At 43.5% G+C, this 115343-nt stretch carries 100 protein-coding genes, 2 pseudogenes and 1 other annotated feature (2 of these 103 running past the window's edge); of the genes and pseudogenes, 14 read left to right on the top strand and 88 right to left on the bottom strand.

Annotated features, from left to right (window positions below; genetic code table 11):
* The 4 genes in view from ACVC7Q_RS01305 to ACVC7Q_RS01290 are tightly spaced (at most 38 nt apart) and all read right to left on the bottom strand, a layout consistent with a single transcriptional unit that may run on beyond the window.
* A protein-coding gene (locus ACVC7Q_RS01305) for a hypothetical protein (protein WP_447264533.1) crosses the window boundary here: on the bottom strand, positions 1-123 show its start. Its footprint begins 1524 nt before the window's first position; the window shows 123 of its 1647 coding nt (coding positions 1-123); its start codon is at positions 121-123; its stop codon lies beyond the left edge, outside the window.
* Positions 113-856, bottom strand: coding sequence for an ABC transporter ATP-binding protein (locus tag ACVC7Q_RS01300; RefSeq protein ID WP_049516337.1), 744 nt, complete (start codon positions 854-856; stop codon positions 113-115). Before ACVC7Q_RS01300 ends, ACVC7Q_RS01305 begins: the two co-directional genes overlap by 11 nt.
* A gap of 38 nt (positions 857-894) precedes the next feature.
* Positions 895-2526 (bottom strand): M20/M25/M40 family metallo-hydrolase, encoded by a 1632-nt coding sequence (locus tag ACVC7Q_RS01295; RefSeq protein WP_447264532.1) that lies wholly within the window; start codon positions 2524-2526, stop codon positions 895-897.
* Between the two features lie 23 nt (positions 2527-2549).
* Positions 2550-5648: a CocE/NonD family hydrolase gene (locus ACVC7Q_RS01290; protein WP_447264531.1), complete on the bottom strand. Its 3099-nt coding sequence runs from the start codon at positions 5646-5648 to the stop codon at positions 2550-2552.
* Between the two features lie 182 nt (positions 5649-5830).
* On the opposite strand from ACVC7Q_RS01290, the gene ACVC7Q_RS01285 reads away from it, so the two are divergent.
* On the top strand, positions 5831-7312 hold the full coding sequence (locus tag ACVC7Q_RS01285) for an alpha-amylase (protein WP_447264530.1): 1482 nt from the start codon (positions 5831-5833) through the stop codon (positions 7310-7312).
* A 189-nt stretch (positions 7313-7501) separates the two neighbouring features.
* Here ACVC7Q_RS01285 and trxA read toward each other — a convergent pair whose 3' ends face one another.
* The 18 genes from trxA to ACVC7Q_RS01195 form a co-directional block, all read right to left on the bottom strand.
* Complete coding sequence (gene trxA, locus ACVC7Q_RS01280) at positions 7502-7816, bottom strand: thioredoxin (protein ID WP_003002728.1); 315 nt, start codon at positions 7814-7816, stop codon at positions 7502-7504.
* A 98-nt stretch (positions 7817-7914) separates the two neighbouring features.
* Positions 7915-10944 carry a CocE/NonD family hydrolase gene (locus tag ACVC7Q_RS01275; protein ID WP_447264529.1) on the bottom strand — a complete coding sequence of 1010 codons (3030 nt, stop codon included), beginning with the start codon at positions 10942-10944 and terminating at the stop codon, positions 7915-7917.
* 120 nt (positions 10945-11064) lie between these two features.
* Positions 11065-13050: a peptide ABC transporter substrate-binding protein gene (locus tag ACVC7Q_RS01270; protein ID WP_447264528.1), complete on the bottom strand. Its 1986-nt coding sequence runs from the start codon at positions 13048-13050 to the stop codon at positions 11065-11067.
* Positions 13051-13175: 125 nt separating this feature from the next.
* A complete protein-coding gene (locus ACVC7Q_RS01265; protein WP_447264527.1) occupies positions 13176-14213 on the bottom strand; it encodes a M42 family metallopeptidase in 1038 nt (345 codons plus the stop codon).
* An 85-nt stretch (positions 14214-14298) separates the two neighbouring features.
* On the bottom strand, positions 14299-14676 hold the full coding sequence (locus tag ACVC7Q_RS01260; RefSeq protein WP_447264526.1) for a hypothetical protein: 378 nt from the start codon (positions 14674-14676) through the stop codon (positions 14299-14301).
* Between the two features lie 16 nt (positions 14677-14692).
* Entirely contained in the window at positions 14693-15169 is a 477-nt protein-coding gene (locus tag ACVC7Q_RS01255; RefSeq protein WP_447264525.1) for a hypothetical protein, read from the bottom strand.
* A gap of 1 nt (position 15170) precedes the next feature.
* The gene (locus ACVC7Q_RS01250; protein WP_447264524.1) at positions 15171-15563 is read right to left on the bottom strand and encodes an Imm63 family immunity protein; all 393 of its coding nucleotides are present in this window, start codon (positions 15561-15563) and stop codon (positions 15171-15173) included.
* A 67-nt stretch (positions 15564-15630) separates the two neighbouring features.
* The gene (locus tag ACVC7Q_RS01245) at positions 15631-15948 is read right to left on the bottom strand and encodes an ABC transporter (protein WP_447264523.1); all 318 of its coding nucleotides are present in this window, start codon (positions 15946-15948) and stop codon (positions 15631-15633) included.
* A gap of 436 nt (positions 15949-16384) precedes the next feature.
* Positions 16385-16969 carry a DUF1307 domain-containing protein gene (locus ACVC7Q_RS01240; protein ID WP_447264522.1) on the bottom strand — a complete coding sequence of 195 codons (585 nt, stop codon included), beginning with the start codon at positions 16967-16969 and terminating at the stop codon, positions 16385-16387.
* A 129-nt stretch (positions 16970-17098) separates the two neighbouring features.
* The gene (galE, locus tag ACVC7Q_RS01235) at positions 17099-18097 is read right to left on the bottom strand and encodes a UDP-glucose 4-epimerase GalE (RefSeq protein WP_447264521.1); all 999 of its coding nucleotides are present in this window, start codon (positions 18095-18097) and stop codon (positions 17099-17101) included.
* A 61-nt stretch (positions 18098-18158) separates the two neighbouring features.
* Positions 18159-19631 carry a UDP-glucose--hexose-1-phosphate uridylyltransferase gene (gene galT / locus ACVC7Q_RS01230; protein WP_447264520.1) on the bottom strand — a complete coding sequence of 491 codons (1473 nt, stop codon included), beginning with the start codon at positions 19629-19631 and terminating at the stop codon, positions 18159-18161.
* A 12-nt stretch (positions 19632-19643) separates the two neighbouring features.
* Entirely contained in the window at positions 19644-20822 is a 1179-nt protein-coding gene (locus tag ACVC7Q_RS01225) for a galactokinase (protein WP_447264519.1), read from the bottom strand.
* Between the two features lie 240 nt (positions 20823-21062).
* Positions 21063-23474, bottom strand: a complete 2412-nt coding sequence (locus ACVC7Q_RS01220; RefSeq protein ID WP_447264518.1) for a glycoside hydrolase family 3 N-terminal domain-containing protein — start codon at positions 23472-23474, stop codon at positions 21063-21065.
* 126 nt (positions 23475-23600) lie between these two features.
* Positions 23601-25043: a sucrose phosphorylase gene (gene gtfA / locus ACVC7Q_RS01215; protein ID WP_447264517.1), complete on the bottom strand. Its 1443-nt coding sequence runs from the start codon at positions 25041-25043 to the stop codon at positions 23601-23603.
* Between the two features lie 240 nt (positions 25044-25283).
* On the bottom strand, positions 25284-26117 hold the full coding sequence (locus ACVC7Q_RS01210) for a carbohydrate ABC transporter permease (RefSeq protein WP_021153463.1): 834 nt from the start codon (positions 26115-26117) through the stop codon (positions 25284-25286).
* A gap of 13 nt (positions 26118-26130) precedes the next feature.
* Complete coding sequence (locus tag ACVC7Q_RS01205) at positions 26131-26997, bottom strand: carbohydrate ABC transporter permease (protein ID WP_270288756.1); 867 nt, start codon at positions 26995-26997, stop codon at positions 26131-26133.
* Between the two features lie 13 nt (positions 26998-27010).
* Positions 27011-28270, bottom strand: coding sequence for an extracellular solute-binding protein (locus tag ACVC7Q_RS01200; RefSeq protein WP_447264516.1), 1260 nt, complete (start codon positions 28268-28270; stop codon positions 27011-27013).
* 14 nt (positions 28271-28284) lie between these two features.
* Positions 28285-30447 carry an alpha-galactosidase gene (locus ACVC7Q_RS01195; RefSeq protein ID WP_447264515.1) on the bottom strand — a complete coding sequence of 721 codons (2163 nt, stop codon included), beginning with the start codon at positions 30445-30447 and terminating at the stop codon, positions 28285-28287.
* Positions 30448-30607: 160 nt separating this feature from the next.
* Between ACVC7Q_RS01195 and ACVC7Q_RS01190 the strand changes: the two genes are divergently transcribed.
* The 3 genes from ACVC7Q_RS01190 (at position 30608) to birA (ending at position 33472) form a co-directional block, all read left to right on the top strand.
* Positions 30608-31441: an AraC family transcriptional regulator gene (locus tag ACVC7Q_RS01190; RefSeq protein WP_447264514.1), complete on the top strand. Its 834-nt coding sequence runs from the start codon at positions 30608-30610 to the stop codon at positions 31439-31441.
* Between the two features lie 67 nt (positions 31442-31508).
* On the top strand, positions 31509-32516 hold the full coding sequence (locus ACVC7Q_RS01185) for a LacI family DNA-binding transcriptional regulator (RefSeq protein ID WP_447264513.1): 1008 nt from the start codon (positions 31509-31511) through the stop codon (positions 32514-32516).
* 14 nt (positions 32517-32530) lie between these two features.
* Positions 32531-33472 carry a bifunctional biotin--[acetyl-CoA-carboxylase] ligase/biotin operon repressor BirA gene (gene birA, locus ACVC7Q_RS01180; protein WP_447264512.1) on the top strand — a complete coding sequence of 314 codons (942 nt, stop codon included), beginning with the start codon at positions 32531-32533 and terminating at the stop codon, positions 33470-33472.
* Between the two features lie 688 nt (positions 33473-34160).
* On the opposite strand, the pseudogene ACVC7Q_RS01175 reads toward birA, so the two are convergent.
* The 3 genes and pseudogenes from ACVC7Q_RS01175 to ACVC7Q_RS01165 form a co-directional block, all read right to left on the bottom strand.
* Positions 34161-34691: pseudogene (locus ACVC7Q_RS01175) on the bottom strand (hypothetical protein).
* Between the two features lie 424 nt (positions 34692-35115).
* Positions 35116-35865: an MBL fold metallo-hydrolase gene (locus ACVC7Q_RS01170; RefSeq protein WP_447264511.1), complete on the bottom strand. Its 750-nt coding sequence runs from the start codon at positions 35863-35865 to the stop codon at positions 35116-35118.
* Between the two features lie 208 nt (positions 35866-36073).
* Positions 36074-36616: pseudogene (locus ACVC7Q_RS01165) on the bottom strand (T6SS immunity protein Tdi1 domain-containing protein).
* Between the two features lie 249 nt (positions 36617-36865).
* Here ACVC7Q_RS01165 and ACVC7Q_RS01160 point away from each other — a divergent pair.
* Together ACVC7Q_RS01160 and ACVC7Q_RS01155 are read left to right on the top strand one after the other, a co-directional pair.
* Positions 36866-37969, top strand: a complete 1104-nt coding sequence (locus ACVC7Q_RS01160) for an ABC transporter permease (RefSeq protein ID WP_447264510.1) — start codon at positions 36866-36868, stop codon at positions 37967-37969.
* Between the two features lies 1 nt (position 37970).
* Positions 37971-38660: an ABC transporter ATP-binding protein gene (locus ACVC7Q_RS01155; RefSeq protein ID WP_447264509.1), complete on the top strand. Its 690-nt coding sequence runs from the start codon at positions 37971-37973 to the stop codon at positions 38658-38660.
* 41 nt (positions 38661-38701) lie between these two features.
* Here ACVC7Q_RS01155 and ACVC7Q_RS01150 read toward each other — a convergent pair whose 3' ends face one another.
* The 21 genes from ACVC7Q_RS01150 to yghU all read right to left on the bottom strand — a co-directional run bounded on the left by ACVC7Q_RS01150 (position 38702) and on the right by yghU (position 58417).
* Complete coding sequence (locus ACVC7Q_RS01150; protein ID WP_447264508.1) at positions 38702-40027, bottom strand: HAMP domain-containing sensor histidine kinase; 1326 nt, start codon at positions 40025-40027, stop codon at positions 38702-38704.
* Positions 40024-40677 (bottom strand): response regulator transcription factor, encoded by a 654-nt coding sequence (locus tag ACVC7Q_RS01145; RefSeq protein ID WP_447264507.1) that lies wholly within the window; start codon positions 40675-40677, stop codon positions 40024-40026. The genes ACVC7Q_RS01150 and ACVC7Q_RS01145 overlap by 4 nt, the downstream gene beginning before the upstream one ends.
* Positions 40678-40749: 72 nt before the next feature.
* The gene (locus ACVC7Q_RS01140) at positions 40750-42126 is read right to left on the bottom strand and encodes an ABC transporter permease (protein ID WP_447264506.1); all 1377 of its coding nucleotides are present in this window, start codon (positions 42124-42126) and stop codon (positions 40750-40752) included.
* A 12-nt stretch (positions 42127-42138) separates the two neighbouring features.
* Positions 42139-42780, bottom strand: coding sequence for an ABC transporter ATP-binding protein (locus ACVC7Q_RS01135; RefSeq protein WP_447264505.1), 642 nt, complete (start codon positions 42778-42780; stop codon positions 42139-42141).
* A gap of 6 nt (positions 42781-42786) precedes the next feature.
* Positions 42787-44049, bottom strand: coding sequence for an ABC transporter permease (locus ACVC7Q_RS01130; RefSeq protein ID WP_447264504.1), 1263 nt, complete (start codon positions 44047-44049; stop codon positions 42787-42789).
* A gap of 205 nt (positions 44050-44254) precedes the next feature.
* Positions 44255-44452, bottom strand: coding sequence for a DUF3272 family protein (locus ACVC7Q_RS01125; protein ID WP_447264503.1), 198 nt, complete (start codon positions 44450-44452; stop codon positions 44255-44257).
* Between the two features lie 38 nt (positions 44453-44490).
* Entirely contained in the window at positions 44491-46167 is a 1677-nt protein-coding gene (gene dnaX, locus ACVC7Q_RS01120) for a DNA polymerase III subunit gamma/tau (RefSeq protein ID WP_447264502.1), read from the bottom strand.
* Positions 46167-46664: a GAF domain-containing protein gene (locus ACVC7Q_RS01115; protein ID WP_447264501.1), complete on the bottom strand. Its 498-nt coding sequence runs from the start codon at positions 46662-46664 to the stop codon at positions 46167-46169. Before ACVC7Q_RS01115 ends, dnaX begins: the two co-directional genes overlap by 1 nt.
* A 201-nt stretch (positions 46665-46865) precedes the next feature.
* On the bottom strand, positions 46866-47546 hold the full coding sequence (locus ACVC7Q_RS01110; protein WP_447264500.1) for a YoaK family protein: 681 nt from the start codon (positions 47544-47546) through the stop codon (positions 46866-46868).
* Positions 47547-47740: 194 nt separating this feature from the next.
* Positions 47741-48379 (bottom strand): uridine kinase, encoded by a 639-nt coding sequence (gene udk / locus ACVC7Q_RS01105; protein ID WP_003007856.1) that lies wholly within the window; start codon positions 48377-48379, stop codon positions 47741-47743.
* Between the two features lie 141 nt (positions 48380-48520).
* A complete protein-coding gene (locus ACVC7Q_RS01100; protein WP_447264499.1) occupies positions 48521-49621 on the bottom strand; it encodes a hypothetical protein in 1101 nt (366 codons plus the stop codon).
* Positions 49622-49731: 110 nt separating this feature from the next.
* Positions 49732-50844 carry a hypothetical protein gene (locus ACVC7Q_RS01095; protein WP_447264498.1) on the bottom strand — a complete coding sequence of 371 codons (1113 nt, stop codon included), beginning with the start codon at positions 50842-50844 and terminating at the stop codon, positions 49732-49734.
* Positions 50845-50970: 126 nt separating this feature from the next.
* Positions 50971-52017 carry a dTDP-glucose 4,6-dehydratase gene (rfbB, locus tag ACVC7Q_RS01090; protein WP_447264497.1) on the bottom strand — a complete coding sequence of 349 codons (1047 nt, stop codon included), beginning with the start codon at positions 52015-52017 and terminating at the stop codon, positions 50971-50973.
* 201 nt (positions 52018-52218) lie between these two features.
* Positions 52219-52812 (bottom strand): dTDP-4-dehydrorhamnose 3,5-epimerase family protein, encoded by a 594-nt coding sequence (locus ACVC7Q_RS01085; protein WP_125374183.1) that lies wholly within the window; start codon positions 52810-52812, stop codon positions 52219-52221.
* A complete protein-coding gene (gene rfbA / locus ACVC7Q_RS01080; RefSeq protein ID WP_371608898.1) occupies positions 52812-53681 on the bottom strand; it encodes a glucose-1-phosphate thymidylyltransferase RfbA in 870 nt (289 codons plus the stop codon). The genes ACVC7Q_RS01085 and rfbA overlap by 1 nt, the downstream gene beginning before the upstream one ends.
* Before the next feature lie 185 nt (positions 53682-53866).
* A complete protein-coding gene (locus ACVC7Q_RS01075) occupies positions 53867-54259 on the bottom strand; it encodes a hypothetical protein (RefSeq protein WP_447264496.1) in 393 nt (130 codons plus the stop codon).
* A gap of 180 nt (positions 54260-54439) precedes the next feature.
* Entirely contained in the window at positions 54440-54721 is a 282-nt protein-coding gene (locus ACVC7Q_RS01070) for a ZIP family metal transporter (protein WP_447264495.1), read from the bottom strand.
* Between the two features lie 251 nt (positions 54722-54972).
* Complete coding sequence (locus ACVC7Q_RS01065; protein WP_447264494.1) at positions 54973-56061, bottom strand: NAD(P)/FAD-dependent oxidoreductase; 1089 nt, start codon at positions 56059-56061, stop codon at positions 54973-54975.
* A 9-nt stretch (positions 56062-56070) separates the two neighbouring features.
* Positions 56071-56868: a Nif3-like dinuclear metal center hexameric protein gene (locus tag ACVC7Q_RS01060; RefSeq protein ID WP_447264493.1), complete on the bottom strand. Its 798-nt coding sequence runs from the start codon at positions 56866-56868 to the stop codon at positions 56071-56073.
* Positions 56855-57544 carry a tRNA (adenine(22)-N(1))-methyltransferase gene (locus ACVC7Q_RS01055; protein ID WP_447264492.1) on the bottom strand — a complete coding sequence of 230 codons (690 nt, stop codon included), beginning with the start codon at positions 57542-57544 and terminating at the stop codon, positions 56855-56857. The genes ACVC7Q_RS01060 and ACVC7Q_RS01055 overlap by 14 nt, the downstream gene beginning before the upstream one ends.
* Before the next feature lie 81 nt (positions 57545-57625).
* Complete coding sequence (gene yghU / locus ACVC7Q_RS01050; protein ID WP_447264491.1) at positions 57626-58417, bottom strand: glutathione-dependent disulfide-bond oxidoreductase; 792 nt, start codon at positions 58415-58417, stop codon at positions 57626-57628.
* A gap of 137 nt (positions 58418-58554) precedes the next feature.
* On the opposite strand from yghU, the gene add reads away from it, so the two are divergent.
* The gene (gene add, locus ACVC7Q_RS01045) at positions 58555-59574 is read left to right on the top strand and encodes an adenosine deaminase (protein WP_447264490.1); all 1020 of its coding nucleotides are present in this window, start codon (positions 58555-58557) and stop codon (positions 59572-59574) included.
* Between the two features lie 41 nt (positions 59575-59615).
* Here add and ACVC7Q_RS01040 read toward each other — a convergent pair whose 3' ends face one another.
* From ACVC7Q_RS01040 to recJ, 6 genes are all read right to left on the bottom strand, one after another.
* On the bottom strand, positions 59616-60743 hold the full coding sequence (locus ACVC7Q_RS01040) for a glycerophosphodiester phosphodiesterase family protein (RefSeq protein ID WP_447265029.1): 1128 nt from the start codon (positions 60741-60743) through the stop codon (positions 59616-59618).
* A gap of 78 nt (positions 60744-60821) precedes the next feature.
* The gene (locus ACVC7Q_RS01035) at positions 60822-61505 is read right to left on the bottom strand and encodes a DnaD domain-containing protein (RefSeq protein WP_070506429.1); all 684 of its coding nucleotides are present in this window, start codon (positions 61503-61505) and stop codon (positions 60822-60824) included.
* Between the two features lie 9 nt (positions 61506-61514).
* Positions 61515-62459, bottom strand: coding sequence for a homoserine O-acetyltransferase MetA (gene metA, locus ACVC7Q_RS01030; RefSeq protein ID WP_254726916.1), 945 nt, complete (start codon positions 62457-62459; stop codon positions 61515-61517).
* Positions 62460-62560: 101 nt separating this feature from the next.
* Entirely contained in the window at positions 62561-63073 is a 513-nt protein-coding gene (locus tag ACVC7Q_RS01025) for an adenine phosphoribosyltransferase (protein WP_003002788.1), read from the bottom strand.
* A 151-nt stretch (positions 63074-63224) separates the two neighbouring features.
* Positions 63225-63737, bottom strand: a complete 513-nt coding sequence (locus ACVC7Q_RS01020) for a TipC family immunity protein (RefSeq protein WP_447264489.1) — start codon at positions 63735-63737, stop codon at positions 63225-63227.
* 76 nt (positions 63738-63813) lie between these two features.
* The gene (gene recJ, locus ACVC7Q_RS01015) at positions 63814-66039 is read right to left on the bottom strand and encodes a single-stranded-DNA-specific exonuclease RecJ (protein WP_447264488.1); all 2226 of its coding nucleotides are present in this window, start codon (positions 66037-66039) and stop codon (positions 63814-63816) included.
* A gap of 454 nt (positions 66040-66493) precedes the next feature.
* Between recJ and ACVC7Q_RS01010 the strand changes: the two genes are divergently transcribed.
* On the top strand, positions 66494-70303 hold the full coding sequence (locus ACVC7Q_RS01010) for a Spy0128 family protein (protein ID WP_447264487.1): 3810 nt from the start codon (positions 66494-66496) through the stop codon (positions 70301-70303).
* Positions 70304-70508: 205 nt separating this feature from the next.
* Here the strand turns inward: ACVC7Q_RS01010 and ACVC7Q_RS01005 are convergent, their stop codons facing one another.
* From ACVC7Q_RS01005 to miaA, 9 genes are all read right to left on the bottom strand, one after another.
* On the bottom strand, positions 70509-71279 hold the full coding sequence (locus tag ACVC7Q_RS01005; protein WP_447264486.1) for a hypothetical protein: 771 nt from the start codon (positions 71277-71279) through the stop codon (positions 70509-70511).
* Between the two features lie 93 nt (positions 71280-71372).
* Positions 71373-72839 (bottom strand): hypothetical protein, encoded by a 1467-nt coding sequence (locus ACVC7Q_RS01000; RefSeq protein ID WP_447264485.1) that lies wholly within the window; start codon positions 72837-72839, stop codon positions 71373-71375.
* Positions 72840-73081: 242 nt separating this feature from the next.
* Positions 73082-73486 carry a GNAT family N-acetyltransferase gene (locus tag ACVC7Q_RS00995; RefSeq protein ID WP_447264484.1) on the bottom strand — a complete coding sequence of 135 codons (405 nt, stop codon included), beginning with the start codon at positions 73484-73486 and terminating at the stop codon, positions 73082-73084.
* 1 nt (position 73487) lies between these two features.
* Positions 73488-74198, bottom strand: a complete 711-nt coding sequence (locus tag ACVC7Q_RS00990) for a class I SAM-dependent methyltransferase (RefSeq protein ID WP_447264483.1) — start codon at positions 74196-74198, stop codon at positions 73488-73490.
* A gap of 10 nt (positions 74199-74208) precedes the next feature.
* Complete coding sequence (locus ACVC7Q_RS00985) at positions 74209-74964, bottom strand: SDR family NAD(P)-dependent oxidoreductase (RefSeq protein ID WP_447264482.1); 756 nt, start codon at positions 74962-74964, stop codon at positions 74209-74211.
* Between the two features lies 1 nt (position 74965).
* Positions 74966-75895: a ribonuclease Z gene (gene rnz, locus ACVC7Q_RS00980; protein ID WP_447264481.1), complete on the bottom strand. Its 930-nt coding sequence runs from the start codon at positions 75893-75895 to the stop codon at positions 74966-74968.
* Positions 75896-75898: 3 nt separating this feature from the next.
* Positions 75899-76528: a cystathionine beta-lyase gene (locus ACVC7Q_RS00975; protein ID WP_447264480.1), complete on the bottom strand. Its 630-nt coding sequence runs from the start codon at positions 76526-76528 to the stop codon at positions 75899-75901.
* Positions 76512-77759 (bottom strand): GTPase HflX, encoded by a 1248-nt coding sequence (gene hflX, locus ACVC7Q_RS00970; protein WP_447264479.1) that lies wholly within the window; start codon positions 77757-77759, stop codon positions 76512-76514. The genes ACVC7Q_RS00975 and hflX overlap by 17 nt, the downstream gene beginning before the upstream one ends.
* Positions 77752-78639: a tRNA (adenosine(37)-N6)-dimethylallyltransferase MiaA gene (gene miaA, locus ACVC7Q_RS00965; protein WP_447264478.1), complete on the bottom strand. Its 888-nt coding sequence runs from the start codon at positions 78637-78639 to the stop codon at positions 77752-77754. The genes hflX and miaA overlap by 8 nt, the downstream gene beginning before the upstream one ends.
* An 83-nt stretch (positions 78640-78722) precedes the next feature.
* On the opposite strand from miaA, the gene ACVC7Q_RS00960 reads away from it, so the two are divergent.
* Complete coding sequence (locus tag ACVC7Q_RS00960) at positions 78723-78893, top strand: DUF3042 family protein (protein ID WP_003002781.1); 171 nt, start codon at positions 78723-78725, stop codon at positions 78891-78893.
* 357 nt (positions 78894-79250) lie between these two features.
* On the opposite strand, the gene ACVC7Q_RS00955 is transcribed toward ACVC7Q_RS00960, so the two are convergent.
* Genes ACVC7Q_RS00955 through rexB form a run of 3 tightly spaced genes read right to left on the bottom strand, consistent with a single transcriptional unit; the run spans position 79251 to position 86500 of the window.
* Entirely contained in the window at positions 79251-79568 is a 318-nt protein-coding gene (locus ACVC7Q_RS00955; protein ID WP_447264477.1) for a DUF4298 domain-containing protein, read from the bottom strand.
* A gap of 3 nt (positions 79569-79571) precedes the next feature.
* Complete coding sequence (gene addA, locus ACVC7Q_RS00950) at positions 79572-83237, bottom strand: helicase-exonuclease AddAB subunit AddA (protein WP_447265028.1); 3666 nt, start codon at positions 83235-83237, stop codon at positions 79572-79574.
* A complete protein-coding gene (gene rexB, locus ACVC7Q_RS00945) occupies positions 83234-86500 on the bottom strand; it encodes an ATP-dependent nuclease subunit B (protein WP_447264476.1) in 3267 nt (1088 codons plus the stop codon). Before rexB ends, addA begins: the two co-directional genes overlap by 4 nt.
* A gap of 159 nt (positions 86501-86659) precedes the next feature.
* Here rexB and ACVC7Q_RS00940 point away from each other — a divergent pair, with 159 nt between their 5' ends.
* Positions 86660-87142: a glutathione peroxidase gene (locus tag ACVC7Q_RS00940; RefSeq protein WP_447264475.1), complete on the top strand. Its 483-nt coding sequence runs from the start codon at positions 86660-86662 to the stop codon at positions 87140-87142.
* A gap of 132 nt (positions 87143-87274) precedes the next feature.
* On the opposite strand, the gene ACVC7Q_RS00935 is transcribed toward ACVC7Q_RS00940, so the two are convergent.
* From ACVC7Q_RS00935 to ACVC7Q_RS00875, 13 genes are all read right to left on the bottom strand, one after another.
* The gene (locus ACVC7Q_RS00935; RefSeq protein WP_041826380.1) at positions 87275-87460 is read right to left on the bottom strand and encodes a hypothetical protein; all 186 of its coding nucleotides are present in this window, start codon (positions 87458-87460) and stop codon (positions 87275-87277) included.
* A gap of 36 nt (positions 87461-87496) precedes the next feature.
* On the bottom strand, positions 87497-88270 hold the full coding sequence (locus tag ACVC7Q_RS00930; protein WP_447264474.1) for a hypothetical protein: 774 nt from the start codon (positions 88268-88270) through the stop codon (positions 87497-87499).
* A gap of 377 nt (positions 88271-88647) precedes the next feature.
* On the bottom strand, positions 88648-90516 hold the full coding sequence (locus ACVC7Q_RS00925) for an ABC transporter ATP-binding protein (RefSeq protein ID WP_447264473.1): 1869 nt from the start codon (positions 90514-90516) through the stop codon (positions 88648-88650).
* Positions 90506-92251, bottom strand: coding sequence for an ABC transporter ATP-binding protein (locus ACVC7Q_RS00920; protein ID WP_447264472.1), 1746 nt, complete (start codon positions 92249-92251; stop codon positions 90506-90508). Before ACVC7Q_RS00920 ends, ACVC7Q_RS00925 begins: the two co-directional genes overlap by 11 nt.
* Before the next feature lie 236 nt (positions 92252-92487).
* Entirely contained in the window at positions 92488-93633 is a 1146-nt protein-coding gene (locus tag ACVC7Q_RS00915; RefSeq protein ID WP_447264471.1) for an FtsX-like permease family protein, read from the bottom strand.
* A 3-nt stretch (positions 93634-93636) separates the two neighbouring features.
* Positions 93637-94317 (bottom strand): ABC transporter ATP-binding protein, encoded by a 681-nt coding sequence (locus ACVC7Q_RS00910; protein WP_447264470.1) that lies wholly within the window; start codon positions 94315-94317, stop codon positions 93637-93639.
* Positions 94314-94889 carry a TetR/AcrR family transcriptional regulator gene (locus tag ACVC7Q_RS00905; RefSeq protein ID WP_447264469.1) on the bottom strand — a complete coding sequence of 192 codons (576 nt, stop codon included), beginning with the start codon at positions 94887-94889 and terminating at the stop codon, positions 94314-94316. The genes ACVC7Q_RS00910 and ACVC7Q_RS00905 overlap by 4 nt, the downstream gene beginning before the upstream one ends.
* Before the next feature lie 148 nt (positions 94890-95037).
* Positions 95038-95961 (bottom strand): aldo/keto reductase, encoded by a 924-nt coding sequence (locus ACVC7Q_RS00900; RefSeq protein WP_447264468.1) that lies wholly within the window; start codon positions 95959-95961, stop codon positions 95038-95040.
* 97 nt (positions 95962-96058) lie between these two features.
* Positions 96059-97273 (bottom strand): ABC transporter permease, encoded by a 1215-nt coding sequence (locus ACVC7Q_RS00895; RefSeq protein ID WP_447264467.1) that lies wholly within the window; start codon positions 97271-97273, stop codon positions 96059-96061.
* Positions 97270-98163: an ABC transporter ATP-binding protein gene (locus ACVC7Q_RS00890; RefSeq protein ID WP_003007952.1), complete on the bottom strand. Its 894-nt coding sequence runs from the start codon at positions 98161-98163 to the stop codon at positions 97270-97272. The genes ACVC7Q_RS00895 and ACVC7Q_RS00890 overlap by 4 nt, the downstream gene beginning before the upstream one ends.
* Positions 98164-98174: 11 nt before the next feature.
* Positions 98175-98972 carry a DUF3169 family protein gene (locus ACVC7Q_RS00885; protein WP_447264466.1) on the bottom strand — a complete coding sequence of 266 codons (798 nt, stop codon included), beginning with the start codon at positions 98970-98972 and terminating at the stop codon, positions 98175-98177.
* Positions 98973-98974: 2 nt separating this feature from the next.
* Positions 98975-99184, bottom strand: a complete 210-nt coding sequence (locus tag ACVC7Q_RS00880; RefSeq protein ID WP_447264465.1) for a helix-turn-helix transcriptional regulator — start codon at positions 99182-99184, stop codon at positions 98975-98977.
* Between the two features lie 12 nt (positions 99185-99196).
* Positions 99197-99505 carry a hypothetical protein gene (locus tag ACVC7Q_RS00875; RefSeq protein ID WP_227038074.1) on the bottom strand — a complete coding sequence of 103 codons (309 nt, stop codon included), beginning with the start codon at positions 99503-99505 and terminating at the stop codon, positions 99197-99199.
* Between the two features lie 403 nt (positions 99506-99908).
* Here ACVC7Q_RS00875 and ACVC7Q_RS00870 point away from each other — a divergent pair, with 403 nt between their 5' ends.
* Positions 99909-100049: a FeoB-associated Cys-rich membrane protein gene (locus ACVC7Q_RS00870; protein ID WP_447264464.1), complete on the top strand. Its 141-nt coding sequence runs from the start codon at positions 99909-99911 to the stop codon at positions 100047-100049.
* Positions 100050-100129: 80 nt separating this feature from the next.
* Here the strand turns inward: ACVC7Q_RS00870 and ACVC7Q_RS00865 are convergent, their stop codons facing one another.
* The 7 genes from ACVC7Q_RS00865 to trpX all read right to left on the bottom strand — a co-directional run bounded on the left by ACVC7Q_RS00865 (position 100130) and on the right by trpX (position 107969).
* A complete protein-coding gene (locus ACVC7Q_RS00865) occupies positions 100130-101059 on the bottom strand; it encodes a hypothetical protein (RefSeq protein WP_447264463.1) in 930 nt (309 codons plus the stop codon).
* A gap of 18 nt (positions 101060-101077) precedes the next feature.
* The gene (locus ACVC7Q_RS00860) at positions 101078-101860 is read right to left on the bottom strand and encodes a DUF6612 family protein (RefSeq protein ID WP_447264462.1); all 783 of its coding nucleotides are present in this window, start codon (positions 101858-101860) and stop codon (positions 101078-101080) included.
* Between the two features lie 168 nt (positions 101861-102028).
* On the bottom strand, positions 102029-104434 hold the full coding sequence (gene pheT, locus ACVC7Q_RS00855; RefSeq protein ID WP_447264461.1) for a phenylalanine--tRNA ligase subunit beta: 2406 nt from the start codon (positions 104432-104434) through the stop codon (positions 102029-102031).
* Between the two features lie 157 nt (positions 104435-104591).
* The gene (locus ACVC7Q_RS00850) at positions 104592-105107 is read right to left on the bottom strand and encodes a GNAT family N-acetyltransferase (RefSeq protein ID WP_447264460.1); all 516 of its coding nucleotides are present in this window, start codon (positions 105105-105107) and stop codon (positions 104592-104594) included.
* Between the two features lie 2 nt (positions 105108-105109).
* Positions 105110-106156, bottom strand: a complete 1047-nt coding sequence (gene pheS / locus ACVC7Q_RS00845) for a phenylalanine--tRNA ligase subunit alpha (protein WP_447264459.1) — start codon at positions 106154-106156, stop codon at positions 105110-105112.
* Positions 106157-106469: 313 nt separating this feature from the next.
* Positions 106470-106889 (bottom strand): chromosome partitioning protein ParB, encoded by a 420-nt coding sequence (locus ACVC7Q_RS00840; RefSeq protein WP_447264458.1) that lies wholly within the window; start codon positions 106887-106889, stop codon positions 106470-106472.
* A 78-nt stretch (positions 106890-106967) separates the two neighbouring features.
* Positions 106968-107969, bottom strand: a complete 1002-nt coding sequence (gene trpX / locus ACVC7Q_RS00835; RefSeq protein WP_155198828.1) for a tryptophan ABC transporter substrate-binding protein — start codon at positions 107967-107969, stop codon at positions 106968-106970.
* A gap of 131 nt (positions 107970-108100) precedes the next feature.
* Positions 108101-108333, bottom strand: a binding site (T-box leader).
* Positions 108334-108483: 150 nt separating this feature from the next.
* On the opposite strand from trpX, the gene ACVC7Q_RS00830 reads away from it, so the two are divergent.
* Positions 108484-110145: an Rqc2 family fibronectin-binding protein gene (locus tag ACVC7Q_RS00830; protein ID WP_447264457.1), complete on the top strand. Its 1662-nt coding sequence runs from the start codon at positions 108484-108486 to the stop codon at positions 110143-110145.
* A gap of 35 nt (positions 110146-110180) precedes the next feature.
* On the opposite strand, the gene budA is transcribed toward ACVC7Q_RS00830, so the two are convergent.
* The 3 genes from budA to ACVC7Q_RS00815 all read right to left on the bottom strand — a co-directional run bounded on the left by budA (position 110181) and on the right by ACVC7Q_RS00815 (position 113363).
* On the bottom strand, positions 110181-110897 hold the full coding sequence (gene budA / locus ACVC7Q_RS00825; RefSeq protein ID WP_049486420.1) for an acetolactate decarboxylase: 717 nt from the start codon (positions 110895-110897) through the stop codon (positions 110181-110183).
* Between the two features lie 71 nt (positions 110898-110968).
* Complete coding sequence (locus ACVC7Q_RS00820; protein ID WP_447264456.1) at positions 110969-112198, bottom strand: tetratricopeptide repeat protein; 1230 nt, start codon at positions 112196-112198, stop codon at positions 110969-110971.
* Positions 112188-113363, bottom strand: coding sequence for an AI-2E family transporter (locus ACVC7Q_RS00815; RefSeq protein WP_447264455.1), 1176 nt, complete (start codon positions 113361-113363; stop codon positions 112188-112190). Before ACVC7Q_RS00815 ends, ACVC7Q_RS00820 begins: the two co-directional genes overlap by 11 nt.
* 165 nt (positions 113364-113528) lie before the next feature.
* Here ACVC7Q_RS00815 and ACVC7Q_RS00810 point away from each other — a divergent pair, with 165 nt between their 5' ends.
* Positions 113529-114539: a lactonase family protein gene (locus ACVC7Q_RS00810; RefSeq protein ID WP_447264454.1), complete on the top strand. Its 1011-nt coding sequence runs from the start codon at positions 113529-113531 to the stop codon at positions 114537-114539.
* A gap of 95 nt (positions 114540-114634) precedes the next feature.
* On the top strand, positions 114635-114820 hold the full coding sequence (locus tag ACVC7Q_RS00805) for a hypothetical protein (protein ID WP_049497454.1): 186 nt from the start codon (positions 114635-114637) through the stop codon (positions 114818-114820).
* A 104-nt stretch (positions 114821-114924) separates the two neighbouring features.
* Here the strand turns inward: ACVC7Q_RS00805 and eno are convergent, their stop codons facing one another.
* Positions 114925-115343, bottom strand: the 3' end of a protein-coding gene (gene eno / locus ACVC7Q_RS00800) for a surface-displayed alpha-enolase (protein ID WP_447264453.1). 886 nt of this gene lie beyond the right edge of the window; the window shows 419 of its 1305 coding nt (coding positions 887-1305); the start codon falls outside the window, past its right edge; the stop codon is at positions 114925-114927.

The following is a 115343-nucleotide window of genomic DNA, read 5'->3' as shown; positions in this document are numbered from 1 at the left end:
GGCAACATTGAGTTTGACGTCCGGTTTTTTGGCCTGTTTGGCACGTAATTTTGCGATCTGGGCTGGCTGGCTTGCATAGATGATATTGACATTGACCAGCTGTTGGATGATCTTAAGACGCATGATCGCCACCTTCTTCCTTCCGCCCCGCTAGACTGAGATAGATACTTTCCAGGCTTTGTTCTGGATGTTGTCCCTTCAATTCCTCGATCGTCCCATAGAAAATGAGATTTCCCTTTTTCAGAATAGCAATTTTATCACAGAGTTGTTCGGCCACTTCTAAGACGTGAGTAGAGAAAATAACGGTCTTTCCGCGATCCGCATGTTGGCGCATCATTTGTTTTAAATCGTAAGAAGCCTGCGGGTCCAACCCGGTCATCGGTTCGTCCAAGACCCAGATATCTGGATCGGATAAGAGCGCTGCAATGACGAAGACCTTCTGACGCATCCCATGTGAAAAGGATTCAATCACTTCATAGCGGTGACTCTGAAAATCAAAGATCGTAAGAAGCTCTTCCAAGCGTTGATCACAGTCCTTCTGACTCATATCATAAGAGGTCGCAACCAACTCCCAGAATTCATTGGCTGTGAGACGCAAGAAAAGATCCGGCGAATCCGCCACGTAACCGATCTTCTTTTTGATCGCAAGCCGATGGCTATAGAGGTCCTGCCCGTCCACTTCAATCGTCCCAGTGCTTGGGGTGATGACACTGACCAGGCTCTTAATCGTCGTTGACTTTCCGGCTCCATTATGTCCAATCAGTCCGACAATTTGCCCATCTTCGATGGTCAGATCCAAGTGGTTGAGGGCAATGTGCCCATCGTAATCTTTGGTAACTCCGTGGAATGTAATCATACTAACTCCCTTTACGATCCTCACAGGGATCGTTTTTCTTATTCTGTTGATAAGCGATCATCGAAATGGTAGAGCAATTCTAGCAGATAGGTTGGAATGGTATCCAAAAAGTCTTCTTTATAGACCCGCTCTCCTCGCTTATGCAATTCTTTGCCCCAGGGCCCGAGATTGATCGCTGGAACCTGAATTCGAGCAATTTTATCCAGATCCAGATCATAAATTTGCGCCGGAGTGGCGAGGCTATCTAGGACGACTTGATAAGAGGCTACATCCTTTTCCAAGGCACAATAGCTGGTGTCATTAATCCCCATAAAGTATTCCTCGACTTTCAAGCTATAGCCTCTTTGGTCCAGATACTGGCAGTAATCTGCGATCAGGGACTCGATCTTGATTTCTGTATTGCCCAAAAAGCGGCAATTCATGGAAGGATAATAGGGGGGCGCAAAACCAATGACCACCATGGGATCCTTATCTCCAAGAAACTCTAGGAGTCGCTGGATTTGCTGGATCGCAAGGATCTGGTAGCTGGTTCCATTACGAAAATCGTGTTCGGACTTTTTGTTGGAAGCTTCCCTAAAGGCTTGGTAGCCCTCTATACCTTGGCAACGTTCCTCTAGTTCTTGATAGGTGATGACTTTTGGCCTTGCAATCATATGGTCTTGTCCAGCCTGATCCTGCAAGTGTTCATACTTCTTGTAAAAGTCATCCAAGGCCTCCTGACTAAGCTCATAAATCCGCTGTAGGAGCTCTTGGGGTGTTTTCTTCAAATGAAGAACACTAAAATAGCCAGCCGCATAGAGCACGGTCGATACATCGTACTGCTCCTTCAAATCTCTGAGATAGGACCAAGAAGGAAGGGGAGACGTTTCCCCAAGCGCCTGATCTGCCAGATCGGGATGAAGATCTAGCTGGCTTGCGATGGCCACTAAGAGCGACAAGGCATTGATCCCTTTAAGGGGCTCCTTCATATGGGATAAGACACCTTGCGCCACAACGACTGGCATGAGTTTACCCACTGTGCCAATGTGAAGGACTTTTTCTTTTTCTAGATCCGATTCAAAGGGCTCCGAATCTACTGCTAATACATAATCCAGATCAAACTTTTCCTGCAAATCTATCAGGAGCCCCAAAGCTCCCCGCATCCCACGTGAATAGGATTCCTCGTCTCCAACAGAGAGATAAAGAAGATTGACCTGACCTCCTGAGGGATCCGCTGCATAAGCTTCTAGAACCCCTAATTGAAGGGCCAAGGCTGCTTTCATATCGCAAGATCCTCTGCCAAATTTCCAATCCCCAGAAGCTAAATCAGCCTGCATAACTGGTCGCATATCCAGTGTTTTCAAGGCTGCTGCTACTTTATCAGAATCGAGCGCGATCTCTGCCAAATTTCCATAGTCTTCAAGATCGACTGTATCATGGTGGTGAAACAGGATAAGAGTTTTTTTCTTGCCTTTATCAAGCAAGGCCCAGTTGACCGACCGATGCATGTGATCCTGTGGCACCTGATAGCGCCCAAAGTGGTCCGGATGTTCCTTAAAATAGGGGATCTGGGCAATCCGTTGATCCAGATAGGCTTCGATTCCTTGCTCTGTCTCCGTGTTGGTGAAGCTTGGAATCGCCAAGGCTTGGGTAAAAATCGCTTCGATGCTCTCTCTATTGGTGGTTTTCACTTTCTCTCCATCCTTCTTTTCTATTATTCATCTTTGTGAGCTTTGCCAAGTGACAAAAGGCTGGTGAGCATGAGTCCTAGGAATCCAAAGAGAGTCCAAGGACTTGTTGCTTGACCTGTTTTGGGAAGGCTTGGTTGGCTTGTCACTTCTATCTTGTCATTATCAGCTCTTTGAGCCAATTCTTGTGCAGTTTCTTCTTTTTGTTCCTTACGGAAGTCCATCAGATCCCGACCATGGCTTGGGTTTTGAGGAATTTCAGAAGCAGCTGGATTGTTTGGCGTCATTGGATCACTTGGAACAATTGGTTTTTCTGCTTGATCTACTGGACTTGGATTTTGTTCAGGATCTACTTTTGGATGGATGGTTGCAATTGGTAAGATCCGATCTGCCAAAGTGGCATACTCTGTATCTTTTTCACTCGGTTGATAACGGAACAAGAGAGAGCGACTATCTTCTACGATTGGAATCGTTGCAGAAATAGAATCTGTCTTGAAGGTCACTTCATAAGGATCTGCAAAATAGATGTAATCTGGATCGTAGGTGTGCAAACTCAAAACCAGTCGATGACCTTTTTTCACCGTATAAAGATTTGGTTGCAGATACATGGTGTAATCATGATATTCATTTTCTTTCAGATTGATAGAATGACTAGAACTTGCTGAGTCATAGCGAGATGCTGGATTGGCCAAATTCATCCACCCACGCGCAATCACCACACTCTTAACCTTGTGGGTCTTGTAGCGTTTGAGAGGCAGAGTTTCAAGGTTGCTACCATTCCAGTAGCCTGTCTCATCGATCGTTTCCTTTTCTAGTGTGCGTGTACTATAACCGTCTTTGTCATAGGTGATTTCTTCTTTGACCACATCAAAGTCTTCGTCTGCGACATCCATCAGGGTCGCACTGACATGGGCATGGTTTTTGTCTCCTTTTACAAAAGCAGCGCTAAAATGAACAGGGATATGACCTTTGATGGTTACATCTTGATCCACCGGTGCTGCATAGGAAGCGGCTACTTCTGAAGAATGGAAGGCTGCATCTTGGTTGCGTGTGGTCCAGTTATTTCCGGTACCATAGTAATCACCAGTTACTGTCACATCCTCCCGTTTGGAGTAAATTCGAGCGGAGATGGCATTATTTGTATCCCATTTATCAAATCGACGCCACTTGCTTGGATCCAGATTGTCCTGAGCCGTTACTTGTGGAAGATTTTCAATCCCATTTTCAATCCCATAGAGGTAATGACTATACCAGAGATTCATTAGGTCATTAAAGGCTTGGCCTGCGACTTCTGTCCCTGACCAACGAGTAGATGGATAGATGTGATTGCCTTGGTGGAGCAAGACCTTGGGATCAATCCCTGCCTTCTTATAGGCTTCCAGCATAAGTTCGAAATGTTTAGGCTTGACGTTATCATCATTGAGCCCTTGGATAATGAGAGGGGCCGCCTTTAAGTTACTTGCATTTAAGGTGTAGTCGCGTTTGGCATATTCTTCGTTGTAATTATGACCATCCTTGTGCTGGAGTTCATTGAGCTTGGTGATATAGGCTGCATAGTAATCCTTGACCTTGTCCCAATCCTCCTTATCAAGGATTCGACCTGAGGTATAGACAGAAAGCCAAGAAAGATCATTAGAAGCTCCGGTATCAAGAGGAGATCCTTGGCTATTGAAATGATCATACCAACTAGCAATCCCTGCAGCTGGCACAATGGTCTTGAGGCCTTCTACTCCAGTAGACGCTACACCAAATGTCGTCGTACCTGCCCAAGACAAGCCTGTCATGGCGACATTGCCGTTGGACCAGTCTGCCTTGACTTCGTGGTTGCTAGTCTTATCAGAGTAAGCTTTTCGTTTGCCGTTAAGCCACTCCACGATATTCTTGTAAGCTGCCACTTCAAGGTCAGAGCCGGTCGTATTGATTCCATCTGATCCTTTTGAGCCCAAACCACTGCTGGTCACTACTGCATAACCACGAACCAAGAAATAATTGTACCAGTTGAGATTTTCATAGTCATAGTGTGTATAGTCATCCGAGCTTTCACGAGGATTGACATAGTACCATTCTTTTGGATCGGTCGCTTTGGCTACTTCTTCTGTCGTAACCGTTTTACTGGCTTGGCGTTTGGCAGGTGTTTCATAGAGCTTGGCCATCTCGAAGTTTCCACCTTCTTTCAGGCCAATCCCTTCTAAAGTCCGCTCTTCGGTCGTCCCTGTTACATAAGGGCTAGCTTCAAAGATACTCGCAGCCTTATAGTCCCCATTGACAGCAGCTTTTGGCACCTGTACAAAGGTCTTTACTAAATCAGGTTTGCCGTCCCCATCGGTATCATAGTCAGTTTCAACATAGACAATATAGCGGACGATGTCACTCTTGTCATAGGAATAATGCTCAATATCATCCCCAGGTGAAAATGGGAAGATGGGCTGTGCTCGTCCATTCAAAAAGAGAGGGGTCTTTCTGTCTGCGCGGTAAGCGGCACGGAGCTGTTTGGCTACATCAACCATCGAAGTGAGATCCGTAACTGGAGCAGAACCCTCCACTCCTTCCTTGACCATTCCAAGGCTCTTAGCAAAAGCCAAACGGTCTTTATCGGTAGACCCGACTTGATTTTCCTTGGTCGAAGCCCAGTTCAATAGTTGATTGACTGCCTCCGTCACCGTAACTTCTTTTTCACGATCCTGGTCGGTTACAGTCGCACCAGTAATTTCAGCCAAGTCTCTTTGGGTTACTTTTGGAGTCTCGCTCACCTCTTGACTGCGAACGGTAATTGTAGCAGATTCAGGGCTTGGCAGATTGGATAGGGTTGGCGCAACAGTTGGAGTCTCCACTTCTGCTGGACTTACAGCAGGTTCTTCATGTCGCTCAGGTGTCGGGGTAGTTGTTAGAGTGGTTGGTTGGGTAGAGACGAGCGCCTCTTCTACTTTTTCAGGTTGTACGTTTTCTTTGTTGTCTCCTTGTGTTGAGCTCACTGTTTCAGTAGCTTCAGGAACTGTCGTTGGAGGGGCCACCGTTTCCTCAGAAGTTGTGCTGCTTACTTGGTCTGCTTGCACGTGCTGGGCGAGTACAGCAGGACTAATCAGTAAACCTGTGACGAGTAGAGAAACAAAAGTTGTTTTTTTCATAAAATGGTCTCCTTTCACCATTTTCAAAGTCAGTCCTAGCGGAACCTGACTCTATGATGTTTTATTATCACTTCACTTCTTTCATGTATGTTTCATGTATGCGATTTCTTTATAAAAAGGTCTTGCTTCCAGTACAAACGTTTGTCGCATCCAACTATTTTTGGTAAAATAGGACCATTCACATGAAAGAAGAAATAACGATGGAAAATCAAACCTTAATGCAATATTTTGAGTGGTACTTGCCAGCTGATGGCAACCACTGGACGCGCCTTGCAGAAGATGCGCAACACTTAGCAGACTTGGGAATTCGCAAAGTCTGGATGCCACCTGCTTTTAAAGCCACTTCCAACAATGATGTTGGCTACGGCGTATACGACCTCTTTGATTTGGGTGAGTTCGATCAAAAAGGGACGGTTCGCACCAAATATGGCTTCAAAGAAGATTATCTGCAAGCCATTCAAGCCCTCAAAGATGCGGGCATTCAACCAATGGCCGATGTCGTTCTTAACCACAAGGCTGCAGCAGATGGCCTAGAGGAGTTCGAAGTCGTTGAGGTCGATCCCATGGATCGAAACCATGTCCTCACCGAGCCATTCACCATTCAAGGATGGACCAAATTTACCTTTGATGGCCGAAAGGGAGCCTATAATGACTTCCATTGGCATTGGTACCACTTCACCGGTACCGACTACGATGCTTCTCGTAATAAAAATGGGATCTACCAAATCCAAGGGGACAACAAAGGTTGGGCCCATGGGGATCTGGTGGACAATGAAAATGGAAACTACGATTACCTCATGTATGCCGATATCGATTTTAAACACCCCGAGGTTGTAGAAAATCTCGATCAGTGGGCGGAATGGTTTATCGAAACGACTGGGGTAGAAGGTTTCCGTCTGGATGCGGTCAAACACATCGACTCCTTCTTTATGAAGAATTTCATCCACAATATCACCCAAAAGTACGGTGAAGATTTCTACGTCTTCGGTGAATTTTGGAATGGGGATAAAGAAACTAACGATGAATACTTGGAAAGTATTGATTATTTGTATGACCTGGTCGATGTAGCCCTCCACCATAACCTCTTTAGAGCCAGCCAAGAAGGTGAAAATTTCGACCTTCGAACCTTGTTTGATGGAACACTGGCCCTACATCATCCGGAACAGGCCGTCACTTTTGTCGATAATCACGATACCCAGAGAGGCCAAGCCTTGGAATCGACCATCCAAGAATGGTTCAAACCTGCAGCCTATGCCTTGATCTTACTTCGCGAAGCTGGTTTACCATGTGTCTTCTATGGTGATTATTACGGTATCACAGGTAAATTTGCGCAAGAAAGTTTCCAAGAGGTACTCGATCGTCTCTTATGGGTTCGGAAGGATCTTGCCTACGGGGAGCAAACGGACTACTTCGATGGTCCAAATTGCATCGGCTGGACTCGATCAGGAACAGAAGAAGCAGCACCGATAGCCTGCTTGATTTCGAATAACCAAGCTGCTACTAAGATCATGGAGATCGGAACAGCCTATGCAGGCCTCACCTACTATGACGTCCTAGAAAATTGTACTGAAACCGTGCAAGTCCAAGAAGATGGGACCGCCGAATTCCCAGTGGCAGAAAGCTCTGTCAGCGTCTGGGTCGCAAAAGATACAGAGGGCCAATAACCAATAAATGTGATTTTCTCCTAGGATCTACATGTTCCTAGGAGAATTTTTTCCTGTAAAAATTTTATAGGAAACACAGCTTCATTTTAGCACGATAAGAAAGCGCTGTCAATGGGTAGCGTGTCTATTTAAAAGCAATAAAGAGCATCAAAAAAACTCGTTTTCCAGTTTGGAAAACGAGTCTTCTTTTTAGCTCAATTCTGCAATGATTTCTTTCAATTGCGCTTTCGTATGAACTCCAGCAACTTGTTTGACAACTTGTCCATCTTTTTTAAAGAGAAGAGTTGGGATCGACATGATACCGAATTGACGTGCTGTATTTGGATTTTCATCTACATCCATCTTACAGATTTTCAAATCATCTTCATGTACTTCTTCTGCCAACTGATCCAAGATTGGAGCTTGCATGCGGCATGGACCACACCAAGTTGCCCAAAAGTCAATCAAGACAAGTCCTTGGCTGGTTTCTTGTTCAAACGTTGCATCTGTGATTACGTGTGCCATAATTCCTCCTTTTTCAGTAGGCATCTACTGATTCTGCATTTCTACTTTTATTTTACACTAAATGATGCCATTTTAGAAATATTTGCTACGGGGACTCCTTAAGCATCTTCTTTCTTCTTGCGCCTAAAGATGAGGCTAGAAGCTGTCAGGGTAAACAGACCTAAGAGACCCAGAGTATCTTCTTTGCTACCTGTTTGTGGAAGCGTATGGTCCGTATGCCCTCCTTCTACTGCAGGAGTTGGAGCTTGAGGATCTTCTGCCAATCCTGATGAAACAAATTGAGGGCCATAGGATACAGCTAGAGCAAGGTGAGGGTGCTCTTGAGCAGCTGATGCGGTCTTCATCTCAACGACCTTCTCAGGAAAATCTTGGCTTGGTTGGACAAGATGTTCTGGGCTTGGAAGCGTATATTCTTCCTTGTAGTGCACTTCTGGTGCTACTAGAGCAGCTCCTCCAACTTCTGGCAGGTTTACATAGTCTGTATCGCTTGCACTTGGTACATAGCTTGCCTTTTGGGCGCGGGTCTTTTCGACAATTGGAATCGCAGCCTGGATAGAATCTGTCTTGAAGGTCACTTCATATGGGTGCTCCACCGTTAAATCAGATGGGTCATAGGTGTTAAAGACTAGAGCTAACTTGTGACCTTTCTTAACTGTATAGAGATTTGGTTGGAGATAGACCGTATAATCATGGTATTCCCCAACTTTTGGCTCGATGCTTGCGCGTGAGCTGGCTGAATCGTAGCCAGACTCAGGGTTAGCAAGGTTGATCCAGCCTTTTGCGATCACCTTGTACTTGGTCTTGATGGTTTCGTATTCGGCTACAGATAGATTGCTTAAATTGCTTCCCATCCAGAAACCGTCTGCTGTTTTATCTTGCTTGACGCTACCATTTCCTACCACGTCAAAGTCCTCATCTGCCACGTCTACCAAGAGGGCATTGAGTTGGAAATTCTTTCCTTGACCTTTGGCAAGAGCTGCCTTGAAATGAACGGGAATGTGGCCCTTGATCGTAGTGTCCTCAGTGACATCAGAAACAAAGGTCAGATTAGCCTTAGAAGAGGCTTTGCTGACTGTTTCATTACGGTTAGCGATCTCAACACCCGCAGCCGCATAGTCACTTGAAATGGTTTCTTCCAAGCGTTTCGACTGAGCATTCAAGAAGAGACGTTGACTGCTCTTCCAGTTATCATAGCTGGTCCACTTACTTGGATCATAGTTGTTTTGAGCTAGAACTGCTGGCAAACTTTCGACGTGATTGTCCACACCATAGAGGTAATGGGTCAGCCAAGTATTGAGTAGGTCATAGAAATCTTGGCCCTTGGCTGTGATCCCATAGCCACGAGACATAGCTGCTGGATAGACGTGGTCTCCTTGGTGGAGATAGAGCTTGACATCTTGTCCCGCTTTCTTGAGCGCATCGTACATGAGTTCAAAGTGTTTGGTTTTGACATTGTCATCATTCAAGCCATGGACGATCAGGGCGCTGGTCTTGAGATTTTCTGGATGAAGGGTATAATCCCGCTCCTTCCAGACATCACTGTAGTTGCGATCATGAGCGTACTGGTCCTTGTTCAATTGGTTGATGTAGTTGGAATAGTTTTGCCAAATCCCTGCCCAGTCTTCTTGATCCAGCATCCGCGTGCTAACGTAGAGGGAGAGCCATGAAAGGTCACTATAAGGTGCATTGCCAAATTGGGTCCCTTGGCTATTGAAATAATCATACCAAGAAGCAATCCCTGCTGCTGGAACGATAGTCTTTAGGCCTTCTACGCCAGTCGCTGCCACACCAAAGGTTGTGGTGCCAGCCCAGGATAGACCGGTCATTGCGACATTGCCACTTGCCCAGTCTGCCTTGATTTCGATATTGCTAGTCTTATCGGTGTAGGCTTTGCGTTTGCCATTGACCCATTCGATGATATTCTTGAAAGCATTGATTTCGAGGTCAGATCCGGTTGTATTGAAGCCTTCTGATCCCTTGGTCCCAAGTCCAGCACTCGAGATAAAGGCATAGCCTCTGACCAAGAAATAGTCGTACCAGTTGAGATCTTCGTAGTCATAGATATACTCGTAGGGACTGTAGTAGTACCAATCCGATGCTTTGGCTTTTTTCGCTGCTTCTACTGTCGTCTCACTGCCAACTGGCTGTCTCTTTGCAGGTTGGCTGTGCAGTTTCTTCATGTCGTAGCTGCCATCTGTCGGAAGCCCCAGACTTTCAAGGGTCACGTAGTTTTCATCGAGTGTTCCTGCTACGTAAGGACGCGCTTCGAGAATAGTTGCTGCCTTAAAATCGCCTTGCGCGACTGCTTTTGGTAATTGAACAATGGCTTTGACCAAGTCTGGCTTGCCATCTGCATCGGTGTCGTAGTCCGTTTCGACATAGACTGGGAAGCGGACAATTTGGCTGTCCTCATATTTGTAGTCTTCGTCTGCTTTTTCTCCCGTCGTATAAGGGAAAATAGGCTGGGCACGACCATTTAAAAAGAGCGGACTTTTCTTTTCAGCCCGGTAAGCATCATAGAGTTTCTTAGCTGTTTCGTACATCTTGGCCAATTCTGGCTGACTGACCTTACGAGTCAGATCTTCTGATGTTTCAATCAAACCTAAACTCTTGGCAAAGCGTTCCCGATCTGCTTGGTTTTGGCCCAATTGGCTTGGATCCGTTGCTGCCCATTGAAGCAAGCCATTAACAGCGTCTTGAACTGTCAACTCCTTAGAGGTCTGATCCGCTGCAAGGGTCGAACCTGTGACTTTTGCCAAATCCTGACTTGTTGCCGGTGCTTCTGAAGTAGGAGTGGATTGAGGTGCAACTTCCCTGTTTGTTGCTGCTGGAGTTGCTACTGGAACAGTTGGATCACTTGGGGCTGTGTGGGCTTCTCTTGTAGGAGCTACGTGATTTGCAACTGCTGTCCGATCCAGCGATGCCTCACTTGAGCTTGTCCCTTCTTCACTAGAGCTAGTACTTGTGTCACGTGCTGTCGGTGACACCTCTGTAGCTGGAGCATGGACCACTTCTGTCGATGGAGCTAACTCTTCTGTCTGCTCATCTGCTGCTGCTACTTGGTGCAAAACCATTGGCGCGATCAGTAAGCTCGATGCGACAATGGAAACCATTGTTTTCTTTTTCATGTCAGTCTCCTAACTTTTTTGTAATCAACACTCCCATTATACTATGTAAGCGTTTTAATATCAAACAGATATTCATCTGATCCACAAAAAAACCGAGGCATCAGCCTCGGTTATCGATCCTTATTTAACGTGTTTCTTAAGATCTTCTTGTGCTTTTTTATTTGACTCTGCTTGTTCTTTTTGCCATTTTTCAAGGGCTTTGTTGTAGTCAGCACTTGTCACAGCTTTGTCTTGGAGTTTCATTCCTTTGTAGATCACGTGGTCTTTTCCTTTACCACCAGTCCATGCAAATGGAGCTGAGAATGGTTCGATACGTGTCAAGAATGGACGTCCAGTTGATGAAGAAGTTGGCATAACAAGGGCGCTATCAGTCAACCAAGCTTGCGCAGCCGCATATTTTTCATAGCGTTTGTTGACGTCTTGTGTTTCTGCACCAGCATCTTTGATCATCTTTTCAAAGTCGTACAGACCAACTTTTTTAGCTGCTTCATTGTTTTCACTTGGGTCAAATCCAAGGAAAGTCTTAGTATTTTCACCAGATGAAGCTTTCAAGATATCCATGTAAGTTGATGGGTCTTGGTAGTCAGGGCTCCATCCAACATTATCAGAGAGATCCCAGTCTTCACCAGCCGCATTTGGCGCAAAGAGGGTCACATTTTGAAGGTCTTCTTTCGAAAGCATTTGGATATCGATGACGACATTTTCTTTACCAAGCGCTTCTTCAACTGATTGTTTGAAAGATTGCACCCGTTGAACTCTTGATGGAGTGGTTTGGTCCACAGGCATATCGATGTGAATTGGGAATTTCACACCTTCTGCTTCCAAGGCAGTCTTCGCTTTTGCAAACTCTTCCTTCGCTTTCTTCGCATCGAAGAGACCGTTTTGACCATCATCTAGTTTAGTAGATTTCCACTCATCTCCATAGGTATCCAATTGTGTTTTTACCATTTCACCGAAGGTCTTGCCATCAGCTTGGACAAATGTTGGTGGAATGTAGAGGTTACGGATGATCTTACTTGCTCCGTCTTTTCCGTTCAATTGAGCAGCATAAGCTTCACGGTTGAAGGCAAAGCTAATCGCTTGACGGAAGTCCTTGTTCAAGAGGGCTTTCTTAGTAGATTGTTTTTCTTCATCGGTCTTCTTAGCTGTGTGTTTGTAAGATTGACGGTCGATGTTGGTACCAATGACATAAGAAGCAGCATCTTGAGGAGTGTAGGTGATTTCGTCTTTAAATTCTTTGGCTTGCTCTGAGTAACCAGATCCAGTTGGGAAAAGTTTTGCCAAGCTAAGAGCATTTTCACCGAATGATTTCGCCAATTTACTTTGGTCTTGTCCATCGTAGAATTCCAATTTTACATCTGAGACGTAGACCTTGTCTTTATCCCAGTAGTTTTCATTCTTAGTCATTTCGATAGAAGATTTTGAAGTAAAGCTCTTCAAGATGTAAGGACCATTGTAAAGAAGGGAGCTAGTATCACTTGCTTGGGCGAATTTATCCCCTTTTGATTTCACGAATTTTTCGTTGACAGGGAAAGTGATCCCAAGTGTCAATTTAGAGTTCCAGAAAGATTCTGGTTGGTTCAAAGTGATTTGAAGGGTATGATCATCAACTGCTTTAACTCCTACAGCTGAGAAATCTTTATTTTTACCGCTGACGTAGTCATTCAAGCCTTTGATAGAATCTTGGATGATGTAGAGCATTTCTGATTTATTATCAGCTGCATATTTGATCCCTGTGACGAAATCTTTGGCCGTGACATCTGCGTACTCTTCGCCTTCTGAATCATACCATTTAGCATCATCACGAAGTTTATAAGTATAAGTCAAGCCATCTTGGGAAACCGTCCAATCTTTTGCAAGAGACGGAATCAAGTTACCGTATTTGTCATTTTCAAACAAGCCATCAATCAAGTTTCCTGTGATATCGTGGGTTGCTGCTTTACCAGATGTGATATAGTTCAAGTTTTCAGGTTCCGTCTCATAGACATATGAGAATTTTTGGCCGTTGTTTGAGCTAGATGATTTCGAACCACCAGAACAAGCCGCTAGGATACCTGCTGAAAGGAGAGCAACTCCCGCAAGTGCAATGACATTTCTTTTTTTCATGTAAAACTCCTTAAGAAATTTTAAGTTTATTTTAAGATTATACCACAAAGATTTTCAGAAGAAAAGGAATTTTCAGAAAATTTTAGTTTTTTAAAAAAACTACCCCGGAGAGTAGTTTTTCCTTATTAATCTACTAATTCGCTCTTGAGGTAGGCATCGACCATGCGCTCTGTTGCGACTACAGAATCCAAGTGGGTCCGCTCATATGAGTGGCTAGACTCGATCCCTGCCCCGAGAAGAGCGTGTTTCACTTCTGCTCCTGCGCTCATGGCTGCAGAGGCATCTGATCCATAGAAAGGATAGATATCCAACTTATAAGGGATTTCTTGGGCTTTTGCCAAGGCCACCAAATGCTGACGGAATTCGTAGTGATACGGTCCTGAAGCGTCTTTGACACAGATGGATACCGTGTATTCATCCGTCGCTTGGTCATCTCCCATAGCCCCCATATCTACTGCCAAGTATTCTACCACTTCAGACGGGATACTAGAATTGGCCCCATGCCCCACTTCTTCAAAGACTGAAAAGGCAAAGGTAGTCGTTACTGGCAATTGGATCTTCTCTTCCTTGTAAACGCGCAGAAGATTCAAGAGAATCGCTGCACTCACCTTGTCATCCAAGTGACGAGATTTGATAAAGCCGGTGTCTGTCACAATGGTCCGAGGATCAAAGCTGACAAAATCACCCACTTCAATGCCAAGGGCACGGGTTTCTTTCTCATTGGTCACTTTTTCATCCAGACGGACTTCCATATTGTCCTGAGTCCGCTCGACAGTTCCCGCATCCTTGTAGACGTGGCAAGAAGTCTGATGGACCAAAATTGTCCCCGAATGAGTCTTTCCTGTATTGGCTACATGGACTGTACAATTTTCCCCTTCAATCATATTCCAAGGGAAACCACCGATACGGTCTAGCTTGAGGCGACCATCTGCTTTCACAGCGCGGACAATAGCCCCCAAGGTATCCACATGGGCTGTGACGTAGCGTTGCTTGTCTGTGATCACACCAGGCACGGTCACATTCACGCCTCCCTTAGCCGTCCGAGTTACTTCATACCCAAAGCCTTCAATGGTTTTGACCAAGTAGTCTGCGATCTCCCGTGTAAAACCGGTCGGGGAAGGAATGGCTGTCAATTCCTGTAAATAAGTCACTGTCTGATTCATAATGCCTCCAAATGTGTTTTTCTTTATTCTAGCATGAAATAGGTGGAATAGCTAGAGGAGAGGTTACAGGGTGGACTATTCAACATTAATCATCTATGGTCACTGGAAAAATATCTTCCCCTCTTTTCATTCTTTCTTCCATTTCTTTCCATTCCATCACTAATTTATATAGTTCTTCAGTTGGAATAAAACATGGTTCACCTAATATTTCTTCCTCAAATTGGAAGTAAACTTCTGTTATTTCTTTTCCAACTTCGATCCCCAATAAATTACCATCAAAAGCGTACTCTTTCATATTTCCAGAAATGACATTCTCCAAAGCTTCGCGAACATCCGAATAAAAATCAGTAACTTCTGTCATCATAAAGGTTGTTAAAATTTTATAATTTTCTCTGTTATATAGGACGGTGAGTTCTATTTTGTCGTCGACACTATTGAATAATTTATATTGTCTTTTTAACATTTGTTCTAGCTTATTTCTAATCCTCAAGAATTGAAAAATTATATTTGTTTTTGTATCTCTGATTGAAGCGGACAATTAAATTCATAGGGTCTTTTTTGGTTAATCCATTATCAAAAGTTATACTTTTCGTTAACTCTTCCCGAAATTTTTGTATCCCAGATGCTATTTCAGCTACTAATTTTGAAGTATCAATTTTAAAAGTGGCAATACCCTTATCTTCCATAAAAAGTATTGAATCGAAAAATAATATTGAAATATACAAATCCGTAGCTGAACTCTTTGTCAATTTAATTAAAGAGTTCTCTAATAATAATTGAATGTTTTTGATATCACTTTGATTATAAAAATATTCAAACAGTACCTGATTAATATCTGTAGGAAAAACGTCTGGAACAAAAGTTGGAGGTTCAATTCGATACTTTTGTCTTCCGCGAAGTATATCTTCAACGTTTCCTTCTTTTATAGCTTCTATAATTTTTATTTCTTCCTTCAATTTAGTTTATTTCTGTTTCCTTCCTTCTTTTTTCTCCATATTTAGGATCAATAATACTAAATAAGCGAATTTGTTCTTCTTCAAAAAGAGTACCATACCGTTCAAAATCACCATTAGCATTCGTCCATGCATTCTTTGATGCTATTCTAGTAACATATGATTGCAAAAGATAATATAGAATATCGTCCTTATTATCAAATTTTTTCTTAGAATTTATTTTACCACGTTCGATGCCAACAATGTAGTAATGATCGCCCTCTAAATAAATAGTACGTCCTTCTGGTAAGAATAGAGATGGTTTTTCTTCTGTAAATAAATCCGACTGATTCAGATTTGTCTCCCCTATTTTTAATAGCAATTCCATTAATTCTTGTTTTAACTGCATTATCTCCATTAGCAACCTTTTCAATGATATCTGCATGTTCTTTTTACTAAACCAGAAACTTGTTCCAACCTAGCCTTTATAAGTTTTCTCGTTCCAATAAATAATTAGCAATAATCCCATTTAATTCGGCAATAGTCTCGTTGGTCTGTTTTCTTAGATCAAGATCATTATCCCAATAGTAAATATCAGATAAGCCTCCGTGTGGTGGAAAAAGAGCTTTATACATTGTTAATTTATCTCTTAAACTCATTTCCTGATTCGTGTTTACTTCTTCTTTTAAAATCTGTAACTGATTTACCTGTGTTCCAATGTTTTTAATATTATATTTGTCAATGATAGACAATAAATTGTCAATCGTTTCTATAATGATTTCTTTCATACTATCGTTCATCATTTAAAAATCCTTATCACAACTAGTATTTTTCTGAATTTTTTAAAAAGGAACTTGCTAAGAACTAACTTCGTTCTTCATTATAGCATAAGCAATAGAAATTTTATCAAGTCGGTGTGTTTAAATGGCAAACCATTATTTTTCATGCAGTTAAAAAACTCAAGCCAACTGACCTGAGTTTCCTTCTTATGGATCAATGTAACCATCTGGTTGGCGGGCCTACCAAAGTAAAATAGCTCAAGAAGAGAAACTATCTGCCCCACAAATCTTATCTAGAACTCGTCTGAAAAACATACGAATTCGTATTGATTATACGATAAAGTAATCTCTGCTTCTTTAACATCTTCATCTATCCATTCTTTTTTCCTTAACAATCATTAATTTCTCCACAACATCTAAACCAAAAAAGAGCAGCAAACTGAACTGCTCTCCATTTTGTTTATTTTTCAACCATTCCGCCCTTGATCAGACTATCTTTCGTTACTGAATAACTAACTGTTTTGTCATCTAGCGGATTAAAGCCTGGGACGATTTCTTTTAATTTATTAAAATCGATTTTTGTGTAATCAATGGTATTGCGGATATAAAAGATTCCGTCCTTGTATTCTGATGTTAGTTCAAATCCGTGGCCCATCAGATCTTTGAATTTTTCTTGGCTCTTGGCAACGGCTTCTTTCATGGTTTCAAGAGGGTTCTCACCAGGCACTTTTGAGACGTCGTAATCGTCAACTTTTTCTTGTACTAACAAGGTATCGCCCTTGTAATACAAGGTGATAGTTGACTTACCTGCTTCATCACTCGTTTCGAGAACGGTTTTTTGTGCACCTGCTAGTGCATCCTCTTTTTTGCTTTCATCAGTTGATGACTCTTTTTCCTTTTCTTTAGCAGATGATTTGCTTGTTGCTTTACTGGTCGCTTTAGTAGATGATTGACTTGTAGATTTTGTAGTCTCTTTTTTTGCGCAACCAGCTAAAAGAAGACCTGCTGTCAATAAGACGGCTAACATTTTTGTGGTTTTATTCATTTTGAATACCTCACTTTTTTATGATGGTTAGGGAAATGACTGACGTCTGAAACCAGTCATTTAGTAAGAACAACTGTAGATATAGATGTTATAAGAAAACCCTCAAAAATGATGTTTGCAGTCGCCTCCTTATCGATCATTGTAGCCATCTGGGTGGCTGGAATGCCATGCCCAGGCTGTTTGGATGATGGTTTCGATATTGTCAAATTTTGGTTGCCAGCCGAGGATCGCACGCGCCTTCTCAGAGGATGCGATCAGGGTATCTGGATCTCCTGGTCTACGATCAGCAATCTCAAGTGGGATCGGATGTCCCGTCACCTTGCGGGCTGCTTCAACGATTTGAAGATTAGAGAATCCGGTTGATGAGCCCAGATTAAAGGCGGTAGATGGGTTGCCATTTCGGAGATACTCCACCGCTAGCAGATGGGCATCTGCCAAGTCAAATGGATGGACATAGTCCCGAACATTGGTGCCATCTGGCGTATTGTAGTCATCTCCAAAAATGGCGATTTTTTCACGTTTGCCTTGCGCCACTTGTAAGACGATCGGCAGGAGATGGGTCTCTGGTCCATGGTCTTCTCCGATCGATCCATCTGGCTTAGCACCCGCTACATTAAAGTAACGAAGAGGCACATACTTGATGCCGTAGGCTTGATCGGCCCAGCGCATAATAGTTTCCATCATGAGCTTGCTTTCGCCATAAGGGTTGATTGGTTTTTGTGGAGTGGTTTCAAGAATCGGAATCTCTTCTGGAATACCGTAGGTGGCAGCGGTTGAAGAAAAGACGATGTAGTGCACCCCACATTCATGCATGACTTCCAAGAGTTTGACCATGCCAGCTGTATTGTTGTCAAAATATTTCAATGGATCTGCCATAGATTCCGCGACTAGTGAGTAGGCCGCAAAGTGGATGACCGCATCGATATCTGCATGTTCCTTAAAAACCCTGCGCATGAAGTCTTGATCCGCTAGGTCTCCTTGGTAAAAGACGGCATCTGGATGCACCGCTGCACGGTGGCCTGTGACCAGGCTATCGATCACGACGACTTTTTCCTGTCCTTCATTGACCAAACGGTCTACCATGTGGGAACCGATATAGCCAGCTCCTCCGAGTACGAGTATTGCCATTTGTTTTCCTTTCACTTCTTTATCTTCCTTATTGTACCAAATTTCTGCCTCTTCTCCACACTTAAAGTGTCGCGACAAAGCGTCTAAAGGCTGCTTGGCCTTCTGCTGTTCGCTTGTAGACACCGGCATCTTCGAGCACGCGCGCAAAGATCTGACCGACTGATTCACGAACAATAGCTTCCGCCTCTGCTTCTTCTGTAATGGTTGGGTGAGTGGCTTTCAAGTCAGCTGCCCAGTCCTGGTGGTAATTAGCTACAGTGCATTCTCGACCGAGCAGATAGTCTTGGACCTGCTTAAGCTCTTCCTTGAGACGAGGAGGCAAAATGGCCAAGCCCATGACTTCGATCAGGCCGATATTTTCTTTTTTGATGTGTTGCACATCCGCATGTGGGTGGTAAATGCCATCTGGATGCTCTGGTGAGGTTTGGTTGTCACGGAGCACCAAGTCCAGTTCATAATGCCCATCACGGATTCGTGCAATGGGGGTAATGGTATGGTGGGGCTGACCGTCGGATGCCGCTAAGACTTGAACAGCTGGATCCGAGTAGCCACGCCAGACTGTAAGGATATGGTCTGCCAGAGCAATCAATTGCGCCTTGTTATCTGATTGCAACCGGAGAACCGACATGGGCCAGTTGACAATTCCTAGTGACACCTCTTCAAATCCCGGAATGGTAAAGCTTTCCTCAACAGGAGCCAGCTCCATAGGGAAGGTATGTCGCCCCCCTTGGTAGTGGTCATGAGTCAGGATAGAGCCCCCTACAATGGGTAGATCTGCATTGGAACCTGCAAAATAGCCTGGAAAAGTCTCTACAATGGTCAAAAGTCGCTCAAAGGTTTTGCGGCTAATGGCCATAGGAACGTGTTGGCTATCGAGGAAAATGCAGTGTTCATTGAAGTAGGCATAAGGGGAATACTGGAAGCCCCAGTCATGACCGTCCATATCAAAACGAATGATCCGATGATTGGCACGGGCAGGATGATCTAGGCGACCTTGATAACCTTCATTTTCAAAACACAATTGGCAGGCTGGATAATGACTGGCTTTCGCAAGTTTAGCCGCTGCAATGTCTTTAGGATCTTTTTCAGGTTTTGACAGATTGATGGTGATTTCAAGAGAACCGTAGGGAGTTTCTGCCTCAAAGGCGATATTTTGAGCAATGGCTTCTACTTTGATGTAGTCGTTGCGCTTCGAGAGGGCATAGAAATCAGCAATCGCGTCCTCCTTGGACTGACGGTAAGTCTCCCAGAAATGATGGTTGACCTGACTAGGACTGGGGGTGATCCAATCCATCAACTCCGCACCCAAGCTGTCTTTTGCGGCCATGCTATCTTGGATCTTGCTATTGGCAACAGCGATTTCCACCAGCTGCTCTTTGAGTGCGATCACATCTGAGTTATGAGCTGGCGCGTCTAGCCCCTCTTCTCCGATGCGACTCATGACACGATTTTTTAGATAGATCCGATCCATCTCTTGGTAGTCACTTACCGCAATAACGGCTGTGACAAATGCATCTAATACCTGTTCTGTCATCCTATCTCCTTTTTAATCAAGCACCCGTGTTCCTGCAGCAACCTCTGCAATATAGAAGCTTGGTGCATAGCCAACTACTTCCTCATAACGTTTGCCGACAGCTTCTTTAAAAGCCTCAACCTTATCTTTGTTTACGAGGGCGATGGCGCAACCACCAAAGCCTGCTCCGGTCATACGAGCACCTAAGACGCCGTCTTGTTCCCAGGCTGTATGCACCAAAGTATCCAATTCTAAACCAGTCACTTCGTAATCATGCTCCAAAGATACATGTGAAGCATTCATGAGACGGCCAAAGCCTTCCAAATCACCTGCTTCAAGTGCCTTGCGAGCTTGGAGAGTCCGTTGGTTTTCAAGAACGGCATGGCGAGCCCGTTTGATGCGATTGTCATCTTTAATCAGGTAACTATAGGCATCAAAGGACCAGAGGTCTAATTCCCCTAAGGTTTGGATAGCTAGTTTTTCTTGGAGTTCAGAGACGGCTGTTTCACATTCTGCACGGCGTTCATTGTATTTTGAATCCGCTAATTCCCGGCGTTTGTTGGTATTCATGATGACCACGACATTGTCTTTAAGGTCTAGCGGTACCAAATCATATTCTAGGGTGTTGGTATCGAGATAAATAGCCCGTTGATCAGCCCCCATACCGATGGCAAATTGGTCCATGATCCCAGAGTTGACTCCGATGAAGTGATTTTCGGTTTGTTTCCCGATCTTGACCAGTTCTAAGCGGTCTAACTGAAGATCAAATAGTTTCTCGGCGATGACGCCAATCAAGAGCTCTAAGGAAGCTGAAGAAGAGAGGCCTGATCCATTGGGAATATTTCCGTAAACATAGACGTCCATGCCGCTATCAATGGTGTGACCAGCTTCTTGTAAGAAATGAAGCACGCCTTTTGGATAGTTGGTCCAGTTGTGCTCTTTTTCAAAACGAAGATGATCCAGTGGGACTTCAATGATCCCCTTGTCTTCAAAATTGCCTGAGAAGAAACGCAAGACCTTGTCTTCTCGCTTTCTTGCAGCCCCGTAAGTACCAAGCGTAATGGCTGCTGGGAAAACATGTCCCCCGTTGTAGTCTGTGTGTTCACCGATCAAATTAATCCGTCCTGGTGAAAAGAAGGTATGATCAGCCTTCTCGCCAAAGACAGCCTGAAACTTTTCTTGTAGATCTTGAGACGTGATTGATGTAGTCATGAGAAACTCCTTTTAGTTTTGTAAACGTTTTTATACTTTTATTATAATCGATTAAAAGTAAAACTTCAAGTATTTTTAGTAAAATTTTATTTAATTTTTATTTTGACTTTAAAAAGCATACAATATAGGTTTTTGTCCTGTTTCAATTCCTATTCATTTCTTTCTATTTCAAGTTAATTTTAGTAAATTTTTACTAAAAAATCTCAATTGGGAGATCACCCAATTGAGATACTAAATCCCTTAATTTTTCTTTCTCGGATAGACAAAAGATCCAAGGAAGGTTAAAAGGCTGACACCCATGAGGGATAGAAGGTTTTCTGTTTGACCCGTCTTTGGCAATACCGATGATGCAGGGCTTGCTGAAATGGTGGCATGAGCCTGATCCGTGTCATGTGACACAGAAATCGGAGTGACTTGTGGACCATCAAGAGGGCTTGTTTTTTCTTGCTTGCTAACAAGGACCTGTGTTCCCGTCTTTCCAACCTCTACTGGTTTTGTCTGATGAGCTGGATCTAGAGCTGGTGGAGTTGGATCTTGGGCTTCTGGTGTCGGTAATGGAGCAGGTGCTGGATAAAAGAGACCATGACCAATGCGGTAGGCGTACTCTGTTTCCGACAGTTTTCCATCTACAATTTTTGGAATATCAACTGGTAAGGTACCTACGTGTTCCTTGCCATTGAAGATGACTTCCACTCCTGCAGGAATATTTGGACCAAAGGCATTGTCTGGTCTGAGGGATTCCGTTGGATCCATTCCCTTATTTCCATAGACTGCTAAAATGGCTTTAGCCGCTGGATAGTTGGCTACATCATACGGTTTGGAGATCGAAAGGATAGCTGCCTTCTTCTGCTTGGTGTTGGCATAATGGATGATCTCTGTTGGGATCTTGGTCCGCCAGAAATCTTTATCCAGTTGCCCCTCATAACCGATTTCTGAAATCACCACGATATGGGTTGCTTTCTCTAGGTCTTCTTTTAGACTATCAAGGGTGGATGCTTTGGTGAAGTTCTTCGCCACAAAGGAGGTATCTTTTGGAAGCACCCCATCCGCTATTAAGCGACGCATGCCCAAATTTAGTCCAGGGACTTCATTTTCAAAAGCTCCTAAGAGTAAGACATGATCCCCTTTTTGGACCTTAAATGGCAAGGTATTGTCTTCATTTTTAACAACCGTCACCGCTGCTGCCGCAATCTTGCGTTCCAAATCACGATTCAGATTGGATCCTACTGCTTCTTCTGCTTTTTCAGGCGTCCGAGCACTCGGATCAAAATTCAGGACCCCACGTTTTTCTTTGAGGGTGAGGATCCGACGAACGGACTCATTTAAACGTTCTTCTGAGATGTCACCCGTTTGCACCGCACGAACTACTTCATCGACAATGGTATCAATCTTGGTCAAATCGGTTTTACTGCGAAGGGTCGTTGGCATCAAGACCAGGTCAACTCCTGCTTTGATCGCCATCTTCACAGCTTCGACCTCACCGAAGTTCTTAGCGATGGCGTCCATTCCCATAGCATCGGAGACAATCACACCCTTATAGCCGTATTTCTTCCGTACCAAGCCCGTTAAAATATCATCTGAAAGTGTCGCTGGAACATAGATTTTCTCACCGGTTTCCTTTGACACAACCTGATCTTTTTCAATTTGTGGGTATTGGATATGGGCCGTCATCAAGAGGTCTACACCAGCATCCATGGCTTTTTTGAATGGAAGGAGTTCTAATTTTTCAAGTTCGGCAAGAGATTTATCCACCAAGGGGAGACCTGTATGGGAATCAACCGCTGTATCTCCATGACCTGGGAAATGCTTAGCAGCTATGGCCACATTGTAGTCCTGAATTCCCTTCATCATTGGAATTCCTAAGTAAGCAACACGGTTTGGATCAGAGGAGAAGGAACGAAGCCCAATGACAGGGTTTTGTGGATTATTATTGGTATCCAATACAGGAGCGAAATCAACATTCAAACCTAAGGCAGAAAGTTCGCGACCGATAATTTGACCAGCTTCTGTCGCTAACTTTGGATCATTAGTAGCGCCAATGGCCATATTCCCAGGGAGAGCTGTCCCACTACCCAATCGATAGACGATCCCTCCTTCTTGGTCGATCGCTAACAATAGTGGAATCTTCCCATTATTTGCCTTGTTTTCAATGGCCGCCTTTTGCATATCTTGTGTCAGTGCCAGTGTTTGCTTGGTTTCTTTGACGTTTTCAGCGAAAAGAATGACACCTCCAAAGTCATGCTTATCAATAGCTTCTGCCACTTCAGCATTGACCTTCGTGAGATCTTGTGGCGACTCCTGACCAGCCTCCTGCCACTTACGGAAGTCCGGCATAATCATTTGAGTAACTTTTTGCTTGAGAGGCATGTCTTCCAGCAGTTTTTCCACTTCAGGTGATGCCGTCTCCCTTGTTGTTTCTGTTGGCGATGCAGCAGGGACCGCTTCACGGTCAGTCGTAGCCGGTGTCTCGGTTCCCCCTCCCTGATTTTCTGTGGAGGTTTCTGGAGCTGGAGAAGCTACAACCTCTTCGACTGTTGCTGCCGGTTCATTGACTTGATCCGACGCTTGAGCTGTGTCTGCCTTTGCTGTTTGGACTGATAATAAAGCAAAAGCCGCTAATAGGGTCGCAGATGGATACATGATTTTTTTCATAAAGCGACCTCCTTTCCTTCAATAGATATTGTACCATTGTTTTATAGTTTTATAAACGGTTGCAAGGTCCTTGTTTTAAAAAAGGATAAGCGTTTTTTCACTTATCCTTATCTAGCTTCTTATTTTTTAAAATATGATTTCTTGACCGTTTTCTGTCACTTGGTAAGTCCCATCAGCAAGATTGATTTGGGCTCTTGCTGTGGCGGTCTGGTCTTTGTTTTGGCGCGTGATGACAATGGTATGTTCATCTGGTGTTTCCACTTCAATGCTTCCTTCTAGGTCAAATGCTTGCGAGTTGTTCCGGAAACTAAAGAGCTTGAGAAGGGATTGCACGACCGGTCGCTCTACTTCTTGAGCAATTTCTTCATTGCTGTAGTAATGACGGTTGATATTGCGGCCTTCCTTAGTGTTTTCTAAGAGTTCCAAATCATTCTTCCCAGCTAGGAATCCAACATAATACACTTGTGGAATTCCTGGCGCAAAGGCTTGAATCAAGCGGGCTAGGAAATACTTGCAATCATCATCTCCAAGCGCTGAATAGTAGGTCGAATTGATTTGGTAGATGTCCAAGTTGTTGTACTCTGCTGTTGAATATTTGCGTTTCACATTCGCTCCTACTTTGTAGAGCTCATTTGATGCATAGTCAATTTCTTCATCTGTCAAGATATCCTTGACATCAACCACCCCAATCCCGTCATGGGTGTCGAGTGTCGTGAATTGCTTCATCGGACTCATCTTCAACCACTTAGCAAGGCGCTCCACTTTTGAGCTATAGAGGGTATAGAGGGTCACCATTGGAAGGGCAAAGTCATAGACATAATAGTCGTGATCGGCAATCTTAAATTGGATAGAATAGTGTTCATGAATCTCTGGCAAGAGCTCAGCACCGTAGCTGGCTGCCATATCGCGCACCTTATCCAGCAAGTCCCAAATGTCTGGCTCCACGAAGAAATCATTGGTGTCCAATTTCTTGACTGCATAGGCAAAGGCATCTAGGCGAATGAGGTCACAACCATTGCTCGCCAAATGTTCGATGGTCTTGCGGATAAAGTCCATGGTCACTTCCTTGGTCACGTCTAAGTCAATCTGCTCTTCCCCGAAGGTATTCCAGAGATGCTCAGTCGTCCCATCCGCAAAGGTAATTTCTTGCTTGGGAGCTCGATCCTTGCGCTTATAAATCAAGTCTACGTCTGCTTGAGTTGGACGATTCTCTGGCCAGAACTTGTCCCAGTTGAGAAAGAGATCCTTGTAAGCACTTTGGTCATGCTTTTCTTGATAATCTTTGTAGTATTTAGACTGGCGGGAAATGTGATTGATCATAAAGTCAAACATGAGATAGTACTTTTCGCCCAGGCGTTTGACATCTTCCCAATCTCCAAAGGCTGGATCCACTTGATCATAGTCCACAGGCGCAAAACCTCGGTCTCCTGTAGATGGGAAAAATGGCAAGAGGTGAACACCACCTACTGCATCCCCAAAGTGTTTCTCCAGATTTTTATAGAGGTCCTTGAGGTCATTTCCCAAGCTATCTGAGTAAGTAATTAACATGGTTTTGTTTTGAATTGGCATAATGGTTTCCTTTCCTTTATTTGAAAGCCAAGTCTGAAGAGACCTGGCTTTCTTGAGTTTTTCTATTTTAAGAATGGCTTTCTAGGATACGATTGAAATCAGCAAGCTGCATCGGCCCTTTGTATCTGAAATTGAACGCGCCTAAGCTCTGTGTGAAAAAGATGAATCCTCCAAGAAGTCAAGTCTTCTTATTCAGATTCCCTATTTTCACTGTGAGCTTTTAACGGGCTTTGTATCTTGTTATTTCACTGCACCGTTGCTCATTCCTGCTATGATATGGCGTTGGAAGAAGAGATAGACAATGGTGATACTGATAATGCCGACCACGTAAGAGGCAAAGCTTGGTCCGTAGTCGTTGAAATATTGGCCTGCGTAGTTGTATTGGAACAAAGGCAAGGTCCACATTTTGGAATCCCGGTTCAAGACAAGGAGTGGCAACATGAAGTCATTCCAGAACCAAAGGGCATTGATGATCATGGTTGTCGCATGCATGGGTTTCATCATTGGGAAGATGATGCGGAAATAGGTTGTAAATTTATTGGCACCATCGATCTCTGCTGCTTCATCCAAACTTTCTGGAATAGAGATCTTGATATAGCCCACATAGAGAAAGAGGGTCTGTGGAATCGCATAGGTTAAGTAGAGCAAGATCAAACCAAAGGTGTTGGCTAAACCGAGCTTGCTCATCATGACGGTAATCGGGATCATGATGACTTGGAAGGGTACGAAGATTCCAAGGATTAAGAGGGTATACATGATGGTAAAGGCTTTTCTCTTACTCATATTGCGAGCAATAGAGTAGGCTGCCATCGGGATAAAGATCATCACAGCAAGGAGGGACAAGACCGTGATGACGACTGAGTTCCAGTAATAGCCTCCAATACCATCAGCCAAGAGGCGACTAAAGTTGTCCCATGTGAAGTTGGTTGGAAAGCCAAAGAAATTATCTACAATATCCTTAGTTGGTTTGAAAGAACTAAAGAGGGTGGCAAGGAGTGGCACTAAAATCAGAACCGATCCTAGAATCAATAGAATGTATTTGCCAATCAAGGCTTTTCTTTCATCTTGTTTCATCGTGCTTCTCCTCTTAAATTTCAAATTTCTTAGATACTCTCAATTGGATGATCGAAATCACTACAATCAAGAAGAACAAGATTACGGCAATGGCATTGGCATAACCGAATTGGTTGTTTTTAAAGGCATAGTTATAAACCAAGAGCCCAAGTGAGGTTGTGGCATTGTTTGGACCACCACCGGTCATGGCAAAGACTTGGTCAAAGGCGGTCAACCCTCCTTTTAGGGCTAGGATAAAGACCATAGAGACACTTGGTAGCAAGTAAGGCAATTCAATGTTCCAGAATACTTGCTTGCTAGTCGCGCCATCAATCCTTGCTGCTTCTGTAATCTCAGTTGGAATAGATTGCAAACCAGCTAGGAAGATGATGATGGGCATGGCCACTCCTTGCCAAAGAAGGACAAAGACAGCCGCAAAGATGGCTCCCCACTTAGTCCCGAGTAGACTGGTTTGGAGAAACTCAATGTGAAGGGCATTCCCAATCGCTGGAAGACCATAGTTAAAGACTTGCTTGAAGATCAAAGCCACTGTCAAACCAGACAAAACGGCAGGGAAGAAGAACCAAGCACGGAAGAAGGTTTGGCCTTTGATTTTAGAGTTCAAGACACGCGCAATGAAGATCCCAAGAGCAATCTCCCCAACCACCATGGCAATCGTGATGATCACCGTAAAGCCAATGGCATTCATGAATTTTGGATCCATGAAGAGGAGCTTAAAGTTGTTGAAACCGACAAATTTGTAGTTATAAGTCAATCCTGTCCAGTTGGTAAAACTGTAAAAGGCTCCTTGAAACATTGGCACATAGAAGAAAATTGCTTGTAATAAGAGGGGGATGACCACAAAAGCCCATGCCCAATATTTTTGTAATACTTTTTTCATAGTCTCTCTACTCCTAATCCACATCCGCTTTCATCGGGTTAAAGAAGGCATTCAAATCATTGACCATTCCTTGTTTATCACCTGTCAAGACATAGTTCATGGTCAAGGTATGGAAGTCTGCTTCACTGGTCCAGTATTGTTGCAACCAAACCAAGTGACGATCCGTAAAGGCATATTTGGTCATACCAGCAAGCGGTGAATCTTCTCCTGCTTGTTTGACCCCTTCGATCGCTGTTGGAGATCCGTCCACATCGTAGTATTTTTGCATGACTTCTGGACGGGTCATGTATTCTACAAAGGCATTGGCTTCTTTTGGATGTTTGGTAGTGGCTGAGATAGACCATGCCAAGTCTCCTGCACCAACCGTTAAGCTTTGTCCTTTTTCTTTTCCTGGAATCATGAAGGTTCCAACCTTAAATGTCGGTTTTTGCTCATTAATCGCTGTGATCGCCCAAGACCCATTTGGTGTCATGAGGACATCCCCACGTGCGAAAGCTCCGATAACGTCTGTATAGCCGGCACCTTCCCAGTTCTTTTGCTTCGAACCTTTAATGCGAAGAATATCCATGACCTTGATGTCATCTTTCATAATCGGATCAGTCAATTTAATGGCATTTGGTTGAGAATAACGAAGGTATTGATTGGCTTCTTTCCCTCCACCTGCTGCTGTCGCAAAGGCTAATTGATTGTAACCATTGAGGGTCCAAGCATCTGCACCTGCAATTCCAAATGGTGTTTGTCCTTTAGCAACGATGTCTTTGACTAACTGTTCAAATTCATCCCAGGTTTCCGGAACCTTCAAGCCCAGTTCTTCGAATTTATCTTTGTTGTAATAAATTCCATAAGCATTGGCTGTAAAGGGAACGTTGTAGACTTTTCCGTTCACGGCATATTTTTCAGCATAGCCATTTTTCACGCGTTTCATATAGTCTTTATTGGACAAATCTTCGAAGACACCTGCTTTTGCCCATTCTTGTAGTTCGATGGACTGTGGGTAAATATTAACCACATCTGGCACATCTCCTGCGAGGACACGTGTTTTCAATACTTCACCACCGTTCGGTACATTGACAACTTTGACCTTGACCTTTGGGTTTTCCTTTTCAAAATCACGCGCGATTTCTTCCAAAGTTTTAGTCATTTCTTTTTTCTGGTTGAAATACTCGATGGTCACTGTGCCATCCGCCGATTTTCCATCGTTGGAGCAAGCACCGAGCCCAAACAAGGCTAAGCCTGTAGTCGCAAGAAGTCCGATTTTTTTATACCATTTCATTTGGCTGTCTCCTTTTATTTTTTGACAAAAACATATTGTTTAGAGAGAAAATCTCCCTGAGGAAGAACGACGGTTAAGCCCGCATACATGAGCTCGGCTCCTGAATAGACTTGGTTCGTCCCTTCTAAGCTATAGAGCGCCTCTTCTTCCAATCCTTTGAGTTTCAAGGTCGGCTCGATCTCTTCAACTGTTGATAAGACCCTTACATAGGTTACAACCGTGCGGTCTTGATAAGTAAACTGGACGGCTGCTTGATTGGCACCTTGACTAGGGTTCATTAGGCGGTAGTGTTGCCCGAATTGGACAACTGGTCGAATCATTTTATAGTGAGCGACTTGAGCTGCGATGGTAGCCAACTCTTCTTGAGAAAGGCTGGTCAGATCCAATTCATAGCCTAGATTTCCCATCATGGCTACATGGCCACGCGTTTCTAGTGGTGTGATCCGTCCCATCTGGTGATTTGGCACCGCTGATACGTGAGCGCCCATAGAAATAGTTGGATAGAGATAACTAGATCCATACTGGATGGGAAGTCTGGCCATGGCATCCGTATTGTCGCTCGCCCAGACCTGTGGGAAGTAACGCATCATCCCCAGGTCATTACGACCACCACCACCGGAGCAAGACTCAAAGAGAATGTGCTCGTATTTCTCCGTCAAGTACGAAACCACTTCATAGAGACCCAAGATATAAGCATGGGATTGCATCTTGGTTTCTAGATAGGTTTTCCCATTTCCAAGCTTGGTGATATTGCGGTTCATATCCCATTTGATATAGTCGATCTCATGGTTTCCAAGCAAGTCATCCAAGACCTGCTTGATATAAGCTACTACTTCTTTATTTGAGAAATCAAGCACTAGTTGATTCCGTGAATAGGTGTGTTCGTAACCTGGGACTTGAATAGCCCAGTCCGGATGTGCCCGGTAGAGGTCGCTATCAACAGAAATCATTTCTGGCTCCACCCAAAGGCCAAATTGAAGTCCCTTGTCATGGATGCCTTGGATCAATTCTGCTAGGCTTCCTCCTAATTTTTCTTCATTGACGGTCCAGTCACCGAGGGCCCGATTGTCATCATACCGATTGCCAAACCAGCCATCATCAAGAACGAAGAGTTCAATACCCACTTTTTGAGCTTCATCTGCTAGCTCCAATAATTTGTCTTTCTTGAAATCAAAGTAGGTCGCTTCCCAGTTGTTGATCAGAATTGGACGTTCTTTATGGGCAAACTGGCTAGGAATGATATGGTTTTGGACAAATGCTTGACTCTCTTGACTGAGACCGGTCAATCCCTTATGGGAGTATGTGATCATGGCCACTGGCGTATCAAAGCTCTGATTTGCTTCCAATTCCCAGGCGAAGTTTTCAGGATTGATTCCTAGTCCGACCCGAACTTCATTGACTTGATTTTTCTGAACAAAAGCTTCAAAATTTCCACTGTAGAGCAGTTGGAAAGCCAGAGCAGAGCCCGCATCTTCTGTCACTTCATGATCAGCAAGAATAAGAGCTGGGGTCTGGGCGTGTCCAGAAGCACCACGGTTGGAGCTGATGGAGAAGATTCCTTGCTCCACTTGCTGACGGCGGACTGTTTTTTCTCTCGCATAGGCCCCTTGAAGGGTGATGACATCATAGTCACCTGCTGGGACATCTGCCATCACACTAAGAGCCTTGTGAATCACGACGGTTTCGTCACCATAGTTTTCAATCTTAGAAAAGCTAGTGATAGTAGCCTGATCCTCGTAGGCGGTGTAGTAGAGGGTCAAACGAAGGGCTGCTTGATCATCTTCAAAGACCAAGGCCAAGGTTTCAGCCTGATCTACCGAGTAAGGATTAGGAAGACCGGTCGCCTCGACACTACCAGAGTAGATATTGGCTCCGACATAGAGGAAATCCGTCACCTCTGTGGCTCCGTGCTGGATCTGGATCGACGGTTTTCGAAAATCTCCTAGTCCGTGCTGGCCCAAGACCTGTCGCTGGGTATCCAAGCTAAAGGTTCGATTGTCAGGTGTGAGATTTCCTGAGAAAGCATGGTCCTTCTCATGCACTGTATTGGAAAAATGATAAGACGGGATCGGACGCCCCAGATGCTTAAGCATCAGGTAGCCATCGCGATTTTCAAGGATGAGGCTCAATCCCTTACTTTCTACATAGAACAAATTCTGTTCAATACGAATTGCCATATCTTCCTCCATTGGACCCTAAAAATATCACTATGTATTTTTATATTCAGTTCCAATATCTTTCTTTTTTTACATGTCTTTATTTTACTTGATGTAAACGCTTCCGAAAATAGAATTTTGTTGGGCATATATGGTAAAATGTTAGGTAGGAGGTTTACCTATGTTAGTCTTTTCAGAATACCAAACCGACACCATTGATCTAGCCCTTGATTTTTACGGATACGAAGATTGCCCCAAGAATTATGAATTTGGTCCTAGCTTTCGAGACAATTTTGTTCTGCATTTTATCACCAAGGGAAAAGGTGTCTTTCACATCAATAAAAATGAAATCCATTTAGAAGCCGGGGATCTCTTCCTTCTCCCTAAAAATATGGTGACCTACTACCAGGCAGACGCAGAAGATCCTTGGTCCTACTACTGGATTGGGATTAGTGGCACCAAGGTGAGTGATTTCATGCGCTTTTCAACCTTACATGCCAAAGGTTTTCTAAAGAAGAATGAGGTGGACACAGAGCGGATCGGGCTGTTTATGGAGCAACTCGTCCACAAGGCAGAGGCTTCAAAGATGACCACGCACTACCAACTCCACCTTCTCTCTCAGATCTATGAACTGCTATTTCTTATCAGTGAAGTGGCACCCGATATCCATCGGAGCCATCCATCTCCAACCTATCAACTCTATCTGACTTGCAAACATGTGATTGAGACGCATTACGCTAAAGAACATCTCAGTATTCAAGAGATCGCTGATGACCTCAATGTCCATCGCTCCTACCTAACAACTGTTTTTAAGGAGTTTCACCAGATCTCTCCCAAAGAATTCCTGCACTCGGTCCGCATGCAACGTGCCCAGCAGTTGCTGACCAATACAGACGAAAGCATCAAGATCGTGGCTTACTCAGTTGGCTTTTCAGATCCCCTTTATTTTTCAAAGGCCTTTAAGGCTTACAGCCACCTGACTCCTAGCCAATATCGTAGCAAACATAAAATTTAGTAAAAATTTATTTCTTTTTACTAGCATTTAGAGTATACTGGAAGTAGAAATCAATAAAGGATGAACCATGGCAACGATTAAAGACATTGCAGAAAAAGCAGGCGTTTCTCAGGCAACGGTCTCTCGCGTTCTCAACCAAGATGCGACCTTATCGGTTGGCGAAGACACGCGCAGTCGGATTCTTCGCATCGCTGAGGACCTGCATTACCAAAAGAAAAGCCGCAAAACAGCGCCTCAACCAGTCGAAGATTCTCATAAAATCGTCATCTTTGAATGGTACACGCGTGAAGAAGAATTAGAGGACCTCTACTACTATGCCATTCGGATGGGCTTGGAGAAACAAGCCCAGGAATTAGGCTATGAGATCTTTCGTATCTTCAACAAGGACGATTGGTCTTTGATTCAGGAGGCAGACGGCATTATTGCTCTTGGGAAATTCAGTCCCAAGACCATTCAAGATCTAGAAAGCTATGGCAAACCCCTGATCTTTGTCGATAGCAATACCCTCTATCTGGGGCATTCTTGCGTGACGACAGATTTAGAAGATTCTGTTATCACCGCTCTCGAGCATTTTCTTGAGCATGGCCACAAGGAGATCGGACTCTTGGTCGGGCAGGAAGAGACGGCAGATGCGACACCGCTTCAGATGGATCCTCGTCAACGAGTCTTTCAACAGTTTCTCACAGAAAAAGAGCTTTATGAGGAGCGCTATGTCGCTGTCGGCCAGTTTTCAACTGAGTCGGGCTATCAGATGATGGAGCAGCTGATTCAAGACTTGGGAGAAGACTTGCCAACTGGCTTTTTCATGGCCAGCGATGCCATAGCTGTTGGGGCCCTTCGGTCCCTTCAGGAGCACCAAATCGCTGTGCCTGATCGCGTCAGTCTCATTTCCTTCAATGATACCTCGATTGCTAAGTATGTCTTTCCGGCCCTCTCTACAGTAACCGTATACACAGAAGAAATGGGCAAGCAAGCCATTCAGCTGTTGCGGCAGACCTTCCAAGGGAGTCAACCAAGTGTTCCCTGCATGGTCAAATTAGCCACCAAACTGACGATTCGAGACAGCAGTCGCTAGGAGGTCTTAGTCTTATGAAAACACACGAAATCCTCTTTCAAACCCTTTCTCAGGCAGATGATTATGTCAACGGGGAACAGTTGGCAAAAGAATTAGGTGTTTCTCGCACCTCCATCTGGAAGGCTATTCAGCGCCTGGAAAAAGATGGGGTCGTCATCGAATCCCTAAAAAAGAAGGGGTATAGACTGGTCTCAGGTGATATTCTGCTTCCTGAAGTCATCGCAAGAAATACCCAGTTGACCGTTACTTTGAATGAAGAATGTCATTCTACCCAATTGGACGCAAAATTAGGCATGGAAGCCCATAAAGAGGGTAGGGCTCTCTACCTGGCCAAGTCCCAATCTGCCGGAAAGGGCCGCTTTGGTCGCGACTACTACTCTCCCGATCAAGGCGGCATCTATATGTCTCTTCATCTCAAGCCCCAACTCCCACCTGCGGAGCTCCCCCCTTATACCCTCATGGTCGCAGGAGCCATCTATAAGGCTATTAAAAATCTGACCCTGATCGATGTCGATATCAAATGGGTCAATGATATTTACTATCGCTATAAAAAAATTGGGGGAATCCTAACCGAAGCTATCACATCCATCGAGACTGGCCTTGTCACGGATGTCATTATCGGAGTCGGTCTCAATTTGGCTATCTCTACTTTTCCAGATGAGCTAGAAAGCAAGGCTGGTTCCTTATTTGAAGGCCCTTGTCCCATCACCCGCAATGACCTCATCAGCGAGATTTGGAGGGAATTTCTTCATACGGATATCGATGAACTGGTCTACCTCTACAAAGAGCGCTCCCTTGTCTTAGGACGAACTGTCACCTTTGAGCAGAACCAGCAGACCTATCAGGGCATAGCCAAAGACATCTCCGATACCGGCCAACTCTTGGTCCAGTTAGATAAACAGGAAGAAATCTGGCTCAATAGTGGCGAAATTTCCCTCAAGCAGTGGGATCTATAAAACAGAGCTCACAACTCAAAAAAGAGTCTGGGACAAAACGCTGTCTCAGACTCTTTTGTGTGAAGATATATCAAAAATTTTTAAACCATTTCTTGATATACTCTAAGCATATATCCAGTAAGAATTTGATAAATAATAATACAATTCCAATCTTCACAAACATGTAATATTTAAATGTGTCATCAAATTCATGCACACGGATCGGAAAGGTGAAGATATTAGACGGATTGATAAGAAAATATAGTGAGATACAAATAGATAAAACCAACGCCACTATAAAAATTTTTTTATGTAATTGCATTTTCTACCTCTTCCTTTCTTGTTTGACAACATTAAATACCAATCACCAATTTTATATAGCCTGATTAATTCTTTCATTCCCCTTTCTAACAGGCTATTTTATAGTTCTTACACCTTCATCATATACCAATTTCAAAATAATACAAGTCTGTTTTTCTAATTATTTTCATGATATAATAATAAAGTTTGGATGTTAAACATAAACTCAGTAACTATTCCAACAAACTCTATAAAATTAACTTTTTAGATAGCACCATGATATATTTAAGCTACTAAACAGTTCAATTCAGTATGTTTTTTGCCCCACTTTTAAATCATGATATTGAAAATACCTAAAAGTACCTTATCAACAGGAAAAAGCCTTGAGTTCCAAGGCTTTTTTGCTTTGTTACCGATCCACCACTTGCGCTTCAAAGTGGGCTGGTTTATCGTCTACATTGGTGATGGTGATCTTGTAAGGCTTTTGTTCCGTCACCCCAAATACTTCCTCTACTTCCCCTTGAACCACTATTCCATCGTTCTCTAAATAGATACTCTTACTTTTGTCATTCGGCAAATCTTTGCGCTCTGTTTTGTCTTTTAAAAAATTGAGCTCCGTTATTGTTTACTTTTCAACATTATAGACTATATTACTATCTTTCATCCCCCAACCTTTTCGACCGGACAGTTTTAACTTAGCATCATCTAATTTTTTAAAATGGAGTTCCGAATTATACTCCAACTGGTCCGTATTGGGATAAACTTTTAATGTAACGCTTTGACCAGGCTGGAGGGTGTAGCTTCCATAAGTAAAGATCGAATAAATAAACCAAACTGCAAATGAAGCATATAAGAAGCCAATAATCTTTCTTAAACGTTTGTTTTTAAAACGACGTAAAAGTAGGACAAGAGAAATAATAAATATCAGGGGTGTTACCATTTAATTCTTTCCTTTCTTATACTCATCAATGCAAGAATACATTTGTTTATCTATGGTATCAATTACTCTTTACTCATTCAATACGCTATCTTTGCAAGTATAGTTTCTAGAAAATAATAAGTTAGCACAACATTGAAATCTACCTGTTTTTCGTTTGGAATTTTATGGCACAGAGCAATCAATCGATCTTTATTCATATAAAACCTCTATTAATGACTGAACGTTTTCGAGAATATGAAACTCTCGAGCATACTGGTATAGTTTTCGGAGATTTTTCTCTGAAGATTGAATATATCTTTTACAAAAATTCTATCTCTGCTTCCCATAATTTATCAGTATTGGCACGAGTAAGCTCTATTTTAAGACCCACTTTAGCTTATTTTATTCAAAAACTTTTCTACTATACGTTTATTCATCTAATCAATTAGATATTAATAGTCTCTCCAATCGATAAAACTGTATAGTTTGCGTCTTCGACTTCTTTATTGGTCGTATTGTAATGACTATAGTCTTCAATATGAATTGGATAAATATTTTTAGGTTGAAGTAGATCATTCATTTGGTTTAGCATTTTCAAATCCATTGTAAATGGTCCACCAAACGAATCAGATTTTACAGCACCTAAATTAGCAAAAATAGCATCTATATTTTTTGGAACACTTTTTGTTAAATTTGAATAGAAAATAGTATCACCCGTAAAATAAATCACCTTAGTTTCTGATGAACTTGCAATTGATATTTGATAACCATTAACTTTACCAACTATTTTTTGCATAATGAAATTACTAGCATGATAGGCTGGTAAGGCTTTGATAGTAATAAGATAGTCACCGACAGAAAACTGCTTTTCTTCGCCCCATTTTAAAACAAAGTTATTTAAGCCAGATAACCCATTTAAGATTTTCTTATTAGGAGAAATTACAGTTTTACCCTTTAAATAATTTCTTCCTACATTATCTAAATGATCATGATGACCATGAGTTATTAGCCATACATCAACTTTATTAAGAAGAGACTTATCATGATTGACATTAGTTTGTTTCTCGGACACAAATCTTTTAAACTGAACTAAAGCTCCTTTGGGAGATAAATCAGGATCAATTCCTATATAAAATTTATTATCAATAGAAAGGACTCCACATGCAACTCCACAATAAGTAAACGAAATAGACATAATACCTCTTTTATTTTTTTATAACGATATTTGTTCAATTTATAAGTTGAAATAAAATTAATTATCAGTTTAATCCACATTAATAAAACAACAGCTACTACCATTGATCAAAAGTTCAAATTCACAACAAGACTAGTATACCACAAACTATATGCACCAGCTTTGATTAAACCACAAGAAAACCACCTCGAGGGTGGTTCTTTTTTTATCAATCGTCGAACACTCCGCCTGTGAGTTGGTACATGAGGTAAATATGCTCCAAGGTTTTTACCTTATCCATATGCTCCACATCTTTTACGCCTCCCAAGGCTAGTAAAGGAACAAAACCGAAACACTCATCGTAGGCCAATTCACCATGTTTGGCAACAGCTTTTTTGTAAAGTGGAATATCGAAATAATCGTCTTTGAAATCTTCATCATCAACATACTCTATGAAACGATCCATACGCTTAATCATAATATCCAAATCCTGAATATTATATTGGACAATTCCTACGTAGGCGTTCTCTTCCTAAGTAATAATATCTCCAAATGCTGTTACGAACATAGGGAAAGCGATATCTCCTCTGAAATAGCTATCTCGGAGAAGCTCAAGATAATCCTCTGGATTAATCAACTTCAAATAACCATCTAAAAAGGTTCCCAGACCATCCTCTTGCCAAATCTGTAGCAACTCAGTAGGAACTTGATCCTTATACTTTTCAATGACTTCTTGGGGCATATCTGCCTCTTTGATAAAGTTTTCTAACATGTTATCCTCCGATTTGGTTTTTAGCATCGTTTCTCTATAATCCCAGTATAGCACAAACCATATGTATCAGAGTCTACATAACAAGAAGAATAACAGTTTCATAGGCATGTAAGTATCTAAAAAGAATAATGCTTTTGAAACACTCTACCAAACACCATCCCCCTATTATCCCCCCACTTGTGGTATGATGGTAGAGTATGTTTAGGTGCCGAGCTACTCGAGCACCTCCGTGCTAAAAGGAGAACGAATATGAAAATCGCATGGAATGAAATTAAATACCAACCCAAGAAGTTTATCCTGATTGAACTCCTCATTACCATCCTCATGTTTATGGTGGTGTTCTTGTCCGGTCTAACAAATGGACTGGGGCGTTCGGTATCGGCCCAAATCGATAACTATGGGGCCCTTCACTACATCCTTTCGACGGATTCAGAAGGGATTATCCCCTTTTCAACCATTACGGCGAAAGATGTAGATGAGGTCCAAAAGATAGAGGGGATGGACTATTCCGGCTTGTCCATCCAGCGGGCAACCGTCTCAAAATCAGAGGATTCCAATACCCTGGATATCACCTACTTCGCGACCGATCACAACGAAGAAGAAATCCTCAATCCAATCATGGAAGATACAGACCTCAAGATCTCCGACTTAAAGAAAAACGAGGTCATTTTGGACAGTTCTTTCAAAGAGGATGAGGGGATCCAAATCGGTGATCAAGTGATCGACAAAACTTCTAAGCAAAAACTCAAGGTCGTGGGCTTTGCGAAAAATGCCAAATACGGCTATAGCGAGATTGGCTTTATCAGCTCGGAGACCTACACAGGCATGCGGCAAAAAACAGATCCAAGCTATCAATGGCAAGCCCAAACCCTTGTGACCAAGAAGAGCATCACTTCTAACGATCTATCCAGTAACTTAATGATGGCAGATAAGAAGCAAGTGATCGATAAAATCCCTGGCTACAAGGCTCAAAACCTGACGCTACGGATGATCACGTGGGTTCTCTTGCTTGCTTCTTCTGCTATCCTTGGAGTCTTCTTCTATATCCTGACCCTGCAGAAGTTGAAACAGTTCGGCGTCTTGAAGGCCATTGGCATGTCCATGAGCCAGATCACCTATGTCCAACTGTCCCAGCTCACCATCATCTCCCTCATCGGAGTGCTACTGGGACTTGGCTTGGCAACTATGATGGCGCCATTATTACCGAATAGCGTCCCTTCCTTTATGACCCTGAAAGACAACCTCACCATCTCGGTTAGCTTTATCCTGACCTCTATTTTGTGTGGTGCCTTATCCCTTGTCAAAATCAAAAAAGTAGATCCAATCGAAGTCATTGGTGGAAATGGAGAATAAGATGGCTATTATTGCATTAGAAAATATCAGAAAATCCTACGCCGATGGCAGCCAGATGCACCATGTCCTCAACCAGCTGAATTTAAGCGTCGAACCCAACGAATTTGTCGCGATCTTGGGTCCTTCCGGATCTGGTAAATCCACTCTCTTAGCCATCGCTGGCTTACTTTTGTCAGCAGACGAGGGGCGGATTCGTATCGCTGGCCAAGACTTGACCGGCCTCAACCAAGGCCAGTGGACACAAAAACGTCTGGAATTGCTCGGCTTCATCTTTCAAGATCACCAGCTCCTCTCCTATATGAAAATCGGTGACCAGTTAGAACTGGTAGCCAAATTGAAAAGAGAAAAGGACAAGAAAAAACGCCAAGAGGAAGTCAAAGCCTTGTTGGCAGATCTGGGCATCGAAGCCTGTTACCACCAATACCCTAATCAGATGTCTGGTGGACAAAAACAACGGGCAGCCATCGCGCGGGCCTTTATAGGAAATCCGCAGGTCATCTTGGCTGATGAACCAACGGCTAGCCTAGACCCGGATCGAGGGCAAGAAATCGCCCAGTTGATCCGAAAAGAAGTCAAATCCAAAAACAAGAGCGCCATCATGGTCACCCATGACCGCTCCATCCTGACCTATGTGGATACCATTTATGAATTAAAACACGGCCAATTGCTAAAGGTCGAAAAAGTTGATTAAATACAAATAGCGAACAAGAGTTTCTCTTGTTCGCCATTTTTTTATTCTTGAGGAGCTTTGGGCAGTTCCATACGGAAGCGTAAGCCCATAGCCGTTTTATCAAATTGATAGGCCAGTTCTTCATGGTCTAGCAAGTGTTGGACCACGAAGAGTCCCAGACCACCTTCCTTCTTCTGGCGGCTAGCGGTCATTGGCATCTCAGCGGTCTCTACCATTTCTTGACTGGTATTTTCAACAGCCAAGTGCGTCCCTTCTTCTTCGAGCCGGAGCTGGATCTCTCCACCGGCATCCGAATGCTTGACGGCATTACTAATGACATTTGACAGGACCAATTTCAGAATCGCTGGGTCCATATAAACTGCTTTGTCAGGGATTTGGTTGTCAATCGTGAGCGCGCGGGATTGAGCCAAGACCTTGTACTGGTCGAGGATCTGCTCTAAGACCTGATCCAGCTGGATCCACTCCTTGTCTCCGGCCAATTCTTGGACAGAGGACAGGGACAGGATTTCTAGGACGATCTGGTTCATCTCATCGACGATATCGAGGGAGACCGACAGATAGCGGTCCCGGTCCTTGTAGCGACCGATCTTATCCCGCATATTTTCTAGGATAATCTTCAAGCTGGCCAGAGGCGTCTTGAGCTCATGCGAAGCTCCCCGTAGGAATTCCACCTTCATCTGCTCCAACTTCAGATTTTCCTGTTTCTGCTGCTCTAGATTGTCGATCACCTCTAAAAGATGATGATAGAGGTCGTTGATCTGTTGCTTGAGAACGCCGATCTCATCCTGAGAATGAATGGGAAGACTGGCTGTCCGATCCAGCCGTTTCATCCGCTTGGTCATCTGCTTGATCTCAAGGATTGGAGCAGAAATCAGGCGGGCATAGAGATAGGAGGCAATTAGTGACAGAACAAAGGAAGCAAGGAGACTATAGGGAAGAAAGCCCAGACTGATGTCCCGCGCTTCCTTTTGCGAATCCACAGTTGCTAAGAATTGCAAGGTCAAGTCCTTCCCCTCTTTGGTCTCAATCTTTCGCTCTTCAATGACCAGCGAATTATTCTGGCTATCAGGGTTCAGGAGCAGGTCATCCTTAACCTCTAGGGCATTTTGTTTTTCCTTGCCCTTGATCGAGACCTTGATATCATTGGTCTTGGAATAAAGGTCGATGACCGACTCAATGGTCCCTTCTGCCTGACCCTGGAAACTCTTAGCCAGGGCTTGCGATTTCTTCAAAATCGTCTGGCGCTGGGACTCGATATAGGTCGATGGAAAAATAAAGTAAACCGAAGCATGGAGAAGGATGACTAAGCTACTAAAAAGGGCAAAGGTGATCAGAAAGATTTTTGCAAAGATACTCCGTTTGGTCATGGTCTCTCCAATTTATAGCCGACATTGCGTACCGTAACGATACAGTCCAGCTCTAGTTTTTTTCGTAGTTCCTTGATATAGACATCGATCACACGGTCAAAAGGAATCTCCTCCGTCTCCTTCCAGACGGCATCGAGAATCTGAGAACGGGTCCGGGCCTTGCCCTCATGCTGGAGCAAGTATTCCAAGATTTCCAACTCCTTGGCATTCATGGAAATGGCTTTGCCTGCTAGGCTAGCTGTGTAGCTCTCAAAATCCACCCGTGCCTCTCCATAGGTGAAGACCCGGGAAGGTTGAAGCTTTTTAAAAATAGCTTCGATACGGACCTTCAAGAGGGACAAGGAGAAGGGTTTTTCCAGGTAACCATCTGCCAACTCTCCAAAGGCTGTCAACTTATAGTCCTCGTCATGGAAGGCCGTTAGCATCAAGACAGGGACTGAGCTAGTCTTGCGAATAGTCTTGAGGACTTCCAAGCCATTGAGGATAGGAAGCTGGATGTCCAGCAAGACTAGATCCGGCGTCTCTCTGTGAAAGAGATCCAGGGCCTCCTGCCCATCGCCTGCTTCAAAGACTTCATAGCCACATTCCATGAGATAGTCGCTCATCCCTTCGCGAATCAGGACTTCATCTTCTACGATTAGTATCTTCATACACTTTCCTTTTTTCTAAGAAACTTCTTCTACCTCCTATTATACCCTATTTCTATTTTAGGAAACAATCTCTTATTCGACATCCACCAAGAGTTCCTTTGGTTTCTTATGCAAGAGCCATTGAGAAGAAAGGATGGATACGAGAATCAAGAGAAGCCCACCGACTAAAACAATCACCATCAATTGACTCGGTTGGATGTCCATATGGATATCTGTCAGGGTCTTACTGAAGCTTTCTGCCTCAGCTCCTCCACCAAGGTTGGCTGCAGAGGATTCTTGAGCCATTTGTTTGGCAATGCCACTGGTGACGTTTTTGAGTACGGTATCTCCGACTCCTTTGGCAAGAAGACCTGCGACTCCATAGGAGAGGAGGAAGGCTGGAATGGAAATCATGACCAATTCTGCCACAAATTGCCCTGCAATCTGTACCTTAGAAAGCCCTAGAGCCAGCAAGATACCCACTTCTCTGCGACGGGCATTGAGCCACAAAACAAGGAGAAGAGTGAGAAGCAAGCTAGCAAAGATGAGGCTGCCGATAAACAAGTAGTCCGCCACTTGGAACATACTGCTGATGGATTTTTGCAAGGCTGGGTAGTTGGAAGAGCTCTTAACCAAGTCAAAGTAATTCCATGGGATATCCAAGGCTTTGATTTTTTCGATCAAGGCATCCAGATCCTGATCCCCCTTGGCAAAGAAAGTCGCATCTTCATAGGTAGCTGTTTGGACAGTATTGCCATAGAGTTTGGCAGCTGTATCCAAGTCAGAAATGAGTGTATCTTCATATAACTCTTGGGCGTAAGTTAGAGGAGCTTGGTTTTTCCCAGAGAACAGACCCTTGATGGTCACTTCGACGGTTTCATTAGCCCCTTTTTCATTGTCAGCATCGTAGAGATTGGACTTGAGTCGCACCTTATCGCCTACCTTGAGGCCATTCTTTTTCGCCAAATCTTCGTGCATGAGGATTTGGTTTTTGTCTTTATCCGTCAGGTGCTCCCCTTGGACCAGCTTGTAGGCTCCAGAGACAAACTTATCTTCTTTTGAAGAGTCATTGACCCCTGTCACCATCAAGGTATTCTTGAAGTGCTTAGCCCGCTCTGGAGATTGGTTTTGTAAGGTTTCTTCGGTCTCAATGATCTCGTGGTCTAGGATATCCGCGATGGCATTGATCCGCTTGATGGAGGAGGTGATCCCCTCTACCTGGCTGATTTTTTCGATATCTTCTCCTCTGAGATTCCCAGCTCCGCGAGGGGTTCCCGGATTGGTCCTGCGATTGATCTGCATGGAGAAGCTATTGGTGATGGATCCCAGACTTTCCGATGAAGCTTTTTGGGTTGCACCCTTCATGGAGAGTCCGATCAAGCTCAAGGTCCCCATGAGGAGAATGATGGCAAAGAGCAAGAGAGACTTGGGCCATTTACGTGTGATATAAGCAAAAGCATTTCGCAACATAGCATTCCCTCCTTACTTACTCTTCTCAACGAGGCTACGGCGACTCAATTCCAAGACCACATCGGAGGCCTCTGCCACTTCCTTACTGTGGGTGACGACAATGACACATTTTTGGCGTTCCTTGGCCAACTTCTTCAAAATGGCAATGATATCACCTGCTGTCTGTTCGTCTAGGTTTCCCGTCGGCTCATCAGCCAAGATGACAGGTGCTTCTGAAACGAGCGCACGCGCAATGGCCACCCGTTGCTGCTGCCCTCCGGATAGTTGGAGGACATTGCGTTTGATTTGCGTTTCGTCCAATCCCAATTCCAAGAGAATCTCTTTCCCTGCTTGTTTGTTGACCAGGCGGACATTTTCAAGTGGCGTCAAATAATCAATCAGATTGTAATTCTGGAAAACCAAGGAAACATGGTGCTTGCGATGGTAGCTAGACCCTTTGGTCTGGATGTCCTCCCCATCAAAGAGAACCTGCCCCTTCTTGGGATTATCCAGACCAGCTAGGAGGGAGAGGAGGGTTGATTTCCCAGCTCCTGACTGACCGATAATGCTGTAAAAAGTCCCATTTTCGAACTGATAGTTCACGTCTGAGAAGATCTCTTCTTGGTAACTTTGATAGCTATAGGCTACATGTTTGAGTTCTAACATAGGTGTCATTTCTCCTTAACTCATTTTTGTTAATATTTCTTTTGGACTCTTGCGCCAGATCAAGCTGGTGGTTGCACCGAGCGACAATAGGATCAAGCACAAGAGGCTAGCATAGGCGATTCCTAAGGAAAGGCCTTGAGGGATTTGGTTGAGCAAGTCTAGGGTCTGCTGTTGACCTGTCTGTCCGACAAACTGCTCTAAGAAACGATGGCTGACCATCCGCCCGATGAGAAAGGCTGGGATCACTGCTAGTAAGGATACCAGCACCACCTCCAAGAGGAACTGTCTAAAGATCCGGCCCTTGCTCTTCCCAATGGATAAGAGCACCCCGATTTCATGGATCCGCTCCCGTGTCCAGAGACTTAGTAAGAGCGATAGCGTACCTGCTCCTGTCACCAGGAGGACGATCATCATGATCCGTACCAGGCCTTCTAAGGTCTGAGAGGATTCCTTCATCTGATCAAAGGCCTTGCGATCTTCGACCACGCGTAGCGATTGCCAATCCAGATCCAAGCTTTTGACTTGCTTCAAGAGAGCATCGATTTTCTCAGGATCTTTGACCCCAAAGGTGACCTGGGTCACTTCTTGCTGACTGAGACCTAGGAGCTTGGTCGCATCCTCATAAGGGAGGTAGACTTGATTCTCACTCAGATCAGAGGTCATTCCTGTGAATTTTTCCTGTTTCTTACCCGAAAAGATCCCAACGATTTCAAAGACTTGCTCTTTGGCAGGAGTTTCTCCCATCTGAAAGCTGGATAAGGTCAACTGATCTCCGACCTTAAGCTTGTTCTTCTTAGCCAACTCTTCGTGGATCATAATCTGCCCACTCGCCTTATCGGATAAGTGTTTGCCTTGCACCAGTTGGAAACTGCCACTTCGGAAATCCAGATGCTGGTCTGTCTTCTGGGTAAAGACAGCACCTAGTGCTTGCTTGGCTTCCTGTCCCAGATCATCCCTTTCTACCGACTGCTGTCCCGTCACCGCTTCTTTACCAAGAATACGAACGGGACTTTCATATTGAGGAACCATGGATCCCACCCCGTCCAGTTGCCGCACCTTTTCAGCTTCCTTCAGAGCAAAGGGCCTATCCCCTTGTTTACTGGTCAGAGCAAAACTGGTCCCCGCCGACTGTTTGATATGGTCCTCCAGTCTTCCTCCCACTTGCATCAGTGAAAAACAGAAATACAAGCAAGAGAGGATCAAGAGGAGAATCAGAAAGAGGACCAGATTCCTCGTTCTTTTTCTAGAAATATAGGCGATTGCCTGTTGTAAGAGCATGATCTTACCCTCCATTTCAAGGTCCATAGCGATGCAATGTGGACGCTTTCATCATTTGTTGCTTTCATTATAGAGGAGAAATGTGAAATGTTTATGAAATAGAAAAAGTTTCCTAGATTTTCTAGGAAAACTGAGCAGTGCTTCAGAGTCACTTCATCTACAGACATAGAAAAAACCTTTGAAAAAAGATTTCTTTTCAAAGGTTTTATTTTCTTTTCTTCTTAATTTCTTTTTCAATCGCACTAGCAATTTTCTCCACCATATAGGCCGTTTGGAGATTGCGTAAGATCAAGAGGGCCCAAAAGAATGCAAAGAGCATCTGACCCGCCATGGTCGCTTCATTGAAAAAATAAGTCTCCATAGCAGTAAAGACTGCTAGCACTGCAAATTGTTTTGTATTCATATCCTCATTTTACCATGAATCAGTAAAAAATTCATGTATTAATCGTCTTGGAGGGTAATTTTATCGGATAAGAAGGTAAATTCCTCCGGGATGATGCTTTCCTCTTCTTCCACCACTTCCGCTTTTTGCCCACGTGTCTTAGCTGAAAATTCTGCCCGAATTTGCGTCCATTCTTCCATCGAAACAGCTAAAATCTCTGGCGAGAAGCCCGCAGCGTTGCTAAGGATATTTCCAAACATGGTATTGAGGTTGTCCCGCTTCATGGTCTGTTCAGCATTAAAGGCAGACTCAAAGGCTAAAATAGCGTGATTTTCATTGGCAGCGACTGGCTGGGATCCGATTAAGAGGGCCTTATCCGCACCTGCCAAGCTCTCGATAATTTCCCCCCATGCATTCTGAAGACGGATCAAGTTGGTCCGTGCCAACTCTGGGTTTTCGACCGCCTCTTGTAAAATGGCGTTGACCTTATTTCGATCTGCCCGATAGCCCTTGTTCGACTTAGTTGGACGAGTTACTGCTGGTTTTGAAGCAGGAAGACTGCTACCTGATTGTGCTAATTGTTGCTTGAGTTGAGCGACTTCCTTCTTCAAGTCTTCCAGCTGAGAAAGCACATTAGAAGGAACCTCCACAGCAACTGACTTAGAAATTTGACCCGTGCTTTCAGCCAATTTAATGGTCATCATTTCAGTATAGATGCGCGGTTGCAGACTATTTTTGATGTCCGCTAGACTAGTCGTCGCCTGGTCAATCAGAGCAAAGAGACGAGCTTGATCGGCTGCAAGGTTGGCCGCAAACAAATCACTAGCATGGGTATTTTCTCCACCTGTTTGGACAATCAAGAGATCTCTCAGGTATTGAAGTAAGTCCGCGACAAAACGAGCCATATTCTTGCCATTATCAAAGATAATCTCAAGTTGGTCCAGCGCAGCCGTCGCATCATGGTCCAAGATGGCAGCCACGTACTGGTCGAGAGCGGCTAGGCTAATGGAGCCCGTAATCTCTTCAGCGATCGCTGTCGTCAACTCACTACCCGCAGTCAGACTCAGGGCTTGGTCTAAAATCGACAAGGCATCCCGCATCCCACCTTCAGCGCGCCGGGCGATGATCTGAACCGCATCTCCTTCATAGGCAATCCCTTCAGTAGCTAGGATGTTTTCCAAATGCTGGACAATATCTGGCAGTTTGATGGATTTGAATTCAAAGCGTTGGACCCTAGAGAGAATAGTTGCAGGAATTTTGTGCAACTCTGTCGTAGCGAGGATAAAGACCACGTTTTCCGTTGGCTCTTCCAGCGTCTTCAACAAGGCATTAAAGGCCCCTGTCGAGAGCATGTGGACCTCATCGATAATGTAAACCTTGTGCTTGGCTAGACTAGGAGCATAGGTCGACTTGTCGCGAATATCGCGAATTTCATCGACCCCATTGTTAGAGGCTGCATCGATCTCGATGACATCTTCTAGACTCCCGTTGGTAATGGATTCACAGATATAACAGTCGTTACACGGCTCCCCATTGACTTGATTGGGACAGTTCATGGCCTTGGCAAAGATCTTAGCCACACTGGTTTTCCCAGTTCCACGAGGACCAGAAAAGAGATAGGCATGACTGATCTTGTCCTGCTCCACTGCCTGTCTCAATGTCCGTGCCACCACTTGCTGGCCGACCAATTGACCAAAGGTCTGGCTACGGTATTTCCGATATAAAGCTTGATACATTAGTTCTTAACTCCAAACATCTTAAAGTCCCAATTTGTCTTTTCGATCAAGATGGTGACAAACTCTTCCAAATATTTTTGATCCAGCTGATCGTAGTCAGAGACGCATTCTGAGTCCAGGTCCAAAACCCCAAGGAGCTGGCCGTCCTTGACCATAGGCACCACAATCTCACTCATGGCCCGGCTATCACAAGAAATATAGTTGGCATGTTGGCGCACATCATCGACAATCATGGTTTCTTGCTTCTGGGCCGCTTCTCCACAGACACCCTTTCCAAGTGCGATGTGGACACAAGAGACGCCCCCCTGAAAGGGTCCCAAGATCAATTCTGACTGGTCATACAAATAAAAACCCGCAAAGACAGAACGTGGCAGGGCTTGATTTAAGAGGGCACTGGCGTTGGACAAATTAGCCAAGGCATTGCTTTCTCCTGTTAAGAGAGCGTCTAACTGGGCCAATAAAAGTTGGTATTGTGATTCTTTTTCCGAATGTTTCATACCTTTCATTATACCAAATCTTTGCCCAAAAATTAAGCTTCAAACAGCAAAAGAAAAGAGAGTGGGACAGAAATCGGTCATTCGTTAGAATTCGATTTCGTCGTCCCACTCTCACTTTTCTCACGGCAGAAAGTTTCAATATATTCTGGATTCATTTTAAAAATGAAATTTCAGTTTTATTTCTTTGCAAAATCATTTTATCTATTCATGTCGTCGATTGAAGTGAAAGACTTCAAAATACTGAATGGCCCGGTAGATTAAAAAGATGGTCAAGATGATGGCCACCAGCCAAATCGTCTTTAGTCCATAAAACTGGATCAAGTAGGTCGAAAAGATGGCCCCACAGACGAAACTCCCGATCAGGCAGGTCATAAAGATGGCTTCCCAGAGGAATTTCATCTCCCTGTCTCTAACAAAATTTCCATAAGCTACCATGGTTTTCTTGAGATTTCCGGTCATAAAAGAGTGGTTGTAGGCATAGCCATCTACTTCTCCAAATGAGGTCGCTACGATTCCTAAACTCAGGCTAAAAAAAGGCACGATGAAGACATTTTTTACCGATGCTGGTAAAAATCCTGTCACCAAGGTCGTGAGGATAAAGGGCACCAGGGTACTCAAGCGCCAGACTGAATTGTCAATCAAGCGACGTAAAACCGTCATCAAAAAGATTCCCAGCATAAAGGCCAGCATGGTGGCTAACTTCACTTCTACATCTGAGATCTGCTGGCCAATCAAACCAACCGATAGAAAGACCACATTTCCCGTCTGGCCTGCCGCCAAAGTCCCACCCCGACAAATAAAGGTATAAGCATCTGAAAAACCAGCACACATGGTCAATAAACAAGCGAACGCCTTGGTCCGCGAATGAAACTCCCTTTTCATTTCCATTCTCCTTAGGAAAAAGAGGGAGTGGTACCAAATGTTTAAATAAACATTTCCCATACCACCCCCACAAAGTTGATTGAGAACTCTTCTGAGTCTTTTAGCGAATGAAGAGTCTCATCAACTACTGAGACATTCCGTCACTCCTCATATCCATAGACACTTGGAGATCACTTGCTCTCTTTCTCCTTTTTTTATTTTCCCTCACGCGCTTCGTTGAGGATTTTTTCAATCTTGGTTGTGATCAAATCAATCGCTACCGTGTTGGTCACTCCTTCAGGAATGATCACGTCCGCATAGCGCTTGGTTGGCTCAATGAACTGATGGTACATGGGTTTCACCACTCCAAGGTACTGCTCAATAACGCTATCGAGACTCCGTCCACGCTCCTCCATATCGCGCTTGATCCGGCGAATGATCCGAACATCATCATCCGTATCCACAAAGATCTTGATATCCATCAAGTCTCGAAGGCGCTTGTCTTCAAGGACCAAGATCCCTTCCACGATAAAGACATCTTGAGGTTCCTGACGATAGGTCTTGCTGCTGCGTGTATGCTCTGCATAGTCATAGGTTGGGATATCCACTGGACGACCTGCCAAGAGTTCATTGATCTGCGCAATCATCAAGTCCGTATCAAAGGCAAAAGGATGGTCATAGTTGGTCTTGATCCGCTCCTCAAAAGTCAAATGACTTTGGTCCTTGTAATAAGAATCATGCTCAATCATGGCAATCTTTTCATTCGGAAAATTAGCCAAAATGGCACGAGACACACTGGTCTTTCCACCACCAGAACCACCAGTAACACCAATAATAATAGGTCTATTTTGCATTTTCTACTCCATTACCTCTAATCGCTTGAAAAGGTCCTAACCTCTCCACTACATCTTATCCATTTTACCATATTTTTGCCTAGACATGAATAGTTTTTCAATAAGAAGTTTGGAAACAAAAAGGACCTTGCGGTCCTTTGATTATTTCACTTTTTCTAATTTTGCGGCAAATTCATTCCCACCACGTAAGACGAGTATATTTTTTCCACCGTTGACAGGTACGAAACAATAATTTGAATTAGCTTGTATATAGACTTCCTTCGCGCTCTTCACTTGATAGCCTTCTGATTTCACCGCTTCTTGAATTACTTCAAATGTATGTTCGATCTCTTCTTTAGAAGTCGTGTCTCCATCATACTTTTCTGAATCAGCTAGAGAATAGAATGCGTAAGCCTTGCTATCGAAATACTTATCACTAATAATTCCGTGATCTGAAATCTGAACAGTTGTATTATCTCCTTCTGTCACATTCTTCCATTTTCCAACCATGGCCTTTGGTGTTTCAACCTTGTGATAGACCAAATTATCTTCAAAGTTTCCTTTGTATGACTTATAAGTTTTCAAGTCAAATAAATCATTTCTTAAAATAATATTGCTTCCGTCTTTTTGGAGCAAGTTATAGCGTGTGTTCCCCCCAGACTTAATAACAACTATTTCCGTCGTCTTCAGGTTAAATTTCTTATCAACATCCGCAAGTGAATGCAAGTCAGTTGCATTCAACAAAGAAAGTGCTGTATTAAATTCTTTTTTCGCTTCATTGCCCTTGAGAACCTTTTTGATGGTCTCATCGCCATTGACTCTTTGTTTCTTTCCGCTTAGTTCATAAGTGACCGGACTTGAATCCGTATCTCGCAACCAAACGCCATCTACACTTGGTCCACCTGAAAAGAAAAAGAACCAAGCAAAAGCAATCACTGCGACAAGTCCTCCAACTGCGCCCCCAATCTGTGCTTGTTTATTGAATTTTTTCGGTCTTGGCACAGGTTGCAAGGTTTTCGCAGATGGTTGCGGTTGCACAAAAGCCGTAGACTCTTGTGAAAGAGGTGCGCTAGGTGCAACAGGTACTTCTTGAGCAGGAGCCTGCGCTTCAGTTGCTGGAGATGGTGCCTCAGTTGTTGGAGTCGGCGCTTCTTTTCGCTCTACGACAAACTCCCCTTTTTCACGCGCTTCTTGAAATTCTTGCATACTTGGCTTACGACCATTGATCGCTTCAAAGTATTCAACCCAATCTTTTTGATTCATAATATCCCCCTTATTGATTCATCACAAAAACTAATCATATTATACCACAAATCAATGGTATATTTTGTGATTTTCAGAAAATAAAAGAAAAGGACCTTTCGGTCCTTTCATTATTTCACTTTTTCCACCATCGACTTAAAATTATAGTCTTTATCTAGAACAATAACCTTCTTCCCTCCATCGACAGGCACAATGTAGGAATTGGTATAAGCCTCTTTATATACCTCCCTAGCACTTTTCACTGTGTAGCCTTGATTTTTAATCTCTTTTTGAACCTGTTCAAACTCAGTATTTATTTTATCATCCGAAGAATGAGAATTTCCACTCTTATCATTGATACGATCAGTATCTACAAGTGGATAAATGGCAGTGACATCAGTATTAGATGCGCCATTTTTCGTTATTTGAAAAACTAAATGATCATCATTATTAGTCACATTTTTCCATTTTCCAACCAAAACATCAGGGTATTCGATTTTTTGGAAAACGGCTCTTTTCTTAAATTCTGACAAATTGGATTTATAATATGCTAGATCATCCAAATCATCAGAGAATATGACATTTGTCCCATTGGACTGAAGCAAATTATAAAGTGCTAAACCGTCTGTTTTAAAAATGACCACTTCTTTGGTCTTCAAATGAAACTTTTTATCCACATCCGCTAGCGTCTGTATATTCGGTAAGTTTAATGCCGAAAGTTTCTGAACAAATTCCTTCTTAGCTTCTTTTCCTTCGATGATTTTTTTGATCGGAAGAGTTGTATTGACTTTCTTTGTCTTTCCATTTAGTTCATAAACCACAGGCATCGAATCCGTGTTGCTCAGCCAAATTCCATCTAGACTTGGTCCACCTGTAAAGAAAAAGATCCAAACAAGAGTGATTGCCGTAACAATAGCAACGACTGCAAGACAGAACTTTGTTGGTTTATTGAAAGACAATGTCGATCTTTTTGGTCTTGGAACAGGATTCAAAGTTTTCGCTGATGGTTGCGGTGGGACAAAAGATGTAGACTCTTGTGAAAGAGGGGCGCTAGGTGCAACAGGCGCTTCCTGAGTAGGTGCCTGTGCTTCAGTTGTTGGAGCTGGTGTTACTGGTGTAGGAGCAGACACATCCTCCTGTTCGACTATAAACTCCCCTTTTTCACGCGCTTCCTGAAATTCTTGCATACTTGGTTTGCGACCATTGATCGCTTCAAAGTATTCAACCCAATCTCTTTGATTCATCATCACTTCCCCTTTTCATTCAGTTTAAAAACTACTCTTATTATACCATAAATCAATTCCCTATTTAGTGACTCTTTTAGAAAAGCAAGAAAAAGTCCAAGCAATTTTCTACTTGGACTTTCTTCCTTATTTCAAAACTTTTTGTGTTTTCGCGTAGTTAGCTTCTACAGCTTCTTTTTCAGCCTTCCACCAGTCTTGGTGGTCTGTATACCACTTGATAGTGTCTTCCAAACCTGCTTCGAAGTTGGTGAATTGTGGTTCCCAACCCAATTCTTCACGCAATTTTGTTGAATCGATGGCGTAACGCAAATCGTGACCAGCACGGTCTGTGACACGGTCGTAAGCATCTTTTGGTTGACCCATTTTTTCAAGGATCAACTCAAGCACTTCCTTGTTGTTTTTTTCACCATCGGCACCGATCAAGTAAGTTTCACCGATACGTCCCTTGGTAAGGATGGCCCAAACACCAGTTGAGTGGTCGTTAGTGTGGATCCAGTCACGAACGTTCTTCCCTTCACCATAAAGTTTTGGTTTAATACCAGACAAGATATTGGTGATTTGACGTGGGATGAACTTCTCGATGTGTTGGTATGGCCCGTAGTTGTTTGAACAGTTTGAAATGGTTGCCTTAACACCGAAGGAACGAACCCAAGCCTTCACAATCAAGTCTGAAGCAGCCTTGGTTGATGAATAAGGTGATGATGGGTTGTATTTGGTTTCTGCTGTGAATTTTTCACCAGGACCTTCACCATGTCCGGGAAGATCTTCGCGCAATGGAAGGTCACCATACACTTCGTCTGTTGACACGTGGTGGAAACGAATATCGTATTTACGGGCAGCTTCCAAGAGTGTGTAAGTACCAATGAAGTTGGTGTGGATAAATGGTGATGGATCATTCAATGAATTGTCATTGTGGCTTTCAGCTGCATAGTGAACAATCGCATCAGCCTTAGCAGCCAATTTATCAACCAATGCTGCGTCAGCAATATCACCAACAACCAATTCAACACGGTCACCAAGGATTTCTTCAATGTTGGCACGGTTACCAGCGTATGTGAGTTTGTCAAGGACAGTCACATGCACGTCTGGATGGTTGTTGTAGACATAGTGTACGAAGTTTGAACCGATGAAACCAGCGCCACCGGTTACGATGATGTTTTTGTATTCAGTCATTTTTTCTCCAAATAGTTCTTTCTTTGGATTGTTCCTTTAGCTAGTGAGGGACGCCAGCAACCCTTCGGTTTCATGGCTAAATCCGGAGCCGAAGTCTCCGAATTCCCTACAAGATTCCCTCAGGGAATCTTGTTTTCACTAGGGCAGGAACAATCTGATAACGCTCCTTGCAGTCGCGATACTGCTGGGCAAAGTTCGTTCTTACAAATCTTCTGCTTTTAGGGGTTTGACGTCTTTGAGCAGTGGGTGATTCTTGTCTGCTTCTGAGACTTCTGCTTCTTCCAAGTTTTCCCACTGGATGTCTAGGCTTGGGTCTGCGTAATTAACAAATGCATATTTTGGCTTGAGCTCCAATGCCCAGTAGTCATTGACTAAGTAGGTATAAGCCACTTTATCCGTCAAAACTTGGAACCCATTGGCAACGCCACGAGGGACAAAGATTCCTTTTGAAGCATCGATCACAGTTTGGTAGGTGTTCCCAAAGGTCTCACCTTCACGAAGGTCTACCCAAGTTCCAAGAACCTTTCCTTCATCTGCAACAGAGATGTACTTGTCCCAAGGTTCTGCATGCAAGCCACGCAAGACATGCTTACGAGAGAATGAAATGTTATTTTGCAACTTACCTTCCGCAAAGAAGCTTTCTGGAAATCCAAGAGGAAGCATCTTCTCTTTTTGGAAGTTTTCTTTAAACCAGCCACGGTTATCCCCACGGACTGGAATATCAAACTCCATCAAGCCTGGGATCGCTTCAATCTTGCGGGCTGCTAATTCTTTCTCGAAAAATTGTTCTGTCATTAAGCTTCTCCAATCAAACGGAGCAAATATTGTCCGTATTCGTTTTTCTTCAGCGGTTGCGCCAATTCATAGACTTGCTCTTTAGTGATATAGCCCATACGATAGGCGATTTCCTCAAGGTTAGCTACTTGGACATTCTGAAGACGTTGAACCGTCTCGATATATTGAGAAGCCTGCAAGAGACTTTCATGAGTTCCTGTATCCAACCAAGCAAAGCCACGGCCCATGAGCTCAACAGAGAGATCTCCACGCTCCAAATATGCCTTGTTGACATCGGTGATTTCAAGCTCTCCACGAGGACTTGGTTTGATATTTTTGGCAATCTCTACCACATCATTGTCATAGAAGTAAAGACCTGTCACCGCAAAGTTCGATTTTGGATGTTCTGGTTTTTCTTCGATTGAGATGGCATTCATATCCGCATCAAACTCTACCACACCAAAACGTTCTGGATCTTTGACTTGGTAACCAAAGACAGTCGCGCCTTTTTCTTTCGCTTCTGCCCGTTGCAACATCTTGGTTAAGCCATTTCCGTGGAAGATATTGTCTCCAAGAACGAGGGCAACATGATCATCCCCAATAAATTCTTCTCCAATGATGAAAGCTTGCGCCAATCCATCTGGGCTTGGTTGCTCAGCATAAGAGAGGGAAATTCCTAGTTCAGAACCATCTCCAAGAAGCTCTTCAAAACGAGGAAGATCCTGCGGAGTTGAGATGATTAAGATTTCTTTGATCCCTGCCAACATAAGGGTTGATAAAGGATAGTAGATCATCGGTTTGTCATAAATGGGCATCAACTGTTTGGAAGCGGCACGAGTCAAAGGATACAAACGAGTACCTGAGCCACCAGCTAAAATAATACCTTTCATAATGTTAGGCCTTTCTACGTAGTCATTACCCTTATTTTATCATGTTTATATAAAAAAGTCACCTTGCATTTGTGTTACAAGGTGATGACAGGATGTTGGTGCTATAGTCTCGTTAACTATCTTCATTATCGTGATTCAAATAGGGCACTTGGACTAGGACTCCCTAATATCCACTTAGACACTGATCACTGCTCCTTCACTGAACCATCCGAATAAATGACTCTTACTCTCGATATAGTAGTGCCTCTCCTAGAATCCATAAAGCTCTGAAATTCTTCATCTTTATTAGTATAGACCCCTATCTTAATGTTATTCGCATCTTTATCATAAGCTAGTACATGTTCCTTAGAGCTCCCGTCAGAAAATGTGATTTTCACCTCAGCTCCCCATGCGTCTGAAGGAGTGGAGCTATACGAAGGATTCATAATCTCAATCTCCTCCATTCCCTCGTAAGAATTTTTCAAGGTCTTTACAAGGCTGACTTCATACTCTCTGTTGCGTCTCTTTTCCTCCAATTTTTTGTTCATATGAAACAAAGAAATCCCAACTACCAATAGGAGAGCAAATGCGATAACCATCAAAATCCTTTTTCTTTTTAAACTTTGTTTTTACCATAAGACCTTTCTCCTCATTACTTTAGATACATGTTTATGCTCATTCTGAAATGCATCTGATGAATTTTTCTTCAACTATTTTATCTCACACACAATGATCCTAATCAAAAAGAGAGCTTGTCTAATGCTCTCCTTTTCTGTTCCTTATCCAAGAGCTACGTCTAGGATCATCATAATGACAAAACCAACCATGAGACCGAGGTTCGCAACGTCTGTGTTGCCATTGGTCTGCGAATCTGGGATCAACTCTTCGACCACTACAAAGATCATAGCACCTGCCGCAAAGCCCATCATGATGTCCAGTAATTTGCGACTAATATTCTTGAAGAAAAAGACGATGGCTGACCCGACAATGGTACAGCCCCATGTAAACAATCCTGCGATAAAGGCCTGCAAGACCACGGATTGTGATTGAAACCAATTCATAACAACTCCCATTTTCTTGTTGATTCAATTGTTCTATTCTACTATTTTTATCCGAATGAAGGAAGCTATTTCGAAAAAAAGAGAGTGGGACAAAAGTCCTAGCCTCTCAATTTTCTTTGGATTGTCGAGCAAGACGTAGTGGTTGAGTGGGCTCTACTACCCTGATTTCATCAGCTTTTACAGACCTACTCAACTGTGCGGAGGTGGAACGACGAAATTGAATTCTAACGAATGACCGACTTCTGTCCCAGCTACTTCTTCACATATTGTTCAACTGGGTAATCCGCTGGATCTAAACGCAAGTTTCCTCCTACCACTAGTTGCGCTAGATGCCAACCAATGAGGGGACCGGTTGTAAGACCAGATGATCCCAGACCGCTCGCCACATAAAGGCCTGCTTGATCGGGAAGGGCTCCCCAAAAGGGCGAGAAGTCACTGGTGTAGGCCCGGATACCCACGCGCTCCCCCACGACTGCCGCTTGAGCCAGTTCTGGATAGTAGGTCATGGCTTCTTCTTCCATTTGGTTCAGCAGAGCTACGTCCACACTTAGGTCGAAGCCCATCTCATTCTCATGGGTCGCTCCCATACTGATCTTGCCTTTTTGGAAGGGAATGATATCCAGTTCCCCTTCTGGCATGACCACAGGATAGTCATCCGTATCTAAGTCTAACTGATAATCCCGCAACTGTCCTTTTTGCGGACGGACATCAACTTGGTAGCCAAGTGGTTCTATGATTTGACCCAACCAGGCTCCTGTCGCTAGGATGACTTGGTCATAGCTCTCTCCTGCTATCTGATAGCCATTGTCTGTGACTGAGAGAACAACCTCTTCCTTAAACACTCTTGCACCACTGGCTTTAAGAAGAGTTTCCGTCAGAAGTGCTCCCTCTACATGGGCACCACCTGAGGCATAGAGGAGCTGGTCAAAGCCTTGCAGACCTGGGAATTGCTGGACCACTTCTTCTTTGGTCAAGATCGCCAAGTCTCCAATCAAGGGTGATTCTTCCCGACGACTCAGTGCCAACTGATAGAGTTCGTCTAATTTTTCTTCCTTCTTTTTGAGGAGATAGACCCCAGTCTGCTGGTAAAAGTCTGTTTCGATTCCGTCATTGGCCAGATCCGCTACTAATTCTTGGTAGAAATCAGCTCCTAAGCGGGCCAGGCGATACCAGGCCTTATTCCGCCGCTTAGAAAACCAAGGGCTAATAATACCAGCCGCAGCTTTAGTCGCCTGGCCAACTCCGTAATCATAGACGGTTACATCCACTTGTGCTTCTTTGGATAAATAATAGGCTGCAGTGGATCCCACGATCCCTGCACCAATAATCGCAACTTTCATGATCACCTCTTAGATATGGTAAAAAGGATTGGTGCTGGCTTGACTGCCCAGCACTTCGATCTCCCAGGCTTCTTCAGACTTCCACTGGTTGAGTTTTTCGACTAGTTTTGACACAAAGAGAACTTCGATATGGTGACCTGGATCCAAGGCTAGGAGCCCATCACTCAGCATATCCTGAGCTGTGTGGTAGTAGATATCTCCTGTGATATAGACCTCTGCCCCCTTGACAAGAGCATCCTTGTAAAAGGACTGACCACTTCCGCCACAGATAGCGACACGCTCAATGACCCGATCCAGATCCTCCTGGTCATAACTGACCAAGCGCAAAGCATCTAAGCCAAAGGTTTCTTTTACCTTTTCAGCCAACTGTCCAAAGGTTTGAGGGCGCACCTGACCGATGCGGCCGATTCCTAGACCTTCTCCTGTCAGGCTGAGGGGCTCTGTATTTTCAATTTCTAAAAGCTGGCAGAACCAATCGTTCAATCCATCTGGGACAATATCAATATTGGTATGGCTGACGTAGACCGCAATATCGTGCTTGATCAAGTCAATATAGATCTGATTTTGAGCCCGATCGGCTACCAAGTCCTTAATAGGACGGAAAATCGGCGCATGCTTGACGATGATCAAGTCCACCCCATGGGCGATGGCTTCCGCCACCGTCTGCTCCCGAATATCCAAGGCTACCATGACCTTATGGATGTCTTTTTGCAGGGTACCTACCTGTAAGCCACAGACATCTCCCTCCATGGAAAGTTCTTGAGGACAGTAGGCTTCATAGCGTTTGATGACTTCACTTGCTAGCATGCAGAACCTCCTTGATTTGTGCGATGCGCTCTTCTAACGATGCTCTGGCGGATTGATTCTCAACTGGGACCTGCTCCAAGGCAAAGGCTAATTTTTCCACTTCCTTGGACCACTTTTGGACAAAGGCTGGAGCTTGTTCCCGCATCAAATAGGGACCAAAACGCAGTTCCTTGGCTGTCAACTCTTGAGAACCATGCTCGACCACGAGGATCTCATAAAACTTCTCATTTTCTTGCAAGATAGCTTCATCAACAAGGCGAAAATCATGATCTACTAACCAAGCCCGCAGTTCATCTTCCCGATTATTGGGTTGCAAGACCAAGCGGGAGACACCGGCTAATTTCTCAAGACCTGCTGCTAGGATATCTGCAATCAAGCGCCCGCCCATTCCTGCGATGGTGATGCAAGAAATATCATCGGACAGTTCAAATGCAGCCAAGCCATTAGCTAGGCGGACCTCAATCTTGTCCTCTAAACCATTATCGGCGACATTTTGCAGGGCAGACTGATAAGGTCCCTCAACCACTTCCCCTGCAATAGCAGCCTCAATCTTGCCTTCCTGTAAAAGAGCGATTGGGAGATAAGCATGGTCACTTCCCACATCTAACAGACGAGCTCCTTCTGGGACAAAGCTGGCCACCAAGTCCAATCGATTTGATAATTTTGTAAATTCCATGTGCTTCTTTCTATACTTTTATTCCACCCTTTAGTATACCATGTTTGCAGCATTAAAAAAAGGCGCGACGGCGCCTTTTCCTTATGCATCGATTTCCTTATATTCTACTTCCAAGCCTCGTTGCACTGCTGGGCGATTGGCAATTTTCTCTGTCCAAGCCTGCAAATGCTTGTATTCCTTCACATCTAAGAAAATTCCTGCTCGGTCCCAGACCTTGTCTTGGGCCAGTCGGCCATACCAAGACCAGATGGCAATATCTGCAATGGTATAGTCCTCCCCTGCGATATAAGGTTTACTTGCGAGCTCCTTGTCCAGTAGGTCCAATTGGCGTTTGGCTTCCATGGCAAAGCGGTTGATGGCATACTCGATTTTTTCAGGAGCATAGTGGAAGAAATGGCCAAAGCCCCCACCTAAAAATGGCGCAGCCCCTGTCTGCCAGAAGAGCCAATTAAGCACTTCTGTCCGTTTAGCAGGATCTGTCGGGATTAATTGTCCAAATTTCTCTGCTAAATACAAGAGAATATTGGCTGATTCAAAGACCCGAATGGTTTGGTCACCTGATTGATCCAACATGGCTGGAATTTTCGAGTTTGGATTGATGACCACAAAGTCACTGCCGAATTGATCCCCATCACCAATCTTGATGCGATAAGCGTCATAGCCCGCATCCACACCCAACTCTTTTAGTTCTTCCAGCATAATGGTCACCTTGATTCCATTTGGGGTTGGAAGGGTATAGAGTTGGAAAGGCTGGTCGCCTTTTGGAAGGCTTTGTTCAAACCGGGCACCTGCTGTTGGTTGGTTCAAACCTCCCCAGGCTCCTCCCATTTGACTCGGCGCTTCCCATACTTCTGGTAATTGATAATCTGACATCTCTGTTCTCCTTTTTCTAAGCTAATACTAGCATATCAAATCCAGGTGCTAGTTTCAAAAATCTGCTACGCTAGCTTTACTTGACTTTTCTGGTCAAAATGATAGTATAGAAAAAATACAATTTTAAGGAGAAAACCATGTCCATGATCGATTTTCATAGTTTGGCAAAGACGGAACTCCACTGCCACTTAGACGGTTCCTTGTCTCTTCCGACTATTCGTCAGTTGGCAACCCTGGCTAATATTGACCTCCCTGCTAGCGATGAGAAGCTCAAGCACCATGTCACCGCACCTGCCCACTGTGAGAATCTATTGGACTATTTGGAGGCCTTTGACTACATTCGTCCCCTCCTTCAAACCAAGGAAGCCTTGACGCTTGCGGCCTACGATGTGGCTAAGCAAGCTGCTCTGGAAAATGTTGTCTACATCGAGGTCCGCTTTGCACCAGAATTGTCCATGGACCAAGGACTCACCGTCCCAGAAACCATCAATGCTGTCTGCGATGGTCTGCGCCAAGCCCAGAATGAATTTGGCATTACAGCCAAAGCCCTTGTTTGTGGCATGCGCCAGTCGGATCCAAAACTCACCTCCCGCATCCTGGTAGAAGCCAACCAAGTTAGGGATCAAGATTTTGTTGGCTTTGACTTTGCCGGGGATGAGCACAACTATTCTCCAGAAGATATTCGACCTTTAATTGAGCAAGTCAAGAGTTACCATCGGCCCATGACGCTTCATGCAGGTGAGTGTCATTGCCCACACTTTGTTGCCCAATCGATTGCTTTTAGCATCAAACGTAATGGCCACGTGACAGCACTATCTCATGAACCAGCCTTACTCCAATCCTTTATTGACAATGGGGTCACTGGTGAACTCTGCTTGACCAGCAACTTACAGACAAAAGCAGCACCGACTATAGAGGATTTCCCTTATTTGAAAATGAAGGCAGCCGGTGCTCGGATCAGTATCAATACCGATAACCGGACAGTATCTGATACCGACCTCACCAAGGAATACGCCCTCTACCATCAACATTTCCAAACCAAGGAAGCTGACTTTTACCAGCACAATGTCGATGCCATCCAAGCTTCCTTTGCTAGTGATGAGGAAAAGCAATCACTCCTTACCAAGTTAGAAAAAGCCTATGCAGACTACTTATAAACGCAAAAACTAGCGCCTTATGAAAGGGCTAGTTTTCTGTTTTATTTTGATACGGATTCATACACAGCCATATCCTCTGGGGTCAATAAGCCAGTGTAAAAGCCATCAACATTGATTGCTGCATACTTGGTTAAGTTCTCATAGGTTTGTATGGTATGAACATAGACCCGTTTTCCAAGCTGATGTACCTGTTCGATAAACTTAGGGGTTAATCGAGAATCATCGATAGATATAGTTACTGCTTCAATTTCCTTGTTCTTGGAAATAAAATCCAGTACCTCTTCTGCACTATCTGGTGAGGCATACAAGGTATAAATGACATGTTTGAAAGGATAAATCGCTTCAATTTCTCCAAACATATCCTGATGATAAATTTGTGGAATCACACGATCCAATAGTTCTTTGTCCCGCTTATTTGCTTCTGAAACAAGTTCTTTAAATTGTGTGATCCTATCTTCCTTAGGGATTTCCATTGATTTGGTATCGGTAATCAACACCATATCCCGATTGATCAGCATTTGATCAAACACATCCCCTATCAGCATAATCGTAAAGCGACTTGGCGTTTCTGGAGAACCATATCCTTGAAATTTCTTCCATTCTTCCGAAGAAAGAGCAATACCATCTTTGTTTCCATAATGGTGCCAATCGTGGACTGCAGCCAATTTCTTGTCACTAGTCAAATTAAAATCCATTTCAAACAAGCGATGGCCGAGGTTGTAGTTTTGCCTTAAAGCCTCTAAGGAGTTGGTATACTTCGTATTGTACTCCTTCCCCCGAACTGTTCCTCCGGCGTGGGCTACCAATCTCGGAGAAACCTTTAGCCAATCTTTCTTACTAACCTTGGTGTAATGCACAAAGCCATATTGGTCAGATAGCTGGCCATTGGTCAAGCTTTCAAGCGTTTCCTTATCCACATAGGTTTTCTCCCAGAAAGTTGTCTCTTGATGAGACTTAAAACGATAGTGATTCTTATCAAATACTTTTATTTTTGCATTCCACTGGATGTCAATGGTCACATTGGCCTCTTTTTTGCGAAAGCCTGTTTTCGTTTTAGTATAACCAGCCTCTACCAGACTCTCCTCTACTGGGTACAAGCCCGAAGCTAATAGGTTGGTTCGTACGTAGTAAAAGCTGACCACGCCAAACAATAAAAACAATCCGACCACTAACATAGTCGGATATAGACATCTAAATCGTCTGGGTCTTTTATTGTCTCCCCGTTTCATTTGATCAATTGTCTCCTCTCAATCCTTCCATAAATCCATGGCTTTCAAGAAATCGTCTGATACGGTCACATTGCGTGGATTGGCCTGTTCACGCTCTTGCAGTTTGGCCTCAACTTGGGGCAGACTGTTGATACCTTCACTGCGCCAGTTTCGCAAAATGGCCTGGATATATTTCCAGTGAGGCTTGCCATTAAAGACAGCTTCTCGTAGCGCTGCCTTGATCACATCTGGATCTGTCTGATCCTCGCGCACGGTCTTGGTCAGGTCTTCAATCTCAAAAGGTGTCAAAAGTCGTCCCAGTTCTTGTTGGAAGGTTTCCACCAAGTCCTTGATGACATTTCCCTTAGCAGGCGCACTCTGTGCCTTCCCTTGTGTTTGAGCCTCTAAAATCTCATCCAAGCGTTCCAGGGCAATGGTCGCATCAAAGATGGCCTCAATTTCTCCATTGAGCTCAATGGTCCGATATTGAAGAAGTCCCTTGGTGGTCAAATTGGACATAATCCGATTGACCTCTGTCACCGTTTTTCCCAGATGGCTAGCAATCTGATTAGGAGTCAAGGTCTCTTGACCGGTCGTATTTTGAAGGAAGAAAAACTGCCAAACCAAGTAGTCATCTGCTTGGTCAAACAATTCATGATAATGAAAAAGCAAGGCACTTGGAAGAACCAAGTTGCCATACTTAAATGCTTGTGAATATGTCATAATTCCCCTTTATAGGTAACCATAAAATGAAATATCTTTTTCCAATTCTTCCAAGCGGTAAGGTGTTTCTTGATAAACCGCATAGTTGATCCAATTACTAAAGAAGGTTGTTGCAGCTAGATTCCAGCGAATGCGAGGCTCTGTACTGGCATCATCCCCATCAAAGTAATTCTTAGGAACATCCGGATCCAAGCCTGCCTTGACATCTCGGTTGTATTCCTTAGCCAGCGTATCGCGATCATACTCCAGATGGCCAAAGCTATACACCTCACGCATGTCTGGACTGGCAATGATGGAAAGGCCAACTTCATTTCCTTGCGCGATCACCTGAAGATTGCTCTTTTCAAGGACTTCCTTCAAAGGAACATCCGTATAGCGAGAATGAGGGGCAAGGAAGCGATCGTCAAAGCCTCTCATGAGAAGACTTTCCGGACGCACCACTGTTTGGTCATAGATACCGGATAGCTTGTCACAGAGCTCTACTTTTTGAATCCCATAACGGTGGTAGAGACCAGCCTGAGCTCCCCAACAGAGGTGCAAGGTGGAAAAAACATGACGCTTGGCCCATTCAAAGACCTGGGTCAACTCATCCCAGTAGTCCACTTCTTCAAAGTCCATCTTTTCAACAGGCGCTCCTGTCACAATCAAACCGTCATAGTAATTATCCTTGATATCCTCAAAGGTCTTGTAGAAGCTCTCCAAATGTTCTGCCGCTGTATTCTTGGACTCATGGCTCGCCATATAGAGGAACTCCACATTGATCTGCAAGGGTGTGTTGGCCAAGAGTCGTAAGAGCTGGGTTTCTGTCGCAACCTTGGTCGGCATCAAATTAAGAATGAGAACATTCATGGGCCGAATATCCTGGTGAGTCGCCCGAACATCATCCATGACAAAAATATTTTCTGAACGAAGGATATCAACTGCTGGTAATTTTTTATCTAGAGTAATTGGCATAAAAAGCTCCCATCTTACAAGTTCTTAACTAACATTATATGATAGGAGCTTATAGTTTTCAATTATGGTTTTTCTGTAGCCAGTTATAGTATTAGACTATATTAGTAATGCATCAAAACTTTGTAGTCGTAATCGCCGATCGCTTCGCGACCTTTCAAGTCGTCCAACTCGATCAAGAAGGCACACCCTGCAACGACCCCACCGAGTTTTTCGATCATTTCGATGGTTGCTTTCACCGTACCACCAGTCGCCAAAAGGTCATCAACGATGAGAACACGTTGACCTGGTTTGATAGCATCTGCGTGCATGGTCAAGGTATCGACACCGTATTCTTTTTCGTAGTCAGCTGAGATGACTTCGCGTGGCAACTTACCAGGCTTACGAACAGGTGCAAATCCAATTCCCAATTCAAAAGCGACTGGACATCCAACGATGAACCCACGCGCTTCAGGGCCAACGATCATATCGATCTTCTTATCGGTCGCGTATTGAACGATTTCACGAATCGCATAACTATAAGCATTGCCATCTGCCATCAATGGGCTGATATCACGGAAGGTAATCCCTTCTTGTGGATAGTTTTCAATGCTTGCAATGTAATCTTTTAAATTCATGGTTAACTTTCTTTCATAAAAATTTTTACATTCCATTATACCATGAATTCTACTAACGTGCATCATTTTTGCCAAATCATTTTCCCAAGCTCCCGCGTCAAAAGCAAAAATCCCACATCCGAAAAAAGATGTGGGATTGGAAACATGCTTACTATTCTTCTATCAATTTATCGTACTCGATTTTCATATCTCCCAAGTTTTTCAGGGAATAACGGGAGCTTCCATTTTTGAACCAGGTACCAAGGATGTATTGCTCGGCCACTTTCTTACTTTGGTTTTTCAACCAAGTGCGGTCTTTACCGTAGGTGGCAAGTTGATCAAGAAGTTGCTGGCCCACGTAGGTAGTATCTTCTTTAGAAAGGTAGACCTCCTTCTGGAAAAATAGCTTTTTAGATGAGTTGTATTTAAATATAAAACCAAGTGTCACACCTTTTTCCAATTGAAGATCATACATATAGGTCCAGTTGGGAGTTCCCTTAAACATAATCACGGACAGTTCTTCGTTAACATCGACAATTCCTTTAGAATAGGGGTAGGTCTGAAAATCCTCGTCTTCTTTCCAGATACTATCGTTTCCTATCGTTTCTGTATACGGCTTAAACATCACATAGCGCATCAATCCACCATTTTCGGAGTAGTTGATTTCTTCCATAGGGTTTTTCATGCTCAGGTAGATTCCTACCCAATAAAGAGCAAAAAGTAGATGGGAGTGAGCCAGAGAAACTGTTTTAGATGTTTTTTCATAAGGCCTGTCCTGTCAAATAGTCGTAGATTTCGCGAACCGTTCCAAGGGCCATCAACTCCTGTTCTTTCACTGTTTGTTTGAGATTTTGGTAGATGGTGCTTTCAGCGATTTCCCGTTTTTCTGCTTCTTTATTGACCTTCATGATGCCATTTTCAATGGTCACAAAGCCCAGCTCTTGGAAGATCTGGATCATTTTAACCAAGAGGATCTGCTGGATCTTGAGATAGGCTGCTAGGTCTTTTAGTTTGTAGCGGACATCGAACTCTGGGTACTGGTAGATGGTTTTATAGAGTTTGGCATACTGGTCCCTGCTCCCGTACCCTGTCAGATAGTAGGCTTTGGGGATCTCATTTTTGAAATAGACAGCCTGGAAATCATGCTCTTGAAAAATTTGCCGTAAGGACTCTATATTCTCAGGGATATTTCCAACCACTACAGCAGAAGCATCCGCTAGATCAGGCAGTTCTTGGGTAAAGTCGAGAACAGGAACACCTGCGGGGAGACTGGCATTTTTGGAGCGGATATTAAAGAGCTGGACTCCGTCCACACGCGCATCGACCAGCATGAGCTGAAGGGTCGTTTGGCCATTCCATTGGTTGACAGACAATTGCACAGCTAGCTCAAGGTCTTGCGCCTGGGCAAACTCCGCCTCTAAGCTCCCCAAGCCAAAGGCAACCACCTCAAAGGTCGCATCTTCTTGAGAAATTTTGAGTTTCAAGTGGGTATTGCCGGCTCCCATTGAGCGCGCTCCTTCTACCTTGAAATTACGGACTAGAAAGACGGGCTTTTTATTGTCCATGCCAAAAGGACTCAAGCGCTCAAAGCTTTTCAAGGTCTCAAGCGTTAGTTCTGTTAGATGCAGTTCCTCATCGATCGCTAAGCTAGACTTGCTGCTGAGATCTATCTCTTGCTCTGAAATATAGTCGGTAAGGGCCTTAGACAAGGCAGGGAGTTGGTCCACCTCGAGCGTCATCCCTGCTGCACCGGCATGTCCTCCAAAGGCAACAAAGAGCGACCGGTGAGGATCGAGAGCCTCAAAGATATTGACCGACTCAGGACTCCGAGCGCTTCCTTTAGCTCGTCCATCCTCGATACTTAAAACAACGACCGGCTGATGAAGCTCTTCTAATAAACGACCGGCAACAATGCCAAGAACCCCAGGATTCCAGCCTTCCTTTGCCAAGACCTGGGCGGACAAGCTCGGATCGACCATGGCTTTGGCTTCGTCATAGATACTTTGGACAATCTCTTTGCGTTCTTCATTCTTCTGATGAATCATGAGGGCAATCTCGTGCGCTTCTTCATCGTCAAAACCAGTCAGTAGTTCGATGGCTGGATTTGGGTCATCGAGGCGACCAAGGGCATTGAGACGAGGGGCGATCTGAAAGCCAATTGTTTCTTCATTGACATCCTCCGGACGAATCCCAGCGATCTCCAAAAGCTCCTGCAAGCCCATGCGCTGGGTATGTTGGAGAACCCCCAAGCCGTATTTGACCAGAATTCGATTTTCATCTGTCAGGCTCACCATGTCAGCGATGGTCCCGATCGCGACCAAATCTAAAAGATCAACTGGTACTTCCTCTAGGAGGGCACAGGCCAACTTAAAGGCTACACCACAGCCTGCTAGATAATGGAAGGGATAGGCCGCATCTGGATGCTCTGGATGGATGATCGCATAAGCATCCGGCAAGACTTCCGGCATAGAGTGGTGGTCTGTCACGATGACATCCACTCCCATCGCTTGAGCCATGGCAATGGCTTGATTGCCCGCCACGCCATTGTCCACCGTGACAATCAAAGAAATACCTTGCTGCTCGATAAAGTATTTGTAGACACTCTCATTGGGACCATAGCCGTCTGTGAAACGGTTGGGTAGGTAGACTTGCACCTCTGCTCCCATCTGCTCCAAGGTTTCCTTCATAATGGAGGCCGAAGTCATCCCGTCCGCGTCATAGTCTCCGTAGATGAGGATCTGCTCATAATCTTCGATGGCCCGTCGGATGCGCTCCACAGCTTTCTCCATATCATGGAGCAAATAAGGGTCGTGTAGCTTCTCCAGCTTGGGTTCTAAAAAGTCTTCTAAATCCTCTTTGGTTTGAATGCCACGCTCATACAGCAAGATTGCTACGGATGCTTCCAGGCCTGCTTTTTTGGCAAGGGCTAAAAAGGCCTCATCTGCACTTGGCGAAGCTAACTGCCAATCGTATTTTGAAGTGATCATCTAGCTTTTGGTCTCCTCTTTTTCTTATCTGAATATTATATCATGAAAGGCGAAAATGGCGGGAAATAAAGGGTCAGACAGATCTTGAAACAAAATGAACAACAACCTCTATTTTTGTTGCATTTGGCTTGACTTATAGGTATAAAAGCTTATAATCTTTTTTAAATATGTGATGGGATGATTATTCTGTTAAAGTTTCGAACGTTTATTATCGTTTTAATATTACTAAGCTTGTCATTTCCATTATTTTTCTATTTAAACAAACGTAATTAGAGGCTTTGATGTGGATCTGATCGCTGAGGTCGTTACTTTTAGCTAACAGATCGTTTATAGATCCATCATCAAATAAGGCGACTAGTTTCAAGGAGTAGAAATTAGAAGCCTTTCTGTTTTAGGATATATCACTATATAGAAAAATGGGAGAAGGCATGCAAAAGAAAGGAAATGAGGCCAATTGAAATCTCTTTATAAAAAGATAGTTGCATTTGTAGCTATCATCGGTGTGGTAGCCTTAGGCTTGTCTGTGATCAAACCTGTTAGTGCTGCCACTGTTTCACCAACTGTCACCAACTTAAAGGCCCAAGCAAGTGGACAAAAGGTTATCTTTTCATTTGACTGGGATTTAACAGGAAAATCTGTTAAAGAAGGAGATACCTTTACCATTGACGCTCCAGAAGGTGTCAATATTACGGAAGTTGCAACGCAATCCCTCCAAGCAAATGGAGCTGAAGTCGCAACCATTTCGATGACAAACAAAAAGATTACTTTTACTTTCAAAAAAGCCATCGAATCCATGAACCAAAATGTAAAAGGTGGCTTCTCATACAAAGCAGAATGGGATAACACTCCAGGAAACCCTGGCAACAAAACAGCTACTTCAAAAGTAGGTTCTGATTCAGTGGTAATCACTCGTCCTGATGGACCTGGCGTATTTGAATCTGTATTGAATAAATACAACCTTACAGGTGACTATGTATCTAAGGAATTCAAATTAGATGCATCTGAAAACTATGCCTGGATGAAAGTTGGAGATGACTACTATCTAACAAAATGGTTCATCCGTATCAACGGAGATGGTAAGAAACAAGCCATCACAAACCCTGTTGTATCAGATAAAATCCAAGCTCCAGCTGTAGATTACTCAAAAATCACTTTTGCTCCTGCTGCAAATCACGCTGCAAGTGATTTCTTCGTGGGAACTTACTTGAAACCATCATTCACATTAAGAAAAGGTGGACAAGTGGTGGCTTCTGGTTGGGACTTCTGGAAACATGTGAAATTCGATGCTGACGGTAATGGATTTACCGTGAATTTGTCAGATGTCAGCGATGTATTTAAAACAGCATCTAGTGATGAATTAATCGTTGAATACCAAACATTAATTCCTAAGACAACCATTCGCGTTGACAACAATGCTACATTGACAGCTGATGAAATCACAACACCTCAAACTGACCCAGCCTTCTGGAACAACACTGAATTGAAGTTCTGGGTGAGCGGTGATAAAACTGTCACTGTTCAAAAAGAATGGGTTGGTGACGAAGAAGCTGACCGTAAAGATATCACAGTTCAATTACTAGCTGATGGTCAAAAATTAGACGGTCTGACGAAAACTCTAACAAAAGATTCTGGTTGGAAAGCTGATTTCACTAACTTACCTGGTATCAAAGACGGTAAGAAGATTGAGTACTCCGTAGTGGAAACAAACACACCTGATGGATATACTTCAAAAGTTGAACCAATCAATGATTCGAATGTTATCAAAGTTGTCAATACTTCAAATAAACCAAAAGTTACTGAAACCACTGCAAATCTTGTTGTTAAAAAAGCTTTCGAAGTAGCCGGCGATCAGGAACATACACAACTTCCGATCACAGAAGGTCAATTCGAATTTGTCTTGAAAGACGAAAATAACAAAGTAGTCGAAACTGCCAAGAACAAAGCAGATGGCACTGTTAACTTTAAGTCTCTGACTTTCAATAAAGAAGGTACTCATACTTATACCATCACTGAAAATAAGGGTACAGATGCTAGTGTCAACTATAGTACACAAAGCATCACTGCTACTGTCGATGTGAAGAAAGATAACGACAAACTCGTTGCTACTGTCACTTACTCAGGTGGAGATGGTGAACAAAAAAATACGATCACCAATACTCAAAACAAACCAAAAGTTTCAAATGCTAAGGTAACCTTAAACCTTAAAAAAGCATTTGAAGGTGGTGAACTCAAGGGCGATGACTTTGAGTTTGTTGCAAAAGATTCAAACGATAAAGTTGTTGGCACAGCTAAGAACCAAAAAAATGGTTCGATTACTTTTGATAACATCACTGTAGACAAAGCAGGGACATTCAACTATACCATCACTGAAACAAAAGGTACGGACAAAACCATTACCTACAGTGAGCAAACCATCACAGCTACGGTTGTAGTGGTTGAAAAAGACAAGGCCTTGGTTGTAGAAAAAATCAACTACTCTGATGGTCAAACTGCTACAGATACGTTCACCAACAAAAAAGAAGCTCCTAAAACAGAAAGTACAAAAGCTACTCTTCAAGTGAAAAAGCTCTTTAAAGAAGGTGAAACAACCTTACCGTTGACAGACAATCAATTTGAATTTGTCTTGAAAGAAGGAAACACTACCCTTGAAACTGCCAAGAACAAGGCAGATGGTACTATAACCTTTAAGGAACTTTCTTATACTGCAGAAGGAACACACACTTACACCATTACCGAAAACAAAGGTACGGATGCTTCTATCAACTATAGCACACAAACCATCACGGCTACTGTTGCTGTGAAGAAAGATAACGACAAACTCGTCGCTACTGTGTCTTACTCAGGTGGAGATACTGAAAAAGGTGATACCTTCACAAATACGAAGACACCTCCGACACCTCCAACGCCTGTCCCTCCAACAGTGAAACCAACGTCAGCTCAATTCAAGGCTAAAAAAGTATTGGCCATCAATGGTACAAGCAATCGTACATTGAAAGCAAATGAGTTTATTTTCCTTCTCAAGGATCAAGCTGGTACGCTCATTGATACCAAGACAAATGGTGAGAATGGGGATATTCTCTTCAATCCAGTAAGCTTTAATGAAGCTGGTACTTTCACCTACACAATTGCTGAACAAAAACCAGCTACACCGGAATCCGCTATTACTTATGATGAAACTGTTCATACTGTAACAGTAACTGTCACAAAAGATGCAACTGGACAATTGAATACGGAAGTGCAATACGACGGTAAAAAAGATGCTCCTACTTTTACCAATACGTATACACCTCCGACACCTCCAACTCCAAGTGAAAAACAAATTACCACAAGCAAGATTATAGAAGGTCGTGACCTTCAAGGTGGTGAATTTAGCTTTAACCTCTTGGACAAAAATGGAACTGTTCTTCAAACAAAACAAAATGCTGCAGATGGTACAGTGACATTTGATGCTATCGCCTACACGGAAGCGATGATTGGTACTCATCAATATACCATTAAAGAAGTCGTACCAGCTGATCAAGCAAATATCCAATATGACGAAGGTCAAGTGGATGTCACAGTTACTGTCACAAAAGATGAAGCGGCAAACGCTATCCAAGCAGTTGTTTCATACGGTGAAAAGAAAACCTTTATCAACAAGGTGATCCCACCAACTCCACCAACAATTGATATTCCTGAATTGAAACTTTACACCCTTAAGGTTCGTAAAGTAGATGAAAAGGGTGATTTCCTTGCTGGTGCAGTATTTGGACTCTTTGAAGCAGATGGTGTTACACCTGTTGCAAACCCATATGGACAAGGCCAAGCGCAAGCAATTTCTGGTCAAGATGGACTTGCAAGCTTCGTTGGATTTGAAGCGAAAGATTACGTGATCAAAGAGCTCTCAGCTCCAAGTGGTTACCAACTTTCAAATGAAGTTATCAAAGTTTATGTAAGCGACTTTGCTGCAGCTAGCAATCTTGAAGTTGATAAAGGAAACGTGGTGAATAAACTTCTTCCACCTCCACCATCAACAGATATTCCAAATATACCATCACCAAGTAATAGCAAACCTAAAACTCCATCACCAAATGGAGATAAACCTAAGTCTAACGACAAACCTAAATCTAGTGAAACTCCTAAATCTAGTGACAAGCCTAAAGAAAGTAAGCGATCTCTTCCTTCAACAGGAACTGAAGATCATTTAGGACTTCTTGTAACTGGTTTGACAATCGTCGCTACAGCTATTGCTTCTATGACACTTAAGAAGAAAGAAGACTTCTAAGAAACGTGAAGAGAGTGGGACAGAAATCGGTAATTCGTTAGAATTCGATTTCGTCGTACCACCTCCGCACAGTTGAGTAGGGCTGTAAAAGCTGATGAAATCAGCGTAGTAGAGCCCACTCAACCACTGCGTCTTGCTCGACAATCCAAAGAAAATTGAGAGGCCAGGACTTTTGTCCCAGCCTCTTTTTTTGTATCTGCTTCTCTTATTCTGGTTTGTTTTGATCTTCATAAAAAACAACTTTCCCTTCTTTAACTTTGAAGGAGTAGCTGAGCGTGTCATCCGAATCATCTTTATGATTGGAATAGTAGAAATTATAGGCACCATCTGGTAATTTACTCGCATCTAGCTTTTTAGCTGCCGCTTTTAGATCTTGCTCCTTAACGGATACGGCATCATCTATATAAATGGTCATATAAACTAACTCTTGGTCAATTAGAGTCTGAAAAGGAATCTGATAGTAGCCGGCAAAGTCCTTCTTTCCTTCTTTTAGATTTTGGCTAGCAATGGCATCCAACCTTGCCTCTTTCTCTTCTTTAAAAAAGTCCCCAAAGAAACTAATGAAATGAATAGGGAGACCGATCTTTTGCTTCTTTAATTGTTTCTCAATTTTATCTTCCAGTTCTTTAATCGATTTCTGCTCCAAAAAAGCTTTCTTATATTCTGGAAGATGGTCATTATATGAATCTGCCCAGTCATCCGCAAAAGTTGTTTTCTGTTCTAATGACACCGTTTGATCATCGTAGGTTTTCTCAGAGTAGGTGTAGCTTACATGATACTGTGGGAATTCCAAAGCAGTCCAATCAAGTTTGTTTATGGTAACAGTTCCATGCAGACCAACTTGAGCAAGCTCACTACTAACAACTTCCTTAGCCTTTTTATAATCACTCGGTTTCATGATCTTACAGCTAGAAAGAAACAGGCAACAAAGAAAAAGTGGCATCCATGCGAATAGTTTAGAATAGTTGGGCTTCATAGCCTGACCTCCTTATGGAATAATAGTGGCTTCTTATCATTTCTTAAACTAACTAGTTTTTACAATAGGTTAGCTAAAAATTAGGGTATTTCTCTATTTTTGAATAACCCATTTTGCATCACCATAAACAACCGTAAATGGTCCATCCCCATCTGTTAAATAGTTAATTTTATATATACCAGATTCTCCTGCTTCAAGGACTGTTGGCTGTTTGTAATTTAAAGTGTTATTCAACATATAAGCAGATTTTGCATGGCCATCATAGAGATCTACATTTGTATAATCTGGAGTATTTTCAATACGGAGAGGTGTTGTATTCGATAAGGTGAATTCGACGATCAATCGATGTTGTTTTTTCGATTTATCGATACGGTCTTGATCATCCTGAACATCAAAATTTGGATCGTCTGTTACACTATTTAGTGTAACTTCTAAGCCATTAGCAAATACAACTGGCTCTCCAAGTGCATAACTTTTAACAGGATCTTTTGGATTAAAATTCTTTAATTTTTCTTTTATCTTTTGTCCATCACTATTATTCCCTGATGGAATCGTCCAAAAGATATTATTTTCATCTTCCTTACCATACTGATTTTCCCCCTTCATTTGTTGAGGGATTTGTGTAAGAATAGCCAAATTTTTTGAATCTATTTGAACATCACCTTGATCTGTTACTTCCATTTCAACCGTGATTTCTGTAGTGTAAATCTCACCATCAGTATAACCAGATGATGAGGTTGCGTCGAAATTTTTATTAACTAACTGTTTTAAAACTGTCGAAAGCATAATATAGGAAATATGATCATCTCGATTTGTCTCATTTTCAGCATATCTCTGATGCAATTTATCAAGCCAATCATAAAACATTTGATTGAAATTCGTTCCAGAATATTTATCCCACCTCGATAAAGGCTCTGGGAAGTATTTTGGTACCTGAATGTGAAGGAATACTTTGTTGCCCTTAACTGCATAGCCTTTTAATTCATATTTTTTTTCAAAACGTAGTGCATTCGTCATGAGCTTTAAATACATCGGACCATATATTTTGAGGGGGTACTTCTCACCAAGATATTCCACATAAGTATTTGGATCAAAAGTACTACTGTTTTTTTCAATTTTAGGGATAATATAATCGTTCCAGAGTCGAGTATACATATCCTCTTGATTTTTTGCCCCATTGGCCTTGATAACAGTGTCTATTCTACTTTGATCTACATAGACTCCTTCAACAACCTGCAAAGCTTTTTGAACTCTTCCATCTTCATCGAGAGGAGCTTCATTTTGTTGCAGACTATATATAGAGATTCCATCGCTATCATCTGGCTTCATATATTGTGGAAGTTTTTCAAACGTTATGTATCTGCTACTGTTCTTTGCATTCCAATCGAATGATGCTGCGGGTCCTGTCTTGTCAAAATGAATATTTGTTTGATCGATTTTTTTCTGTACTTCTTTATTCGAAGAACCATGTTTTTCTACAGTTCCTTGTTTGCAGGCACTCAAACATACTGGTATAAGTACCGAACATAAGACAAGGCCCCATTTTATTTTCTTCTTCATTTCATCTCCTCCTAATCTCTTCCTCATTTTACCATCAAACTCCCCTTTTGTCAGTCAAATAGATAAGAGGCTGGGACAAAAGTCCTAGCCTCTCAATTGTCTTTGGATTGTCGAGCAAGACGCAGTGGTTGAGTGGGCTCTACTACGCTGATTTCATCAGGTTTTACAGCCCTACTCAACTATGCGGAGGTGGGACGACGAAATCGAATTCTAACGAATTACCGATTTCTGTCCCACTCTCTTTATTTCATATAAATCATCCCTGTACAGGCTTGCTCTGACAATTCGACAAAGCCCAGGGACTGGTAAAAGGCTAGATTTTTCTCGCTACGTTCTGTGACGAGGAGCCGTTGATAGACATTAGGAAAGGTCGCTAAAGCCTCTTCTAAGAGTTTCGTGCCAATGCCTTGGCGCTGATGATCAGGTCGCACCAAGAGATCCTGCACAAAAATGACAGAGTGACCATCTCCTACCAAACGAATGTAGGCTACGAGCTCTTTCTCATCATAGACGGACAATTGCCAGAGACTGGCTTTAACGGCTTCTTCTAACATGCTTGGATTGTTGGTATAATTAGTCCAGCCGACTGAGCTGTAGAGTGCGACTAGGTCTGTCATCGCTGGAATTTCTTTTTTATAATGTAACATCTTAACTCCTTTTTAAGCTATAGTGCTGGAAGAAGGCGATCTCCCTGTAAGGGGACTCTTGGCAAACGGCCAGCTCCATCTTGAGCATCGACTCTCGCCAGCCTTCTTGTCCTTTAAAGCGATTGTCCTGCAAGGCATAAAAGATACGAATTCCTTGGTAGTCCTGAACTTCGAGGGCTAGGTCTTCGACTGCTCTATCTAGATCATAGGCCTGGGCCAAGCCCATGGAGTGGGTTTCCAAGTCCTGACCTGCTAGGAGATCGAGCGCTTTCTGAGTATCATTCTCAAAGACGACGGTCTGCAGGACGCGTCCGACTTCATTGTGCTTGACGATAGAGAGCAGACCGCCTGGTTTCAAGAGACGGGAAAATTCTTCAAGAACCACCTTGCGATCCTCTACATACTCTAAGACATTGTGGCAGAGGATGACCTCAAAGCTAGCATCTTCAAGGCTTGCTAACTGGTCCAGACTTCCGACCAGTTGCTGGTAGGGATGGTTCTTAGCCCGCAAGGCTACCATTTCTTCATTGGGTTCCACAGCAAGGACTTGATTGTCTTGCGCCAGGTGGTTAGCCACCAGGCCAAAGCCACTGCCAAAATCAAGCACGCGCTTGTCTTTGATGTCCTGTAATTGCTCAAAAAGAATATCATAATAGATCTGTCCCCAGGGTTGCTGGAGATTTTCTAAATAAGCTTGAATATTGGCGGCCATCTGGCTCCTCCTATTTGTAATTGAACATCTTGCTGGCGAGCTTGTCCGAGATGCGAGGGAAAAGAGTATAGAGCTTGTGGGTCAGGTTCAAGAGCCAAGGCAAATTAAGCTCGCGTTTTGGTTTTCCAAAGTTTTTAACGATCTTCTTAGCCACAAAGTCTGGTTCCAAAATGTATCGGTCCACAGCCTTGACATAGGTCCCGTCTGGATCTGCCTGGTCAAAGAAACTAGTACGGATTGGACCCGGATTGACCGTCGTCACATGGACACCAAAGGGCATGAGTTCCAAGCGCAGGGCATTGGAAAAGCCAATGGCCGCAAACTTGGTCGCTGAATAGAGGCTGGATTTAGCAGTTGCAACTAAGCCCGCCATGCTGACGATATTGACAATGTGCCCCTTGCCTGCTTCCTTCATGTGCGCACCAATCATGCGTGAAAGGTTCATTAGGGCAAAGGTATTGACTTCAAACATGGCATGAATTTGCTCATTGGTGATCTGATCAAACTCTTCAAAGATTCCATAGCCAGCATTGTTGACCAAGACATCGATCTTCCCATAGCGCTGAGTCAGCTCTTCTACCAAATCTTGGACGGCTGAGGAATCTGTGATATCCAGCCCGATGCATTCGGCCTGAGGATGGTCGGCATAGAGGTTTTCCAGTTTTTCTTGATTTCTGCCTAAGAGAATCAGCCGGTCCTCAGGGAGGAGTTTGACCATTTCCTGAGCCAGGCCTCCACTCGCTCCTGTGATGATGATGGTTCGCATCTTAGATCTCCACTTCTTCTAGATCTTTGACCACATGGACCTTGTCAAAAATAGTCGCAGCATCCTTGCGCAATTGGCTAATGTCTTTTGATAAAAAGCGGGCACTGATATGGTTGAGAAGAAGGCGTTTGGCGCCAGCTTCACGCGCTACTTCTGCCGCCTGCATATTGGTCGAGTGTCCGTGTTTACGGGCAATCTTCTCATCGCCCTTGCCATAGGTGGACTCATGGACGAGGACATCGGCATTGACCGCGAGTCTGACACTGGCATTTGTCTTACGTGTATCGCCTAAGATGGTGATGACCTTACCAGGTCGAGGGGCTGAAATATAGTCGGCAGCAATGATCTTGGTGCCATCTTCTAATGTCACATCCTGCCCATTTTTAACCTGGCCAAAGAGTGGTCCAAAGGGAACCCCTGCCGCTTTGAGTTTATCCGCATCCAACGTTCCTTCGAGGTCTTTTTGCATGATGCGGTAGCCCACACAAAAGATGGTATGGTCCAAGGCTTCTGCATGAACTGTAAATTTATCCGTTTCTAAAATTTTTCCTAGAGAGTTTTCATCGAACTCATGAAAATGAATACGGTAAGGCAGACGAGAACCCGATACGCGAAGACTGGTCATCACAAAGGATTTGATCCCTGCAGGACCATAAATATCCAGATCTGTCTGCTCCTCATTGGCCTGAAAGGCCCGACTAGAGAGGAAACCTGGCAAACCAAAAATATGGTCTCCGTGTAGGTGTGTGATAAAAATCTTGCTAACTTTTCGGGGACGAATGGTCGTTTCTAAAATTTGATTCTGTGTCGCCTCGCCACAATCAAAGAGCCAGACTTCATTAATCTCATCTAGCAATTTGAGCGCTAGGCTCGATACATTCCGGGCTTTTGAGGGTTGCCCAGCTCCCGTTCCTAAAAATTGAATGTCCATTGTCTACTTTCTATCTATATAAATCATGGCCGTCCGGTTCTCTGAACGGAACGAAAGGTTGCCTGGGTAGGCTTGCGCTAGCTCGAGGAGCTCCTCTTGGTTATATCCTGACAGTTTCAAGCGTCCATCTTCCAAGGTCATCAAATCCGTCAGGGCTGAGAGGGCTTCTGTTTTAGTGACCACTTCTGGGCCGGCCTCTTGCAGACAGATCTTGCCATCTTTTTCAAAGACCAAACAATGCGGAAAGATCTCTGCGATTTCGAATAAAATCGAAGGGGTGATTTCCGCCGCTGGATGTTCAGCAAAGACACAGGCTATCTCCTCATTTAGGTAGGCCAAACCGTAAGACTGACCTGATAAGTTGAGGCGGATAAAAGGCTTCCCTTCATCAAAACTTTGCTGAACTGTGAACAGGTCAAATGCCCGGCTCAAGTCCAAGAAATAATCCATGGCCACCTTGGGGCTCTTCTTTTGGTAGAGCTCAGCGAAATAAGCGTTGATCACACTTGGTGGAGGCGTAATCACACGGAGCCGCAAGTCCTCAGGGATGGTGCTTAAAAGATTGGTCAGATAGACCCGATCGAGACTGGTATAGCCTCCATATTTTATTGCTAAATCAACGTAATCCGTCATAAAATTCTTCCAACTTCCACTTATTTTTCTCTGCGATATAGCCTTGAATGACCTCGACATCCTCTTCAAATTCGCGCTGGTCAATGATCGCGACCGTCTCTAAGTCATGTGTCCGATAGGATTTTGAAAAGGGAACGCGAATAGTAAAGGGAACAAAGAGTTCTCTCAGTTTTTCTAGGAACAAAGCCTGAAGGTCCTCTCGAGCTGTCTCAGAGCGCGCTGAAATCAGGCTAAAAGGTGTCTGGGTTGGGGTAAAGTCCTCTACTTTATCCGCTTTGTTATAGAGGGTTAAGCGAGGAATCTCCAGCATATCTAAGTCTTTCATGATAGAGAGCACGGTCTTTTCATGCTCTTCATGATTGGGGTCAGAAGCATCTATGACATGGACCAGGAGGTCTACATTCTTACTTTCTTCCAGGGTCGACTTAAAGCTCGAAACCAACTCTGTCGGCAAGTCCTGAATAAAGCCAACCGTATCGGTCAGGGTCACTTGCAGATTGCCTGTTAGGTGGATGCTCTTGGTTGTGGCATCTAAAGTCGCAAAGAGTTCATCGGCTTCATACTGGCTCTTACTGGTCAGCTGATTCATAATGGTCGACTTTCCTGCATTGGTATAGCCGATCAAACCAATCTTGAAGACAGGTGATTCCAAGCGTTTTTCACGAAGGGTTTCCCGGTTCTTTTCAACAGCCTTGAGCTGGCGCTCGATATCGGTGATTTGATTGCGAACGCTCCGGCGGTTCAACTCCAACTGACTTTCCCCTGGACCACGAGATCCAATTCCCCCGGCCTGACGGCTGAGCATGATCCCTTGACCAACAAGGCGTGGCAAGAGGTATTTAAGCTGGGCCAAGTGCACCTGCAACTTCCCTTCATGACTCCTAGCCCTCATGGCAAAGATATCTAGAATCAGCTGCATCCGGTCAATGACCTTAACCCCAAGGATTTCTTCTAAATTGACATTTTGCCGGGGCGTCAGGCGGTTATTGACCACCACTGTCGTAATCTCATCTGCTTCGACCATCTGAGCAATTTCTTCTAATTTTCCTGAGCCGACAAAGGTCTTAGTATCGTACTTCTCCCGCTTTTGTGTATAAGAGCCCCGGACATCTCCACCGGCTGTTTTAGCAAGGCTGGCCAACTCCTCCATCGACATATCAAAATTGTCCATGCCTTGTAGTTCCACACCGACCAAAAGGATGCGTTCTTGTTTCTTTTCTGTTTCAATCATGCTGTAAAAACTCCTTTACATCTGCAAGAACCTTCTCCTTGAAGTGGGGGGCAGAAATGGCGTAAAAGGTCACTTCCATCCGATTTCGAAACCAGGTCAGCTGCCGTTTGGCAAAACGCCGGGTGTTTCGCTTAAGAGTCTCACTGGCTTCATCAAGGCTTTGCTCCCCCTTAAAGTAGGGAAAGAGTTCCTTGTAGCCAATCCCTTTACTAGCTTGCACATCTGGATAATGGTTATAGAGCCAACGCGCTTCATCCAGTAAGCCCTCCTCTAGCATGCGATCTACTCGACGATTGATGCGATCATAGATCAAAGAGCGTTCATCATCTAGACAGATCAGATAGGGTTCATAATGGGTCTCTTCGTTTGCTAGGTCTTTCCCAAAATGCGCAATTTCAAGAGCCCGCATAGCCCGACGACGATTGAGCTGAGGAATCACAAGTCCTTGCTCCGTCACCCTTTTGTACAAGTCTTCATCCGAAAGCAAGTCTAATTGAGCCCGATAGGCCAGAATCTCTTCATGGGGAACTTCACCACCAAGATGATAGCCTTCAAGAAGGCTTTGGATGTAGAGGCCTGTCCCACCTGCAATGATGGGGAGCTTGCCTCGGACTGTGATCTCTTCAATCGCAATCTTGGCTTCTCTTACAAAATCAAAAGCCGAGTAAGACTCGTTCACCTCCCGCACATCGATCAAATGATGGGGAGCTGCAGCTTGCTCTTCTGGCGTCGCCTTGGCTGTTCCAATATCCAGCTTGCGATAGACTTGCTGACTATCGCCACTGATGATTTCACCATTGAGGGCTTGCGCCAAATCGATCGCAAGAGCTGTTTTTCCAACAGCAGTCGGTCCCACAATCACAATTATCTTGGTTTTCATCGTTTTTCCTTGCAAAATTCACGTTTTTTCGTTACCATATATTATAACATAAATATTTAAAGTTCAGAAAAGGAGAAATTCTCATGGCTAAAGGATTTGGTAAAGGTTTTGTTACTGGTGTTGCTGGTACAGTTGCGGCTGTCGCAGGTGCAGTTTACACATTCAAGAAAAAAGTAATCGAGCCAGAAGAACAAAAAGCAGCTTTCATCGAAGAAAACCGCAAAAAAGCAGCACGTCGCCGTGTCTCACACTAATCCAACAAAAAGCTCGGGGAAACCGGAGCTTTTTTTGCTGAAGAAAAAAGTCCATTTTGGAAAATTTTCTTTTACTGGTAGGTTTTGTCAAGATAAGCTAACACAAGTAATGCTAAAAGAATTAGAATGATATATTTTATGTTTATTCAAACATTACTGAAATTTTCCGCCGTGAGAAAAGTGCTAGAAACACGATAGTTTCTAGCACTCGGGAGTTTTGAAACTTTAGGTTCAAAACTAAGTCATGGAACTTCTTCGAAGTTCGCTGACGTCCGTACTCACCTAAGGAACGTTTCTATGATGACGTTTGTCTTCAATCTAAAAGCTCCGGTTTCCCGGAGCTTTTAGATTGAAATTTCACCGTTCTTTGATCATCTTCGTTGCGATCTCCAAGAGTTCCACTCCCATCTGAAAATGCTCGTCTAACAAATCATAGACGGCATCTTCAGACAAGACACCACAAGGAAGATCGGCTGGAAAATCAGCTTGATTGGACAGGTCCAAGTCATCAAAATAGGCCTGACTACTATAATAATCGCGCAGTTGGATATAGCTTTCTTGATGTTCTCTTAGCTGATCCACTGCTTTTTTGGTTTCTTCCAAAGTCTTAGCATAGGCGTTCAAATAACCTTCCATCCTTTGGATGCGTTCAATTTTTTCCTTTGCAATTGTCATGTGTTACTCCACTTTCACCACTTCTAGATGAGGGCCACCTAAAAGTACTAGATATTTTTCAATGTGCTCTTGGCCATAGGAACGGCGAAGAGCTTCTGCATAGAGATCGAGCTGATCTCGGTAGCGTTCGACCAATTGGCTAGGGAACTTGTAGTGATCTGTCTTGTAGTCAAAGAGCAGGATCCGATCTTCTAGCACGATATACCCATCCAAGATCCCCCGCACGACAAAGTCCTCTCCACTAGCTGGATCTTTCTTCAGCATGGCAAAGGGGGCTTCACGATGAACACGAGGGGCTTCTCTTTGAAGTAAGGTTCCCAAAGGCGTCTCATAGAAAGCGAGAATGGCCTCTAGCTTGATGCGCGCTTTGACTGCTGGTTCTGCTTGGACTTGCTCCAAGGCTTGACGAAGTGTATCAATAGTGATTTCTTCTTCAAGAGGCACGCGCTGCATGAGTTCATGGACAGCACTACCAACTTGGGCTCCCGTCACCGCTTTTTCTTGACCAAAAGTTGGAAGCTCAAAGTCCGGCGTTACAGGCTTGGCATCCATGATTTGGACGCCATTGGCCTCCATGACCGGCTCGTAGAATTTCTTGATCTGACTAGGAGTACGGACACTTGGCAAATGAATGGCCGGAGCATAGAGCTGATTGAGACGATCAACATTTTCCAAGATATCCAAAGCCCGACGAATATCCTCTGACTGGCGGACATCCTTGAGCTGATCCAGGCGGGAATCCTTCTCCTTCTCTAGTGACTCAAGCTGATCCGGTGTCAGATCTTCGTCTGTGACAAAACGCGTGTCATAGGCCAGGGTATTCTTGGCAAATACATCTTGAATAGCAAAGAGCCAGTCCTGATAAGAGGTCCATTCTTTTCGTTTTTCCGGATCCAGCTTGCCATTGCGACTGGTCCCCCAATCGGTATCGCGCAGTTTGTCCTCACGGCCTTTTCCGACCAGATAGAGCTTGAGCTCGGCTCGTGTCATAGCAACATATAGAAGACGCATCTGCTCCGAAATCGTGGCTAATTTTGTTTCTTCCACATTGCCCTGGTAGCAAGGCGTTTCGATCTGCAGGCGGATGGTTTCAGGGGCGGCTGGATTTTCGGTCTCAACTGGCAGCTTGGCAATGTATTTAAAGCCAATCCCTTTTTGACGGCTGAGGATGATCGGCCCCGATTGATCCTTGCGGTTAAAGGCCTTGTCCATATTGAGAATAAAGACATACTTGAATTCCAGCCCCTTACTCTTATGAACCGTCATGAGCTGGACGGCATCTTTGGGTGCTGCCAGAGGAACGCTAGCCAAATCGTGTTCATTTTCGATCACCTTATCGATCATGGCTATAAAACGCGACAAGCCCTTAAAGCTAGCTTTTTCGTAATCATTGGCCCGAAGCGTCAAGGCATAGAGGTTGGCCTGGCGCTGGGCGCCATTTGGAAGGGCGCCAACATAGTCGTAGTAATAGCGATCCTCATAGATTTTCCACAGCAAATCATAGAGCGAATGGGTTTTTGCCATAGCACGCCAAGAAGATAAAACCTGGAGGAAGTTCTCGATTTTAGCTAGGAGCTTGGCATCGATCAGACTTGCATGCTCTGCAGTTTTTTCAAGGGCTAACTGGACCTTGTGGTAGAAGGCCACTTGCTTTTGCTCTGGAAGCGTCTGCAAGGAAATCCGCGCCAGCTCATCTTCATCAAAGTCAAACATAGGGGATTTCATCAGGGCTACTAAGGGATAATCATGCAAGGGGTTGTTGATGGTCCGCAAGGTATCCAGTATGACCATCACTTCCAGCGACTCTAGATAATGCGCTTGTCCGCTATCTGCCACAATCGGAATCTGGTACTGGTCAAAGGCTTCCAGAATCGCGTCATTTCGCGTTCGAGTCGCAGTCAAGAGAGTGATCTCTTTAAAGGGTACTTTTTCTACCCGATGGAGGCGTAAAATTTCTTTGATAACGAGAAGAATTTCTCCCTTGGAAACCGTCTCGAGTCCAGAAGCAGCTTCCTCATCTTCGGCCTTTTCTTCCTGGTCTTGGCTACCATCATAGAGCAAAAATTCAGCCCGATGTTGTGGCAAGGCCATCCGCTGCTTGTCGCTTCCTGCAACTAGATAGTGGGTTTGATTGTAGTCAATCTCTCCTACCTCTTCGTCCATCAAATGGCGGAAGACATCATTGGTCGCGTCCAATACCTCCACATGACTCCGGAAATTTTCCTTGAGGAGGATCAACCGCCCTTTCGCTCCTTCTTCTTGATAGGCCTTAAATTTGTCATTGAAAATCTGTGGATCTGCCTGACGGAAACGGTAAATGGATTGCTTGATATCCCCCACCATGAAGCGATTGTGGCCATTTGACAACAAGTCCAACATCCGTTCTTGGGTATGGTTAGTATCCTGGTACTCATCGACCATAACCTCGTGGTAGCGCTCCTGAAAGGCCTGTCTCACCTCTGGGAATTGTTCTAAAATTTGAATGGCAAAATGACTGATGTCTCCAAATTCATAAGCTTTTTCTTGGATTTTTCGCTCCAGATAAGCGCGAGCAAAGTCTCTGATAAAGTCCCGCAGCATAGAGAGCATGGGGCCTTCTTCTTGGTGAAAGGTTTGTTGAAATTCCAGCTGATAGAGCTGATTTTCCAAGTCTCTGAGGCGATTGATATGTATGGTTTTGTCTTGGTTATAGGCCGTAACTAGCTCTTTCAGCTCTTCCTTACGGGCTCTATTGGTTAAAGCACCCCCATTTGAAGCCCGGCTAATCGCAACGACCGCCTTTAGGACAGAGGTCAGTTGCTCTTTATTGGGGCGCTCTGAGAGACTAGCAATCTGATCCAGCACCTCTTGCACCGCTTCCAAATACTTGGCCTTGCCAAATGCTTGGCCTTCATTGGACAAATGAAAGGCAAAAAAGCTCTCTGCCTCATAAAGAGCCTGCTGGATGCTCTCCATCAGGGCACCTTCAACCTGTTCAAAATCGGTCTCTTCATAGCCTTTTAGGAAATGCTCCTCCAACCATTTTTCCGGATCACTGGTCGACTGAAGAAAGTCATAGATCTGGTAGACTTGCTCTTTAAACAAGGATAAATTTTTGCGCTGTCCCGTGAAATTCTTGACCATCTGAACAAAAGCTTCTTGGTTTTCCCCTTGGTAATAGCAGTCAAAAACAGCTTGAAAGACTTCATTTTGCAAGAGACGCTGCTCACTGGCATTTTGTAAAATCCGAAACTGGGGCGCCAACCCAAGCAAATAGCCATAGCGCGTTAGGACCTTTTGGGTAAAGGAGTCCATGGTTCCGATATCGCTAGTGGCGACATCTGCGATTTGACGGGCCAGGTGTTGCTTGAGTTCTGGGTCATCGCTCGCTTGAAGGGCTTTTCCAAGTTCACTTTCCAAACGCTCCTTAAGCTCTCCTGCTGCCTTGACCGTAAAGGTCGAGATAAAGAGCTCCTTTATCGAAATGCCTCGCTGGATCTGATCCAAAATCCTTTGCACCATGACAAAGGTCTTCCCTGAACCAGCTGAGGCCGATACCAAGATATTGGTCCCCGAACTATAGATGGCATCGATCTGTTCTGCTGTTCTCTTTTGCTCCTTGGTAGAGGCTGCCTCTTGGGCCTGAAGGGCCTTGATTTCTTCTCTTGTCAAAAATGCTTGTTTGATCATTTGTTCAAGACCTCCTTCATCTTCTCGATCCAAGCAGCTTTCACCTTTTCACCGCGTATTCCTTTTTGGTCTAGTTTGGTCAAGAACCGTGCCTGACCGAGGTGACGATCGGCTTCAAAGCCTGTGATGGATTTAAACTGCTCCACATATGGTGCGATATTGCGCCCATTTTCACTATAGGGATTGATGGCAAATTGCCCTTTGAGAATCCCTTCTGCTGCTGTTTTATAGAGATAAGCGTTGTACAAGAGGAGCAGGTCCAGCTCTTCCTTACTCAGCATCATGGCCTTGTTCTTATCATAGGCCTCGCCCAGATAAGGCGCCTGATCTGCCATAAAGAGCCCCTTGTACTGTTGACTTTTCATAGTTTGGTTGATGGCGTCCTCGACTGTCCTAGTCTTTTTCAGATCTACTAGGGGATCTCCCATTTCCAAATACATGGCTCCGAAAATCCCTTGCTCCGCTTGGTATTCCTTCAGATCCTGAATGGCAGAAAGATAGGTTGGCAATTGAGAATTCAGGCCATTAAAGAACTTGTCATAGTGGAATTGCGTCAAGCTCGACTTGTAATCCACAACGCCAAGAGCTCCCCGATTACTTAACTGGTCAATCCGGTCCACCTTTCCCCGTAGCTGCAGGAGACGGCCATCAGACAAAGGATAAGAGGTGTGGGCACTCCCTCCAAAGAGAGTCTCCTCACCAATGGTCTCGATGCCATTTTGCTGGGCGAGGACCCGCCCCGTTGTTTTAGCGGTATCAAGAAGCAAGTTGCGAATAAACTCGGTCTCTCCATTTTCTCCATACAATTGCTGGAACTCTGCTTCTTGGCTGGTTTCTCGAATCGCCTCGCTTAAGCGCTGATCAAAAGCTTGATCGGAGCTGTCTTTTAAGACTTTTTCAAAGATTCGGTGCAAGAAATTCCCATGACTACGAGCGTCTGGTCGGATGGTCTCATCCTCTTGTAGCCCTAAGACATAGCGCAGATAAAAGGCGTACTGGTGCTTGTAGTATTCATTCAAGGCAGAAGCAGATAAGGTCAAGGCTTTGCCTTCTGGGTAGAGCGCTTGAAGGGTATCCGACTGGAGTTGGCGACTCTTTAATTCCGTTGAAATCTGAGGAATCTGAATGCCTTCCGCTTGCAATTTCTTTCGCAAGACCCGTACGGCCACACCCCAAAAGCTGGCTTCTTCAGCAGACAACTCATTAGTGATCTCTTCTTGATGGAGTTCGATCACGCGCGCTAAGAGGGCTCGGTAGGTCCCGATGTCATCACTCGAAGCTTGCGCTTGTTTGGTCGTCCACTCGATGGCAATAGGCTCCTTGGCCAATTCTAGAAGATAAGGAGAGACACTATCTTCCGTTTCATTCACCAAGCTAGGGGCAGATAGGACCAGTTGTTCGGTCGCTGCATTGAGGAGCGAAACCGCCACAAAGCGATTCTTCTTGAGATTTTCGCTGGTCACCACCTGGAGCTCTGCTCCTTCTTGGGTGGCCTCATTGAGCTGTTGTCGTTCTTCTTCACTGAGAAGCGAGGTATTCTGTGCGATCTTGGGAAAACGTTCCTGGGTCAACCCGATCGCGTAAACATAAGGGGCTGTCAAGGGCTCAATCAAGTCATAGGACTGAACCGTCACTACATCAACTGTAGCAGGAATTGTCCGGTATTGTGACAATTGCATGCCGGATAAGACAAGAGCTAAAAAGTCATCCACTGTCAGTTCTTGGTCCTCAAAAACCAGATTCAATTCTTCTAAGACGTGGAGGAAGGCCTTCCAAACTTGGTCATAGCGTTCCTGCTCTTCCAAAGCTAGATCCTTGATCAAAGCTTGTAGATTCTGAGAAAGCTGAGCCTCTTGCAGAAACTCTGTAAAGGCCATTAAGAGTTGGGAAACCTTTTGTTTGCGCTGTGAAAAGAAAGGAGCTAAAGGTTCTGCGACGCGTTCTCGGAGGGCATTGAGTGCTTCTAGATGAAACTTACCCTGACGATTGCTGGTAAAAGGCTTTTGAAATTTTGCAGCACCTTTTACTTCCGCAAAGCGAAGATACTGTTCAAAAACATCGACTTCTGCTTGCGCCAGATCACTATAAAGACCCGTTTTCAACAGATTGATGATATCTTCTGTCTGGTAATTGAACTGCTTGATCCGCCCTAGCGATTCAATGACCTGAATCAAGGGATGATGGACCATGGCTTCGCTTTTTCCCAAATAAAAGGGGATCTGATACTGTTCAAAAATGGTCTTGAGTTGCAGTTGATAAGCTTCTACATCTCCTAACAAGACCCGAATATCCCGATAGCGTGCGCCGTCATGAAGACGTTGGCGGATGGATTTAGCGACAAATTCCAACTCTTCTTTTTGCGTATTGGTTTGCCAGAGTTGGACAGCGGTTCGATCTTGGTTCTCCAGTTCATATTCCACTTGTGAAAAATCGTAGCGCGCTTCTAACATGCGGGTCATGCGACTAAAGGAATCTTCGATGGCTTGCCCACAATATTGAGGTTGGACCTGAAAAGTCTTAGCTAGCTGGAGCAGAAAGTCAACACTAGCCTGATAGAGATTACCCTCTCTAAAGGTTGCTCGATAGGCTTTTTCACTGGCATAGACCCCGATGACAATCTCCACTCCTTTTCGGTGAAGGAGACCAATCAAGGCCTCTTCTTCCGCAGAAAAACGCGTGAAGCCATCGACGACGATCGCCACATCCTTCAATTGCTCTTCCAAGTGCCCCTCTTCAACCTGGTTGAGGAAAACGGCAATCTTGGACTGGGATTCATACTGGTGCTGAACCAGCATCTCGGAGACAGCTTCAAAAATCGCCAAGAGGTCCTCTCTTTTTTCAGCTTCCTCGAGCAATTCCAAATCTGTAAAATCCATCTGGGCTGTCTGTAATTCATGGTAGAGCTGAACCAGTTGCTGGATAAACTGAGGATCCTTGCGCAGGGCTCCGTAAACTTTAAGATCCTGCTCCTTCATGTGGGAAAGGGCTTTAAAAAATAACATGCCTAGTCCGATGTCATCTAAGGCTTGCTCCTCAAAAACCTGATTCAGGATGAAATAACGGGCCATTTGAGTAAAGCGCGTAACGGTTATGGCAAAAGAAGCCTGACCTTCTAAATAGGACAAGACCTTGGCTTCTTTTTCAAAGGAAAGAGAGTTAGGTGCAATGTAAAACACACGCTTGCCATCTTCTACTAACCTTACGGCTTCTTGCGTCAGGACCTGGGTCAAGGGGGTCCGAACATCCGTATAGAGTAATTTCATCCGATCCGTTCTCCTTTGGGCACTTTCTTGAGAGCTTATTATCTCCTTATTATATCATTTTCGCAGGAGGGACTAAAGCAAGAAGTCATGCTCCTCTTGCCCCAATTTTAGGACATTTGTGCTACAATTAAAGCTAAAGAAACAGAAAGGATGATCCCGATGACCAGCATTTATGATTTTTCTTTAGAAAACCAGCAAGGGGAAGAAATTTCTCTTTCCCACTACCAAGGTAAGGTTCTCATCGTGGTCAATACAGCAACAGGCTGTGGCCTAACCCCGCAATACCAAGGACTGCAAGATCTCTACCAGCGCTACCAAGATAAGGGGCTTGAAATCCTAGACATTCCCTGTAACCAATTTATGGGACAAGCACCAGGAACTGCAGAAGAGATCAATAGCTTCTGTAGCCTCAACTACCAGACCACCTTTCCACGATTCGCTAAAGCCAAGGTCAATGGTAAAGAAGCCCTTCCTCTTTATGACTGGCTCAAAAGCCAAGCAGCTGGACCACTGGGCAAACGCATCGAATGGAACTTCGCAAAATTTGTCATCGACCGACAAGGCCAAGTCGCCCAACGCTTCTCCTCCAAAACAGAACCAGCTGCTATGGAAGACTTGATCCAAGAATTGCTTGAAAAATAAGCAAAAAAAGGAAAGAATGATGTTTGAATAAACGACATTCTTTCCTTTTTCTTACTGTATTCATCTATTCAGTCCAAGCTTCAAGAAGGTTGTTTGTTTGACTGAACTTTTAATTGAACCAATAAGAGATCGTTACTTTTCACTTCCCTCTTTCTCACTACTGTGTTTTTCTTTATACTTATCGGAATCCTTCGTAAAGAGTTTCTGGGGTAAATCAACCAACCAATCAAAAAGACGGTCGCCTACAAATTGAATAGCTAGAAGAATTGCAGTTGCCACTATAAAGCATAAAATGATGTAATTATCAACATTTGCCATTTTTTAGCCTCCCTATTTTCATACCACTATCATTGTCTATTCATCTTGAGTGTTTTCTGATATCTTAGTTAATAATGCATCTATAATAGCAGGTGAGACTTTTCTCTCTTTTAAAGAATACATCCCCTTAGGCTCAAAATGCATTTGCATATTTAATAATTGTTTCCCATTTAGAAAGATCATACTACTAAAGGAACTTTGTACCGTAGTATCATGCTGACCATAGATAAAACTTCCGTTATCTATCTTTGGATCTATATAAGGAATATAATAGATTGCAGTTCTACTAGAAGCTGATTTTTTCACCGCTGGAAGTTCGTTTTGTTGGTAAAAAGATGAATTTAAATAAGTATCTAATAATTCTTGAGCTTGTCCAGAATTCTGGATATGAAATTTTACTTCCCCTCGATTATACGCACCCAATGTTTCAATACCTGTATGGTCATATACATAAGCTTTGAAATTCAAGCCACCAACTTGTTTGTTATCTTTATCGAAAAATACATATGTAACAGATACGCTTTTTTCGGAATCATCATAATCCCAAACACCTTCATCATTTAGTTTAACACTAGTTACGCCGTATTGCGACATCACTTCTTTCACATCCTTATCGGACAATATTTTCTCAAGATCTTCTGCTGTTGTGAATCTAAGGTTGTCTTCTTCACTATCACTACTAGTTTCAGAGCTCATCGAATCGCTAGTACTAGGGCTACTACTCTTTGAAACAGTCGATTTCGAACAAGCACCTAAGCAAGCCAATACTAAAATACCAACACCTATCATTTTCAGTTTTTTAAGTTCCATTTATTTTCCCTTTTTCATTTATATAAAATCTCTCAATACCTTTTTACAATTGGGATTGAGTGTGGTGCGTAACGACTGTTACCCTATACATTTAAAAACAATAGCCACCTATCTAACACAAGATCAAGCTTGTTGAGATCAAATTTTCCAAAATCTTCCCATTGTTATGTAGAATGTTTTACACAAAAATCGTACACTATCATAAAATTACGCTTTCATTTTACCACCTTGTCTTATCTTTGAAAAGGATTTTTTAGAAAATATTTGGTAAGGCTAAGCCTTCTTACCCTTTATATGTAATAAGGCAGTCATACTTTGTATTATGGTGATTTTTAATGTTTCAAAAAAGCCTGAGCCAACGCTCAAGCTTTTTTGGTTTAATCAATTTCAAGTCCACCGGTGTAGAGGCGATAATAGGTGCCACGTTCTGCCATCAAGGAAGCATGGTTGCCTCGCTCGATGATGCGTCCATGGTCCATCACCATGATGACATCGGAATTGACAATTGTCGACAGACGGTGGGCAATGACAAAGACTGTCCGACCTTCCATCAGGCGGTCCATCCCTTCTTGCACCATCTTCTCTGTCCGAGAGTCAATCGAAGACGTCGCCTCGTCCAGAATCAAGACTGGCGCATTGGCAAGGGCTGCACGGGCAATGGCGATCAATTGTCGTTGACCATTTGAAAGACCAGCCCCATCATCCGTCAAGACCGTTTCATAGCCCTGATCCAAGTGTTTGACAAAGGAATCCACATTGGCAATCCGAGCTGCCTCAAGGATCTCCTCCCGCGTTGCATCGGCACGGCCATAAGCGATGTTTTCCGCAATCGTACCAGTGAATAGATGGGTATCTTGAAGAACGATTCCGAGGGAACGACGAAGAGAATCTTTCTCGATCAATTTGATATCGATCCCATCATAAGTAATCATTCCGGATTGGATATCATAGAATCGGTTGATCAAATTGGTAATGGTGGTCTTACCCGCACCGGTTGCACCGACAAAGGCCACTTTTTGACCTTTTTCCGCATAGAGATTGATACCTTTTAGGATCTGCTTTTTCCCATCATAGGAGAAATCAACATGGTCAAAGACCACATGCCCCACCAGTTTGACCAACTGGTAGCTGCCATTTGGACGAGGGTGTTTCCAAGCCCACTTGTTAGTTTTCTGATCGGTTTCAACCATTTCTCCATCGACCAGTTCATAATTGACCAGCGTCACTTTTCCAAGGTCGACCTCTTCTTCTTCATCCAAGAGATCAAAGACACGATCTCCACCAGCCAAAGCCATCAGGACAAAGTTCAATTGTTGAGAGACCTGAGCAATGGGGCCTGTGAAGGAACGGTTCAATTGCAAGAAGGCCATGAGACCACCAATGGTTAAACCACCGATGCCATTTAAGGCGAAAAGTCCACCGACCAAGGCTGTCAGAACAAAGGAAACATTTCCCAAGTTCCCAAGAATTGGCATGAGGACATTGGCGTAGCGATTGGCCTGGTAAGAGGATTCAAATAGTTGGTCATTGATACGGTCAAAATCCTCAATGCTTTCAGTTTCATGCACAAAGGCCTTGACTACCTTTTGACCAGACATCATTTCTTCAATAAAGCCGTTTTCAATCCCCAAGTTCTTTTGTTGGGCCCCAAAGTAACGACCTGACTTGCTAGAGACATTCTTGATAACCATAGTCATGATAAAGACCATGACGAGGACAATCAAGAACAGCAGCGGACTAACGGTCAGCATGGTAATCGTTACCCCAAGGATGGTAATCGCTGAGGATAAGAGTTGAGGAATAGATTGTTCAATCGCTTGGCGAAGGGCATCAATATCATTGGTATAGATGGACATGATATCCCCGTGTTGGTGGGTATCAAAGTAACGAACTGGCAGTTTTTGCATACGGGCAAACAACTGATTTCGAAGACTTCTAAGCGAGTCTTGAGAAACCGTCGCCATAATCAAGGTAAAGCCATAGTTAGCAAGTACCCCGATCAAACAGATCAAACCAACCCGTGTCAAGAAGGACAAGAGCGGTCCAAAATCATGGCTGTTGGACGAAAGCATAGGCTCCACATAGACATCGACCAAAGACTGAATCGAAGCTGTCACATTGACCGTCGCAAGAGACGATAGGACGATCAAGATAGAGGAGATAATTAAGGATAACTTGTAGTTTTTCCAAAGGAAGTCGAGCAGGCGAAGGATTGAGCCTAGATTTGCTTTTTTCTTAGTTTTCATCTGCTTCTCCTTTCCCTTGTGTTTGCATTTCATATACTTCTTGGTAGATGGCATTGGTCGCAAGCAATTCCTCATGACGACCGATGGCATCAATCTGACCATCATTCATCACGACGATGCGATCCGCATCTTGAATAGAGGAAATCCGTTGACCAATGATGATTTTAGTAGTCTCTTTCAAGTTGGTGGCCAACCCTTGACGAATCAAACTATCTGTCTTGGTATCGACCGCTGAAGTCGAATCATCCAAGATCAAGATCTTCGGATTCATGAGAAGGGCACGCGCAATACAGAGACGTTGGCGCTGTCCACCGGAGACGTTGGATCCCCCACGCTCAATCATGGTATCATAACCCTCTTTGAAATCTTGAATAAACTCATCGGCTTGGGCAATCTTACAAGCTGCGATGATCTCTTCATCCGTCGCATCTTTATTTCCCCAGCGCATATTCTCTTTAATAGTACCAGAGAAAAGGACATTAGTTTGAAGAACCATCGCCACTTGCTTACGAAGGGAATCAAGGTCGTATTTTTTCACATCGTGGCCTGCTACTGTCACCCGACCAGACTCAACATCGTAGAGACGAGGAATCAACTGTACTAGGCTCGATTTCCCTGATCCTGTTCCTCCCAAGATGCCAATGACTTCCCCTGACCGAATGGAAAGATTAATGCCTTGCAAGACATGGGTCTTGTCGCCATTTTCATCGGTATAGGCAAATGTCACATCCTCAAAGTTGATCGATCCATCTGCAACTTCTTTGATTCCATTTTCTGGGGAGACAATCGTCGCTTTGGTCGTCAAGACTTCATTGATCCGCTCGACAGAGGCCATAGAAATTGACAGCATGACAAAGATCATCATAAACATCATGAGCGACATGAGAATGGTCATGGTGTAGCTAAACATAGAGGTCAAATTCCCAGTAGAGAGTTGGCCACCAACGATCAGATGTGCCCCAATCCAAGAGATCAAAAGGAAGGAAGCATACATGGAAAGCATCATAGCTGGACTACTCAAGACAACGACACGGATAGCTTTCATAAACATGTTATAAATCAAACGCGAAGCCTTCTTGAATTTAACCGTTTCATCCGCTTCCTTAACGTAGGACTTAACCACCCGCATATTAGTGATGTTTTCTTGAATGCTGTTGTTGAGATTGTCATAAGCTTCAAATACTTCTGTAAAGAGCGGATACACAATCTTCATGATGATGCTTAAGACAGCCGCCAAAAAGATGGTTACATAAACAAAGATCATGGCCATTTCTGGATTGATCATGAAACAAGCTACAATGGCAAAGATCAAATTGAGCGGTGCCCGCACACAAATCCGGATCACCATTTGATAGGCATTTTGCACATTGGTCACATCCGTCATCATCCGAGTAACTAACCCACCTGATGAGAACTGATCAATATTTTCAAATGAGAAGGTTTGGACTTTTTTGAAAATGGCCCGACGAAGGTTTTTGGCAAAACCAGCTGAAGCATAGGCGCCATAACGGGCAGACTGCATTCCACAAAAGAGGGAGAGGAAGGCACAGACCAGCATGAGCCCACCATAAAACAAAATATTGTTCATGTTTCTTTGTTGAACACCCTGGTCCAATAAACTCGCCATGACAAAGGGAATCGAAATCTCAAACATGACTTCAAAGACCATGAACAAGGAAGCCAATATCGAGGGCTTCTTGAATTCCTTGATCTCGGAAATTAAGGATCGAATCATCATTACCTCCAAAGTTTTTCATACTTTTTTCTGCGGGAGAAGCAAAGCTTTTTCCTACCGAAAAATAGGTCAAAACACACAAAATTCCCTGAGGGAAAGACCCTAGGGATTACGCGTTTTTCATAATCTTCATTGTAACCTAAATTGCAAAAAAATGCAAGATTTTTAGACAGCATCCATTTTTCTGTTGATCCAGTACAAAAGAGTCTGGGACAAAAGTCCTAGCCTCTTTCTATTTATTCAGCTAAGAGCACTTCTTTGATGGTTTGTTTTTGGAGTTTTCTGTTGGATAGATAAAAGAGGCTTTCATAAACCACCGCAAAACCGAGCAAGGTCCAAAAGCAAACGTTCCAGTCAAAGTTGTGCTCAATCTTTTCAGGTACCGTGTCTTTGATCACACCAATCAAAATTTCCATGATGCCGTATTGATAAGCCGTCCCAAGGGCAAATCCTAAATAGGCCCAGAAACGATAAGGAGCGAGAATATGACTTTGGCATTCAGGATCGGTGTAGCCAAATGCCTTCATAAGAGCCAAGGTTTCGCGACTTTCTGAGACCACAATTCCCAATGACAAAAAGAGAATCGAGAAAGAAAGGATCAAACCAATCATGATCATCATGGTTTGGATGATGTCATCTGTGTAGTCCCTTAGGCCAAAGGACAATTGAACCATGGCCGCGAAACACATGGAGCCAAAGACCACAAAAAACAAGATCGATTTTCTCCCCCAAATCAGCGACGAAGACAGCTCTTTTAGGAAGGATTTCTCTTTCTTAGGAGCCCTCTTTCTCCTTTTGACCTTGATTGGATTTGGGGATTTTTTCAATAAGCGAAGGGCCGGCGTTTGTAGTTGTCTTCTAGCATAGCCAATCGCAAGGACCATAAAGAAAGTCGTTGGTAGCATCACCAAAGCAACTAAGAGTTGCCAATGAAAATGAATGGTAATGTCTGGCAGAATCCCCTTCTCATTGCGAAAGTCATAAAAATGACCCATCATCAGAAAAGACGCGAAATAGCCAAGAAGTGCTCCAACTCCAAAACTGAGCCCAAAAGCCCAAAATCGTTTCGCCAACTGGCCATTGCTATAGCCCAAAGCCTTTAAAATCCCTAATTGTTCCTTGTGGTCATCGACAAATTGTTTGATATAAAAACACATGAGAAGGATCGACGTCAAGGACAAGACGACTCCACTGACCATGGCCACCATCCAGGAAAGCGAAACCTGGGCATCATAGTAGGTCGTAATCATGGGATTGGTTTTAGAAATCTCCAACTGCTCGATATCAAGATAAAAATTCAAGAAGAGATTGGCCACAAAGACCGCACAAGCCCCAATGATACTGACGACAACTAATTTTCGAATATCTTTTATTGAAAACATGGCTTACCATCCAATCTCATAAGCAGTCTGAGGCTGATCGTTGGTCACAACTTGGGTAATCTTGCCACTATTGACACGAATGATGGTTCTGGCCATATCCGCAATATTTTGGTTGTGTGTCACCATGATTAAGGTAAAGCCCAACTTTTCCTTCAACTTCCAGATATAGTCGAGAATCTTGCGCCCTGTTTCTTCATCCAGGGCCCCCGTCGGCTCATCTAAGAAAAGAATCTCTGGCTTTTTGGCCAAGGCACGGGCAATGGAGACTCTCTGCTGTTCCCCACCAGACAATTCACTTGGATACTTATCTAGCTTATCACCAAGCCCCAAATCCTCGATGATCTGCAAAAAATCATGATTGCTTGCCAGATCAGCCCCCATCTTAACATTCTGTCTGACCGTCAGATTCGGTAATAAATAATACTGCTGAAAAATAAAGGCAATCTTTTCACGTCTGAAAGCTGTCAATTGAGCATCCGTGAGTTGAGACAAATCCTGCCCTTGAATGAGGATATGCCCCTCGTCTACCTTTTCTAATCCGGATAATACGTTTAAGAAGGTGGACTTTCCTGATCCAGAAGGACCTAGGATAACCACATCATCCTGGTCTTGAATCTGCAAATCAATCCCTTTTAAAACCTTTGTTTGGCCATAACTTTTGTGAACATTTTCTAGTTGAATCATTTCTTTCCTACCATTTCTTTGATGAGAGATTGACAAACTTCTGTCAATAAACCAATCACTTCTTCCATGCTGAACTGATAAATACCAGAAGCAACCATAGAGGCCATCCCGTGTGAGTAGATGAATAGATGCTGGTACAAGCGACTAGCCTCCTCTAACGTCAACGGATAGTCTGAGACAATCGAATCCAGAACCATTTGGTAGCTATGATCCTTTATGGGAAGAAAATCTTGAAAGCGACGAATCGGATCTTTGCTAGGATTTTGGAAAAGCAATTGAAAGAGTTGGGGCTCTTTTGAGGCGAACAGGATATAAGCAATCCCGACAGAACGGAAGGGCTTCTCATCATCTAAAGCCTTTCGTATATACTCCACCACGACCATTTCCGCAGCAACAATAACCTCTGCTTGTAACTCAGCCATATTTGCAAATTGCCCAAAAATGACCCTTGGTGTAGCTCCCAGTTTTTCCGCTAATGCTCGAGCCGTCAAACTAGCCAGGCCCTCTTCTCTCACCAATTGTAAAGCTGTCCCAATGATAGCCTCTTTACTAAATTTAACCTTTGGTGGCATAAGACTCCTTTCACGCAACAGTTGTTACGCAACATATGTTGCATAAAGAATACCATAACAAAGTAAGACTTGTCAAGAATAAACTATAAAGTAAAAGACAAAAAACCAGCCCACTAATACAAGTGAGGGCTGGTCTACTAATAAGATTCTAAGGCAAATCATTACCTGCAGCCAAGTAGATTTGGTACCATTCCTTGCGGGTTAGGGTAACGGTTGCTACTTTCCCTGCTTCAAGGACATGCTGGGGCTTGGTGGTCCCGATGACAGCCTGCATCTTACCCGGATAGCGGAGGACCCAAGCAAGGGCGATGGCTGTCGGAGTGACCTGGTATTTCTTCGCCAAGTCATTGAGGACATGATTAAGGGCCGCAAACTCTTCCTTGCCGACAAAATTTCCCTTGAAATAGCCATGCTGGAGGACAGACCAGGCTTGAATCACCATATCGGTTAAGCGACAATACTCAAAGACACTGCCATCTCGCACAGCTGCTTTTGGCCCTTCCATGTTGACATGAAAACCGGCTTCAAAGCTAGGCGTAAAGGCGGCACTCAACTGCAGCTGGTTGACCTTGAGTGGTTGTTTGACAGCCGTTTTGATCAATTCCATCATCATAGGATTTTGATTGGACACCCCAAAATGACGGACCTTGCCCGCTTGCTCCAAGTGATCAAAAGCTGCTGCTACTTCTTCAGGCTCCATGAGAGCATCCGGTCGGTGAAGGAGGAGACTATCTAAACGCTCGATCTGCAGGCGCTCGAGGATGCCATCGACGGAGTCCAAAATATAGTCCTTAGAAAAATCAAAATAGGTAAAGCCGTCTTTGCGAATGCCACACTTGGACTGGATCCACATCTGGTCCCGAAGATCCGGACGGCGCCTTAGAACCTTACCCAGCAGGACCTCACACTGGCCATCGCCATAGATGTCCGCCAGATCAAAAGTGTTGATCCCGATAGACAAAGCTGCCTCCACCAAGGCCTCCACCTCATCTTCACTCATCTGACTGATCCGCATCATCCCAAGAACGATCGTGGACAGACGCTCATTTTCAGCAAACTCAATATAGTTCATGTCCGCCTCCTTTTCTGTAGTTCTATTGTAGTGAAAAGGCTTGCAAAAGTCAATTTGAAATCAAAAAGCCCTCAGCTATAACTGAGAGCTTGTTTGATTAGCGATAGCTGAGAGCACGTTTGATGGTCTTCCATGGTCCGAGGTCATCGGTCTGGAGAATTAAGCTCGCATAGATACGGGCAATAAGCACTGTTCCCACGATGGTAAAGAGGACCGCAATTCCCAAAGAACCCCAAGATTCAAGACCAGTCGCATAGCCATTGATGGTACGGAAAGGCATAAAGAAGGTTGAGATGAAAGGAATGTACGAACCGATCTTCAATAAGAAGACATCACCGGCACTTCCCAAGGTGGTTACCCCAAGGAAGCTAAAGATAACTAACATCATTAGTGGCGAAATCGCTTTTCCTGAATCTTCAGGTCGTGCAACTGTTGAGCCTAAGAAGGCAGAGAGCACTACATACATAAAGATCCCAAGGATAATGAAGAAGACGGTATTGAGCGAGATCGACTCTGCAAGGTGTTGGGTAATCGGAGAGTTTGGAGCGAGAATATCCTTGACAACTGGGATATCTGCTCTAAAGATCCAAACAGCTACTAAACCAATCACATAGACAAAAATATGGGTAAAGATCACACCGAAGAGTCCGAGCATGCGTGCGAAGAAATAGTCGGTTGCTTTGATACTAGAGAAGACCACTTCCATGATCTTAGTTCCCTTTTCACTAGCCACTTCTTGGGCTGTGATACTCGAGTAGAAGATCAAAATCATATAAAGCAACATTCCTAGACCACCTGCAACCATGGTTTGCACCATTTTCAAGCCTTCTTTTTTCTCATCAATTTTTTCTTTGAGAGAAACCTGTTGAGACAAGGCTGTCAGCTGCTCTTTGCTTAGATTGGCACGCGCTAGATTGATCCCTTGTTGGACCTGGCTTAATTTCGCAGCGACAAGGCTTTTCAATTCCATTTTCATGGCTTGATCACCCACATAAGTGGCTTCTAACTGGCCATCTTTTTCATCGACCGTTAGGTAAGCAGCGGCTTTCTCATCCTTGATGGCTTTTTTAGCTGCAGCTTCATCTTTGTAGTCCAAGGTCAAGCCATCGGTTCCTTTGAGGCTTTCTTTGACAGCTGGCACTTCTGTCACCAAGGCCACCTGATTCTTCGCATCTGTAGAAGAATCCGTTAGATAACCGATTCCAACGCCCAACCCTAAAAAGAGGAAGGGACCGAAGACCATGAAGAGAAAACTCCATGATTTCACTTGTCTGATATAGGTTTCTTTCATTACGACAAACATCTGTTTCATACTTCTACTCCTGATTCAAGTTTAAAGATCTCATCAATAGTTGGGGCTTGGTGGTCAAAGGTCGCAAGGTAGTGGCCCTTGGTTAAGCGGTCAAATAATTCTGGACCCGCTGACGCATCATCCAAGATCAGCTTCCAAGTCCCTTGCTTGGTCATGCTGACCTTGGTCACGTGTGGCAGAGCTTCTAGCTCTTCTTTGCTAAAGTCGTTAGAGACAAAGAGGCGAGTCTTGCCATAGCTATTCCGGACCTCTTGGACAGGCCCTGAAAGGACCACCGAACCATCACGGATCATTAGGATATCATCACACAACTCTTCGACATTGGTCATGACGTGGTCAGAAAAGATAATGGTAGCCCCACGCTCTTTTTCTTCAAAGATGACCTGCTTGAGCACTTCTGTGTTGACCGGATCCAATCCGCTAAAGGGTTCATCTAAAATGATCAATTTAGGCTCATGGATCAAGGTGATGATCAGTTGAACCTTCTGTTGGTTCCCTTTTGAGAGACTCTTTATTTTATCAGTCAATTTCCCTTTTACTTGGAGTTTTTCCATCCAGGTCGGTAATTTTTCCTTGACCTCGGCAGTGCTCATTCCTTTTAAGGCAGCCAAATAGCGGACCTGCTCAAAAATCGTAAGTTTTGGCATAAGACTGCGTTCTTCTGGCAAATAGCCAATTTCCTTGTAGGTCTCTTGGGTAATCGCTTTGCCATCTAGACGAATCTCACCGCTGTAGTCCAAAAAGCGAAGGATGCTGTGGAAAATGGTGGTTTTCCCAGCCCCATTTTTCCCAACCAAACCAAGGATATGCCCTTGTTGAGCTGTTAGATCTACTCCAAAGAGGACCTGTTTATTGCCAAAGCTTTTTTCTAAATGTCTAATTTCTAACATGAATGACTCCTTTACTCTTTATAATAACGTTTGGTAATCTTGTATTGTGAAATAAGGATATAAATATAGATGATGGATACAACGAACAAAGCTAAGAGGATATCCGTATTGAAGGCAATTCCAATGATTAAGAGAGCAATGAGAAGGCTCGGCAAGATATAATTGCTTAACTTAACCACCACTTCAAAATTTTCCTCGTAGCTAATCTGTTTTTCCGCTTCATCCATCATACTCATTAAAAATTCACGCACTTCCTTAGCATTGGCATTGCGAGGAATCGGTTTTCCATAAAGCAAATGGAAGGTCTTGCGAAAGAAGATATCCGATAAGAAAAATAGGGCAATCAAAACAAGAAAGAGATAGAGCATGGTAAAAGTTCCAAAGATAAAAGCCAAGTGCCCTGTGGAAGGTCTATCCATATATACCAATTGACTATAAAAGATGATGACTAAAAAGTATGGCAAGATCATAATACCTTTAAAAATGGTCGCTAACCCATACAGTTTTTCCTTCTGGATGTCATAGTGATAGGCTTCGTCTTCGTCTTCTATTTGGAGCATCTTTTGATGGACTTTTCTCGCGCTTATTAGTAAGTCTATCGTGACCATAAACAAGATAAGAAACAAAAGTATTGAGCCCAAAAGGAGTACTTCTTTACTAAAGAAGGATTGGATTTCAAGGGGCTTTTCGGATCCGAACATGCCTGTCAAAAAACCAATGACTCCTCCAATCAAGCCGGAACCTGTGATGATTCCGACATTTCTCCAAAAACGGTAACGAGCGGATCGTTCTTGTTGTTGCTTTTTCATTTTTATTCATCTCCCTCTACTAGACTAAAGACATTCTCCACCGGTTCATTGAAAATTTGGGCGATGGTGATCGCAATGATAACCGAGGGGGTGTATTCCCCCCGCTCCAAGAGACTGATAGACTGGCGCGAGACCCCTGCTAGCTTGGCTAGCTCGGATTGGTTGAGCCCATCGCGCGCCCTCAGCTCTTTCAATCGATTTTTTAAGATCATGGCTTTCGCCTCCTATAGCTGAACACCTTGAATATCTTCGATGCGAACTAATTTTGTCTCGCTTTGCTGTTTATTAATCACACGAGTCAGTTTGACCCAATCTTCATCGATATCCATAATTTCATATTTGGTTCCAAAACCATTTACTGTGACAGTGACCGTTTGGCCTTTCAATTCTTCTAAAAGTCTAGACATGTCTTGATTTCCTTTCACTTGTTTTTCCAATCGTCTAATGCGTTTGTTCAACCTTTTTATCTTCTTTTCTGAGCTTGCATAAATGATAACCAGAAAAGGGATAAATAGAATCCATATGGCTCCCATAAGAAAACCTCCCCTCCTTTCAACTAAAATTATTGTAACACTTCTTTTTCTTTTTGACAAGTATAATTGTCAAAAAAATAAAAATATTTGTCAATAATAGCAGGATGGTTGACATGGATATTTTGAGGTAAGAAATAAAAGGCCCGCATTTGCGCACCTTTTAACGATCCTTTTCTCCCTGCTATGAATCTGAAAAGACTTCAATAGTAAGAAATATAACTTTGGTCGCTACAAGATAATCTTACACGTGTTTAATCTCGATGAAGTCTAAACTAGTAGGACTGGGCTAGCTCTGATCATTTTCATCATCCTTGTTCCCTGCATCTTCCACAAGCCACAGCAAAGTAATGATCAACTCGTCAGCTTAAAAAACTTATCCACCACTCATATCTAGGAGGTTACCATGTCAACTATTCTTATTACCGTCCTTATTTTTTTAGCTGGACTAGGTCTTCGCTCCTACCTCAAGGGAAAAGGATCCTGCGGAGACTGCGAGTGTTCCTGTCCCATCAAAGACGAGATGCATCAATCGCATCGGCATTAGTAAAGAATGGGTGTGTACCAGAAATCAGAAAAGCAAAAAACCATTGGTCAATTGAACCAATGGTTTTTCTATCCTCCTATTTAATTCTCTACAATATTAAAATCTTGGGGAGCTTTGATTTCATTTATCTGGTTAATATCTCGATAAGTAAATTCAAAATGATCCTCATTGTTCACCGTTCTTCCTTCATCATTCTCCAATTTGGTATCTAATTGAATCCTAGCTTCGCTAGGAACTAATTTGCTTTCTTTATTTGAGGACTCTTTCTTCATAGACAAATAAATGTGCAACTTAACGGACTGAATCTCATTTTTCGCTTTGGTGTAAAGCTCACTATCTAACAAAGTGCTTTGAAATTCTCCAATTTGATCAATATCTTTCTTAACATCACCCTTAAATTCAAGATAGATATACTGACCATCGACAGTTTTTTTAAATCGATCTGCATATTTCTCATAGAGTTTCAAAATGAGTTCATGACGCCCCACTTCTGGATCTTTTATATTTTGATATTTTAGGGCTGGTACTGTAACTTCTTCCACTCTATTCCAAGTCCAACTATCGTCTCCCTTCTTTATTTTTTTATACAGAACCCCTTTTTCAGGAGAATATAGTCTCAAAATGGTAGCCCCATATCCTGTAGAACCTATTTTATTGGCAAGGCTTCGAAAATGGTCTGAATCACTGTCTATCGTAGATCCATTTCCTCCATCTTTCGTATAAAATTCATTATATACTTGAGGGTCAAACTGAATTTTCCCATGTCGTAAGGTTGTTTCATACATTAGTGATTGTAAACCTTTTACCTCAAGTAGATTCTTTCGATAAATTTTACTGACATATTCCATATTTTTTGCATCTCTCATGGCTTGGATATACGTTTTCACATCTTTACTCCCACTATCTTGTGTCGTTTCCTTTGAAGGAGTTGTTGCCGGTTGACAAGCTGAAAGGAATAGACAAGCAAGAAGAGATAAGAGAAACACTGATAATTTTCTTTTATGTTTCATATCTTCACTCCTTTTGAACTAAATACCACCCAATTTTTCAACAGCTTCTGGTACTTCTACTTGGATACCAGTATTTTGTTTTGAATAGGTAATCATACACGTTAATTTTTCTTTCGCAAAAGATGAATTAGAAGTACAAGTATAAGTAACACCTAAAGGTGTCAAGTTCTCCTTAGAAACGATGAGGTCTATCTGGTAGCTCCCTTCTGAATTTTCAGAATAACTAACTCCTATTGGAACAGGACCTTGCAACACGTTGTCATTTGGTTCTAGTAAATGATTGACATCCTTACTCTTATAGGTTAAGATATACTGATCCTTTTTCTTGGTCACCTCAAACTTGTCTTTCTGTGTTTGAAAGAAACGAATGGCCTCTTGATTTACCCCGATAGGTTGTTTATTTTCTTGAGAATAAGGAAACATTTCCCACTCTGATGAGTCTTTTGGTCTAGAATACTTATGAAAGGCATCGTAATACTCTTCGTTACTCATACCTCTGTTAGTATATACCCCACGTACCCTCACTGGCTTTAATTCAAAAGAACCTTCAAAAGTCGGAGTATATACTACGTGTGTATCCCCATCACTCGTTGGTTCACTAAATTCTCTCTCAATCTTGCTCTCCAGTTTAATTTTCCCATCCTTGAGGTGTTCAAAAGCATTGAGCCCCTTGTCAATGATTTGTTCTTGACTTAGTTCCTTTGAATCTTCTTTCTTTCGACTTGCCTCCTGACATCCGATTAGGCTAGCCACTGCTAACAAACCAACAAGTGATAGGATAGGTTTTCTCATATTTAGCATCCCCATTCTCCTTCCTTTTTTCAGTAAATCTACTAAATGTTTATTCTTCTATTATAAACCATCCTATAACATTTGTAAATCTTTTCACAAACTTGTAAGAAGATTGTAATTTTTAAAATACAAAACAAAAACAGCTGAGAACATGTCTCAACTGTTTTGAACTACATCTTAACGCACTTCTGCATTGACTTTTTCTTCAAGTGACGCTTGGATTTTTTCCATGTAGCGTGCGACTTCTTCATCCGTCAAGCTATCTTCTGGATTTTGGAAGGTCAGGCTGTAGGCCATAGACTTCATGCCGACTCCTAGTTTTTCACCGGAGAAGACGTCAAAAAGCTTGATGTCTGTTAAGCGTTTCACACCTGCAGCTTGAATGGCATCGACTACCTCTTGGTGAGTCACTTCTGCTTTGAGGAGAAGGGCGATATCACGGCTCACAGCTGGGAATTTGGTGATTTCCACAAAGGCTGCGGCCGGTTGAAGAGCAGCTTCAATAGCAGATAAGTTCAATTCTGCTACATAAGTTTCTGGAATATCGTAAGCCTTAGCGGTTACAGGGTGGACTTGTCCCAAGACCCCAATCACCTGGTCACCAAGTGAGATCAAGGCTGTACGTCCTGGGTGGAGACTCTTGATTTCTTGTGTTGCTGTATAAGTCACTTCAAGACCCAAGCGAGCAAATAGAGCTTCCAAGATTCCCTTAGCATAGAAGAAATCAACTGGAACCGCTGCTGTTTGGAAATCTTTTTCAGCAACTAAACCTGTCAAAGCAAAGGCAAAGCTATTGATTTCGTTTGGCAACTCTTCTTTTGGATTGCCTGTCTGTTCAAAGACTTTTCCGATCTCATAGAGGGCCAAATCTTTGTTCTTACGAGCGACATTATAAGCTACAGTATCCAAGATTCCTGAGATCATATTTTGACGAAGGACTGAACGATCCACAGTCATTGGCCACATGAGCTCTGTTAAGTTACTTGGCGCAGTCGTGAACTCCACGGCTTTTTCAGGAGTTGTCAGAGCATAGGTGATGATTTCTGTCAATCCAGCCCCTTCAGCAATAGTCCGAACCTGACGACGCAATTTTTGTGTCGCTGTCAATTCACCGGCCGTCCCGTCATCTTTTGGAAGGGTTGCTGGTAATTTGTCATAACCATAAATCCGAGCAATTTCTTCAAAGAGGTCCGCTTCGATAGTGATGTCCCAACGGCGACGAGGAACGCTGACTGTGAAGCTTTCTGCATTTCCAGAAAGGCCAAAACCAAGACGACGGAAGACATCTTCGACATCCGCGTAGGAAAGCTCTGTTCCAAGGACACGGTTCACGTCTGCAAGAGTGGAAGAAACTTCCACATCTGAAGTATCCAACTGGCCTGCTGAAACGATGCCCTTACGCACGGTTGCACCCGCCAATTCAGCAATCATGCTTGCTGCCGCATCAAGGGCTTCATTAACGGTTGCCACGTTGATCCCTTTTTCAAAGCGAGAAGATGATTCAGAACGAAGGTTGAGGCGACCGCTGGTCTTACGGATCGATTTGCCATTGAAGACAGCCGCTTCAAGGACAACACGACTAGAGTTTTCAGAGATTTCTGTTGCCTCACCACCCATGACACCCGCAAGGGCAACTGGTTTATCAGCAACCGTAATCACGAGGTCACTTGTTTCTAACTCACGCTCTTCCCCATCCAAGGTAACCAATTTTTCGCCAGCACGTGCTTCACGCACACGGATGTCGTTTCCTTCAAAGGTATCCAAGTCGAAGGCATGCATAGGCTGACCAAAGTAAAGCAGGATATAGTTGGTCACGTCGACGACATTATTGATGGGACGAATCCCTTCGTTCATGAGGAGGTTTTGCAACCATTGTGGACTTGGTGCAATGGTTACATTGTCCAAGATACGAGCTGCATAATAAGGAGCCTTGTCTGTGTCGATGCTGACAGAAAGAGCATCTGCTGCAGCTTGGTCCGTTTCGGTCAAGGTAAAGTCTTTGAAGGTCACTGTCTTGTCATAGATAGCTGCTACTTCGTGAGCTACCCCACGCATAGAAAGTGCGTCTGCACGGTTTGGAGTGATAGAAAGCTCGACGATTTCATCATCCAAGTCTAGGTAAGAGAAGACTTCTTCTCCTGGAACAGCATCCTCTGGCAAGATTTGGATCCCATCTGCAAATTCTTTCGGTACAACGGAGTCAGAAATGCCCAACTCACCAAGTGAACAGATCATCCCAAGGGATTCCAAACCACGGATTTTCCCTTTTTTAATCTTGTAGTTATCTGCGATGCGAGCACCTGGAAGAGCCACCATAACCTTGATACCTGCTTGCACATTTGGTGCTCCACAGACGATTTGACGCGCTTCTTCTTCACCCACATTGACTTGGCAGACATGAAGGTGTGTCTCTGGCACATCTTCGCAAGACAAGACTTCTCCGACGACAATTTTTGAGAGACCATCAGCAGGCGATTCCACACCTTCTACTTCGATCCCTGTAGTTGACATTTTTTCAGCCAACTCTTCTGATGGCACATCCACGTCCACCAATTGTTTTAACCATTTATAACTAACTAACATATGTAAGATACCAAGGGCTAAGCAGAAATCTAGTTATCTTTCCTAGATCTCCATCCACCCTCGTTTTGATCCTTTCATTTTGTGTTTTCCAGCTCGAGGCTAGCTTAGGTAGGCCTAGTAACCTCCCCTTCTCTAGAATAGAAGTTTCTTGTTCCTTCTAGATCAATTTCTTTCTCAACAACCAGTCTGTATCCACGGTATCTCCGGTGATATACTCATGTTCACTAAATCGTTCAAATCCAAAACGGTAGTAAAAATCTTGCGCCTTAAAATTGCGTTCCCAGACACCTAACCAAGCCCACTCAAAGCCACGGCTCTTGGCTTGATCCAGCGCAAAGGTAAACATTTCCTTGCCGAAACCAGCCCCATGACATTCCTTCTTGACATAGATCCGTTGGATCTCAAAGGACTTGTCCATCTCTACTGGTTCCGTCTGCGCTTGCCCCCAGTTGATCTTGAGAAAACCACAGATTTCTTGTTCTTCATTGAGGACAAAATAGGTTTCGGATTCTGGATCTAGCAGATCCTTCTCAATTTGCTCCAAAGAGAGCACAGTAGAGAAGTAATCTTCCAAATCTTCTTCAACAATATAGGGACCAAAGGTATCCCGATAGGTTTCCACTTCTAGGTCACGTAAGGTCTCTAATTGATCGATTTTTACTCTAACTAACATGATTATTTAAACTGTTCTGAGAAGCGAACATCCCCTTGATAGAAGCCACGGATATCATTGATTCCGTAACGAAGCATGGCCACACGCTCTTGACCAAGTCCAAAGGCAAATCCTGAATAGATTGTTGGATCAATCCCACTCATCTCAAGGACGCGTGGGTGAACCATACCAGCTCCCATGATTTCAATCCAACCAGTTTTCTTACATACGTTACATCCAGCTCCACCACACTTGAAGCAAGAAACGTCCACTTCAACCGATGGCTCAGTGAATGGGAAGTAAGAAGGACGCAAACGGATTTGACGTTCTGCACCAAACATCTTTTGCACGATCAATTGAAGCGTTCCTTGAAGGTCGGCCATAGAGATGTTTTTCCCAACGACCAAACCTTCGATCTGATGGAACTGGTGGCTGTGGGTCGCATCATCTGTATCCCGACGGAAAACCCGCCCTGGAGAGATCATCTTCAATGGTCCCTTGCTAAAGTCATGCGCATCCATGGCCCGCGCCTGTACTGGTGAGGTATGGGTCCGAAGCAAGATTTCTTCTGTGATATAGAAGGTATCCTGCATATCCCGCGCTGGGTGATCTTTAGGCAGATTCATCCGTTCAAAGTTATAATAGTCTTGCTCTACTTCAAAGCCGTCTACGACTTGGTAGCCCATCCCGATAAAGATATCTTCGATTTCTTCACTAGTTTGTGTCAAGATATGACGGTAACCACTAGCAACTGGACGACCTGGAAGGGTCACATCGATGCTTTCGCTAGCTAGTTTAGCCTCCACTTTCTTTTCTTCCAAGAGTTTGGCCGTTTCTTCAAAGGCAGCCGTCAACACATCGCGGGCTTCATTAACGTGTTTTCCGATGACTGGACGCATCTCAGCAGATACATCTTTCATCCCTTTGAGGATTTCAGTCAGAGATCCTTTTTTCCCAAGGACAGAGACCCGTAGTTCTTGCATCTCTTTTTCATTTTCAGCAGAGATCTGCTTCAAGGCTGCCAGCGTTTCTTCTCGAAGCGCTTTTAGTTGTTCTTCAATCGTTGACATATTTCCTCCATCATGGTCCCTCTACAGACATAGAAAAAAACCGCGTGCCTCCTCCTAATCGGAGCGTTGACACGCGGTACCATCCGTTTTTTATCTGTAAACCAGACCTTAATTTCTAAATCCTTGCGCAAGTGAATTCACCCAGCTTTCATGCAAAGAGCTTTCAGTCACGGCTCTTCTCCCTGTCGCACTTCCCTTGAGGTACTAGTCTTGCAGATTTCTATTCAATTACTATCTAGTTTATCAGATTTTTAGTTAAAAAACAAGTTAGATGAGACTAATTTCAATAGAAGAAGGAACAGGACGCAATGCATTATCTATTTTCCTGGTCTGCTTCATCTGCTTTCCTTTTCAATAGAAGAGTTGCTGCTTGGTTAAAACCATCACACCAGTTATACCATTTTGCTTCATACTCATCTTGAGGTAAGATACGATGTTTTAAATCCAAAACAGAGGTTATCTTTCTTTCCTCGCAAGCTTGCGCATAGAGAGCATACAAGGCATCGCCACCATCTCTATCAAACTCAGCAGAAATCGTATCCCGACCTGCCAATAAAGCCTGATAAGCCCTGTGATGCCCGTCTGTAATCAACAAATGATCTCCAAATGCAAGAACACTAATTGGATCCATATTGATGATTTCTGCCGACTGATCAAGCATCTGGATATCATGTAACTTCTTTTCTGATAAATATAGTTGGGTCGGATGAAGATCCGTTAGCTTGACTTTCATTTTTTTCTCCTCAAAGGTCCCGATTGAAAGACCTGCCAAAGCCTAATTCTCCCGCCACTCTTGTGATTCGTTTCGTTTTTATTTAATGACTTGTCCAGCATCTTTCAAGACAGATTCTGGAATAGTAATACCCAATTCATCTGCGACTTTTTTATTGATAACAGATTTTCCTTGGCTAAAGATTTCAACAGGTGTGTCTGCAGGTTTTTGACCTTTCAAGATCTTGGCAGCCATTTTACCAGTTGCTACCCCAAGATCATGTTGATCGACAACGACTGAACCAAGGCCACCCGCTTCTACCATGGCTGTCGCACTTGGGAAGATTGGTTTTTTAGCTGTTTTGTTGGCTTCAACAACAGTTGAGAAGGCTGATGCGATGGTATTATCGATTGGAACCCAGATGGCATCGACTTTACCAGTCATGACAGAAACTGTTGAAGCAACTTCGTTTGTTGAAGGTACAGAGTAAGGAATCACCTTGAAACCTGCTTTTTCAGCCAATTTTGTAAATTCTTCTACTTGAGATTTAGAATTGTCTTCACTGGTTGAGTAAAGGGCACCGATTGTTTTTACGTTTGGAGTCAACTCTTTGATCAATTTCAATTGTTGCTCCGTTGGATTGTGGTCAGATACCCCTGTGATATTGCCACCTGGTTTTTTCAAATCTTTGACCAAGTTTGCACCGACTGGATCGGTGATGGCTCCCATGACAATTGGTTTGTCTTTAGTTGCACTGGCCAAACCTTGAGCAGATGGGGTTGCGATTCCAATCAAGACTTGGTTATCCTTGTCTACCAATTGTTTACTCATGGTTGCAACCTTGTTTTGGTCGCCTTCTGCATTGAGGAAGTCAATCTCAACCTTGTCCTTGTCATAGCCTTCTTCAGCTAGACCATCTTGAATCCCCTTGTAGATCAAATCAAGCGAAGGGTGGCTGACCAACTGCAAGACACCGACTTTAGCCTTTTCATTGCTAGTTGCTGCCTTGTTGTCCTTACCTGCTGTAGCTGAATAGATCGCTGTCCCAATGACTGCTGCTGCAATCAAACCAATAATTCCCATTAATCGTTTATTTTTCATTTTACTACCTCTTCTATTCTTTCATTTTCTTCTATTTTTCATCCTCTAAAGAATGCGACGCCATCGTTTCTTCATATCTTTTCTCCCTTCTCATCTAAAACAAAAAACACGCCCACACATAGCAAAAGCTATGTGAGGACGTGTCATCGCGGTGCCACCTCACTTATGGGAAAAGGATAGTCTCTCCCTATATCTCTGTCTTGTCTAGCAACAAGTTGCACGATAAGGTGTGCCAACCGAATTTTTATTGTTTCAAATTCATCTCATCATTAGTCCAATTTCATAAACTGCCGCTACCCACTCTCAGCAACCGTGGGCTCTCTTGAAACTTTCATTTACTACTTTTCTAATTTCTTACATTTTAAAGTTTTCTTTCAAAAATGTCAATACTTTTTCAGTATTTTTTTGGAAACGTTCGCATTTTCTATATTACATCTCCTTGCTTCTTTCTGGGATTTCCGCTCTATTTTTGATATAATTTACTAGAATAACAGCTAGAATGATGAGGAATCCCATGTCTTTTGATGGATTTTTTTTACACCATATGGTCCACGAATTGAAGGCTGAACTCTTAAGTGGTCGCATTCAAAAAATAAATCAACCTTTCGAGCAAGAATTGGTACTCCAAATCCGAGGCAATCGGAAAAACCAAAAACTCTTGCTCTCTGCCCATTCTGTCTTTGGACGGATCCAACGGACCCAGACCAACTTTGAAAATCCTGCCTTTCCTAATACCTTTATTATGGTCATGCGTAAATATCTTCAAGGCGCTGTCATCGAAGGGATTGAGCAATTGGAGAACGACCGGATTCTCGAAATCCGTGTCTCCAATAAAAACGAAATTGGAGATGCCATTTCTGTCAGCTTGATGATCGAAATCATGGGCAAGCACAGTAATATTATTCTCCTAGACCGGACCAGCAATAAAATCATCGAGGCCATCAAACATGTCGGCTTCTCACAAAATAGCTACCGGACCATTCTTCCTGGATCAACCTATGTAGCCCCTCCGAAAACCGACGCGGTCAATCCTTTTACAATTGGAGATGAAGCCCTCTTCGCCCTTCTTCACAAGGAAGAGTTAAGTCCCAAAAACCTTCAAAAATGTTTCCAAGGTTTGGGGCGAGATACGGCTCAAGAATTAGCCAAGCGACTTGAGACAGATGAAAAATTAAAGACCTTCCGTGCCTTTTTCAAGACACCTTCTGAGCCTCGCCTAACGACCAAATCCTTCTCGGCCATCCCCTTTGCAGATGCGACCAGTCAAACGTTTGAGACACTTTCAGATCTGCTAGATGACTATTACCGAGACAAGGCTGAGCGCGATCGGGTGCAACAACAGGCCAGTGAATTGATCCGCAAGGTCGAAAACGATCTTGAAAAGAACCGGAAAAAATTAGCCAAACAAGAAGCCGAGTTAGCAGCGACCGACAATGCAGAAGAGTTCCGCCAAAAAGGAGAATTGTTGACAACTTTCCTCCATCAGATACCAAACGACCAAGACCAGGTTGTCCTGGACAATTACTATACCAACGAACCCATCACCATCCAACTCAATAAGGCTCTGACCCCCAACCAAAATGCGCAACGCTACTTCAAACGCTACCAGAAGTTAAAAGAAGCCGTCAAACATTTGACCATCCTCATTCAAGAAACCAAGGAAACCATTTCTTATCTTGAAACGGTTGAAACGGCCCTTTCCCAAGCGAGCCTGGCTGAGGTGGCAGAGATTCGTGAAGAGTTAATCCAGACCGGCTTTATCAAACGGCGCAACCGAGAAAAAATCCATAAACGGAAAAAACCAGAAAAATACCTGGCTAGTGATGGCAAAACCATCATTTTAGTGGGTCGCAATAATCTGCAAAACGATGAACTGACCTTTAAGATCGCTAAAAAAGACGAACTCTGGTTCCATGCCAAAGATATCCCAGGCAGCCATGTCGTCATTACAGGAAATCTCGATCCGACGGATGAAGTGAAGACCGATGCCGCAGAGTTGGCCGCCTACTATTCCAAGGCCCGTCTCTCAAATCTGGTCCAAGTCGATATGATCGAAGCCAAGAAACTCAATAAACCAACCGGCGGAAAACCAGGCTTTGTGACCTATACCGGCCAGAAGACTCTGCGGGTTACCCCAGAAGAAGAAAAAATCAAAGCCATGAAACTAACAGACTGATTTCAAAAATAAAAGGTTGAGCGACGCTCAACCTTTTATTCTGCTTTATTGATGTCTTCTTTGACCTCATCGACATTAAATTTGGCAAAGAGGTACTGACGGTCTTGGACTGGGAAACGTTGATCCAGCTGATCGATAGCCCCCACCTCTACAATCCCTTCTGAGATGACAAAATCCATAACATGGCCACCAAAGGTGTGGTCATCTGAAATAAAGTGCAAATGGTATCCTGCCACACTCACGCCATGGAAAATTTCTGGTGTCCAAAAGCCGACGATGGTCCCTGTGACATTTTCCCGTGTATACTCTGGCTGATGGGTTGCAACCTCTGCAAACTTCATCTCTGGTGTTGATTTTGGAATCATACGGACATGCATCTTGACAAAGTCACCACGAATCTTAATGGAGCGAAAAAGATTTTCGCCATCGTAATAAGACTCAATACGAGCTTCCAATTCCTCGTCCGTCATTTCAAAGCGTTGACGGAAAATCACTTCTGCTTGGTGAGGAACAACTGCTGCATAAGGAACCTTGGCATCAGGAGAAACTTCGACAATTTCAGGATGGTCGCCTGATCCCTTAGCCTGATAAGCCTTTCCATCTAATACGATCAACTCTCCATCAATAGAATCAAGCGTTCCAACTCCTAGATCCCCATGTTCCAAGAGTTCTCCAATCGTAAATGAACCCCCGTACAGACCCGCCATTAGGGCACCCAAGGTATTGTATTGAAAAAGTTTCACTGGTTCCATGTTTTTCTCTCCTCATTCTATCTTCTACCAGTATATCACAAACTGTTCCGAAACTTCACGATATGGTTTTATTAGAGGCTATCATAGATGGTTTGCATCTGCACATCGTCTGGTACGATCGCCAAATACTGGTTGGCCACTTCACGCGTCCTTGTCACATCGCCAGCTTCACGCAACAGATAAACATAGGTTTCGAGGAATTCTGGATTGTCCTTCAAGTCCTCATAGAGCTCTTGGTAGGCTGATACGGCTTCTTCTGTTTTCTCTAAGGCAGCCAAAGCACGGGCAATGTTCCAACGGGTGACAACCGTTTCGACTTCTTCATTTTGCCAATCTAAGACTTCATCAAAACGCTCCTGTTCTAAATAAAGGGTAGTGAGGCGAAGAGCAATCTCTTCGAGATCATCTGCCACTTCTTTAGCTTCCAACAGATAAGTTTCTGCCTGTTCAGGCTGGTGGAGCTCATAAGAAAGCTGGGAGGCAAGGAGCTTCAACTGTGCGTCAAATGGATTCTTCTCAATCCCTTGTTTGGCGATTTCAAGCGCTTTTTCACGGTCATTTTCTGCCTGTAAGGCCAAGGCATACCCGTACTCATAGCCTTCAAAATCAGGCGACAAGGTGTCAATTTGTTTGTAGTAGATCAGGGCTTTTTGGTATTCTTCTTGGTCTGACAATAAGGTCGCTAATTCGTAAGCAATCTGGTCATCAAACTCAATCTCCAGAGCTTTCTCTAAGAAGGGCACAGCTGCTTCAAACTTACCAAGATTGGCATAGGCAAAACCAATCCGTTGATAGGTAGAAATCCCCGTCGCTTCCAAAATCTCCCGATTGTCCAACTGGGCATACTCTTGGATAGCTTCTTGGTAGCGTTCCAATTCCAGATCAATTTCTGCAAGCCCTAATTGAATGATCGGATCATCAGACAGACTGGCTGCTTCAACTAATTTTTCACGCGCCACATCTGCGAGACCTTCCAGCTGATAGAGATCAGCCTTGACCAAGAGACTGGCTACATACCAGTTAGACTCAGGGCCAATTTCTTCTAAATAAGCAAAGGCCTCTTCCGTTTGCCCTTCCTCTGCAAGGATGGTTGCCAAACTCAGATATACTTCTGGATAGGTTTCTGCAATCTGTTCATAAACCTCTTTTGCCTGAGGGTAAAAACCGATACTTTCAAGATATTGACCCAAATCCAATAGTTGCGCTTCACTATCTTCTAACAAGGCCTGTTGAAATTGAACTTCTGCTTCTTCTAGCTCTTGCTGATCAAGAGCCTCTACCATTTGTTGACTATGACTCACTCTGTGTTTCCTCTTCTATTTCATTGTGTTCTTCATACAAGCCACTGACGACCTTATACCATTCAAAGATAGCTCCGATAACAACCTTAGCAGATGCATAGACTGGAATTCCAAGGAAAACTCCCCAGATTCCAAACATAGATCCTGACGTCAATAGAACAAATAAAATGGTAATCGGATGGATATTTAACTGACTTCCCAAAACCAAAGGTGATACGAAACGTCCTTCAATGGTTTGCTCCACTGCAAATACAATTAAGACCTTGATAAACATCTCCGGTCCTGCCACCAAACCTAAGACCATAGCAGGCAACATAGCCAAAAAACTACCTAAGTAAGGGATCAAATTCAAAATCCCCGCAGAGATCCCAAGTGTCACTGCATAGCGCAAGCCAATGATTTTAAAGAAGAGGATAAACATGATCGCTACAACAATGGCTACCGTAATTTGTCCTCGAACATAGTTAGAGAGCTGGGTATTGACATCTGAGAGAACTTGTTCAGCTGATTTCCGAATCTTAGTTGGCAAGAAGCGAACAATATGACCCTTTAAGTTTTTTCCATCTCGCAGAAGATAAAAGACAATAAAAGGCATGATGATCAAGGCAACAATAACTTGTGATGCAACTCCGATCAAGTTGCTGACCCAATTGACAGCCCGCCCAGAGATCGAACTGGCCCAAGAAGTAATGTTTGCAGACAATTCCTTGGTGATCTCATCTAACTGAGGTTTGATATCTGAGGAGACGCGATTGTCTAGAAAATCGTCAATGGTTGCATTGGCCTTCTCCAAATAAGTTGGCAGGTTATGAAAGAAACTCACCACTTGTCGTTGGACAGCTGGAATCACGACAGCCAGACCCCAGATTAAGAGCACTGCAATCAAGAAAAAGACGAAGGAAATCGCATAAATCCGCTTAAGACCTTTTCTTTCAAGAAAGTCGACAATAGGATTGAGCAAGTAATAGAGCAAACCAGAAATAATGACTGGCAGCATGACAGCTCCTGCAAACTCAAAAATCGGAATAAAAATAAAGGTGATCTTACTCAAGACCAAGAGGTTCAGACCCAAGAGTAAGGTAACTAAAAATACGGTAATAGCCTTGTTGTCTAAAAACCATCTAAAAAACCAGGACATACTAAACTGTTTTTCTTTATTATCCACGGAAAACTCCTTTTCATTTCAACATGTATCTATTTTAGCATTTTTTGAGCGCGAAGTTACGAAAAAACTAGTAAAATCAGAAAGACCTCTCCCTTCTTCAACTAGCAATTGCCTTCCAATAGGACCTTTGATATAATAAACCTAACAAATCTTACGAGGTGACCTATGTCTCAATCAATTTATTTCGGTACCTATACCAAAAAAGAATCCAAAGGAATTTACAAGGCAGCATTTGACCCTGAAACAGGGAACTTGAGCGATCTCCAGCTCGTTGCCAATGAGCCTAATCCTACCTATATCGCTTTTTCTAAAAAAGGCAATCTTTATAGTGTAGGAGCTGAAGAGGACAAAGGGGGGATCGCTAGTTTTACACCCGACTTTCAACCACTCAATCACGTTGTTGAAGAGGGGGCTCCACTCTGCTATGTCTCTGTCGATGAAAATCGTCAACTAGTCTATGGAGCTAACTATCACAAAGGGCAAGTTCTCGTATACAAGATAGAGGCAGATGGGCATTTGTCCTTTGTCGATGAGGACACTCACCAAGGAAGTGGTCCCCACGCCAATCAAGCAAGTCCGCATGCCCACTTTGCAGACCTTACGCCAGATCAGTATCTGATCACGTCTGACCTAGGAACAGACAGTTTGCATGTCTATGATGTCAGTGAGGAAGGAAAACTTACCCTGATCAATCAGTACCAAACAGCTCCAGGTGCAGGACCTCGTCACCTTGTCTTTCATCCCCACTACAAGACTGCTTATCTCATCAATGAATTAAATGCTACAATCAACGTCCTATTTTATGACGGTATGGGTGAATTCGAACACTTTCAAACCGTTTCCACACTTCCATCAGACTACGATGGTCAAAAATGGGCTTCTGCTATCAAGCTTTCAGCCGATGGAAAATTCCTTTATGCATCTAACCGTGCTCACAATTCTATCGCTGTATTTAAAGTTGTAGCAGATGGCAGCTTAGAACTCATTGAAATTGTTCCAAGCCAAGGGCTCAATCCACGTGATTTCACTATTAGTCCAGATCAAAACTACCTCATCGCAGCCCATCAAGATTCACCTAACGCAAGCGTCTTCAAGCGAGATCTAGCTAGTGGAAAATTGACTCTCCTATCCCACGACTTCTATGTCCCAGAGGCTGTTTGCACTGTTTTTCATTAAGTCGTTTTAGTTGTCAAAGCTCTAAAAAAATGATTAAATAAATGAGAAAAAGGCGCGAGCCTGATTTCATAACTTATATTTTAGGAGATCCAAGCATGAATCCAATGGACTTATTTAACCAAGTAAAAGAAATGATCGAAAAGAAAGATTTCGACGCTGCAAAGAAATTTGTTGAAGACAACAAAGACAACCTCGGTGACTACCTTGAACAAGCAAAAGGGCTTGTTTCTGGAAATGAAATGGTCAGCGGTGCCTTGGACAAAATCAAAGGCTTGTTCTAATAATACGACTCCGCAACGCTTTAGTTGAGGAGTTTTTGTTTGAGCTGATCGCAAAAAAAGATCCTTGAGAAAACTCAAGGATCTTTTTAGTCTAGTAAACTAGCTTATTTTTTCAAGTTGTAGAATGATTTCAATCCACGGTATTCAGCTACTTCACCAAGTTGATCTTCGATGCGAAGCAATTGGTTGTATTTAGCGATACGGTCTGTACGTGAAAGTGAACCAGTCTTGATTTGTCCTGCGTTTGTTGCAACTGCGATATCAGCGATTGTTGAATCTTCAGTTTCACCTGAACGGTGTGATACAACGGCAGTGTAACCAGCTTCTTTCGCCATTTCAATAGCGTCGAATGTTTCAGTAAGAGTACCGATTTGGTTAACTTTGATAAGGATTGAGTTAGCAGCACCTTCTTCGATACCACGTGAAAGGTAATCAGTGTTTGTTACGAAGAAGTCGTCACCAACCAATTGAACTTTACCACCAAGACGTTCAGTAAGAGCTTTCCAACCGTCCCAGTCGTTTT

This window comes from Streptococcus sp. W151, from assembly GCF_053010205.1.
The sequence above is the reverse complement of the archived record's forward strand: the minus strand, read 5'-3'. Positions and strand labels throughout refer to the sequence as shown.

Coding starts and splice junctions, on each gene's coding strand:
- ACVC7Q_RS01300 (WP_049516337.1), bottom strand. CDS start 856: ATGATTACATTCCACGGAGTTACCAAAGATTACGATGGGCACATTGCC.
- ACVC7Q_RS01290 (WP_447264531.1), bottom strand. CDS start 5,648: ATGAAAAAAACAACTTTTGTTTCTCTACTCGTCACAGGTTTACTGATT.
- ACVC7Q_RS01285 (WP_447264530.1), top strand. CDS start 5,831: ATGAAAGAAGAAATAACGATGGAAAATCAAACCTTAATGCAATATTTT.
- trxA (WP_003002728.1), bottom strand. CDS start 7,816: ATGGCACACGTAATCACAGATGCAACGTTTGAACAAGAAACCAGCCAA.
- ACVC7Q_RS01275 (WP_447264529.1), bottom strand. CDS start 10,944: ATGAAAAAGAAAACAATGGTTTCCATTGTCGCATCGAGCTTACTGATC.
- ACVC7Q_RS01270 (WP_447264528.1), bottom strand. CDS start 13,050: ATGAAAAAAAGAAATGTCATTGCACTTGCGGGAGTTGCTCTCCTTTCA.
- ACVC7Q_RS01265 (WP_447264527.1), bottom strand. CDS start 14,213: ATGAATCAGACAGTGACTTATTTACAGGAATTGACAGCCATTCCTTCC.
- ACVC7Q_RS01260 (WP_447264526.1), bottom strand. CDS start 14,676: ATGTTAAAAAGACAATATAAATTATTCAATAGTGTCGACGACAAAATA.
- ACVC7Q_RS01250 (WP_447264524.1), bottom strand. CDS start 15,563: ATGGAGATAATGCAGTTAAAACAAGAATTAATGGAATTGCTATTAAAA.
- ACVC7Q_RS01245 (WP_447264523.1), bottom strand. CDS start 15,948: ATGATGAACGATAGTATGAAAGAAATCATTATAGAAACGATTGACAAT.
- ACVC7Q_RS01240 (WP_447264522.1), bottom strand. CDS start 16,969: ATGAATAAAACCACAAAAATGTTAGCCGTCTTATTGACAGCAGGTCTT.
- galE (WP_447264521.1), bottom strand. CDS start 18,097: ATGGCAATACTCGTACTCGGAGGAGCTGGCTATATCGGTTCCCACATG.
- galT (WP_447264520.1), bottom strand. CDS start 19,631: ATGACAGAACAGGTATTAGATGCATTTGTCACAGCCGTTATTGCGGTA.
- ACVC7Q_RS01225 (WP_447264519.1), bottom strand. CDS start 20,822: ATGACTACATCAATCACGTCTCAAGATCTACAAGAAAAGTTTCAGGCT.
- ACVC7Q_RS01220 (WP_447264518.1), bottom strand. CDS start 23,474: ATGAAAAAAATCATGTATCCATCTGCGACCCTATTAGCGGCTTTTGCT.
- gtfA (WP_447264517.1), bottom strand. CDS start 25,043: ATGCCAATTCAAAACAAAACCATGTTAATTACTTACTCAGATAGCTTG.
- ACVC7Q_RS01210 (WP_021153463.1), bottom strand. CDS start 26,117: ATGAAACAAGATGAAAGAAAAGCCTTGATTGGCAAATACATTCTATTG.
- ACVC7Q_RS01205 (WP_270288756.1), bottom strand. CDS start 26,997: ATGAAAAAAGTATTACAAAAATATTGGGCATGGGCTTTTGTGGTCATC.
- ACVC7Q_RS01200 (WP_447264516.1), bottom strand. CDS start 28,270: ATGAAATGGTATAAAAAAATCGGACTTCTTGCGACTACAGGCTTAGCC.
- ACVC7Q_RS01195 (WP_447264515.1), bottom strand. CDS start 30,447: ATGGCAATTCGTATTGAACAGAATTTGTTCTATGTAGAAAGTAAGGGA.
- ACVC7Q_RS01190 (WP_447264514.1), top strand. CDS start 30,608: ATGTTAGTCTTTTCAGAATACCAAACCGACACCATTGATCTAGCCCTT.
- ACVC7Q_RS01185 (WP_447264513.1), top strand. CDS start 31,509: ATGGCAACGATTAAAGACATTGCAGAAAAAGCAGGCGTTTCTCAGGCA.
- birA (WP_447264512.1), top strand. CDS start 32,531: ATGAAAACACACGAAATCCTCTTTCAAACCCTTTCTCAGGCAGATGAT.
- ACVC7Q_RS01170 (WP_447264511.1), bottom strand. CDS start 35,865: ATGTCTATTTCGTTTACTTATTGTGGAGTTGCATGTGGAGTCCTTTCT.
- ACVC7Q_RS01160 (WP_447264510.1), top strand. CDS start 36,866: ATGAAAATCGCATGGAATGAAATTAAATACCAACCCAAGAAGTTTATC.
- ACVC7Q_RS01155 (WP_447264509.1), top strand. CDS start 37,971: ATGGCTATTATTGCATTAGAAAATATCAGAAAATCCTACGCCGATGGC.
- ACVC7Q_RS01150 (WP_447264508.1), bottom strand. CDS start 40,027: ATGACCAAACGGAGTATCTTTGCAAAAATCTTTCTGATCACCTTTGCC.
- ACVC7Q_RS01145 (WP_447264507.1), bottom strand. CDS start 40,677: ATGAAGATACTAATCGTAGAAGATGAAGTCCTGATTCGCGAAGGGATG.
- ACVC7Q_RS01140 (WP_447264506.1), bottom strand. CDS start 42,126: ATGTTGCGAAATGCTTTTGCTTATATCACACGTAAATGGCCCAAGTCT.
- ACVC7Q_RS01135 (WP_447264505.1), bottom strand. CDS start 42,780: ATGACACCTATGTTAGAACTCAAACATGTAGCCTATAGCTATCAAAGT.
- ACVC7Q_RS01130 (WP_447264504.1), bottom strand. CDS start 44,049: ATGCTCTTACAACAGGCAATCGCCTATATTTCTAGAAAAAGAACGAGG.
- ACVC7Q_RS01125 (WP_447264503.1), bottom strand. CDS start 44,452: ATGAATACAAAACAATTTGCAGTGCTAGCAGTCTTTACTGCTATGGAG.
- dnaX (WP_447264502.1), bottom strand. CDS start 46,167: ATGTATCAAGCTTTATATCGGAAATACCGTAGCCAGACCTTTGGTCAA.
- ACVC7Q_RS01115 (WP_447264501.1), bottom strand. CDS start 46,664: ATGAAACATTCGGAAAAAGAATCACAATACCAACTTTTATTGGCCCAG.
- ACVC7Q_RS01110 (WP_447264500.1), bottom strand. CDS start 47,546: ATGAAAAGGGAGTTTCATTCGCGGACCAAGGCGTTCGCTTGTTTATTG.
- udk (WP_003007856.1), bottom strand. CDS start 48,379: ATGCAAAATAGACCTATTATTATTGGTGTTACTGGTGGTTCTGGTGGT.
- ACVC7Q_RS01100 (WP_447264499.1), bottom strand. CDS start 49,621: ATGAATCAAAAAGATTGGGTTGAATACTTTGAAGCGATCAATGGTCGT.
- ACVC7Q_RS01095 (WP_447264498.1), bottom strand. CDS start 50,844: ATGAATCAAAGAGATTGGGTTGAATACTTTGAAGCGATCAATGGTCGC.
- rfbB (WP_447264497.1), bottom strand. CDS start 52,017: ATGACTGAATACAAAAACATCATCGTAACCGGTGGCGCTGGTTTCATC.
- ACVC7Q_RS01085 (WP_125374183.1), bottom strand. CDS start 52,812: ATGACAGAACAATTTTTCGAGAAAGAATTAGCAGCCCGCAAGATTGAA.
- rfbA (WP_371608898.1), bottom strand. CDS start 53,681: ATGAAAGGTATTATTTTAGCTGGTGGCTCAGGTACTCGTTTGTATCCT.
- ACVC7Q_RS01075 (WP_447264496.1), bottom strand. CDS start 54,259: ATGGTTATCGCATTTGCTCTCCTATTGGTAGTTGGGATTTCTTTGTTT.
- ACVC7Q_RS01070 (WP_447264495.1), bottom strand. CDS start 54,721: ATGAATTGGTTTCAATCACAATCCGTGGTCTTGCAGGCCTTTATCGCA.
- ACVC7Q_RS01065 (WP_447264494.1), bottom strand. CDS start 56,061: ATGAAAGTTGCGATTATTGGTGCAGGGATCGTGGGATCCACTGCAGCC.
- ACVC7Q_RS01060 (WP_447264493.1), bottom strand. CDS start 56,868: ATGCTAGCAAGTGAAGTCATCAAACGCTATGAAGCCTACTGTCCTCAA.
- ACVC7Q_RS01055 (WP_447264492.1), bottom strand. CDS start 57,544: ATGGAATTTACAAAATTATCAAATCGATTGGACTTGGTGGCCAGCTTT.
- yghU (WP_447264491.1), bottom strand. CDS start 58,417: ATGTCAGATTATCAATTACCAGAAGTATGGGAAGCGCCGAGTCAAATG.
- add (WP_447264490.1), top strand. CDS start 58,555: ATGTCCATGATCGATTTTCATAGTTTGGCAAAGACGGAACTCCACTGC.
- ACVC7Q_RS01035 (WP_070506429.1), bottom strand. CDS start 61,505: ATGACATATTCACAAGCATTTAAGTATGGCAACTTGGTTCTTCCAAGT.
- metA (WP_254726916.1), bottom strand. CDS start 62,459: ATGCCAATTACTCTAGATAAAAAATTACCAGCAGTTGATATCCTTCGT.
- ACVC7Q_RS01025 (WP_003002788.1), bottom strand. CDS start 63,073: ATGAATTTAAAAGATTACATTGCAAGCATTGAAAACTATCCACAAGAA.
- ACVC7Q_RS01020 (WP_447264489.1), bottom strand. CDS start 63,737: ATGAAAAACCCTATGGAAGAAATCAACTACTCCGAAAATGGTGGATTG.
- recJ (WP_447264488.1), bottom strand. CDS start 66,039: ATGATCACTTCAAAATACGATTGGCAGTTAGCTTCGCCAAGTGCAGAT.
- ACVC7Q_RS01005 (WP_447264486.1), bottom strand. CDS start 71,279: ATGAAGCCCAACTATTCTAAACTATTCGCATGGATGCCACTTTTTCTT.
- ACVC7Q_RS01000 (WP_447264485.1), bottom strand. CDS start 72,839: ATGAAGAAGAAAATAAAATGGGGCCTTGTCTTATGTTCGGTACTTATA.
- ACVC7Q_RS00995 (WP_447264484.1), bottom strand. CDS start 73,486: ATGTTACATTATAAAAAAGAAATTCCAGCGATGACAGACCTAGTCGCA.
- ACVC7Q_RS00990 (WP_447264483.1), bottom strand. CDS start 74,198: ATGGCCGCCAATATTCAAGCTTATTTAGAAAATCTCCAGCAACCCTGG.
- ACVC7Q_RS00985 (WP_447264482.1), bottom strand. CDS start 74,964: ATGCGAACCATCATCATCACAGGAGCGAGTGGAGGCCTGGCTCAGGAA.
- rnz (WP_447264481.1), bottom strand. CDS start 75,895: ATGGACATTCAATTTTTAGGAACGGGAGCTGGGCAACCCTCAAAAGCC.
- ACVC7Q_RS00975 (WP_447264480.1), bottom strand. CDS start 76,528: ATGACGGATTACGTTGATTTAGCAATAAAATATGGAGGCTATACCAGT.
- hflX (WP_447264479.1), bottom strand. CDS start 77,759: ATGATTGAAACAGAAAAGAAACAAGAACGCATCCTTTTGGTCGGTGTG.
- miaA (WP_447264478.1), bottom strand. CDS start 78,639: ATGAAAACCAAGATAATTGTGATTGTGGGACCGACTGCTGTTGGAAAA.
- ACVC7Q_RS00960 (WP_003002781.1), top strand. CDS start 78,723: ATGGCTAAAGGATTTGGTAAAGGTTTTGTTACTGGTGTTGCTGGTACA.
- ACVC7Q_RS00955 (WP_447264477.1), bottom strand. CDS start 79,568: ATGACAATTGCAAAGGAAAAAATTGAACGCATCCAAAGGATGGAAGGT.
- addA (WP_447265028.1), bottom strand. CDS start 83,237: ATGATCAAACAAGCATTTTTGACAAGAGAAGAAATCAAGGCCCTTCAG.
- rexB (WP_447264476.1), bottom strand. CDS start 86,500: ATGAAATTACTCTATACGGATGTTCGGACCCCCTTGACCCAGGTCCTG.
- ACVC7Q_RS00940 (WP_447264475.1), top strand. CDS start 86,660: ATGACCAGCATTTATGATTTTTCTTTAGAAAACCAGCAAGGGGAAGAA.
- ACVC7Q_RS00935 (WP_041826380.1), bottom strand. CDS start 87,460: ATGGCAAATGTTGATAATTACATCATTTTATGCTTTATAGTGGCAACT.
- ACVC7Q_RS00930 (WP_447264474.1), bottom strand. CDS start 88,270: ATGGAACTTAAAAAACTGAAAATGATAGGTGTTGGTATTTTAGTATTG.
- ACVC7Q_RS00925 (WP_447264473.1), bottom strand. CDS start 90,516: ATGAAAACTAAGAAAAAAGCAAATCTAGGCTCAATCCTTCGCCTGCTC.
- ACVC7Q_RS00920 (WP_447264472.1), bottom strand. CDS start 92,251: ATGATTCGATCCTTAATTTCCGAGATCAAGGAATTCAAGAAGCCCTCG.
- ACVC7Q_RS00915 (WP_447264471.1), bottom strand. CDS start 93,633: ATGTTTTCAATAAAAGATATTCGAAAATTAGTTGTCGTCAGTATCATT.
- ACVC7Q_RS00910 (WP_447264470.1), bottom strand. CDS start 94,317: ATGATTCAACTAGAAAATGTTCACAAAAGTTATGGCCAAACAAAGGTT.
- ACVC7Q_RS00905 (WP_447264469.1), bottom strand. CDS start 94,889: ATGCCACCAAAGGTTAAATTTAGTAAAGAGGCTATCATTGGGACAGCT.
- ACVC7Q_RS00900 (WP_447264468.1), bottom strand. CDS start 95,961: ATGAACTATATTGAGTTTGCTGAAAATGAGCGTCTGTCCACGATCGTT.
- ACVC7Q_RS00895 (WP_447264467.1), bottom strand. CDS start 97,273: ATGAAACAGATGTTTGTCGTAATGAAAGAAACCTATATCAGACAAGTG.
- ACVC7Q_RS00890 (WP_003007952.1), bottom strand. CDS start 98,163: ATGTTAGAAATTAGACATTTAGAAAAAAGCTTTGGCAATAAACAGGTC.
- ACVC7Q_RS00885 (WP_447264466.1), bottom strand. CDS start 98,972: ATGAAAAAGCAACAACAAGAACGATCCGCTCGTTACCGTTTTTGGAGA.
- ACVC7Q_RS00880 (WP_447264465.1), bottom strand. CDS start 99,184: ATGATCTTAAAAAATCGATTGAAAGAGCTGAGGGCGCGCGATGGGCTC.
- ACVC7Q_RS00875 (WP_227038074.1), bottom strand. CDS start 99,505: ATGGGAGCCATATGGATTCTATTTATCCCTTTTCTGGTTATCATTTAT.
- ACVC7Q_RS00870 (WP_447264464.1), top strand. CDS start 99,909: ATGTCAACTATTCTTATTACCGTCCTTATTTTTTTAGCTGGACTAGGT.
- ACVC7Q_RS00865 (WP_447264463.1), bottom strand. CDS start 101,059: ATGAAACATAAAAGAAAATTATCAGTGTTTCTCTTATCTCTTCTTGCT.
- ACVC7Q_RS00860 (WP_447264462.1), bottom strand. CDS start 101,860: ATGCTAAATATGAGAAAACCTATCCTATCACTTGTTGGTTTGTTAGCA.
- pheT (WP_447264461.1), bottom strand. CDS start 104,434: ATGTTAGTTAGTTATAAATGGTTAAAACAATTGGTGGACGTGGATGTG.
- ACVC7Q_RS00850 (WP_447264460.1), bottom strand. CDS start 105,107: ATGTTAGTTAGAGTAAAAATCGATCAATTAGAGACCTTACGTGACCTA.
- pheS (WP_447264459.1), bottom strand. CDS start 106,156: ATGTCAACGATTGAAGAACAACTAAAAGCGCTTCGAGAAGAAACGCTG.
- ACVC7Q_RS00840 (WP_447264458.1), bottom strand. CDS start 106,889: ATGAAAGTCAAGCTAACGGATCTTCATCCGACCCAACTATATTTATCA.
- trpX (WP_155198828.1), bottom strand. CDS start 107,969: ATGAAAAATAAACGATTAATGGGAATTATTGGTTTGATTGCAGCAGCA.
- ACVC7Q_RS00830 (WP_447264457.1), top strand. CDS start 108,484: ATGTCTTTTGATGGATTTTTTTTACACCATATGGTCCACGAATTGAAG.
- budA (WP_049486420.1), bottom strand. CDS start 110,897: ATGGAACCAGTGAAACTTTTTCAATACAATACCTTGGGTGCCCTAATG.
- ACVC7Q_RS00810 (WP_447264454.1), top strand. CDS start 113,529: ATGTCTCAATCAATTTATTTCGGTACCTATACCAAAAAAGAATCCAAA.
- ACVC7Q_RS00805 (WP_049497454.1), top strand. CDS start 114,635: ATGAATCCAATGGACTTATTTAACCAAGTAAAAGAAATGATCGAAAAG.